Source organism: Rhizomicrobium sp., assembly GCA_037200985.1.
In the GTDB taxonomy this organism is placed as follows: Bacteria; Pseudomonadota; Alphaproteobacteria; order Micropepsales; family Micropepsaceae; genus Rhizomicrobium.
On the sequence record JBBCGJ010000001.1, the window covers coordinates 4,495,270 to 4,608,762 of the forward strand.

Genomic DNA, 113,493 nt, shown 5'->3' on the forward strand with positions numbered 1-113,493 from the left:
TTGTTCGCCCTTGTTGTCGCTCCCGCGCAGGCGGAGGCCCAGGGAAACCAGCACTGTCCTCGCAACTCTGGATGCCCGCCTACGCGGGCATGACAGAAGCGGTTGGAAACAGCCGGAAAAGGCGGGCAGAACAACGGTGTTTGTAATCCGCCGCCCCAATCCCATATATCCCTTCCCATGCCCCCACAATCCTACACCCACGCGCCGCCCGCGGATTTCGTTCTGCCGTTCGACCTGCCGGCCGTCGGCCTTCGCGGCCGCGTCGTGCGCCTCGAATCCACCGCGACCCGCGCCCTCGAAGCGCACAAGCTGCCCGAAGCCGCCGCGCGCGCCGTCGGCGAAACGCTGGCGCTGGCCGCGATCCTCGGCACCTCGCTGAAGCTCGACGGCCGCCTCACGGTGCAGACCAAGTCCGACGGCGCGATGGATCTCGTCACCGCCGATTATTTCGGCGCGACGGTGGACCAGCCGATCGGCCTGCGCGGCTTCGGCCGCATCGATGCCGAGCGCTTCGCCGCGCTGGCCGAGCCCATCGCGTTCGAAGCGCTGGCCGGCGACGGCTCGATGGCGATCACCATCGAGCCGCGGCGCGGCGGCAAGACCTATCAGGGCATCGTCGAGCTCAACCCCGCCGGCATCGCCGCCTCGGCCGAAACCTATTTCGCGCAGTCCGAGCAATTGCCGACCGTGCTGCGCCTCGCCGCGGCGCCGCTCTATGTGCCGGGCGCGGCCACGCCCACCTGGCGCGCCGGCGGCATCATGCTGCAGGCGACGCCGGAGGGCCAAGGCGCCGACGACGATTGGGAGCGCCTCGCCGCCTTCCTCGCCACCGTCGAGGATATCGAACTGCTCGACACCGGCCTTGGCGCGGAGCAACTTCTGTGGCGCCTGTTCCACGAGGACGAGACGCGGGTGCAGCCGTTCCTGCCGACGGAATTCCGCTGCGGCTGCAAGCCGGACCGCATCGCCGCCGTGCTGAAGAGCTACGCGCCGAAGGAGCGCGCCGGCCTCGCCGATCCCGACGGCCTCATCCGCGCCCGCTGCGAGTTCTGCGGCGCGGTACACGCCATCGACCCGAAGGAATTGGCGGAATGACTTTCCTCCCCCGCAACGGCGGGGGAGGAACAGCTTTACTCAATTCGCATCCAGGAACATCGCCGCGATTTCGTTATAGGTGTCCGGCTTCTCCAGCGGCCCGAAATGGCTGGCGCCCATCACGATGGTTTCCTGGGCGCCGGGGATCGCGCGCGCCAGCGCATCGGTGTGCTTGCGCAGGATGATGTCGTGCTCGCCGGCGACGATCAGCACCCCGGCGCGGATGCGTCCGAGCTGCGCCACCGTGTAGTGCGGCTGCGTCGTGACCAGCGTCTCGATCTTCTTCGCCAGAACGGCAAAGTGCGACGGGTCGGGCGCGATCCGGTCGTAGAACGGCTTTATCTCCTGTGCCTGCCGTTCGAAGAACGCGGGGTCGAGTTCCTTGGGGTCGACGCCATCGACGTCGTAATTCGCGCCGATGGCAACCAGCCGGCGCACCCGCGCCGGATGCGTCATCGCCATGTCGAGGCCGATGATGCCGCCGTCGCTCCAGCCGACGACGTCGACCTGCTCGATGTGCAGCGCGTCCAGCAGCGCGATCATGTCCGCGCCCATCTGCGCATAGGTGATCGGCCCCGGCCCATCGGTGGAGCGGCCCTGGCCGCGGCTGTCCACCGCGATCACCGTATGCGCGCCGCTGAGGCCGGAGATGAAATAGTGCATCGTCTCGAGGAACCCGCCGGCGCCGTGCAGCACCAGCACGGGCGGCCCGCTGCCATAGGTCTCGGTGTAGAGGCTGATGCCGTTCACGGCCACGCGCCGGCTGCCGTGGAATTCGCCGCCCAGGCTGCGCCAGACGTAAAAGCGCGGCACGCCGAAATTCGACCGGTCGATCTGCACGAAGCCGAAGATCGCGCCGGCCAACGCGACGATCACGACGGACACGATCAGCAAGGCCCTGCGCGGCATGAGCGGACTCCCCCCGGCGCGATGCTATCAGGTCTTCAGCGTCGGATTGAGCCAGTCCGTCAATTCGTCCCACCGTTCGGCGGTCAGCTTGCGCCGCACCCGCCGCGCCACGATCTCGAAGCGCAGCCCGTCCGGATCGGTCAGGAAGGTCGCATAATAGTCGTCGGCATATTGCGGATACATCGCCGGCGCCGTGGCGGCGATGCCTTTCGCCGCCGCCAGCGCATGGAACCGGTCCACCGCCGTCTTGTCCGCGACCTGGAGGCAGACATGATGCAGCCCCGGCGCGTAGGAATCGTGCGGCGCCGCCGCCTTCGCCTGGCGGATGCTGATCTGCATGACGCGGTTGAAATAATGCCGGTGCGGATCGCCGCCGATCGCCGCGTCCATCTTGCGGAAATCGAGCAGCCCGAACACCGCATCGTAGAACGGCTCCGACGTCGCGACATCCGTAACCGTCAGATAAAGATGATCGAGGCCGACGACCTCGACGCGCTCGGGAAGCAGATCGCTCATGCCGCCGCCTTGGCGATCACCTTGCGCAGGAAGTCCTCGCACTTCGTCAGTTCGGACAGCGCCACGAATTCGTCGGCCTTGTGCGCCTGGTCGATGGAGCCGGGGCCGCAGATCACGGCGGGGATGCCGGCGCGCTGGAAATGCCCGGCCTCGGTGCCGTAGGCGACGGCGTCGACGCTGTTCGCGCCGGTCAGCTCGCGCGCCAGCGCGACGGCGGGCGACGCCTCGTCCATCACCAGCCCCGGATAGCTCGCATGCACCGCCGTCTCGATCTGCGCCTCCGCCGCCCGCGCCCGATATTTGGGAAGGATCGTTGCATCGGCCCGGGCGCGCACAGTGTCCACGACCTTGCCCGCGTCGCGGTCGGGCAGGGCGCGGTATTCCCAGGTCACCAGCGCGTCGCGCGCCAGGATGTTCACCGCCGATCCGCCCTGGATCATGTTCGCCTGCACCGTGGTGTGCGGCGGGTCAAAGCGCGGGTCCGTATCGGCGCGCAGCTCGTCCCAGACGTCGCCGAGCAGCTTGACGAATTCGCCCGCCATCATCACCGCATTGGCGCCTTTCTCCGGCGCGCTCGAATGGCCTTCGCGACCGCGGCAATGGGTGTGCAGCACCGCGCCGGACTTGTGCGCGCCCACCACGCGCATCAGCGTCGGCTCGCCGACGATCGCGAGCGCGGGGCGGATGCCGGCGGCCTTGAGGTCGTCCAGCAGTCCCGAAACGCCGGCGCAGCCGACTTCTTCGTCATAGGACAGCGCGAAATGGATCGGCCGCGACAGCCTGGCGCGCGCGATCTGCGGCAGGAGCGACAGCGCGACGGCGATGAAGCCCTTCATGTCGCAGGCGCCGCGTCCGTAGAGCCTGTCGTCGCGGATCTCGGCCTTGAAGGGATCGGATGCCCATTCCTGGCCGTCGACCGGCACGACGTCGGTATGGCCGGAAAGAACATAACCGCCCGGCGCCTCCGGCCCGAAGCTTGCGAACAGGTTCGCCTTTACGCCCGCCGCGTCGAAAGTGCGGCGGCAACGGGCGCCGGCCGCTTCCAGCAGTTCCTGCGCGAAATCGATCAGGGCGAGGTTCGAACCGCGGCTCGTGGTGTCGAAGCCGATGAGGTGCCGCGCCAGCGCGACGGAATCGAGCGATGTGGTCACGGGCATCAGCCCATATGCGATTGCGGATTGCCGATGACGGCCAGGAACTCCCGCCGCGTAATCTCGTTGGTGCGGAAATCGCCCAGCATGGTCGACGTCACCATGCTGACCCCGGTCTTGTGCACGCCGCGCGTTGTCATGCACTGATGGGTGGCCTCGATCACCACCGCGACGCCCTTCGGCTCAAGCACCTTCTGGATGGTGTTGGCGATCTGCGCGTTCATCTTCTCCTGCACCTGCAGGCGCCGCGCATAGGCTTCCACAACGCGCGCCAGCTTCGAGATGCCCACCACCTTGCTGTTGGGCAGATAGCCGACATGCGCCTTGCCGATGATCGGCGCCAGGTGATGCTCGCAATGCGACTCGAACCGGATGTCGCGCAGAACGATCATGTTGTCGTAGCCTTCGACTTCCTCGAAGGTGCGGCGCATATATTCTTCCGGATCTTCCTTGTAGCCGGAGAACCAGTCCTCGAAGGCGCGCGCGACGCGGGCCGGCGTATCCTTCAGGCCTTCGCGCGCGGGATCGTCGCCGGCCCAGCGCAGCAGCGTGGAAATGGCCTCTTCGGCCTCGGTGCGGCTGGGACGCTTGACGCCGCCGGCAACGGCGCGAAGAGAAGTCTTGGAAGAAGCGGGCATGACGGGTCTTTCTGGGGATGTGACGTAATTACGCCTGCCCGGCCCGTCCAGATCAACCCATGCTTTTGCAACGCTCGGATGCGGGCTAGTGAATCTGCCGCTGTTCGTGGGGGCTTTCGAGCAGAAAGGCCGGGATTTCGGCCTCGAACGCCTCGCCGCTGGAGGCGCGCATCTTGTATTTACCGCTCATATAGCCCGAAGCGGTGGGGAGCGGGCAACCGCTGGTGTACTGGAACTTCTGCCCCGGCGCGATCACGGGCTGGGCGCCGACCACGCCTTCGCCGGACACTTCCTTCACCTGGCCACGGCCGTCGGTGATGTGCCAATAGCGCGAGAGGAGCTGAACCGCCTCCGCGCCCTTGTTCTCGATCGTCACCGTATAGGACCACAGGAAGCGCTGCTCGTCCGGATCGGATTGATCGTCGAGGAAGGCCGGCTGGACGGCGACGCGGATGTTTCGAGTCGAGCTTTCGTACATGGTGAAATTATCGATAGCCATGGGCACGCGCGCAAGACCATGGCAGGGGCGTCGTTAACGAGCGCTCAGGACTGTGGCGCAACCGACACGTCGGTCTTTACCGAGTTGGCGATGAAGCATTCTTCGTGGCTTAGGTGGTGAATCTCCGCAAGTTGCGCGGCACTCACCGAAGTTCCCGAGGCGAAACCTATGCGCGGATGTAATGTGACGCGCGAAATCCACAGTTTTCCATTTGCGCCTTTCTCCATGAACCCCACGGCGTCGTCCACGTAGGAATCCACGCTCAGCCGCTTGCGCGCGCAGATCGCGAGGAAGCTGAGCATGTGGCAGGCGCTGAGCGCGGCGACAAACGCCTCCTCGGGATCGACGCGATCCGCATCGCCGCGAAAAGCCGGCGCGGCGGAGCCCGGCAGCACGACGGCGCCCGATTTGAAACGTATCTCATGCGCGCGATTGTAATGATCATAGGTGAAGTCTGCGCTCGTGCGCGTCCAACGGACGGATGCGTGATGTTCGGACATGGCGCGGCTTTCCGGGTTCGCTGGCACGGCGAGGATATATTCGCTTTGAACGACGGTCGACCGACCAGCTATGCTTTGCGCAACCAGCTCAGCATGTGCGGATAAGGCTTGACGTAGCGCTCGGCAGCCCATTTCGGCTCGCAGGTCATGTCGACGTAATCGAGCATCGGAACGGCGAAACCGCCCTTGGTCGCGAACGCAGCGAGGATTGCCTTGCTGCCGCCCCGATAACCGCTTTCGTGGAACACAACCGACGGATCGATCTGCAGATGCGCGGCCGCCGCATAGGACCAGGCGATCGCCATCATCTCCTCGGCCGCGTCGTCGCCGACATCGTGATGGAACGCGGCGCGGCGGTCGGGCGGGACGACGGCGAGATGGCCGGCCTCGTGCAGCAAATCGCCGGGCCAAGCCAGTTTTTCCTCGTCGACGACGAGGCCGCCTTGTTCGATGTCGATCCCCGGCAGCGCGGTTTCTGCCGCGATGGCACCGGCGCGGATCTTGAGACCGATCTCGTCCAGAAACACAGCGATTTTTGCAGTCAGCGGATTGCGGAACGCAGGCACGGCGCTCGGGCTCACGCCACCTTCAATGCCTGTTCGAGGTCTTCGCAAAGATCGGCGGGATCCTCGAGGCCGACGGAGAGCCGCAGCAATCCGGAGGTGACGCCCAATTCGGCGCGAGCGGCCGGCGTCAACTTCTGATGCGTCGTGGTCTCGGGATGGGTGATCAGACTCTTGGCATCGCCGAGATTGTTGGAGATGTCGATGATCTTGAGCGCGTTGCCGAGCTTGAAGGCCGCCTTCTTGCCGCCCTCGACCTCGAACGCCACCACGCCGCCGCCGCACTCCATCTGGGCGCGGGCGAGGTTGTGCTGCGGATGATCGGGCCGGAAGGGATAGAGCACGCGCGTCACGTTCTTCTGGACGCTGAGGAAATCCGCCACCGTCGCGGCGGCGTCGGAATGGGCCCGCATCCGAAGGTCGAGCGTCTCCAGGCTCTTCAGATGCACCCAGGCGTTGAACGGGCTGATCGACGGGCCGGTGTTGCGGATGAAGGTCTGGAGGTGGTCCTTGAGGAAATCCTCCTTGCACAGGATCACGCCGCCCAGGGCGCGGCCCTGGCCGTCGATATATTTGGTCGAGGAATGCACCACGATGTCGGCGCCGAACTCGAACGGCCGCTGCAAGCAGGGCGTCGCGAAGGCATTGTCGACCACAAGCCGCGCCCCGTTTCTGTGCGCGACAGCCGCCACGGCCTTCAGGTCCACGATGGAAAGCGTCGGATTCGACGGCGTCTCCAGGAACAGCATTTTCGTCTCGGGCCGCATCGCCTGCGCCCATTGATCGACGTCGCCGCCGTCCACCAGCGTGCTCGCGATGCCGAAGCGCGGCAGGATCTCTTCTATGACATGGCGGCAGGAGCCGAACATCGCCTTGGCGGCGACGACATGGTCGCCGACCCGCAGGGCGGAGAGGAATGTCGCGGTCACCGCCGCCATGCCGCTGGCGGTCGCGCGCGCCACCGGCGCGCCTTCAAGCGCCGCCATGCGCTGCTCGAACATGGTCACGGTGGGATTGCCGAAACGGCTGTATTGATAGCCGTCGATCTCGCCCTTGAAGCGGGCCTCGGCCTCTTCCGGCGCCTCATAGGCGAAGCCGGAGGTCAGGAACAGCGCCTCGGAGGTCTCCTGAAATTGGGTGCGCATGGTCCCGGCCCGCACGGCCAGCGTGCGCGCCCGCCACTTTCCGGGCTTTTTGTTCGTCGCCATCCTTCGGGGCTCGCTTCGCTCGCACCTCAGGATGACGACTACCGTCATGCCGAGGCGTGCGGCCCTTGGACCGCTCCCGGAGCATGCGCGCTTGGCATTGCGGGTCAAGTTTCTTATGGTCGCGCCGCTTCGAGGACAGCCATGAGCGATATGAAGGCCATCAGTCACCACACCGCACTCATCTATGTGATGGTGATCGTTTCCGCCGCCGACGGTTCCATGAGCGAGAAAGAGCTCAAGATCATCGGCGAGTTGACCAAGATTCTGCCCGCGTTCCAGGGCTTCGATCACGGCCGCCTGCTGGGCGTCTGCCAGGAATGCGCGCAGATCCTGCAGGAGCCGGACGGCGCCGACGCGATCATGGGCCTGATCGACGAAGGCCTGCCCGACGTGCTGCACGAGACCGCCTATTGGGTGGCGCTGGAAGTCGCGCTGGCCGACCGGCGCATCGCGCTGGAGGAAGTGCGCATCCTGGACGCCCTGCGCCGGCGCCTGGAGATCGACAAGCTGGTCGCGGCCGCCATCGAACGGGGCGCGCGCGCGAAGTATCAAGTCGCGTGAAGCGGCTTCTGCTGCTGCGCCACGCCAAGGCGGTTCCCGCGGAATCCGGAATCGAGGATCACGAGCGCGCGCTCTTGAAGCGCGGCCGGGAGGACGCGCCCCGGCTCGGGCGCTACATCGAAAAATGCGGCTACGCGCCGGACTTCATCGTGTCCTCGACGTCGAAGCGCACGGTCGAGACGGTGGAGCTGGTGACCGATGCGCTCGCCGGCACGCGCCGGATCGACTATCTCGAAGCGCTCTATCTCGCGGAGCCCGAACTGATCCTGTCCGTCGTGCGTCTGGCACCCGACACGATGAAAAGCCTGATGGTCGTCGGCCACAATCCCGGTTTGGAGCATCTGGCGACCCAGCTCGCGCGGGAGCCCGTCAAGCGCAAGGAGCGCGACCGCTTCGACCTGATCGAGGAGAAATTCCCGACCTGCGCGCTGGCGGTGCTGGATTTCGACGTAACGCGCTGGCGCGACGTCGCACCGGGCCAGGGCGCGCTCAAGGATTTCGTGCGGCCCCGTGACCTCTGACGAGACGACGCTGAAAGAACTCGAAAGTCGCGTCCGCGACGCGTTCCCGCGCCTCGCCTTCGCGAAGGCCGAGCTGAACGACTATGGCGAGGACAATGTCGTCCTTGTGCTCGACCGCGAATGGATCGTGCGGGCGCCGCGCACGCCCGAATATCTGTGGCGCTTCGCGGCCGAGCTGTCGCTCCTCGAGGCGCTGCGGCCGGTCTCGCCCGTTGCCGTCCCCCACTACGAATTCGTGGCGCCGGATCGCGGCATGGGCGCCTATCGCATGATCCCGGGCACCGAATTGACGCCGCCGGTCTTCGCGCTGCTGGAGCGGCAGGCACAGCGGTCGGCGCTGATCGCGCTCGGCGATTTCCTGAGCGTGCTGCACGGCCTTCCCGAGCAGACGATCCGCCAGCCGGACGGCATGATCCAGCGGTGCTGGAGCGGCGAGCAATATGCGGCGCGCTATCGCGGCATGCGGCGCGCGAAAATCGCCCGGGTGACGCCCGAAGCCATGTTGAAGCGTTTCGACGCCTTTCACGCCGCTTTGGAGACGCAGGAGCTCCCGGTGTCTCGCCTAGTGCATGACGATCTCACCGAGGATCACATCCTGGTCCGCCCGGACGGCGCCTTGGGCGGCGTCATCGACTTCAGCGACGCCGCGATCGGCGATCCCGCGGCCGACTTCGCCTGGTTCTGGCGCCTGGGCGAGGCGAATGTCGATCTGGTGCTCGCGCATTATCGCTGGGCCGACCCGGAACTGAAGATACGGGCGCGGTGGAATTATGTGCGGTTCCTGATCAACCAGATCGCCTATGGTGACAAGGCCAAGTGGAATCTGGCGCCGGACCAGGCGTTCGCAGAGCTGGACGGGCACCAGAAGCAGCTCGGATTTTGAGGCGTCAGCTTCTCGGTAGCGGAGAGATCAGGTCAGTCCCAGTCTCGCGAACTGCTCGTCCGGCGCGTCGACGCTTTTCAGCGCCTCGCGCAGCATCGCGGCCATATCCTTTTCCAGTCCGCTGCCGGCGAGATTGTTCTCCTCGCCGGGATCCTGCGTCAGATCGTAGAGGTGGTTGCCCGAGAACCGCGCCATGGCCCAGAACGGCACCGCGTCGCTCTCGTCCCAGGTCTGGCGGATCACCGGCACATTGGCGCCGGGCATGCGATCCAGCCGGGCGCGCGCGTCGGGCAGGGGCATCTCCTGCTCGCGATTGAGAAAATGCGTCGGCATGGTCGACCAGCGGTTCGACCAGGCGCCCAGCGGCCGGTTGGCCCCGGCCGGCGCGCGGGCATATTTCCGCTTGCCGTCGATCAGGTGCACTTCACGGCCCCACACACCGGCGAGCAGCCAATCGCGAATCGCCTTCGTCTCGCCGGACAGCAGCGGCAGCAGCGAGCGGCCATGCGTCCGCTGCCGCACCTGTTCGGTCACGCCGAACAGCTCCGCCAGCGTGGCGAAGATGTCCACGCTCGTCGTCAGCGCATCGCAGGTTCCCGTCGCGGCGCCCGGCGCCGCGACGAGGAAGGGGATGTGCCCCAGCGTCTCGTAGATCGGCACGCCCGGCTTGCCCCAGATGTCCTTCTCGCCGAGATAGTGGCCGTGATCGGTGCAGAGCACGACGAGGGTGTCGTCCCACAGGTTCTTCTCGTCGATCCGGTCGAGCACCTTGCCTAGCCAATGATCGATCATGGCCAGCTTGGCGCCGTAGCGGCTGCGGATCTGCGCGCCCTCGCGCGCGCTCATCACCCCGCGACCGACCAGGCCCACGCCATAGGGCGGCCAGATCAAGGGCGGGCCGTCCCAATCGGGATCGTAGCGCTTGATGTAGTCGTCCGGCGTGTCGAAGGGCTCGTGCGGATCGAACTCGTCGACGAACAGGAAGAAGCGGTCATGCGCGCCGGCATTGTCGCCGAGCCAGTCCGCCGCCGCCTGCATGGTGCGCGGCCCGGGAAAATCCGCCTCGCCGCGAAAATAGCCGCGCGACTTGTCGTAGGGCATGTGACGCTGGAAACCGATATGCGGCGATCCCGCCCAGCTTGGATCGGCCTTGGTCTTCCACGCGTCGCCCTCATGGCCGCGCTGGTAGCCCCAGGCAGTGAAATCGACGTGGTAGTTTTCCCCGCCCGTCTCGAACAGGTGCGGATGGTCGCTGATGAGCTGGGAGACGACACCCGCCTTCTTCAGCGGATAGGTGATCGCGTCCTCCCAGATCTCCACCGAACCCCAGGGCCGCCACAGAAAGTCCCAGGCGCCGCACAGGATATCGTGCCGCGCCGGCATGCAGGGCAGCGACGCCGCATGGTGATTGGTGAAGCGCACCGAACGCTTTGCCAGGCGGTCGATATTGGGTGTCGCGAATTCGCGGCCGCCATAGGCGCCGACCATGTGGCGATTGAGGCTGTCGAGGAGGAGGACGATCGCGTTCCGCGCGATCATCTGGCGTGGCTGCGCTCGGCGAGCGCCAGCGTGCGCCAGCCGAAGGCCGTTTCGGGCACCATGTCGCCCATCATGCGCGCTGTGCGCTCGGCAACCACGCGCCCGCCCATGCTCTCGTAGAAGAACCGCGCATTGTTCTTGGCGTGCGCCCAGATTTGGCAGGAGGTAAAGCCGCGCGCCCGCAGAATTGCGAAGGCGCCGTTCAAAAGCGTACGCCCGGCACCGCGGCCGAAATAATTCGGGTCCACATATAAAGTGTAGACCTCCCCGTCATAGCCGAGGGTCTTGTCCCGCGCCGCGCCGAGGCTCGCCATGGCGACGACACCGGCCTTCGCGTCTTCGGCAACGAGCACGGTTTCGCGCTTCTGCGAGCGGATCGCGGCCTGCCAGCGCGCGGTCTGGCCCGCCGGCGTCATTGCGCACAGCATGGCGCGCGACAGGACCGCGGGATAGGTGTCGTGCCAGGATTCAATATAAATACGCGCGACTTCCGCGGCATCTTTCGGCCGCGCCACTCTGATGGTCAGCGCGAGTTCGTCCATGGGCAAAGCTTCGCGCAACAGAAGAAGACCGGCAAGGGGATTCGTAGACGCCGGCGTCGTTCATGTAGATGAACGGGAAGACGAACGGCTGTGGCGGCTCAACAACTGCTCGCCAAGAAAACGCCGCAAATTCGTGGACGGTAAAATTGCCGCGTAGATCGCGTTTGCGAAAAGCGCGAACGGGCGTATGCTCGAATCAAATCAGCCATACTGCTTCAGGGCTTAGCGGATGTGCTGCAAGAAAAACGACAGAGGAAACGCGACGGCGTGGCGGTCGTACCGAAGGGTGCGGGTGAAGGCATGACGCTTGAGCGCGCGGGCTGCGAATGGAACTTTCTTTGCCACGTTTGGCTTTACGCTATACTGCCGATGCGAACATCGCAGATGGAGTCGCGTCCACGCAGGGGATTAACAAACTGTTCTGTCGCCGTTCACGAAAGGAATCGTGAAATCGGCGGCCAATAAGGAGTCAGAGTCATGAGCTCGCTCGACGTCTTTGACATCTTTTCGCGCGACTACGCGCGGGAACGCTTCGAGACCATGTCCTTGCGCGACTGGCTGCTCGCGGCGCGCGACGACAAGATGCTCTATGCCACGCCACCCGAACGCATGGTCGCCGCCATCGGCGAGGCCGCGCTGGTCGACACGGCGCAGGATCCCCGCCTCGCCCGCCTGTTCTCCAACCGCACCATCAAGGTCTATCCGGCCTTCACCGGCTTCTTCGGCATGGAAGACACGATCGAGCGCATCGTGGGCTACTTCAAGCACGCGGCGCAGGGCCTCGAGGAGAAGCGGCAGATTCTCTATCTGCTGGGGCCCGTCGGCGGCGGCAAGTCCTCGCTCGCCGAGCGCCTCAAGGACATGATGGAGAAGCATCCGATCTATGTGCTGAAAGCCGGTGACGTCATCAGCCCGGTATTCGAAAGCCCGCTGGGCCTTTTCCGTTCCGTCGAACTTGGCAATCTGCTCGCCGAGCGCTACGGCATCGAGCGCCACCGCGTCGGCGGCGTGATGAGCCCCTGGGCCGTCAAGCGGCTGGATGAGTTCGGCGGCGATATTTCGAAATTCGAAGTGGCGAAGATCTATCCGTCGAAGCTGCGCCAATATGCCATCGCCAAGACCGAGCCGGGCGACGAGAACAACCAGGATATCTCCGCGCTGGTCGGCAAGGTGGACATCCGCAAGCTGGAGCATTTCAGCCAGAACGATCCCGACGCCTATTCCTTCTCGGGCGGGTTGTGCCGGTCCAACCAGGGCCTTCTCGAATTCGTCGAGATGTTCAAGGCGCCGATCAAGGTGCTGCACCCGCTGCTGACCGCGACGCAGGAAGGCAATTACATCGGCACCGAGACGCTGGGCCCGATCCCGTTCAACGGCACCATCCTCGCCCATTCGAATGAGGCGGAATGGACCGTCTTCAAGAACAACCGCAACAACGAAGCCTTCCTCGATCGCATCTGCGTCGTCACCGTGCCCTATTGCCTGCGGGTGACGGAGGAGACCGCGATCTACAAGAAGCTGTTGGAGGCCTCCAACCTCGGCGGCACGCCGACCGCGCCCGAAACGCTGGAGATGCTGGCCAAGTTCTGCGTCGCCACGCGGCTGAAGGAGCACGAGAATTCCAACATCGTCTCCAAGATGCGCGTCTACGACGGCGAGAAGCTGAAGGACACCGATCCGAAGGCCAAGACCTTGCAGGAATACAAGGACATGGCCGGCGTCGACGAGGGCATGACCGGCATCTCGACCCGTTTCGCCTACAAGACGTTGTCGGAGACCTTCAACTACGACCATTCGGAGGTTGCGGCCGATCCGGTGCATCTGATGTATGTGCTGGAGCAGGCGATCAAGCGCGAGCAATTCCCCGACGAGACCGAGAAGAAATATCTCGAATTCATCAAGGCGGAGCTGGCGCCGCGCTATGCCGAGTTCATCGGCAAGGAGATCCAGAAGGCCTATCTGGAGTCCTATGGCGAGTACGGCCAGAACCTGTTCGACCGCTACATCGCCTATGCCGACGCCTGGATCGAGGACCAGGACTACAAGGACGCCGACACAGGCCAATTGCTCGACCGCGCGGCGCTCGACAACGAGCTCTCGAAGATCGAGAAGCCGGCGGGCATCGCCAATCCGAAGGATTTCCGCAACGAGGTCGTGAAGTTCGCGCTACGCTACCGCGCCCAGAACGACGGCAAGAACCCGGCCTGGACGGCCTATGAGAAGATCCGCTCGGTGATCGAGAAGCGCATGTTCACCCAGGTTGAGGACCTCCTGCCGGTGATCAGCTTCGAGTCCAAGAAGGACAACGACACGGCGAACAAGCACAACGAGTTCATCAAGCGCATGCTGGCGCGCGGCTATACCCCGCGTCAGGTCCGCCGCCTGGTCGAGTGGTACATGCGCGTGAACAAGGCGGGGTAGCATCGATGTCATCCCCGGCGAACGCGAGCGAAGCGAGCGTGAGGGAAGGGGACCCAGGCGGAAAGACCGGGCTCGATCTATCCACCTGGGTTCCCTTCCCCTCGCAATGCTTGCGCATTGCTCGGCCGGGAATGACAGCAGTGTGCGAATGACCCACTTCGTCGACCGCCGCCTCAATCCCAAGGGCAAGAGCCTCGCCAACCGGCAGCGCTTCCTGCGCCGCGCGCGAAATCAAATCCGCGAAGCCGTTCAGAAATCCCTCAAGGATTCCGCAGTCGCCGATCTCGGCAAGGAACGCAAGATCAAGATCTCGACCAAGGGCACGAAGGAGCCGCGCTTCCGGCTCGATCCGCGCGCCAGCGGCGAGCGCGACTTCGTCCTGCCCGGCAACAAGGAATTCTCGCCCGGTGACAGCATCGACAAGCCGAAATCGGGCAGCGGCGGCGCCGGCAAGGATGCTTCGGATTCCGGCGAGGGCGAGGACGATTTCGAGTTCACCATGACCCAGGACGAGGTGCTCGACATCTTCTTCGAGGATCTCGAACTGCCGAACCTCGTCCGCACCACGCTGAAGGAAACCCCGAACAAGCAGTGGAAGCGCGCCGGCATCACCACGGCCGGTTCGCCGACCCAGATCAACCTCGTGCGCACCATGCGCAATTCCTTCGGTCGGAGGCTTGCCCTGAAGCGCCCGACCATGGCCGACGTGGCGGCGCTGGAGGCCGCGCTTGCCGCCGCCGAGCAGGACGATCCGGTCGATCCCGCGAAGATATCGGCGCTGAAAGAGCATCTCGCCAGGGCCATCGCCAAGCGCAAATGGGTCGGCTTCATCGACCCGATCGACGTGCGGTTCAATTCCTTCACCGAGCAGCCGACGCCGACCAGCCAGGCGGTGATGTTCTGCCTGATGGACGTCTCGGGCTCGATGGGCGAGCGCGAGAAGGACCTCGCCAAGCGCTTCTACATGCTGCTGCACCTGTTCCTGAAGCGGCGTTACAAGAAGGTGGACGTCGTCTTCATCCGCCACACCCACGACGCGCAGGAAGTGAACGAGCAGGAGTTCTTCTATTCGCGCCAGTCGGGCGGCACGATCGTCTCGACCGCGCTCGACAAGATGCTGGAGATCCAGAAGGAGCGCTATGCGACGGCCGACTGGAACATCTACGCGGCGCAGGCCTCGGACGGCTACACGCAGTCGGGCGACGCGCGCCACTGCGTCGACATGCTGAACGAGCTGATCATGCCGCTCTGCCAGTACTACGCCTATATCGAGATCCTGGACGAGCGCGAGATGGAGGTATTCGCCTCCGAGGACAGCGGGGCCGAGCTTTGGCGCGCCTACCGCACCGTGGCGGAGGAATGGTCCAACTTCGCGACCAAGCGCATCGCCAAGCCGGCGGACATCTTCCCGGTGTTCCACGAGCTGTTCAAGAAAACGGAGGCGGCGTGATGTTCCTGTCGACATCGCCGATATCACGCAGTAGCCGTCATCCTGAGGTGCGAGCAAAGCGAGCCTCGAAGGAACACGGCGGGGCCCCGCCATGAGCAGTAAACTCCTCTTCACCGACTCCGAATGGGATTTCGCGACCGTCGAGCGGACCTACAAGGCCATCGAGGACATCGCGCTCAACGACCTCGGCCTCGACGTCTATCCCAACCAGATCGAGATCATCTCGTCCGAGCAGATGCTCGACGCCTATTCCTCCATCGCCATGCCGCTGATGTACAATCACTGGTCGTTCGGCAAGATGTTCGCGCGTGAGGAGACGCTCTACCGCTCCGGCTACTCGGCGCTCGCCTACGAGGTGGTGATCAATTCCAGCCCGTGCATCTCCTACCTTCTGGAGGAGAACACGATGACCATGCAGGCCCTCGTCATGGCGCATGCCGCGTTCGGCCACAACCACTTCTTCAAGAACAACTACCTGTTCCGGCAATGGACCAACGCCGAAGGCATCATGGATTATCTCGCCTTCGCCAAGAAATACATCGCCGCTTGCGAGGAGCGCTACGGCCGCGACGAAGTCGAGGCGGTGCTCGATTCCGCCCACGCGCTGATGGAGCAGGGCGTCTTCCGCTACCGCCGTCCGCCGCGCCCCTCGAAGGAGCGTGTGCAGGAAAAGCGCCGCCGCCGCGCCGAATACGAGGAGGAGGCCTATAGCGAGCTCTGGCGCACGCTGCCCGCCGGCATCGAGCCGCCTGCCGCGCCGCCGACGCGCGACCACGAAGACGAATATGGCGGCGACGCCAAGCTGCCGGAGGAGAACCTGCTCTATTTCCTGGAGAAGAACTCGCCGGTGCTGAAGGCCTGGCAGCGCGAGACGCTGCGCATCGTGCGCAACCTGTCGCAATATTTCTATCCGCAGCGCCAGCTCAAGGTGATGAACGAGGGCTGCGCCACCTTCGTGCACTACACGATCATGAACCTGCTCTACGAGCGCGGGCAGATCAGCGAAGGCTCGTGGCTCGAATTCATGCACAGCCACACCTCGGTCGTGTTCCAGCCCGAGTTCAGCGACAGGCGCTATTCCGGCTTCAATCCCTATGCGCTGGGTTATGGGATGATGGCGGATATCCGCCGCATCTGCGAGAAGCCGACGCCGGAAGATCGCGACTGGTTTCCCTCCTTCGCCGGCAAGGGCGACTGGATGGGGACGCTCAAGGATGCCTGGGCGAATTATCGCGACGAAAGTTTCATCGAGCAGTTCCTGTCGCCGAAGCTGATGCGCGATTTCCGTCTGTTCGCGCTCTACGACAAGGCGGATGCGTCCGCCTTCAAGGTGTCAGCGATCCACAACGAGGGCGGCTATCGCCAGGTGCGCGCCATGCTGGCGCGGCAGTATGACGTCGGCGCCGCCGACCCGAACATTCAGGTCACCGGCGCCGACCTCAAAGGCAACCGAACTCTGTTCCTGTCGCATGCCATGCATCGCGGCATTCCCCTGCACAATCAGACCAAGGAGCTTGTCCTTGCCCACGTCGAGCGCCTCTGGGGCCACGACGTGAAGCTGGAAGAGCATGCCGCTTAGCTGCGTGCCGGCTGGACCGTGACGGTTTGCGCCACGGGATGCTGTGTCGGCTGGAACGTCGGCGACCAGGTGACCTCGAGGAACAGCAGCGCCGCACCCGCGATCATGGCGAACATCAAGGCCTTCGCGCCCATGCCGTCGCCGGACTCTTGCTCGTTCATAACCCACTCCATCCTTTATGGCGCCGAGACCATTCTCGTTCGCCTGTGATCCGGAAATGGGGTGTGGTGGGCAGTTCGCAATAGTCCAATGCTGCGCTGCACCGAATGCGAGCCATGCGGAAAACGAATGTGTCCGCTCCTTGCGGACAGCCCCCAGCCTGCCCATGCCGCCGGCAGGGCGGGCCTTCTAAGGCCGCGCCGGTCGTGCGACGCTGACTGGCGGAAAAATCGGGGGAAGACATGGCGAAACGCACGCTGGACACCGGCACGACCGATCTGCTGGCCACGGTTGAGGCCGGGATAGCCGTCGTCGTCATGAACCGGCCCGAGCGGCGCAACGCCCTGTCGGGCGGCATGCTCACGGCAATGTCATCGGTGCTGGCCGCATGCGAGACCGATCCGGCGGTCGCCTGCGTCATTCTGACGGGCGCGGGCGGGGCGTTCTGCGCCGGCGGCGACGTGAAGGGCATGGCGGACGGGACCGGAGGCGGCTCGACGGCCGCGGCCGGCGCCGATCTCGACAGCCGCATCCATGCCCAGCGTATCAGCCAGCGGGGGACCGCCGGCCGGCTCTACAAGATGCCCAAGCCGACCATCGCCGCGATCCCGGGCCCCGCGGCCGGCGCGGGCCTGTCGCTGGCGCTGGCGTGCGACCTGCGCATCGCGGCGGAGGGGGCGGTGATGACCACCGCCTTCGCCAGGGTCGGCTTCTCCGGCGACTATGGCGGCACCTATTTTCTCAGCCACCTCGTGGGCAGCGCCAAGGCGCGCGAGCTCTATTATCTTTCCGAGCGCATCGACATGGCGGAAGCGCTCCGGCTCGGCCTGGTGAACTGGGTGGTGCCGGCGGACCAGCTCGAAACCCGGACGCGCGAGATCGCGCTGCGCCTCGCCAAGGGTCCGCGCGTCGCCTATCGCTACATGAAGGAAAACATCAACCGCGCGGTGACCGGCGCCGATATCGACGATTGCCTCGACCTGGAGGCGACGCATCACAACCACACCGGCCAGACCGAAGACCACCGCGAAGCCGCCAAGGCCTTCGTCGAAAAGCGCGAGCCCGTGTTCAAGGGGCGATGACGTCCAAAGAGGGGAGTGACATGCCGCGGTTGATCCTGGGCGCCGTTCTCGGCGTCGTTGCCTGGTTCGTCGTCGTGATCGGCCTCAGCCTCGCTTTGCGCGCGGCATCCCCGGATCTGTCGGCGGTGCTGAACGTGCACGCGACGGCGGCCGCGCTCGGCGGCAGGCTCGCCATCAGCTTTCTGGCATCGATCCTCGGCGGGCTGGTCGCGGCCTTCGCCGCAGGGGAGCGCAGCCGCGCGCCGCTCGCGAGCGGCGTGCTGCTGCTGATCGGCTTCGGCTACTACCATGTGACGATGATCTGGAATCAATTCCCGGTCTGGTATCACCTGACCTTCTTCGTCTCGCTGCCGCTCCTCAGCCTCCTCGGCGCGCGCCTGAAATCGGCGTGACGCATCTGGGCGTCCTCGCGCGCCCGTGATCGCGTGCCGCCAAAGCGCCCCATTCGCGCCCTGCGGCGGTCCCGATTGAGGTCGAGGCTCCCCTGCATTGGTTCAGGCAGGGGAAACCGATGACAAGCAATCGAAATTCCGTTCTTCGTTGGGCCGCACTCGCGCTGGGCGCGGCTTTGCCGTTCGTGCTGGCCGCCTGTGTCGCCGGTGCGGACAAGACCGCGCATCCGACCACCGTCGATGCCAAGCTTGCCGAGGCGCCGCCTCCACCGCCGCCGCCGCCGGCGCCTTATGCCGGCGGTCTCGTCAACAGCATGGCCGCGCGGGCGCCGATGCAGGCGGCGATGCCGCCCTATTGGCAGCCCGCCAACACCTCGAAATTCCCCGACGCCAAGCCGAACGCCGTGATCGTCGCGGCGGAACAGCCTGTCTCGACCTTCTCCATCGACGTCGACACGGCCTCTTATGGCGTGGTGCGCGACGCGCTGAACGCCGGCGCCCTGCCGCCCGCCGATGCGGTGCGGATCGAGGAGATGGTGAACTATTTCGACTACGGCTACCCGCTGCCGGAAGACCGCAAGACCCCGTTCCGCGCCAGCGTGCGCGTCTATCCGACGCCGTGGAACAAGGACACGCAGATCCTGCATATCGGCATCAAGGGCTTCGACATCCCGAAGAAGGAGCGGCCGCCGGCCAATCTCGTCTTCCTGATCGACAGCTCCGGCTCGATGAACGAGCCGAACAAGCTGCCGCTGCTCAAGCGCGCTTTCCATCTTCTGGTCGACCAGCTCGGCGCCAAGGACCGCATCGCCATCGTCACCTATGCCGGCCAGGTCGGCGTGGTGCTGGAGCCGACGCCCGGCACCGACAAGGCGAAGATCCTCGCCGCGCTCGACCGCCTCGAGGCCGGCGGCTCGACCGCGGGCGGCGAAGGCATCCGCGTCGCCTATCAGCTCGCCGAGGCCAATTTCATGAAGGGAGCGGTCAACCGCGTGCTGCTGGCGACCGACGGCGACTTCAACGTCGGCATCACCGATCACAAGGCGCTGGAGGATTTCGTCACCCGCGAGCGCGCCAGCGGCGTCTACCTGACCTGTCTCGGCTTCGGCAACGACAACTACCAGGACGCGACGATGCAGAAGCTGGCCCAGGCCGGCAACGGCAACGCCGCCTTCATCGACACGCTGAACGAGGCGCACAAAGTCTTTGTCGACCAGATCGCCGGCACGCTCTTCACCATCGCCAACGACGTGAAGATCCAGGTCGAGTTCAATCCGGCGCGCGTCGCCGAATACCGCCTGATCGGCTATGAGACCCGCATGCTGAACCGCACCGACTTCAACAACGACAAGGTCGACGCCGGCGACATCGGCTCGGGCGCCACCGTGACCGCGCTGTACGAGATCACGCCGGTCGGCTCGAAGGCCGCGATGGCCGACCCGCTGCGCTACGCCAAGCCGGCCAAGGGCGACGCGAAGGGTGAGCTCGCCTTCCTCAAAATCCGCTACAAGCTGCCCGGCGAGACGGTGTCCAAGCTGATCGAGCGGCCCATCGGCAATGCGGACCTGGCGAAGGATTTCGCGGCCGTGTCGCCGGACATGCGCTTCGCGGCCTCCGTCGCGGGCGCGGCCCAGCTCATGCGCCACGATCCCTACATCAGGGATTTCGACTACGACCGCGCCCGGGCGATCGCGACGGCGGCGCGGGGCGACGATGCCTTCGGCTACCGCGCCGAGTTCATCCGCATGCTCGACCTCGCCAAAAGCGCGTCGTCGCAACAGGCGCTGAACAACGGACGGCCGGTGGAGTGAGATGCATCGACCCTCCCTCAGAGGGAGGGTCGAAATTTGCGAGCGAAGCGACGCAAATTTCGGGGAGGGGTCGGTTGCGGTGTCGGACCCTTCTCCGAAAAATCTCCACTGACGGTCACGGGTTGCCGGCCAGCATCAGCGTCGGTACCCCGCCCGTCCCGTCGCGCGCGGTGAAGACCTGCGTGCCGGGCTTGCGGCCCGGACGCACCTCGGAAACATCGAGTCCAGCCGCGGCGATGCGGGCGCGGGCGGCATGTGGATCGCGCACCCGCCACGCGAGACCGCCGAAGCTGTCTTTCGCATCGCCGGCCGGCGCCGCCAGGCTGGCCGCGATCTCGACCACCGCGTTGCCGCAGCGGAAGAACAATTGCCGCGCCCCCCATTGCGGGTTGACGCGATCGAGCCTGAGATTGAGGCCCAGCCGTCCGCCATAAAGCGCCACCGCGCGCTCCGCGTCGGCGGTGCGGATCACGATGTGATCGAGTTCGGCGACGGCGGCGTCCTCTGGGCCGTCGGCGTGCGGTATCGGCCAGGACGCCGCGCCTGGCCTGCTCTCGGCCAGGAACAGCGCGACGCCATGGGCGCTCTTGCGCTTCATCGTGGCGAGTTCCCAGGTCCTCTCGACGCCATCCGCGTTCCGCGTGCGCGTCGTGTGGCGCGGCAGAAAGACGAGGCCGCGCCTTTCATAGAGCCGCAGCGCGCCGGCGAGATCGGGCACCGAGAATCCCAAGCCCCAGATCGCGTCGCCGAATTTGTCGATTTCCGCGCGCGACGCATCCGCTTCCGGGCCCTCGCCATGCGTGCCGATGACGTCGAGCGCGGCATTGGCGGACTGGAACCAGGCATGTCGCCCGCCCCGCATGAATCCGAGCCAGTTGGGAGCACGCCCGAACACGGCGGTATAGCCGGCCACCGTCGCGTCGAAATCGCGAACGAGGATGGCGATATGGTCGATCCCGGAGATCATGCCGGACTGTACCGGCGATCGCCGCGCCCCGCCAATCGGCACTGGTATTGACGTCGCGGCCCGCTAATCTCGCCGGCATGCATGCCATCGCGACCGCCAATACCATCCTGCTGCTCGGTTCGGCGCTGATTCTGGCCGGTGTCCTCTCCAGCCTGATCGCCACGCGCTTCGGCGCGCCCATGCTGCTGCTCTTCCTGGGGATCGGCATGCTGGCGGGCGAGGACGGCCCCGGCGGCCTGGCCTTCTCCGACTACAGCCTGTCCAACCTGATCGGCTCGCTGGCGCTGACCGTGATCCTGTTCGACGGCGGGCTGCGGACCCGGCTGGCGGCGTATCGCGGCCTGTTCGCGCCGGCGCTGCTCCTGGCGACGGTCGGCGTCGTCATCACGGCGGCGCTGTCGGGCGTGGTGGCCTATTACGCACTCGATCTCGATGCGGCGCAGAGCTTCCTGCTGGGCGCCGTGATCGCCTCCACCGACGCGGCGGCGGTGTTCTTCCTGCTGCGGACCGGCAATGTGCAGCTTCGCCGCAAATCCGGTGCGATCCTGGAGCTGGAATCGGGCACCAACGACCCCGTCGCGGTCTTCCTCACCATGGCGACGGTCGCCTTCCTCGCCGCCCATGGCGGCATGAGCGCGGCCGCGGTCGCCGGATCGCTCCTCGCGCAGGCCGGGATCGGCGCCGTCATCGGCGTGGGCGGCGGACTGGCCATCGTGACGCTGCTCAACCGGCTCAACCTGCCGACCGGATTGCATCCCCTGCTCGCCATCGGCGGCGCCGTGATGATCTATGCGCTGGCGGCGACGCTGGAAGGCTCGGGCTTTTTCGCCGCTTATCTCGCCGGTCTCGTCGTCGGCAACCGGCCGGTGCGCGCCTATGCCAGCATCCTCAGCCTCAACGACGCCGTAACGTGGCTGGCGCAGATCGTGATGTTCGTCGTGCTCGGCCTCCTGGTGTCGCCGCACCGCCTGATCGCCGTCGCGCTGCCGTCGCTCGCCATCTCGCTGTTCCTGATCTTCGTCGCCCGGCCGGTGGCGGTGTGGGCCTGCCTGCAATGGTTCGGTTTCACTTGGCGTGAGAAGACCTTCGTGAGCTGGGTGGGCCTTCGGGGCGCGGTCAGCATCTTCCTCGCCGCCGTGCCGACGCTGGCGGGCCTGCGCCATGCCGAGCTCTATTTCGACGTCGCATTCTTCGTCGTGCTGGTGTCCCTGGTGCTGCAGGGCTGGACGACGAAATGGGCGGCGCAGCGCCTCGGCCAGGTGCTGCCGCGCCAGTCCGCGCCGGTGCAGCGGGTCGAGATCGACCTGCCGGGGCAGACCGATTTCGAGCTGGTCGGCTATCCCGTGCTGCCCGACAGCCGCGTCTTGAACGTCACCGCCATGCCGTTCTGGAGCCGCGCCGCCCTCGTGGTGCGCGACCGCGAAATCCTGGAGCCGGCAGCCGCCGGCAAGCTGAAGAGCGGCGACTACGCCTATTTCCTGACACCGGCCCTGCGCGTGGCGCGGCTGGACGGGCTGTTCGCGCCGCTGGCCGAGGCGGCCGATGTCGACGATTGCGACTGCGAGTTCCAGATCCACGGCGACACGCCGCTGCGCCTGATCGCGGCGATGTACGACATCGACCTTGCCGGCGTGAACGTCGAACAGACGATCGCGCAGCTCTTCGCCGAGCGCTTCGACCAGGCGCCGGAGATCGGCGACCGCCTGCCGCTCGGCAACTGCGTGCTGACCGTTCGGGCGCTGAGCGGCGACGACGTGATCGAAGCCGGCCTGCGCTTCGACGAGGAAGTGAAGGCGCGGCCCGCATCGCGGTTCCGCGCCTTCCTGCGGCGATTGCTCCGGCGGGATTAGCCGACCAGCGGCTTGTCCTGGACGCGGGCGAAGAACTTCGCGCTCTGCTCGCCGCCCTGGTTGTAGTGCTTGGCGGTCGACCAGTCGGCGATCTTGCCGATATAGGCGGCGACGTCGTCGGCGGTCGCCTTATGACCGAGATTGACGCCGTCGGTCTCCACGATCTGGGCGGCCGCGAACACGCCGGCGCCCGCGGTGATGATCATGCCGGTCGGCGCGTCCTCGCTCACCAGATAGACCACGGCGGGCGTCACGTTTTCCGGCTGCAGCATCGCCAGGATGTTCGGCGGCATCAGGTTCTCGGTCATCCGCGTCGCCGCGATCGGGCCGATGGCGTTGACCTTGATGTTGTCCTTGGCGCCTTCGAGCTTCAGCGTGTTCATGAAGCCGACCAGGCTGAGCTTCGCCGCGCCGTAATTGGTCTGGCCGAAATTGCCGTAGAGGCCGGTCGACGACGTCGTCACCACGATGCGGCCATATTGCTGCTTCTTGAAGATCTCCCACAGCGCCTTGCACGGCTTGACGGTGCCCATCAGGTGCACGGCCATGACGGCATCGAAATCCTTCAGCTCCATCTTCGTGAAGCTCTTGTCGCGCAGGATGCCGGCATTGGCGATCAGGATGTCGACGCGGCCCCACTTGTCCATCGTCTGGCTGACGAGATGGGCGACGCCCGCATCGTCGCTGACCGAGGCGCCGTTGGCGATCGCCTCGCCGCCCGCAGCGGTGATCTCCTTGACCACGGCCTCCGCCGCGGCCGAATTGCCGCCGGTGCCGTCGACCGAGCCGCCCAGATCGTTGACCACGACCTTCGCGCCCCGCCGGGCGAGCTCCAGCGCATGGGCGCGGCCGAGGCCGCCGCCGGCGCCGGTGACGATGGCGACTTTGCCGTTGAACTCGATGGTCATGGGAAATCCTTTCGTTCTGGCTGCCGGAGTAGATGGCGCAGGGGCGCGGACCGGTCAAGCCGTGGCGGGGCGCGTCGCGAAAAACCGTCGCAGCGCGCGGTTTGCGGGGATTTCGACGGCGATGCACAGGAACCAGCCCCAGACAATGCAGACCGCCAGCAGGGCGAAGGGCTCCGGCCACCAGATCAGCTCGCCGAAGGGTATGCCGAAGACGGCTGCATCCCAGGGATAGTAGCGCTCGAAGAAGCGGATGAGCTGCAGCCAGGCTGTCTGGCCCATATAGATCGCGTAGGACCACTCCCCGAGGCGCAGCAGCGTCGGCCGCTGGAAGAAGCGCGCCAGGAAGCCGCGGTCGAAGCTGAGGGCATAGACCAGCGCGAACATGGGTGCGACCGTGTAGATGTCGCGCGGCGTGTGCGACCAGCCATTGTCGAACGTCCCATACCCCCACCACACGAGAACCGCGACCTGGAAACCGGAGATCGCGACCTCCGGCAGCCGGTCGGCGAGGGGCTTGGTCTTGCCGTAGAGGCCGCACAGGCCGACGCCGACGGCGAAGGCGCTCATGCCGCGGAAGATTCCGTTGTGGAAGGTGATGTCGAGCCCGTGCTTGCCGGTGAAAGAGAGATAGGCAAGGCCCGCCATGCCGGCCGCGATCAGGCCGATGGCGCTCCACCAGCCGCTGCGCGACAGCACGACATAGACCGGAAACAGCAGGCAGAGCAGGAATTCGACGCTGACGAACCAGCTCGCGCCGTTCCAGGTGAGATAGGGCAGGATGTTCCACGCCTGGACCAGGAACAGGTTGGCGACGAAGCTCGGCCAGGTCACGATCGGATGGTAGTGCTCCTGGTAGATCGAGACGGTATGCGTCGCCGCCGCGAGGCCGTTCAGGATCAGCATCATTGCCAGGATGTAGAGCAGCATCGTCAGGTGCAGCGGATAGAGCCGCGACAGGCGCGCGATCAGGAATTCCTTGCAGGTGCTGCCGCGCCAGAACGCGGCGGCGCGCGCGCCATAGACATAGGTCAGGATGAATCCCGACAGCGCGAAGAAGAACTCGACCCACAGATAGCCGTGCCCGACCAGAAGATCGAACGGCTTGAAGTTGCGGTAATGGTGTCCCTCGCAGAAATGGTAGAGCACCAGGATCAGCGGCGGAATCGCCCGCGCGCCGGCCAGGGCCCTGATCTCGCCCGGACGTGCCGCGGTCATGGCGCGGCCAGCTCCGGGAAGCGCGACGTGATGGCGTCGACCGCCGTCTTGAGCCGCGCGAAGCGCGAGCCGGTGACGGTCACGAAGGGCAGGCCGCGATGCTCGAGCTCGCGGCGGGTCTGCGCGAACATCTTCGCCCGCGTCGCCTGATCGGGAAAATAGCGGATGCCGTCGGCCACGAACGGCACGTCGATATCGCAGAGCAGATAGAGGTCGGCCGGATCGTCGATGCGGTCGAGATCGTCCGGCCGCTGGCCGAGCAGGACGTCGGCCCATACCGCCGTCATGACCGCGTCGGTGTCGAACACGATTAACGTGTCTGCCTTGCGCCGGGCGGCCGCGGCGAGGAGCTCATGTCCCTGGCGGATGGCGCGCAGATCCTCCATGTCGCACTCGTTGCCGAAAATCTCGCAATAAAGCCGACCGTATTCCGGCACCGCCACGGCGCCGAAATGCTCCGCCAGTTGGCTCGCCAGCGTCGTTTTGCCGGTCGATTCCGGTCCATGCAGACAGACGGTTCTCATGCCGGGGGCGCACCGGCGAACTGGCGATGCCATTCGCGCAGGCCCAGCACCGACAGTAACAGGAACACGGCATAGAGCGCCGTGGTCGGATAGAGGCCCTTCCAGAAATACAGGCCGATCTGCACGACGTCGGTGACGATCCACAGGACCCAGTTTTCGACCTTGCGCACCGAGAGCAGATACTGGGCGACGACGCTTAAGGCGGTGGTGTTGGCATCCATCCAAGGCGCCGCGTCGGAGGTATGGCGCGCGAGATACCAGCCTTCCGCAAGCGTCGCCACGGCGACGGCCGCAAGCCACGCCCAGCGGCCCCGATCGGTCAGGATCTCGACCCGGGCGAGGCCCCGTGCGTCGCGCGCGCGCAGCCAGTTCCACCAGCCATAGATTTGGACGACAAAAAAGAAGCCCTGCAGTGCTGCGTCTGAATAAAGTCGGGCATCGAAGAAGACCCAGGCATAGAGCACCACCATCGCCAGGCCGAACGGATAGTTCCAGATGCTTCGCCGGATCAGCAGCGCGACGTTGGCGACGCCCAACAAGGCGGCAATGATCTCGATGGTCGACATGAGGCCCCTGGCGCCGACATTGCGGTCGTGCGGCGTTCTAGCATGTGGCCGCGGCGGCGCGCATCCCCTGGCTTCCCCCACCGCCGAATTCCCGTAAGCTGGCGATGCGCATCGGGGGTGAAGGCATGCCGTTTATCGAGTCGCTTCAGCCTTTCGGCTTTCACCTCCAATCGGCCCTGGGCATCCTCGTCATCCTCCTCGTCGCCTGGCTCTTTTCCGAAAACCGCCGCGCCTTTCCCTGGCGGATCGCCATCCTCGGCATCGCGCTGCAGGCCGGCATTGCCCTGCTGCTCCTGAAAGTCGAACTGGCGCGCGATGCCCTGTTCGGCCTCAACGGCGTGGTCGCCGTGCTGACCGACGCGACGCGGGCCGGCACCGGCTTCGTCTACGGCTTCGTCGGCGGCGGGCCGTCGCCCTTCGCGCCCGGCGTGGTCGACCCGGCAAGGCTCACCAATTTCGCCTTCGCCATCCTGCCCCTGGTCATCATCATCTCGGCCCTGTCGGCCATCCTGTGGTACTGGCGCATCCTGCCGCTCATCGTCGGCGCCATGGCCTTCGTGCTCCGGCGCACGCTCGGCATCGGCGGCGCCGTCGGCCTCGGCGCGGCGGCGACCGTGTTCCTCGGCAACATCGAAGGCTCGCTGGTCGTGCGACCCTATCTCGCCAGGATCACGCGCACCGAGCTCTTCATCCTGATGACGACCGGCCTCGCCGTCGTCGCCGGCACGGTGTTCGTGGTCTACGCCAACATGCTGGCGCATGTGCTGCCGGGCGCGCTCGGCCACATCCTCGTCGCCTCGATGATGTCGCTGCCCGCCGCCATCGTGGTCGCCTGCATCATGGTGCCCGGCGACGCGGTGACCGACATGAGCCAGACCGATCCCAGCCACAAATACCATTCGACGATGGACGCGATGGCGCGCGGCACCGAGGACGGCCTGAAGATCTATCTCCAGATCATTGCGATGCTGATCGTGACCGTGGCGATCGTCGCCATCGTCAACTCGATCCTCGGCCATTTCCCCGCCTTCGAGGGTGCGCCGCTGACTCTTCAGCGCATCCTGGGCTGGCTGTTCGCGCCGGTGGTGTGGCTTTACGGCGTGCCGTGGCACGAGGCGGTTCAGGCCGGAAGCCTGCTCGGCGTCAAGACGATCCTGAACGAGTTCATCGCCTATTCGGACCTCGCCGCGATGCCGGTAGGCACGTTCGATCCGCGCACCACCCAGATCATGGTCTATTGCCTATGCGGCTTCGCCAATTTCGCCTCCGTCGGCATTCTGATCGCCGGCTTCGGCACGCTGATCCCGGAGCGCCGCGACGAGATCGTGCCGCTCGCGATGCGCGCCATCGTGTCCGGCACGATGGCGAGCGGGCTGACCGGCGCGATGATCGGGCTGTTGCCGGTGACGTGACCGGTCAGGCCGGGACGGCGAGCCCGAAAGCCTCGGCCAGCAATTCGTACGACCGGAGCCGCGAGGCGAGGTCGTAGGTGATGGTCACCACGACCAGTTCCTCGACGCCGTGCGCTTCCGCCAGCGCGGTCAGCCGCTCGCGCACCTGCTCCTGGGTGCCGACCACGGAGCGTCTGGCGACGCTCCCCAGCAGTTTTTCCTCCTGCGGCGTCAGCGGCTGCGCCAGCGCCTCCTCCGGCGAGGGGAACGGGATGGGCCGCCCGGTCAGAAGACGCACCACCCACAGATTGCGGGAGGCCGAAAGCCGCGCCGCTTCCTTTTCCGTTTCGCCGACCAGCGCCGCCACGCCCAGCGAGACGCGCGGGCTGGGGCAGGCCGGGCTCGGCTTGAAGCGTTCGCGGTATTCGCGCACCGCGTCCTCGCTGCCCTCGGTCGAGATGAAATAGGCGTGGGCGAACGGCAGCCCGAGCTCCGCGGCATAGACCGCGCCATGGATGCCCGAGCCCAGCATCCACAATTCCGGCCCGGGCGTCGGCGCCCGCGGCATGGCGTGAATGCCGCGATAGGGATGATCCTCCGGCAAGGGCTCGCGCCCCGAGGAGTCTTCAAGGAATTGCCGCAACAGGTGCACCTGGCTCGGGAAGGCGTCGATCGGCCAGGCCTGCGGCCCCGCCTGCAGCGCCCGCGCCGTCATCTGGTCGGTGCCCGGGGCGCGGCCGAGCCCCAGGTCGATGCGGCCCGGCGTCAGCACGTCGAGCATGCGGAACTGCTCGGCGACCTTGAGCGGGCTATAATGGGTGAGCATGACGCCGCCCGAGCCGACGCGCAGATGCCGCGTCTCCTGCGCGACCCGGGCGATGAGGATTTCGGGACAGGAGCCGGCGAAGGAATTGCTGTTGTGGTGCTCCGCCAGCCAATAGCGGTGATAGCCCAGACTGTCGCAGGCGCGCGCGAGCGCGAGGGTCTCGGCGACGGCGTCCGCCGCGGTGCCCCCCTTGCGGATGGGCGATTGATCCAGGACCGAAAGCAGCATGGCTTGCCGACCGTTTTTATCTTGGCCGTTCGCACTCCGTTAACCGGAAGAGTTCAGCCTGTTCCTACCCTATTCAAGAAACCCGCCGTGTCGAGTTCACCGAACATTGCGAGCATCCCCAAGACCGTGCCCCTGAGCGCATCGGGCGTCATTTCGCTCGACGATATCGAAAGCCCGGTCGTCCGGCGGGGGCTGGATTACTGGCGCGCGCTGAAGGGCGACCGGACCTATCCGTCGCGCGCCGACATGCAGCCGCGGGATCTGGCGCCGCTGCTGCGCAACGTCGTGCTGCTCAAGGTGGTCGACGGCGGCCGGGACTACGAATACCGCATCGTCGGCGACGCCCATGTGATCAGCCACGGTTTCTCGACGCAGGGCCGCTGCGTCAGCGACGTCGACAAATTCTCGCCGGGCTATGGTGCGGTGCTCAAGAGCCTCTACGACCGGGTCCTGCGCAAGCGCGAGGTCTTCGCCTTCCGCGGCTGGCTCGAGCGCGTCGTGCGCGGCAAGCCCTTCATCTACTGCGAGAGCGTGTTCATGCCGATGGGGCCGGACGAGGCGACAGTCGACCACGTTCTCAATTTCTCCGTCTATTCGCCGCGCGACAGTTTCGAGGGCTGACGCGCATGCAGAACGCCCAGCGCGACGATTTCGCGACACCGACGATACAACCGGAGAGATCGACGTTCAGCGTCGTTTCGCTCGACGAGATCGAAAACGCCATCACGCGCACCGCGCTGAACTACTGGCGGATGCTGCGGGGCGGACGGAAGATGCCGGCGCGGTCCGAGCTGTCGCCGCGCGACATGCGCGCGATCCTGCACAACATCGTCCTGATCCGCGTGATCGACGGCGGCCGCGACTACGAATACCGCATCGTCGGCGGAGTCTTCGCCTGGGCCTACGACCTGAACTTCCAGGGCATGTTCCTGACCCAGATCGAGGAGGCCGCGCCCGAGCACGGCGCACGCATGCGGCTGCTCTACGAACATGTGCGCGCCGGCGGCGAGCCGCTCGGTCTCTATGGATGGGTCGGCCGCGACGTGAAGCAATCGCCCTTCGTCTATTACGAGAGCGTCGTGCTGCCCTTCGGCGACGACGGTGCCACGGTCGACCATCTTCTGGTGGCGAGCTTCCATGTTCCCAGGCCCCCGGATTGAGTACAACCTGGGCGCGACGACACCTGTCCGTGTACGTCGCATCGCCAGGTTCCTCCATGAATTGTTAGGGGTTTGCGGGCGAGGCTGGCGGCTTACGGGGGACGTATGCGTATCGCCCAGCCGACCGAGCCGCAAAAAGCGCCGGACAATTCATCCGTCTACGTCGTTTCGCTCGACGATCTGGACAATGCCGTGGTGCGTACCGGCGCCAATTACTGGCGGGCGCTGAAGGGCGCGCGCAGGCTTCCGGCGCGCTCTCAGCTCAAGCCGCGCGACATGGCCGGCATCCTGCGCCACGTCGTGCTGCTCAAGGTGATCGACGGCGGCAAGGACTACGAGTACCGCATCACCGGCGACGCGCATGTCCAGGCCTATGGCCTGACGTTCAAGGATCTGCGCATCAGCCAGGTCACGGCCGTCGCGCCGGAGTTCGGTCGCATGATGCACAGCCTCTATGAGCATGTGCGGGCGACCGCCGAGTCCTTCGCCGTGCGCGGCTGGGTCGGGCGCGAATTGCCGGATGCCCATTTCGTCTATTACGAGAGCGCCTTCCTGCCGCTGGCCGAGGACGGCGAGACGGTGGATCATATCCTGGTCGTCAGCATCTACGTCCCCAAGGCGCCGGACTGACGGTTTCAAACCCGGCGAAAGCTGCTCTAGTCTCCCCCGGCCAGGGAGACGGACCATGCCGCTCGACATCGACACCCGCGACCAATTGCTCGACACGGTGCGCCGTTTCGTGCGCGAAACCTGCGTCCCGATCGAGGCGAAGGTCGCCGAGGAGGACCGCGTCCCCGACGGCGTGATCGCCCAGATGCGCGAACTCGGCCTGTTCGGCCTCTCCATCCCGGTCGAATATGGCGGCCTCGGCCTCACCATGGAGGAGGAAGTCCTCGTCGCCATGGAACTCGGGCACACATCGCCCGCCTTCCGCTCCGTCATCGGCACCAATGTCGGCATCGGCAGCCAGGGCGTCGTGATGTTCGGCAACGAAGCGCAGAAGAACGAATGGCTGCCCAAGCTCGCGAGCGGCGAGGTGGTGGCGAGCTTCGCGCTGACCGAGCCGGGCGCCGGTTCCGACGCCGCCTCGCTGCGCGCCACCGCGATCCGCGACGGCGACCATTATGTCGTCAACGGCACCAAGCGCTTCATCACCAACGCCAACCGCGCCGGTATGTTCACGCTTCTGGCGCGCAGCAACCCCGAGCGCAAAGGCGCCGGCGGCATCTCCGCGTTCATCGTGCCGGCCAACACGCCGGGCGTCAGCGTGGGCAAGCCGGAAAAGAAGATGGGTCAGCAGGGCGCCCATATCTGCGACGTGAATTTCGACAATGCGCGCGTGCCGGCCTCGCTCAGGCTGGGCGCGGAAGGCGAGGGCTTCAAGGTCGCCATGCAGGTGCTCGACCGCGGCCGCCTGCACATCTCCGGCGTCTGCGTCGGCGTCGCCGAACGGCTGATCGAGGAGAGCGTGCGCTATGCCCGCGAGCGCGAGCAGTTCGGCCAGAGGATCGCCGAGTTCCAGCTCATCCAGGGCATGCTCGCCGACTGCAAGACCGAAACCTATGCCGCGAAGTGCATGGTGATGGACGCCGCGCGCAAGCGCGATTCCGGCCAGAGCATCACGATGGAGGCGGCGTGCACGAAATATTTCGCCTCCGAGATGGTCGGCCGCGTCGCCGACAGGGCGGTGCAGATCTTCGGCGGCGCCGGCTATGTCGCCGACTACGGCATCGAGCGCTTCTACCGTGACGTGCGGATTTTCCGGCTCTACGAAGGCACCAGCCAGATTCAGCAGATCGTGATCGCCCGGGCGATGCTCAAGGGCGACTGAATGCTTGCATTGACAGCAATGCTAGCATTCTGCTAGCAGTCTGCCATGGCATCGCTCACGATTCGGAACGTCCCGGACAACGTCCACAAGGGTCTTCGCCTGCGCGCCGCCGAGAACGGTCGGAGCGTCGAGGAAGAAGTACGTCGCATTCTGGCGCAACAGGTGCTGCCTGCGATCGAACATAAGAATCGCAAGATAGCCGAAGAGATCGACGCGGCCGTCAAACGCGCGCAGGAATTCTTCGCACCGATGGCCGACACCTATTCTGTCGACCGATACCTCGAAGAGAAGCGGGCCGAAGCGCGGCGCGAGCGGGCCGAGATCGAGGGACTCAACGATCCGTCGAAAGATTTCCGCAAGTGATCGTTCTCGACAGCTCCGCCCTCCTTGCGGTGATCCTGAACGAGAAGGGCGCCGACCGGGTCAAAGCCGCTTTTCCGCAGAGCGTGATTTCCGCCGCTTCATTGGCGGAAATTCTGACAAAGGCGGTGCAGCGTGGATTCGATCTCTACGGCGCTCACGCCGCGATCAGCGGATTCGGACTCGACGTTCGTCCCGTCGAGGAAGAGCATGCGCTGCTCGCCGCCCATATCTTCTGGAGAGCGCCGCGCGAGCTCGATTTGTCGCTCGGCGATCGGCTCTGCATCGCGCTCGCGATAACACTGCAATGCGAGCTTCTGACGTCGGACGGCGGCATACTGCGATATGACGCCGGGGTGCCGATCGCGAATTTCCGATGACCGCCGCGCCGCGCGAACTGGCGCGTCTCGTCGCGGACATCCGCGCCTGCCGCATCTGCGCCGACATCCTCGATCCGCATCCCGTCCTGCATGTCAGCCATACCGCCAGGCTCCTGATCGCGAGCCAGGCGCCGGGGATGCGCGTGCACAAGACCGGGCTGTCGTTCAACGATGCCTCGGGCGACCGGCTGCGCGACTGGATGGGCGTCGACCGCGCCGCGTTCTACGATGAAAAGCGCGTTGCCATCGCCGCGATGGCGTTCTGCTTTCCCGGTTACGACGAAAAGGGCGGCGACCGCCCGCCGCCCCGGATCTGCGCCCAGCACTGGCGCCGCCGCCTTCTGGATGCGCTGCCGAAGATGACGCTGACGCTGCTGGTCGGCAGCTATGCCCAATCCTGGCATTTGGGAGACGCCGCGAAATCCAATATGACGGAGACGGTCAAGGCATGGCGGGACTACGCGCCGCGGCACCTCCCGCTGCCGCACCCGTCGTGGCGTAACAATGGCTGGCTGAAGAAGAACCCATGGTTCGAGCGCGAACTCGTTCCCGATTTGCGAAGGCGTGTGCGGCAGGCGCTGTCCTCCTGATCGCTTCCTGCGCGCCGGTCCTGGCGCCGCGCGGGATCGCGAACGACACGCCGGCGCTGGCCGACGGACATCTCCTCGCGCATGACGGGGAGAAACTGCCGTTGCGCGTCTGGGGGCCGGAGCATCCCTCCGCCGTGATCGTGGCGTTGCACGGCATGGGCGACTATTCGAACTTCATCGCGCTGCCCGCGGCCTTCTGGGCCACCAAGGGCATTGCGACGATCGCCTATGACCAGCGCGGCTTCGGTGCCTCGGACCATCCGGGCCTGTGGGCCGGAAGCGAGACGATGCGCGCCGACTTCGAGGATGCGCTTGCCGCGGCGCGCGCGAAATATCCGGGCGTTCCGGTCTATGCGCTCGGCGAGAGCATGGGCGGCGCCGTCGTGCTGTCGGACATCGCAGCGCCCGTTCCGCCGAGGCCCGACGGCGTGATCCTGGTCGCGCCGGCGGTGTGGTCGCGCTCCGATATGCCGCTCTCCTACCGCGTCGTGCTGTGGCTGACGGCGCATACGATGCCCGGCCTGACGGTCTCGGGCCGCGGCGTCGTGCACATCTGGCCGTCGGACAACATCCCCATGCTGCGCGCCTATTCGCGCGATCCCCTCGTCCAAAAAGTGACGCGCGCCGATGCGGTGTGGGGCCTGGCGACGCTGATGGACGAGGGCCGCCATGCGCCCGAGCATCTGGGCGCGACGCCGCCCATCCTGCTGCTCTACGGCAAACACGACCAGGTCATCCCGGCTCCGCCGACCGAGGCCGTCGTGAAGGCGCTGGGCGCGCGCGCCGAAGTCCATGCTTACGACCACGGCTACCACATGCTCCTGCGCGATCTCGAAGGCCCGTCCATCTGGCAGGACGTCCTGGACTGGATCGGCCGGCAGAAGACCGCGACGAGCGGCCGGCCGTCGTCGTAAGTCTCCACTGCCGTGGACGTGTCGGCGCCGCATATGGACAGTCATTCCGTACTGTGATTACAAATGGATAGTCGCAACAGCGGCAGAATTGGCCTGTCGAAGGCTCGATTTACAGTCATGAATGCAAGTCGTTCAATCATGGACACTTGCTTCGTCGAATGCGGGGGGCGCAATGCGGGGCGCAAGTCTTGCCGGCAGGCTGCGGGCGGCCGGCGCGAGATGCTGCACGGCCGCGCTCGCGCTCTCGGCGCAGGGCTGCGTTTCCTACAGCTATGTCGACGCGCATCAGGTCCAGCATGTCGTCGGTTTCGTCGACGTCGCCCTGCCGGCCGCGCCGTCGTCCGGCAAGGCGGGCGCGACGGCGGTGAGCTTGCGAACCTTCGGGCTTTCTTTCTTCCGCCATCCCGCCGCGGGCAGCGACATCGCCCTCGGCTATAGCGAGCAGTCCATCGTCAGCCTGCCCGACAATGGCTGCATCGATCTTCAGGCCAAAAGCCTCTGCGCGGACAGGGCTTCGCATTCCGGAGCGTCGACACAATGAGGAGATTCATGTCCGGACCACGGATATCGGCCTGCATCGCGGCTTGTATGGTGCTGGCGCTATCGGCCTGCGCCTCGCCGCAGGACACGGTGGTGTTCGTCACGAATACGAGCCTGGGCGTGAATGTCGAGAACCAGCCGCCCTCGGCCAGCGTCGCCTACGACCGCACGGAAGGCTATGTCGGTCCGCGCACGGCCAATGGCGGCCTGCCGCCGGTCGTCGCCTCGCTCCAGACCGGAGGCGACGTGTTCGACCCCAAGGTGCGCCAGACCTACGCGACCGGCGCGGCGGCCGAGATCGCCGCCGATCCCGGCAGCGGTGCCCATGGGCCAAGCGACCTGGAAGGCCCCTCGGCCGACAACCGGATGGCATTCTTCGGCACGTCCACCACCATCGGCCTGAAGGTCGGGTTCGACACCTCGGCCGTGCCCAACAGCCTGGTGTTCGGTTTCAAGCGCAAGGAGCTTTCGATCATTCCGCTGGGCACGGACGGCACAAAGCGCGTCTATCCCTCCGTGCTCGCCTCGGTCGACACCACCGTCGCGGCCACGACGCTCAAGGGCACCGGTCTCACCATTGCGCAATACTTCGCCACCGGCCTCGCCGCCGAATCGCTGGCGCGCAACAGCCCGACCGTGCACGCGGCGTTCTCGACCATCACGAACAACGCCATGCTCGCGACATTGACGCCCGATCAGCAGAAGCAGGCCCAGACCGACGCCAACAACGCGCTGCAGACCCAATCGATCGATCTCAACACCGTCATGAGTTACGTCGCGCCGGGCGGCGTGCTGGACCCCGCGAAGCTCACCACGTTGATCCAGAAGGCGAATGCGGCAAGTCCGGGCTCGGTCAATCCCGCGCTGGCGACGGGCCTGTCGGGCGCCGCCGACCTGCGCAAGCGCCTTGCCGGCGATCTCGCCACGACCGGCAGCCTGGCCAGGGCCGCGAGCAGCTGAAACCAGGAAAGGGAAGGGCCATGGCGTCCGAGGTCTCGATCTACGCGTGCGACGATGCGACGAAAGCGGCAACGGCCAAGGCGCTTCTGCTCGGGCTGGGCTACCGGGAGAGCGACATCATCCTGCTCGAACAGGCCGACACCTGCATCTACAACGCGGCGCTGTATGACGGCGGCAAGGCCGACACGGTCTACGGCAAGATCGTCGTGATCGGAAAGAAGCCGTAAATCGCCCACGCGGCCGAACCTCGCCGCGATCATGGCTGGCATTTCCTTTTGACGGGTCTCGCTTTCGCGCGGCCGTGCCATTGTCGCGTCCGGGGCCTGCGGGACGGGAGGGGGAAAGCGATGACGATGCGACCGAAGCGTATGCGCCGCGATGCGCCTATGCTCGCTCCCACCGCTGTCGATTCCGTGCCATGGCCATCGTCTCCGTCGACGCCCTTCGCAAGACCTTTCGCTACGCCCGCCGCAAGCCGGGCCTGAGCGGGCTTTTCGCGTCCGACATCCGCGCCGTCGAGGCCGTCAGCGGCATCTCCTTCACGCTCGCCGAGCGCGAACGCGTCGCGATCATCGGACCCAACGGCGCCGGCAAGTCGACGACGCTCAAGATGCTCTCCGGCATTCTCGAACCGTCGGGCGGCGCGGCGACGGTGCTCGGCCTGGTACCCTGGAAGCAGCGCCGCGCGCTCGCCTACCGCATCGGCGTGGTGTTCGGTCAGCGCAGCCAGCTCTGGACGGAGTTGCCGGCACGCGATTCCTTCGCGCTGCTGCGGCGCATCTACGACGTCGATCTCGACGCGTTTCGTCATCGCCTTGCGCGGCTGGTCGAGCGCTTCGGCCTGGGCGATCTGCTCGACCAGCCGGTGCAGCGCCTGTCGCTCGGCCAGCGCATGCGCTGCGAGATCGTGGCGAGCCTGCTGCACGGGCCGGCGCTGCTGTTCCTGGACGAGCCGACCATCGGCCTCGACATCACGGCCAAGGCCGCGATCCGCGACTTCATCCGCGAGCACGCCGGCGCCGAGGGCCAGACCGTGGTGCTCACTTCGCACGACACGCGCGACATCGAGCTGGTCTGCGACCGCGTCATCGTGATCAACGAGGGCCGCATCGTGGTCGACCAGCCGACCGACCAGCTCCGCCGCCGTTTCCTCGGCCACCGCCTCGTGACTTTGCGCTCCGCCGCGACCCGGCTCGATCTCGATCTTCCCGGCGTCAAGCGCCGCGCGAGCGAGCCGCACCTGTCGGTGTTCGAAGTGGATACGGGAACGACGCGCGTCGATATCGTGGTGCAGGCGGCGCTGGCCCTGGGCGGCATCGAGGACATCACGATCGAAGACCCGCCGATGGAGGAGGTGGTCCGTGCCATCTACGACGCCAATAGCGCGCGCTGACGCCGGCGCCTTCGGGACCGCCGCGGCGGCGGCGAGCGCCTGCGCGCTCGGCATCCGGCGCAATCTCGCGAACTGGCCCGTCCTGATGGGCCGCGCGCTGTTCTATCTCGTGGCGATGCTCGTGCTCTCGGCCCTGTGGGACAAGGTCGCGGCACAGCGGCTGCCCGGAACGCTCGCGCATCTGCTGCCGCCGGACGGGCTGACGCTCTATATCGGCGTGACCGAATGGATCGCGCTCTCCATCGCGGCGATCCATCTGCGGCTGGAGGACGACATCCGCTTCGGCATGCTGGAGCCGCACCTGCTCCGGCCCAAGCCCTATCTGGTGCAGAAGTTCGCCGAGGCGATGGGCGACTCGCTCGGCCGGCTGATCGGCATCGGCGCGGCCGCGCTGGTGGCGCTCGCGCTGTCCGGCCGCGCCCTGCCGCCGGCCGTCGCGTTCGTCTATATCGCGATCCTGGGCGTCTTCGGCACCGCCGTCGGCATGCTGATGATGACCCTCGTCGGCCTCAGCGCCTTCTGGGTGCGCCGCGTGCTGCCGCCCTATCTCATCATGCAGAAGGCGCTGTTCCTGCTCGGCGGCCTGTTCGCGCCGATCTCGCTCTATCCGGCCTGGTTCTACCACGCCGCCGTCGTCACGCCCTTCGCGGCGACGCTGTTCCTCGCGGGCGATCAGGCGATCGCGCCCTCACTCGCCGGCTTCGCGCGCGGGCTGATCGCGCAAGGCGTCTGGATCGCGGTGCTGTCGGGTCTCGTGGCGCTCGTCTGGCGCGGGGGCCTTCGCAAAGTCCTTCGGGAGGGCGTGTGATGCTCTCGACCTATGCCGCGAATATCGGCATCGCCATCCGCACCTCGCTGATGGACCGCACAAATTTCATCCTGAACTCCGTCGGCATGGTGGTGAACGACCTGTTCTTCCTCGCCCTCTGGTACATGTTCTTCGCCGGCTTCCGCCAGGTCGGCGGCTGGGGGCTGCACGACGTCGCCCTCTTACTCGGCCTCATCATGCTGGTGGTCGGGATCGCCGGCGTGTTTTTCGGCGGCTATCGCGACATGGCCGCGACGATCCTGCGCGGCGAGATCGACGCGCTCCTGACCCAGCCCAAAGCGGTGTTGCCGCGTCTTCTCGCCCGCGAAAGCATCGCCACCGCCTGGGGGGATCTGGCGATGGGTATCTGGATGCTGTTCACCTTCGCCGCGCTCTCGTGGAGCGATATCCCGCTCGTTCTCGTTGGCCTGGCCTGCGGCACGACGGTCTACGTTGCCTCGTCGGTCGTCTATGCGAGCCTCGCCTTCCGGTTCGCCGGCGCGCGCAGCTTCGCCCGCGACCTGACCGACTTCATGCTGCTGTTCTCCAGCTATCCCGGCTCGATCTATTCCGGCGCCACCAAGATCGCCGCCTACACGCTGCTGCCGGCCGGCTTCATCGTGCTGGCGCCGGTCGCGTTTCTCCGCGCGCCGTCGCCGGCGACACTGGTGCAAATGGTCGCGGCGGCGCTCGCCTACGCCGCGATCGCCGCAGTCCTGTTTCGTCTGGGCCTTGTGCGCTATCGCCGCGGCCTGGTGCCGACCGGCTGAGCAACGTTCGCGCGGCGCCCACCGTTATCTTCGGCGAAACGCATGAGCGATCCGCCATGACAAAGAACGAGCCCAAGCCGCACGACCTGCGCGACGACATCTACGCGCCGGGCACCACCGTCACGAACATCGAAGAGCGGTTCGCCGGCGCCGAACCGCCGATTCTCAATGCCGAGACGAGCAATTTCGTCCTCGTGACGCCGGACCCCGGCAAGGGCATTCCCGCCGGTCAGATCACCAAGGGCTGACGCCCACGCTCACGGCTTGATCGTGCCGCCGGTGAGGCTGACGAAGGTGCTCGCCTTGATGTCCGTCGCCGAGGTGCGGACGCTCACGCCATAGGGCCCGGTCGGTATCCGCCACACATGGACCTGCGTGTCGAAGCGCGCCAGCAGCCGCGGCTCGGCCGCGATGTCCACGGTCTGGGTTTCACCCGGCTGGAGCTGGATCTTGCTCCAGCCCACCAGCCGCGCCACCGCGCCGGGCGGCGTGACGTAGAGCTGCACGACCTGGTATCCGGGGCGCGTTCCGGTGTTGGTGACGTTGACCTTGGCCGTCACATTGCGCCCGCCGAGCGCCGTGAAACCGGAAAGATCGAAGCTTGTATAGGAGAGCCCGAAGCCGAACGGAAACAGCGGCGTCAGCTTGTGCGAGTCGTACCAGCGATAGCCGACGTCGGAGCCCTCCGAATAGTTGACGTAGAAATAGCCGGCCGGCGGTTCGGCAAGTTTGGGCCGCGGCAACTGCGCCTCGCTTTGCGGGAACGTCACCGGCAGCCGGCCCGAAGGATCGATATCGCCGAACAGGATCCGCGCCAGCGCCGCCGCGCCGCCGCTGCCCGCATACCAGGTCTCCAGCACCGCCGGCACCTTGCCCAGCCAGGGCATGAGCACGGGTCCGCCCGTCTCCAGCACCACGATGGTCCGTGGATTGGCAGCGGCGACGGTGGCGATCAGCCCGTCCTGCACGCCGGGCAGCGACAGGCCGTCGACGTCGTCGCCCTCGGTCATCCATTGCTGCACGAAGACGATCGCGACGTCGCTGCTCGCCGCGAGCGCCGCCGCCGCCTTCTGGTCGACGCCGTCGGCATAGCGGACCGTCGCCGCCGGCGCGGCCGCGGCGATGGTCGACAGCGGCGAGGGCGGATCGAAGATCTCGCGGCTAAGCGGCATGATCTTGGTGCCGTTGGCCGTCACGACCACCGGTCCGCCCACCATGATCTGCTTGTCGTTGTCGAAGCCAACGGGCAGGACCTGCGACGAGCCGCCGCCCGACAGCATGCCGAGGTCGCTGTGCCCGCCGATCACCGCGATGCTGCGCGCGGTCCTGGCGAGCGGCAGGACGCCGCCGTCGTTCTTCAGAAGGACGATGCCTTCCTCGGCGCCGCGCTGGGCGATGTCGACATGGGCCACCGGCTTCTGCGGCGCCGGCGGAGTGTCGATCAGACCGTTCGCGAACATGGTGCGCAAGATGCGGTGGACCATGTCGCGAAGCCGTCCCTGCGGCACGGTGCCGGCGGCAAGCGCCTGCTTGAGCGCGTCGCCGAAATAGTCCTGCCGGTCGCTGCCCGACGCCGATTCCTGGTCGAGCCCGCCATTGGCCGCCGCGACGGTGCTGTGCACCGCCCCCCAGTCCGACAGCACCCAGCCCGGATAGCCCCAATCGCCCTTCAGCACCTTGTTCAGCAGGAAATCGTGCTCGCAGGCATAGGTGCCGTTGATCTTGTTGTAGGCACACATCACCGCGCCCGGATTGCCGCGCTCGATCGCGATCTCGAAGGCGAGCAGGTCGGATTCGCGCGCCGCCGCCTCGTCGATATTGGCGGTGATCACGGTGCGGCCGGTCTCCTGGTCGTTCAGCGCATAGTGCTTGATGGTGGAGATCACATGCTGGCTCTGGATGCCGCGGATCTGGGCGCCGGCGATCAGGCCCGCGAGCAGCGGGTCCTCGCCGGCATATTCGAAGATGCGGCCGTTGCGCGGCTCGCGCGCCAGGTTGACGCCGCCGTCCAGCATCACGTTGAACTCGCGGTCGCGTGCCTCCATGCCGAGGCCGGCGCCGGCGTCGAACGCGACCTGCGGATTCCACGTCGCGGCGTTCGACAGGCCCGACGGATAGGCGGTCGCCGTATCGCCGGGCCTCAGCCAGAAATTGTTCGCGATGCCGATGCCGGCGTCGCTTTCCTTCAAGGCCGGGATGCCGAGCCTGGGAATGCCCGGCACATAGCCGGCGGTGCCCGGCAGCAGCAGCCGCAGCTCGACCGGCGGCTCGCGCATCCAGGACTGTTTCGCATCGATGCCGATATAGCCCCTGACCAGCAGGAGCTCTTCGTCGGCGGTCATTTGCGCCTGCACCAGGTCGGCGCGGGTGTCCGGCGACAGCGTGTTGTCCATCCAGGGCTGCGGCGCTGTCGGCTGGGCGGGAGCGGGGCCGGCCAGCGCCGCGATTCCCGCCGCGACCAAAATCAACGCCACGCGTCTCATGCACGCCCCCGACAGATCGCCGCCCGGTCCGGTCGGCAGCGGCCGTCTTGGCCTGCGCCGTTGATGCCGGTCAAGGCGGATCGCGCCGCCGCTTTTATGTTTCTCGCATCAATTTCGGACATCCCCGTGTTTCTCTTTTTTGATAGGCTGCTCGCCATGCGCGCCATGATCCTGGACAAGGCCCGTTCGCCGCTGCGCCTGAGCCGCGATGCGGTGCCGCGCGAACCCGGTCCGCGCGAGGTCCTGATCCGCGTTCATGCCTGCGGCGTCTGCCGCACCGACCTGCACGTCGTCGACGGGGAATTGACCGCGCCGAAAAGCCACGTCATTCCCGGCCACGAGATCGTCGGCACCATCGAAAAGATCGGAAGCGATGTCGCGTCCCTGGCGGTGGGCGATAGGGTCGGCGTGCCCTGGCTCGGCTGGACCTGCGGCGAATGCATCTACTGCCGCAGCGGACGCGAGAATCTCTGCGACCGGGCCCGCTTCACCGGCTACACGATCGACGGCGGCTATGCCGACTACACGACCGCCGATGCGCGCTACTGCTTCAGGCTGCCGGACATCTATTCCGACATCGAAGCGGCGCCGCTGCTCTGCGCCGGCCTGATCGGCTATCGCGCGCTCAAGATGGCGGGCGAGGGCAGGCGCCTCGGCCTCTATGGCTTCGGCGCCGCGGCGCATATCGCGATCCAGGTCGCGCGCCATCGCGGCCAGGACGTCTACGCCTTCACCAAAGCCGGCGATGCGGAAGGCCAGGCCTTCGCGAAGTCGCTCGGGGCGGTGTGGGCCGGGGCGTCCGACGTCGCGCCGCCGGAGCCGCTCGACGCCGCGATCCTCTTCGCGCCGGTCGGCGCCCTGGTGCCGGCTGCGCTGGCCGCGACGGTGAAGGGCGGCGTGGTGGTCTGCGCCGGAATCCACATGAGCGACATTCCCGCCTTCCCCTATGCTCTGCTATGGGGCGAGCGCGTGGTGCGCTCGGTCGCCAATCTCACGCGCCGCGACGGCGAGGAGTTCTTGGCCATCGCCGCGCAGACGAAAATCCACACGACGGTGCAGCCCTTCGCGCTGGAAGACGCCAATGAGGCGCTGACCCGCCTGCGCGACGGCCGGATCGAGGGCGCGGCGGTGCTGGTGCCCTGAGCCGCCGCTAGTCCTGCGGCAGCATGCGATCCCGGGTCTCGAAGAATTTGCGCGCGAAGGCGATCACTTCGGGCTCGCTCGGCTGGTCCATCGCCTCGACGCCGAGAATGCGCTTGGCGAGATCGGGCACGTGGTCGCGCGCGTAATGCGCGAAGGCGGTCCTTGCCGGGCCGTGTCCGACGACGAGAATCTCGTAATTGGGCTTCAAGGTCGCCACGACGGCGTCGAAATATTTCTTGTCTTCATGCGCATGGCCAGAACCCACCGAACCGGCCTTGTGATGGATATTGCCGTCGCCGCCCTCGGCGCGGACACGATGCCTCTCGATGCCGTCCGCGCCGAATTCGAGGATGCGCGCCTCGGCGTGATCGATCCACACGACGGCATGAAAGTGATGGGTCATGAGAGTAGGTCCTTTTATTCAGTATCCGTGCGGGTCCGGCGGCGGTCATTGACCTCGGTCAGCGGGCCGCGCTGCATGGCCGTATCCTACCGCGCGATCCGGCAAATGTCGTCGGCGCGCGCAGGCCGTGACGTCGGGTCGAGGCCGGAATCGGCGGTCCTTCACGGAACGCCTCGGCTTGCGGTACATTTCGTTGCCATGGGTTCCCCCTCGCACGAACTGGCGTTCTTCCGGGAGTTTCTGGCCAAGCCGCTCCGGGTCGGCGCGCTGGCGCCGTCCGGCCCGGCGCTTGCCGCGGCCATTGCGGCGAAGATTCCGGCCGGCGCGACCGGTCCGGTGCTGGAGCTCGGCGCGGGTACGGGCGCGGTGACCGCAGCGATCCTCGCACGCGTCCCGGTCGTCGCGGTCGAGGCCGAACCCGGCTTCGCGGCGCTGCTGCGCCGCCGTTTTCCGCAGTCCGTTATCCTGCAAGGCAACGCATTCGCCTTTGAGGACCTTCTCGTGTCGGCCGGCATCGCGGATCGGTTCGCGGCGATCGTCTGCGGCCTGCCGGTCATCGGCCATCCCGCCGCGCAGCGCCTCGGGCTTCTTCGCATGGCGCTGGCGCGCCTGAAGCCCGGCGCGCCCTTCATCCAGTTCTGCTATGCGTCCTGGCCGCCCTATCCGGCGGAGCCCGGCGTGACGGTGTGCCATGCCGAGACGTTCTGGCGAAACTTTCCGCCCATGCACATTTGGACGTACGCGCGGAATCCCTGACGATCCGGCCATCCCGTGACCGATCCGTCACCGAATCTTCACCGAGGTCGTACGTTTGTGCGAGCCGTCCTGCCGGAACACGCCTATAATTGCGGGTGAGGTGCTGGGCTTCGACCATGCCCGACTACACGATCCGCTATCTGCGCTCCGACGGCGCGGTCTCGATGTACTACCGGCCGAACTGCTTCAGCGACGCCGATGCGTCGCGCCAGGCGGCGAACCAGATGCGTCCCGAATTCGCCACGGCCGAAGTCTGGAAGGATCTCGATTGCCTCATGGTCATCACGACGTTGCGCGCGTCCGAACGGCGCGAATCCGGTCCCGCGGCGCGCCCGCCCCAGGCCGCCTGAGGCCGGTGCATTGGCCAAAATGCGGCCGCGCCGCTAAGAAAGACCGGCTACCTCCAGCGCGTTCGAGCCGTGATCGCCAGAAAATCCAAAGCGCCGCAGCCGGCGCGCGCCGGGGCCGAAGCCAGGGGCCGGCGCTCGACGATCAACGACATCGCGCGCCTCGCCAATGTCTCGAAGAAGACCGTCTCGCGCGTCATCAACGACTCGCCCTTCGTCAAGGCGCAGACCCGCGAGAGGGTGCGCGAGATCATCGGCCAGATCGGCTTCACGCCCGATCCGCAGGCGCGCGGTCTGGCCTTCCGCCGCGCCTTCCTGATCGGCATGATCTATGACAGCCCCAGTCCGCAATATGTCGTGAACATGCAGCAGGGCGTGCTCGACGCCCTGCGCGGCAGCAGCTTCGAGCTGGTCATCCGTCCCAGCGACCGCGCCGCGCCGGCCTTCCTTGACGACATCCGCCACTTCGTCGAGCGCCAAAAGCTGTTCGGCGTCGTCCTGCCGCCCTCGATGTCGGAGGACGAGCGCCTGATCCGCCTGCTCGACGAGCTCGATTGTCCCTATGTGCGCATCGCTCCGCTGTCGCTCGGCCCTGCCGAGACGATGGTGGTCACGCATGACTATGTCGGCGGTTCCGCCGCGGCGCGCTATCTCGCCGATCTCGGCCACACCCGCATCGCGCATATCTCCGGACCCTCGGGCTTACGCTCCGCGCATGAGCGCCGCCGCGGCTTCCGTGACGGCCTTGAGGAGAAGGGCTTGAAGCTCCTGCCGAAATTCGACCGCGAGGCGGGCTATACCTTCGACAGCGGTTACGCGGCGGCCAAGGCGCTGCTCGCCGGCGAGGGACGGCCCACCGCGATTTTCGCCGGCAATGACGAGATGGCGCTCGGCGTCTACAACGCGGCGCGCGAGGCCGGGCTCGACATTCCCAAGGACCTCTCGGTCGTCGGTTTCGACGACACCCCGATGGCGGCGCAGGTGTGGCCCGCGCTCACGACGATCAAGCTTCCGATCCGCGACATGGGGCGGATGGCGGCCGAGAAGCTGCTCGCCTTGCCGAAGGCGCGTAAGGAACCGGCGGACGTCACGGACGTCGTACCCACGCTGGTCGTGCGCGACTCGGCGGCGCGCCCGACGGGCGCGCCGTGAGCGCGAGCCCGTTCGCGGCTGGCGCGCTGAAAGACGCGGGCGCGCAGTAGGCAGGGGGCCGGACTTGTGTTACCGCGGCGCCGATGACAGCGCTGCCAAGGCCAACAAATGGATCGTGTTAGCAAGGATCGCCGGTTGCCGGATGCGCTCGCCAATTACGGGCTCGTCGCCGACATAGGCGGGACGAATATCCGGTTCGGCGTGGTCGACCTGGCCGCGGATGTCCTGGTCCTGGCACCGGCGTCCTTTCCCGCCGTCGGACAGGCCGGCGTCGTCGAGGCGGCGCGGGCTTATCTCGCATCGCTGGGGCTCGGCACGGCGCCCTCGGCCGCCGTTCTCGCCGTCGCCGGCCCGCCCAGGGACGGCGCGCTCAACCTGACGAATTCGAAGCTGCACATCTCGTCGCGGGAATTGCGCGACGCCCTGGGAATCGGAAGCGTCCGCCTGATCAACGATTTCGAAGCCATCGCATTGTCCGTGCCGCTGCTCGTGCCGGAAGATTGGCGTGCGATCGGCGACGTGCCGGCGCCGCCGCGCCTGGCGCGCGAGACCGTCGCCATCGTCGGTCCCGGCACCGGTTTCGGCGTCGCCGGCTTCGTCCGCGTCGGCGAAACGGCGGTGCCGCTCGCGGGCGAAGGCGGCCATGTCTCCTTCGCGCCGGTCGACGCGCTGGAGGTGCAGATCCTTCAAGCGCTGACGAAGCGCTTCGGCCGGGTGTCGGTCGAGCGGCTGCTCTCGGGTCCGGGGCTTCGCAGTCTCCATGCGGCGCTGGCGGGAATCGAAGGCGTGACGGCGCCGGACCTCTCGCCCGCCGAGATCGCGGAGCAGGCCGAAGCGGACCCGACATCGCTCTGCTACCGCGTCTTCGCGCTGTTCTGCGGCGTTCTCGGATCGGTGGCGGGCGATGTCGCGCTGACGCTGGGCGCGCGCGACGGCGTCCTGATCGCCGGCGGCATCATGCCCGCCCATGCGGCTTTCTTCGCACGCAGCGCGTTCCGCGCGCGGTTCGAAGCCAAGGGAAGGTTCGTGGACTACATGAAAGCGATCCCGACCCGCCTCATCGTCCAGACCTGGTCCGGCCTGATCGGCGCCGCCTCGCTGCTGGCCGGGGGCGCTCAGCGCCCCGGCGGCGCCGTCGACTGACGCACGATCAGCTCGTGGTCCAACCGGCGCTCCGGCGGCGCGCCGTCGGTCGGCTTCTGCACCAGGAGCGAGACGGCGGCGGCGGCCATCTCCTTGATCGGCTGGCGGCAGGTCGTCAGCGGCGGCCAGACCATCTGCGCCACGAGGGAATCGTCGAACCCCGCGACCGAAAGCTGCGACGGCAGCTTGAGGTGAAAGCGCTGCGAGGTGGCGAGCACGGCGGCGGCCATGTCGTCGTTGCTGGCGAAGATCGCGGTCGGCCGGTTCTTCAGCGACAGCAATATCTCTCCGGCCTCCAGGCCGGACTGATAGGAGAAATAGCCCTGCGCGCAGAGCTCTTCGGCGAAGGGAATGCCGGCCTGCTTGAGCGCGGCGCGATAGCCCTCGAAACGCGCATGCGCGGCGCTGTGATCGGGATGGCCCTTGATGAAGCCGATGCGGCGATGGCCGAGGCCGATGAGATAGGCGGTCATCTCCCGCGCGGCTGCGTGATCGTCGATGCTGACGCTGGCGCTGTCGGGCAGGGCCTGCCTGGGCGCGATGCGCACGAACCTCACATGCTCGGCCTTCAGCGCCTCCAGCACGGAAGGCGAGTCGCACAAGGGCGGCGTGAGGATCAGCCCGTGCAGCGAGGATTGCACGGCCAGCGCGCGCACCGCCGCGCCGAGATTGGGATCCTGCGCGCTGAGCTGCTCGACGATGAGATGGTAGCCGTCCTCGCGGCAGCGCCGGAGCGCGCCGATCTGCACCGCCGCCATGTAGCTTTCCGACGGGTTGTCGTAGAGCAGGCCGATCAGGAACGACCGCTCGCTGGCCAGGCCGCGGGCGAAGAAATTGGGCCGATAGGACAGCGCGTCCACCGCTTCCATCACCCGCGCCTGGGCCTGCTCGCTGACATTGGGCTGGCGGTTGACGACGCGAGAAACCGTTTTGATCGAGACGCCGGCGCGCCGGGCGACGTCGTAGATGCTGGCGGGCTTGCTGGGCGGAGGCGGGCGCTTGGACTTCATGGGATCGACGGTCCGGTGGACATGGTGCGCGCAGGGCCTTCGCGGACGTTTCGTCGGCGCGGCACCTTAGGGGGCGATGCGCTCGGGGTGAAGCACTGCGGACGGCCGGAGGTTGACAACGCTGTCAAGGAACGTCGGAATCCGTCCATGCGGCGCCGCGGCCGGATAAGAGATAGGAACGGCGTTGCCGAACGGGAGGACGTGTTGAACACCGGACAAATGCTTGCCCTGGCGGTCGCCGGCTTCACGCTGGGTGCCTGCGTCAGCGCTCCCGAACCGCAGGCGCCCTCCGTCCCGGGCATGGTCCATCCCGAGATCTGGCCGAAGCTCGCGTCTCCCGTGGCGGACGATCCGGCGATCGACGCGCGCGTCGCCGATCTGCTGTCGAAAATGACGGTCGAGGACAAGGTCGGACAGACGATCCAGGCGGACGTCGCCTCGGTCTCGCCCGGAGACGTGCGGACCTACCGGCTGGGCTCGGTGCTCGACGGCGGCAATTCCGGCCCCGGCGGCAACGATCGCGCGCCGGCGGCGGACTGGCTGAAGGCGGCCGATGCCTTCTACGACGCCTCGCTCGACGCGCCGGCGGGTCACGTCGCGATCCCGGTGATCTGGGGCTCGGACTCCGTCCACGGCAACTCCAACATCATCGGCGCCACGATCTTTCCGCACAATGTCGGCCTGGGCGCGGCGAACGATCCCGACCTGTTGCGCAGGATCGGCGAGATCACCGCGATCGAGACGCGGGTCGTCGGCCAGGACTGGACCTTCGCGCCCACCGTCGCGGTGGTGCAGGACGTGCGCTGGGGCCGCTCCTATGAAAGCTATTCGGAGAACCCCGACATCGTGCGCGCCTATGCCGGCGCGATGGTCGAAGGCATCCAGGGCGTGCCGGGCACGCCCGGTTTCTTGCGCGGCGGCCACATCGTCGCGACCATCAAGCATTTCCTCGGCGACGGCGGCACCGACAAGGGGCGCGACCAGGGCGACAATCTCGCCAGCGAGGAAGACCTGCGCGACATCCATTCCGCCGGCTACCAGTCGGGCATCGCGGCCGGGGCGCAGGCGGTGATGGCGTCCTATTCGAGCTGGCACGGCAACAAGATGCACGGCGACCGCGCCCTCTTGAACGACGTGCTGATCGACCGCTTCGGCTTCAACGGCTTCGTCGTCAGCGACTGGAACGCGCACGGCCAGCTCCCGGGCTGCAGCACGACCGATTGCCCCGCCGCTCTCGCCGCCGGCATCGACATGGTGATGGCGCCCGACAGCTGGAAGGGCCTCTACCAGCACACCCTGGCCGAGGTGAACGCCGGAACGATCCCGATGGCGCGGCTCGACGAGGCGGTGGCGCGCATCCTACGCGTAAAACTGCGCGCCGGCCTGTTCGACGCGGGCAAACCGTCGGGCCGGCCCTATGGCGGCAAATGGGACGAACTCGGCTCGCCCGAGCACCGCGCCGTCGCGCGCCAGGCGGTGCGGGAATCGCTGGTGCTGCTCAAGAACGAGCACGGCCTCTTGCCGCTCAGCGCGAAGCTGAACGTGCTGGTCGCGGGCGACGGCGCCGACGACATGGGCAAGCAGACCGGCGGCTGGACGATCTCCTGGCAGGGCACCGGCAATTCCCGCGCCGACTTCCCGCGCGCCCAGACGATCTTCGAAGGCATCGCCGAACAGGTGCGCGCCGGCGGCGGCACGGCCGTGCTCGCGCGCGATGGCGGCTTTGCCACGAAACCGGACGTCGCCATCGTGGTGTTCGGCGAAGATCCGTACGCGGAGTTCATGGGCGACCGCGACAACCTCGCCTTCCAGCCGGGCGATCCGCGCGACCTGCGCCTGATCCGCGACCTGCGCGCCAAGGGGATCCCGGTCGTCGCGATCTTCCTGTCGGGCCGGCCGCTCTACGTCACGCGCGAGATCAACGCCGCAGACGCCTTCGTCGCGGCATGGCTGCCGGGCACCGAAGGCGGCGGAGTCGCCGATCTCCTGTTCCGGGCGGCGGACGGCACGCCGGCCTATGATTTTCGCGGAAAGCTGTCCTTCTCCTGGCCGCGCGCGCCCGATCAGGTGCCGCTGCATCGGCCCGGCCCGAACGCGACGGCGGCGGAGCGCGCCGCCTACAATCCGCTCTTCGCCTTCGGCTACGGCCTGGACTACGCGCATCCGCGCGATCTCGGCGTCCTGCCCGAAGCGCCGGGCGGCGACGCCATCGCCGCCAATGTCGACCGCTATCTCGACAGCGGCCACGCCGCGCCGCCCTGGTCGCTGGCGATCGTCGGCGGCGACGGCGCGTCCGCGCCGGTGCTTCGCCTGCCGGCGAACACGCCGGCGCTCATGCTTGCGAGCACCGACCATCTCAAGCAGGAGGACACGCTCTCGGCGACATGGACCGGAAGCGGCTCCGCCGCGCTCGCGCTTTTGGGCACGCCGGTCGACCTGTCGCGGCAGACCAATGGCGACATGGCGCTGCGGCTCGGACTGCGGATCGACGAAGCGCCCGCGGGACAGGTGACGCTCGAAGCCCGCTGCGGAAAATCTTGCCACGGAACGGTCGATCTGACCGGAGCCTTGCGCGCGGCGCTGGGCAAGGGCTGGACGACGATCGACGTCCGGCTGTCCTGCTTCAAGCAGGGCGGCGCGGACATGAGCGCGATCTCCGCGCCCTTCGTGCTGACCAGCGCGAGCCGCTTTGCGCTCAGTCTTTCCACGGTCGCGCTCGTGCCGGGCGAAGGCCCGCCGAGTTGCCCCGCCGCGCCGCAATCCTAGAGTCGAACGATATCCGTCGCGCGCCATGCGCCGCCCGCAAGGCGCGGCGCATCGCGCGGCACGGTCGAACTCTGCGCGAGGAGGCGCCCTTCCAAAACCATGGTCGTGTCACCGGCCGCGCGGTCTTTGCCGCGCACTGACGACCAATCATGGTGCGCCGCAAAATGATGCATCTTGGTCACAAGTTTCGCTTTCTCGTATCGAAGTGTAATTTTTGATAGCGCTGTCAATACGACTCTGGTAGCGTTACCTTCGTGATCGGCAATGGGGCGGGGGCGATCGGGCTTCCTCTCCACAGCCTCAAAGTTGCGTAAGAACAAGATTAAGGCGCGCTCTTCGAAGTCCTCTGATGGGGACGGCAAGAAGAGGACGGCGACTAAGGGCGGAGAAAGCACGGCAGATATTTTCGCAAAGCACTTCCTATACGCAAAACGCCGCGGCGATTCCGCGCTTTTGCTTGTGCGGGACTGCTGAGCGCGAACAGAACGTCAGGACTGCCACGCGCTCGCGGGCCGGGGCAACGATAGGGAGGGAATCGTGTCACATCTCAGGAACAGGTCGACATTCCATGCACTTTTGCTGAGCAGCGTGTCCGCGCTGGCGATCGGCGCCGTAACCATACCGGCCCTCGCGGCCGACGCCGACGAGGGCGTCGAGACGGTGATCGTCACCGGCCTGCGCGCTTCGCTGCAGCGCGACCTCGATATCAAGCGCGATTCGAACGGCCTGATCGATGCGATCACGGCCGAGGACATCGGCAAATTCCCCGACGTGAACCTCGCCGACGCGATGATGCGCATTCCGGGCGTCACGGTGACCCGCAGCGTGAGCTCCTCGACGAGCACCGGCGCCACGTCGTCCACCGGCGAGGCGACCGCGATCACGGTGCGCGGCTTCGGCCCGTCCTTCAACACGACGCTGTTCGACGGCCGCCAGGTTCCGAGCGCCGTCGGCAACACCCAGGGCAACCAGGTCGGCGACCGCGCCTTCGATTTCAGCTCGGTCAACTCCGATTTCGTCAGCCAGATCGACGTCCTGAAATCGCCGGACGCGACGCTGTCGTCCGGCGCGATCGGCGCGACCATCAACATCCACTTCCCCAAGCCTTTCGACCATTCGGGCCTGGTGATCGCCGGCTCGGCCTCGGGCACCGTTTCGCCGGAGCGCGGCAAGGTTACGCCGAACGGCGACGTGCTGTTCAGCGACACCTTCGCCAACGACACGTTCGGCATCCTGTTGGCCGGATCCTATTCCGACACCGAGACGCGGCAGAACCACATCAACATCCAGGCCTGGAACGGCTTCACGACCGGGCCGGCGGACAACCAGATCCATGCCGCCCAATATGCGGGAACGCCGCCGCCGGACGGCAGCCCCAACTTCTTCATCCAGGACTACGGCATCTATCATGAGCTCACCAATGTCGAGCGTATGCAGGGCCGCTTGGTGTTGCAGTGGCGCCCGACCGACGCGATCGAGATCACGCTGAACGACAATTTCGCGCGCGAGCACGAACACCAGAATCAGTACGGCTTCAGCGTGTGGTTCAACCAGGGCAGCCTGCAGAACATCAAGCTCGACTCGAACGGCACGGCCATCAGCTACGACCAGCCGAACACACCGACCGACTTCCAGGGGCAGATCAACGGCGAAGTGCTGCAGCACAACGACTTCGGCGCCAATGTGAAGTGGGACATCAGCGACAAGTTCAAGCTCACGCTCGACGCCGATCATGCCGAAGGCTGGCTGAACCCCGGCCATCAGTACGGCGAAATCGACGTCGACGTCGGCTATGGCGGACCGTTCTCCACCGATCTGGGCATCGTGGTGCCGGCGGGCCATGGGTTGCCCTATCCGACCACTTTCGGTCCGGCCGGCAACGCGTCTCAGTTCATCAACAACGGCATCATCGGCTCGCACGTCGTGCCGATCGGCACCAATGTGAACCTGGACACGATCAACCAGGCGAAGTTCGTCGGCGACTGGACCGAGAGCAATCTCGACCTGCAGTTCGGCTTCCAATATCTCGCCGAGCATAAGAACGAGGCCGCGTTCGACACTTTCGAGAACAACAATTGGCAGGCCTATTCCGGCTACGGCCCGGCGTCGGGCTCGGCCTCTGGCGTCGTCCTGCCGCAGAGCTTCTTCACCAACTCGTTCAGCACGGCGGGGTTCATCAACGGCTGGAGCGGCGCCAACAACCTCCCGCCGGCGGTTCTGGCCTTCAATCCGTATACGGTGGTCAACTACCTGCAGGGTCTCCATGGCGTGGGCGCGGGCGATTGCTGCGCGCCGCCGCCGAACGAGGTCGGTCGTCCCTTCGACGGCACCTATCGGTTAGCGTTCAACCCCGGTTCGTTCCACCAGCTGGGCGAGACCACCTATTCCGGCTTCGTGATGGCGACCTTCAAGGCCGACATCGCGCACATGCCGTTGAAGATCAACGTGGGCAGCCGCTACGAGCTTACCGACGTGAACGTGATCGGTATCGGGCGCGCGCCGCTCGCCCCGAACGGGTTCACCATCCAGGCCGGCGATCCGACGGCCTACGACGTCCACTATTCCGCGGCCGGCAATGTCGTGGGCACGCACAGCTACCAGTATCTGCTCCCCAATCTCGACATGGATCTGGCTGTCACGGACGATCTGGACATCCGCTTCGATGCGTCGCGCACACTGACGCGTCCGGCGATCAGCCAGCTCAATCCGTCGTTCAGCATCGGCGCGTCGCGTGTCGGCAACGTCACCGCCAATGGCGGCAATCCGGACCTGCAGCCCTTCCTGTCCGACAATGTGGATTTGAGCGCGCAGTGGTACTATCAGCCGAACTCCTATCTGTCTGTCGATACCTTCGTGAAGTCGGTGAGCAACTTCGTCGTCACCGGTTCGACCCAGCAGGTGTTCACGGGCGCCGGTCCCGGCGGGACGAATATTCCGTATACGTTGACGTTGCCTGTCAACGGCCCGTCGGCGAATGTCTACGGCCTTGAGCTTTCGCTGCAGCATGTGTTCGACGATACGGGCTTCGGCTTCCAGGCGAACGGAACCGTCGTCGGCAGCGACAAGCCGTTCAATCCCGATCCGTTCGGCTTCGGCAGCTTCGCCATCACGGGCCTCGCGGATTCGGCGAACTTGGTCGGCTTCTACGACAAGGACGGCTTCCAGGCCCGTCTCGCGATCAACTGGCAGGACAGCTACCTCAACGGCTTCGGCCAGTTGCAGAACGGTTCGACCTTCGGAACCGAGCCGACCTTCGTGAACACGAACTGGAACATGGACTTCAGCACCAGCTACGACGTCACCGAGCAGTTCACGGTCTATTTCGAGGCGATGAACCTGACCGACGCGACCTACAGCACCCATGGCCGCTACTCGAACCAGGTTCTCGATGTGGTGGATTACGGCCGCAGGTTCATCGCCGGCGTGCACTTCAAGCTTTGATCCTTTGACCTGACGAAAAGGGGCCGCCAAGCCAAAGCTTGGCGGCCCCTTCATTTGCGCGATAGGATGCGTTCGATGCAGTCGAGACCGGATTAGACGATGGTGCGGCCGATCCAGAACATCGTCATCGTCGGCGGCGGAACGGCGGGCTGGCTCGCCGCAGGCGTCATCGCCGCGCGCCACCAGGGGCGGATGAAGACCGGCTTCACGGTGACGCTGGTCGAATCGCCGAACATCGGCATCATCGGCGTCGGCGAGGGCACCTGGCCGACGATGCGCTCCACGCTGGAGAAGATCGGCGTGTCGGAGACCGCGTTCTTCCGCGAATGCGATACGGCGTTCAAGCAGGGCGCCAGCTTCGCCCGCTGGACCACCGGCGCCGCGAACGACGCCTACTACCATCCGCTGATGCTGCCGCAGGGTTTCACGCAGCTCAATCTCGTGCCGCACTGGCTGCGCAGTGGCCGCGGCCGGTCCTTCTGCGACGCGGTGTGCCCGCAAGGCCAGCTCTGCGACGACGGCCTGGCGCCCAAGATGATCACCACGCCGGAATACCAGGCGGTCGCGAACTACGCCTATCACCTCGACGCCGGCAAATTCGCGCCCTTCCTGCAGCGGCACTGCACCGAAAAGCTCGGTGTGCGCCATGTGCAGGCCGACGTCCTGACGGTCAACCGCGCCGAGAACGGCGACATCGCGAGCCTGACGACCAGGCAGGCCGGCGACATCCCGGGCGATCTGTTCGTCGATTGCAGCGGCTTCTCCGCCCTCCTGCTCGGCAAGACGCTCGGCGTTCCCTTCAAGGATTGCAGCGACGTACTGTTCTGCGACACCGCGCTCGCCGTCCAGGTGCCCTATGAGACGCCCGACGCGCCGATGGCCTCGCACACGATCTCCACCGCGCAGAAGGCCGGCTGGATCTGGGACATTGGCCTGCCGACGCGGCGCGGCATCGGCTATGTCTATTCCAGCCGCCACAGCAGCGAGGAGGCGGCGCAGGAAGAGCTGGCGCGCTATGTCGGGCCCGCCATCAAGGGCCTCTCCGTGCGCAAGATCCCGATCCGCTCGGGCCATCGCGAGACCTTCTGGAAGAACAACTGCGTCGCGGTCGGCCTGGCCGCCGGCTTCCTCGAGCCGCTGGAGGCCTCCGCCATCGTGCTGGTCGAGCTCTCGGCGAAGCTGATCGCCGAGCAGATGCCGGCCAACCGCGAGGTCATGGACATCGTCGCCGCCCGCTTCAACGACGTCACGTCCTATCGCTGGGGCCGCATCGTCGATTTCCTCAAGCTGCATTATGTGCTCACCAAGCGCACCGACAGCCGGTTCTGGATCGACAATGTCGATCCCGTCTCGGTGCCTGACCGGCTCAAGAATCTGCTGTTGCTGTGGAAATACCGCTCGCCCTGGTTCTTCGACGAGTTCGACCGCCTGGAAGAGGTGTTCCCGGCGGCGAGCTATCAATATGTCCTCTATGGGATGGGCTTCCGCAGCGAGGTCGATCCGTCCGACAGCGACGGCACCGACGCGATCGCGGCCCGGCTTGTCGAGGAGAACGCGGCGGTGACGCGGCGCATGCGGTCCCAGCTGCCCAAGAACCGGGACCTGATCCGCAAGATTCACGACTTCGGATTGCAGCCCATCTGAGGCGGAGCGCGGCAGTGACCAACATCGTCGTCCTGAACAGCCAGACCCATCGCCATTTGCGCGTGCAGGCCGGCGCGTCGGCCGAGCTCGGCGACAACCAGCGCTTCGTCCATGTCGCGATCTCGGAGTTTCCCGCCCTCGTCGTCCATTATCCGATCTTCTTCGCCAAGGATTCCGAGACCGGCGCGTTCTTCGCCGGCGCCATGCTCGGCTTCGGCGAGAACCTGTTCCTGAGCGCGGACGGCAAGGGGCAGGACGCCTATCGTCCGCTCAATCTCCAGCGCCAGCCCTTCTTCGTCGCCGGCAGCGATCTGGCGATCGACCTCGACAGCCCGCGCGTCGGCCGGGGCGAGGCCCTGTTCCAGGAGAGCGGCGAGCCGACGCCCTATCTGCAGACCATCGTCGCGGCCTTCCGCGAGCTGCGGCCCGGCTTCGAGATGACCAAGGTCTTCATCGACACCCTGCTGAAGCTGAAGCTGATCGAACCCATCACCGTCGACCTGGGCTTCGACGACGGCTCGCGGCTCAAGCTGATCGACCTCTACACGATCGACCGCAACACGCTCCAGGCCCTGCCGGATGCCACGGTGCTCGACCTGTTCCGGCGCGGCTATCTGCATCTGATCTATCTGATGATCGCGTCGCTGAAGCAGATTCCGGTCCTGGCGCAGAAGAAGAACCGGCGGCTGCACGAAAGCGCCGGCTGATGCCGGGGCGCGTCCGCGAGATCGCCGGAGCGCAGATCGCGGGCCCCGATCAATTCCTCCGCGACATCGCCGAACCCTGCGAACCGGTCGTCCTTCGTGGGCTCGTTGCGGGCTGGCCCGCCGTCGCCGCCGCGGCGCGCTCGCCGCGGACGTTCCGCGACTATGTCGCCGCCTTCGATGCCGGACGCGAAGCCCAGGCCTTCCTCGGCGAACCGCGCATCGCCGGCAAATACTACTACAGCGACGATCTGGCGGGATTCAATTTCGCGCGCCGGCAGATGGCCTTCCTGGCCGCGCTCGACACGATCCTCGAAAATCTGGACCGCGCGGGATCGGCATCGGTCTATATCGGCTCGCTTCCCGTCGACGATTACCTGCCGGGCTTTGCCGCGCAGAATGCCCTGCCGTTTTTGAACCCCACGATTGCTGCGCGCATCTGGCTCGGCCACGCCTCGAACGTGTCGGCGCATTACGACACGCTGGACAACATCGCCTGCGTCGTCGCCGGCGCGCGGCGCTTCACGCTCTACGCGCCGGGGCTGACGGGAAAGCTCTATGTCGGGCCCATCGACCACACCATGGCGGGCCAGCCCGTGAGCCTCGCCGCCTCCGCCCCGCCGGACGACGCCCGCTATCCCCTGTTCGCAGAGGTGCGCGACCGCGCGCTGGTCGCCGAGCTGCAGCCGGGCGACGCGCTCTATCTGCCCAAGCTCTGGTGGCACCAGGTCGAGGCGACGGCGCCGTTCAATGCGCTGGTGAACTACTGGTGGGACGGTTTCAGCGCCGGCCCGGACGCGCCCTATACCGGCCTTCTGCTGGCGATGATCGCCATCGCCGAACGCCCGCCGGCGGAGCGCGCGGCCTGGCGGGCCTTCTTCGATCACTATGTCTTCCGCCCCGAGGGCCACCCGCTGGCGCATCTGCCCGCCGACCGGCACGGCATCCTCGGCCCGCTCAAGGACAATTACGGAAGACTGCGCCTGCGCATCATGCAGATGCTGCGCGGCGGCTGATCGGGTGCGGAATTGGGCGCCCCTTGAAAGTCGGTGCCCATAAGCCTACGTACACCCCGGCACTTGGCCCTGCGGATTCGTTCCGTGTGGCGCAGAGAAAGCGCCCGGCTCAGGCAGTGCCTGCGCCATCCACCCAAGACCGCGACAGTTCCGGCCCAAAGCCCGCATTGCCGGCGGTCGTCAAAAGCGAACACAAGATGAAATCCACCAGACGGCCGCAAAAGGCCTTTGCCGCGGGCCAGCGTCAGCGAAACGACCAGCAACGGCCGGCAACGAATTTTCAAAGATCGGACAACGACCAGGAACACTGGAAGCGGCGCCAGCAGCACTATCTGACCCTCGCCGAAAGCGCGGGCAGCGCCGACCGGGTCGACCGGGAAAACTATTGGCAGCATGCCGAGCACTTTCACCGCCTGATCGCCGCGGCGGCCCAATCGCGCGGCCAGGCAAATAGCGACGCGGCCGTGCCGCCTACTCCTTAACCCGGCCGGCGTCATATTCGCCCGCGCGCCCGTGGCGCCGACGACATGGCGTCCCGATCGCCTGGAATCCGAGGAACAAGATGACCTATGAAATGTCCGACGACTCGACGGAAGCGAAGGCGTCGCCCGGCGCCATCGGGCCCGTCTCGCGCAGCGAGCAGGCGGTTCTGGACGAACTCGTCGAAGTGCTGTCCACCCGTCCGGGCGGATTGCGCCGCTGGTCGGTGATGCGGGCCATTCGCGCCAGCCGGTCCCGGCGCGGGCAGGACATTCCGCAGAAATTCGAAGACGAGGTGGAACGGGCGTTCCGCCGCCATTGCGCCGACGCCGCCGAAACGCGTTCGGCGCCGCCGGGCCGCGTGCTGTTCTATCGCCCCAAGGAAACCGCCGGCGAAGTCTGGGCGCTGCTTCAGGCCGCGCCGGTGACATAGCCGAACACCGTGCGCATCGGCGCGCACCATACCGGCAGGCGGGCGAGGCCTTCGAGAATGTCGCGATGCACCGCAATGTTGGTGTCGCCGGCGGCTTTGCGGCGATCCACCACCTCGTGGAAGACGAGGACGGCCCAGTGCCCGTCCCTCATGGCCTTCCGGACATAGCGCAGCGCCATCTCGCGGTTGTCGACGTCGTAGGTCGGCTCATAGCCGTTCAGGAAATAGCGCTGCCGCATCACGTTGCGCGGGTCGTTGGGCGGCCCGCTCACGGTCCGCGCCGCCAGGAAGTTGGGCTTGAGCGCGTCGACATATTCGCCCACCCGCGCCACATTCGTGCCCCGTCCGAGGCCTTCATAGCCGCACGGATAGGCATAGCTTCGCGGCTTGGCGCCTTCGAAATGGCTGTCGAAATAGCGCTCCGTCGGCGCGATCTGTTCGCGCACGAACCGCTCGGTCGAATAATCCTTCAGCATGCACGGATGCGTCAGCGTGTGGTTGCCGATCTCGTGGCCCTTGCGGGACAGGGCGGCCCAGTCGTCCACGCGCGCCTCGATATTCGCCACCGTCAGGAAGAACGTCGCCTTGAAGCCGAGGTCGTCCAGCAGCGGCACCGCGTTCCGGAGTTGGCTGTCATAGCCGTCGTCATAGGTCAGGCTGACGGCCGCCTGCGCGCCCCCCGGCCAGCCGAAGCGCGCGCTGGCGGGCGCGGCGAAGGTGCTGGCGACCGCGGCGCCGATGCCGACCGTCACGCCCCGGCGCGTCAGCATGGGGCGGCCGCCTTGGAAGGAGCTCCGCAAAGGCGTCGTCGGCTCATATCGCCTTCGTCTTGGCGTCTCGGGCCCTGCGGCTCTTCCTGGCCGGGCGTTCGCCGAGCAGACGGTCGAACTCCTTCTTGGACACGCCATAGCATTCGCAGGACCGCCGCTCGAGAGCGCGCCGGTCGATGATCGTGACGTTGCCGCGCGTATAGCGGATGATTCCGGCCCGCTGCAGTGCGCTCGCCGCCGCCGTCACCCCGGTGCGCTGCACGCCCAGCATCATCGCGAGGAATTCCTGGGTGAGCAGGAACTCGTCGGAATGCATCCGGTCATGCGTCATCAGCAGCCAGCGGCTGCAGCGCTGTTCCAGCGAATGGAAGTGATTGCAGGCCGCGGACTGCGCGACCTGGTTGAAGAAGGCGTGCGCATAGTGGCCCATCACGGTGCGCAGCGAGGCGCTCTTCGCCAGCGCTTTCGCGAACAGGTCGGATTTGATCCGCAGGCCCGATCCGGGCACCTGGACATAGACGCTGGTCGGCGAGCGGTCGTCGCCCAGGAGCAGCGGCAGCCCCACCAGGCCTTCATTGCCGATGGTCCCGACTTCCGCCGCCTCGCCGTTGCGCATCGTGTTCACCAGCGAACCGACGCCGCTTTCGATGAAATAGACGTATTCGATGGCCTTGTTCGCGCGGTAGAGCGATTGCCGGTAGGCGAGCGCGATCGGCTTCAGATGCCGTCGCAGGCTGGCATAGTCGCGCGGCGGTAGCAGCGCGAGCAGGCGGTTCACGGGGGTGTCGCCGAGCTGGCGCACAGTGCTTCTGCTCAAACCGAGCTTCGACAGCGGTATTTCCTCGCTTGTGGCGATTTTGGGCTCCAGCGCGCCGACGGCGCCGCTCGCGCAAAACGCTGCGCCTTTGCGAGGCCCGGGGCAAGGATAATGTCCGAAAGCCGACATTTCGGTGCCTTGCTCTATATCGGAACGCGCCGCGCGCGTGATAGTCTCGGCTATCGCCAGCGACGAAACCGGCTGCTGGCGGCTGAGAGACATCAAGGGCCGCGACTTCGTCGGCCCGCGCTCCCGACCAGCGGAATGCGATTGATGCCCGGCGTTCCCTCCGCGGGTCGAATAGATGCAGGCGAGTCGCGCCCGGGTGCGCGGTCTCTGCGTTCCTACTCACGGGTCCGTGACGTCGAATGACGCGGATCGCCCACCCGCGGGCAAAAAATCGACCGTCCGATGCACGACATAAGGAGTTCGCCATGAAGCACATCGTTTTGCCGGCCCTGTCGCTGGTCCTGCTGGCCGCGATGCCGGCCCAGGCACGAATTCCGGCGCATTCTCTTTTGCAGATTGCCCAGAACGATCCCGATCGAGCGCGTCGCGGCGGCCTTCGGCCCTCTCCCGCCGTCGCTCCGGCCGCACCGGTAGACCACGCGCCGGCGCCCCCCGCCCGCGCGCGGACCGGTGGACATCCCGCAGGCGCCGCGCCGACGATCGACAGAACCGCCGGCGGGCTCCTGATCGGCGGCCAGGGCAACCGGCCGGCCGCGCATACGCCCGCGCCGCGCACGCCCGCCGCACGCACGCCTGCTGCACGTACGCCTGCTGCACGTACGCCTGCTGCACGTACGCCCGCTGCACGTACGCCTGCTGCACGTACGCCTGCTGCGCGCACACCGGCGACACGCACACCGGCCGGACGTACGCCGGGCGGCGGCGCGCATGGCGCGACGAACGGCGGTGGCCATGGCGGTGCCACCGTGTTCGGCACGCGGCCTTCGAACTGGAATCAATATCCCCGCACCTTCAATCGCGGGACCTATCAGCGCAATCTGACGGCGCCGCGCCAGTTTCACTGGCAGACCTACAACCGGCCGAGCGGCTGGTACTACCGTCGCTGGGTCTTCGGCCAGGTCTTCCCGACGATCTTCCGCGCCCAGAACTACTGGCTGACCGATTATTGGATGTTCAACCTGCCGGTGCCGCCCTACGGCTATGTATGGGTGCGCTACGACGACGATGCCGTGCTGATCGACAAGCAGACCGGCGTGGTCCTTCAGGTCGTCTACGGATTGTTCGACTGACGTACCGGCCGCCGCGTGCTCCGGCGACAGCCGGACACGCGGCGGCGCCGCATCACCAGAGCCTTGCACCGTCGTTTCACAAAGGAGAGAGACATGAAAATCCTGATCGCTTCCATTTTTGCACTGGGCCTGCTCGGCGCGACCGCCGCGACGCCCGCGACCGCCGCGGTCGGCGTCGGAGTCCATATCGGCGGCGTCGGCGCCGGCGTCCATCTCGGCATCGGCGATCGCAATCGCCACCGCTATCACAGCCGTCGGCACTGCGTCAGTTGGGGCTATAGGCACCATCAGCGCTATTGCCGCCGCTGGAGCCGGTAGCCCGCGCCTTTGCGGAAGCGCCGGGCGCCAATGCCCGGCCTTTCCGCGCCCCATCGACCGCACATGAAGGAGAACTCCCATGGGACTCATACTGCTTATCGTCGTGCTGGTGCTGCTGTTCGGCGGCGGCGGCTACTACGGCTACAACCGCTTTGGCGGCGCCGGTCTCGGCGGCGCGCTCGGCACGCTGCTGATCGTCCTGCTGATCCTCTGGCTGCTTGGCGTACTGCCCGGCTTGCGCGTCTAGCCGGCCGCTTCCGCTGCCGCGCCGGATCGGCCGCGAAGATATTTCCCAAGATCGATGCGCGCGGGCGGCGCGGTCCTGCGAGTTCCCGGCGTGGCGGCCGGGATAAGGCTCTCTTCGGCGCTTTATCGCGGCCGCGCGCCAAGCCGGGCGCATCGACGCTATGTCCGGTGCCGGACATTGTCCTCGACATCGTCCGGTGCGAAGCGTAAAGTGATGATGAGTTGTGACGCTGCCATGGGCGGGCGTCCGCTCTCGATGTCGCTTCTTTTCGAAAATCTGCGCGCTGCTGGCGCCGATCGCCCACGCTCCGGAATTGTTTCCCGGGGGAGGTACGTCGTGCCCAGGCGAGAGACGTGTCTTTGTCGGTGCCCGAAGGCGGGTCGGCGAACGCGATGTCGCATGCCGATGGGTCTAAGTCCGGTTTCCGACCTTGTTGACCGGCATCAATCCCGCGCGGCGGCCCGGGCCGCAATCTGCGGCATCGATTGAAGCGGAATTCGAAAACCGAAGGAATACGCAACATGACCGTCGAATCGCTCAAGACCAGTCTGGATCCGCCCTCCGATCCGCAATTCGCCGTGAAGGGAGGGCGCAGCGTCGCGAGCTATGAGCGCGAACTCTATCTGAGCCGGGTCGCGGAGGCGCGGCTGCGCGAGGCGCTCGCCCAGGACGAATTGCTGCTCGGCCAGAAGGACGCGCAGATCCAGCAGCAGCTCCTCCTAAGCAGGGAATCCGACCACAGGCTGCTGAACGATCTTCAGATCATCGTGAGCCTGCTGTCGCTGCAAAGCCGGTCGGCGGGCAACGCCGAAACCGCCGGCCAGTTGAAAGTCGCGGCCGACCGCGTCGGCATGATCGTGCGCGTCCATCAGCGATTGCATTCCCACGACGGCGCCCACACCGTCGCCTTCAAGCAATATGTCGAGGAATTGAGCCGCGATTTCTCCGTCATGACGTCGTCCGGCGGAACGGTCGAAGTCATCTTCGACGACGGGAAGGAAGTCGAGTTGCCGGCGGCCATCGGCATTCCCCTCGGTTTCATCGTCAGCGAACTTCTCACCAATGCCGCCAAGCACGGCAAGGGCCGCGTCGCGCTCAGATTCTCCGCAAAAGCCGAAGGCGGCTACATGCTGTCGGTGTCCAATGACGGCGTGCCCCTGGCCGAGGATTTCGATCCGACCGCCGGCAGGGGGCTCGGCATGAAGATCGTCAAGTCGTTCGTCGATCGGATCGGCGGCGAACTGCGCTTCGGGCGCGGCGACGGCAACCAGGGCGCTCGCTTCACGGTGGCGTTCTCCTGAGCAGAACGTCATCTTCCTCGTGCCGCTCGGACGGATGTGATCGAGCTATGCTCCGCCTATCGTCGCGGCAGGCGCTCGCGAAACAGCAGCCATAGCAGCCGCCAGTTCGGCCGGCGGGCCGCGGCCTCCAGGACTTCGCCGCGCGACGGCTTGCCCGCGGACGCCGGCAGCACCGCCTTCGCGACACGCTTTAAGGCCGCTGGCAGGCGGCGGCGCATGTCAGGCGAAAGGATCATGCTGCGGCTGTCGGCAAATCGAAATCGTGACGATCGAGGAAGAGCCCATCGTCGCATCCTTTGAAGCAAAGGTCGGAAGGAACGCCTCCGATGGACAACGTCATCAAACTTGCTTGGTTGCGTCGTCCGCCGGACGCCTCCGGTATCCGTTCCGGAATGCGCAGGCGAGGCGGCCCGCGCGATCTGCGTCGCTACGCGGCATGGCTTTGCACCCGCCGAAAGAGCGATGTTTTCGAGCGGGTTGTCCGCTGCGAGGAAGGCTCAAAAGAACTCCAAAATCAGCAGAATTTGCCAATCATCGCGCCGGGGATAAGCGGCAGGCTCAGGCTGGGCTACGGTTGAAAAGTGATGCGGGTCGCTACAACCTTGCGCGGCAATTCGGCCGCCTTATTCTCTTATTTTTGCGAACGACATAACGACGTAAATTTGGGGCGGCAAAGGTGTTCTTCCTGGGCGGGCATTGGCGGATGAGCGTCGTCGAATCCGAATATCGCTTCGCGCCGCAGGAGCGGCCGATGTTTCCGGGCTCGCCCTTCGCGCCCAGCCATTCGCTCCCGCGCAAGATCGCCTATGTCTGCGTCGGCACGCTGATCGGCGCGCTGGCGACCTTCACCAATGCCTTGGTGAACGTGAATGCCGGCAATCTGGCCGGCTCGCTCGGCCTGACGCTCGCGCAGGTCGGCGTGCTGCCCGCGATCTACGTCGCCATGAACGCCACCGCCAACCTCACCCTGGTGCGCGCCCGCGCGAAATTCGGCATCCCCGAGGTGACGGTCGTGCTGCTGGGCGTCTACGCGCTGGCCGCCGCCGTTCAGCTGATCCTGCCCGGTTATCCCGCGGCCATCGCCCTGCGCGCCACCTGCGGCGTGGCGGCGGCGGGCCTCACGACGCTCACGATCTACTATTTCCTGCAGGTCATGCCGGTGCCTCTGCGGCCGCTGGCGCTGGTGATCGGCATCAGCCTCACCCAGCTCGGCACGCCGCTCGCCCGCCTGGTCCCGCTCGACCTGCTGGCGCAGGACCATTGGCACGGCCTGTCCCTGATCGAATTGGGCGTTTCGCTGACCATCACGGCGGTGATCCTCGCCGTGCCCCTGCCGCCCAGCGAGCGCAGCCCGGCCTTCGAGCGTCTCGATTTCGTCACCATCGGCCTGATGGTGCCGGCATTCCTGTTGCTCTGCATCGTCCTGGGCGAGGGCCGGCTTCTGTGGTGGATGGATCGGGCGTGGCTCGGCTGGGCGCTTGTCGTCGCCGTGCCCATGATCGCCGCCGCGATCGTCATCGAGAACCACCGCGAGCGCCCGCTGCTCCAGACCCAATGGCTCGGCAGCCGCGATGTCCTGCGCTTCATCGCGGTGGCGCTCCTGGTGCGCCTCGCGCTGGCCGAGCAGACCTATGGCTCGGTCGGTTTCCTGACTTCGGGCGGTCTCACCAACGACCAGCTCCACACGCTGTTCGGCTATGTCGCGCTCTCGATGGTGCTGGGCGGCGCGGTGGCCTGCGTCACCCTGTCGGAGGCGCGGCTGCCCTTCCAGGTGCTGGCGGCGTCGCTGATCATCGCGTTTGCCGCCTGGCTCGACAGCTACTCGACCAGCATCACGCGGCCGGAGCAGCTCTATCTCAGCCAGTCGCTGATCGGTTTCGGCACCACCTTGTTTATCGGGCCGACGCTCGCCTACGGCTTCCTGCAGATGCTGCGCAAAGGCCCGACCCATCTGGTCAGTCTCATCGTGATCTTCAGCATGACCCAGAACATCGGCGGCCTGGCGGGCTCGGCGTTCCTGGGCACGGCGCAGGTCCTCTATGCCAACGGGCACGCCTCGAACCTGGCCGGCGACATCGTCGTGGGCGATCCGCTGGCGGCGGCGCGCATCCAGGGCGGAGCCCAGGTGTTCTCCGGCGTGCTCGGCGATCCCCTCCTGCGCGGCGCGGAGGGCGCGGGCCTGCTCGGCCGGTCGCTGGCGGGCGAGGCGAACACGCTCGCCTTCAACGACGTCTTCCGTCTCGTCGAATGGATCTCGATCGCGACGGCGCTTTATTTGATCTATCTGATAGCAACCACGGCGATACGAAGGCGACGCGAAGCGATGGCACCGACATGAGCGCACCCGGACTTTCCGAAACGCCCGCGCCGCCGCCGCCCGCCCAGGTCTGGCATCCGCCGGCCCGCAATCCGCTCACGACCGTGGCGATCGCGGTGCTCGCGCTCGCGGCGATCCTCGTCGTCCTCTGGGCCTGGGATCTGTGGCCCTTCGGCGGCCGCATCGAAGTCACCGACGACGCCTATGTCCGCGGCCGCACCACGGTGATCGCGCCGCAGGTCAGCGGCTATGTCGCCGCGGTACCGGTGCACGACTATCAGCAGGTGCGCGCCGGCGGCGTCCTCGTGCTGATCGACGACCGGATCTACCGCGCCCGCGTGGCGCAGGCCGCCGCCTCGGTCGCCGCCGCCATCGCGGCGCTCGACAACAGCGACCAGGCGCATGCCGCGCGCGTCGCGGCCAGCGCGAGCGCGCGCGCCCAGCTCCTGCGCGCCCAGGCCGACATGGCGCGGGTCAACGATCTGGTGCGCGACGGCTCGGTATCGATCCGCGAGCGCGACCAGACGCTGGCGGCGCTCGCCCAGGCACAGGCCGGCGGCCAGATCGCGGTGCAGGACATCCGCTCGGTCGATGTCGGGCGCGAGGGACTGAGGGCCCAGGTCGAAGCGGCGCGCGCGCAATTGCGCCTGGCCGAGATCGATCTCGGCCACACGGTGATCCGCGCGCCGGAAACCGGCCAGCTCAGCGAGGTCGCCGTGCGGCTCGGACAATATGTGACGAACGGCACGCAATTGTTCTCGCTCGTGCCGGCCGAGCGCTGGATCATCGCCAATTACAAGGAAGGCCAGATGGCCCATATGATGCCCGGCGAGCCCGCGACCTTCACCGTCGACGCGCTGGGCGGTCTGCGCCTGACCGGCCATGTCCAGCGGCTGTCGCCGGCCGCCGGTTCGGAATTCGCCGTGCTGAAGCCGGACAACGCCACGGGCAATTTCGTCAAGGTGCCGCAGCGCTTCGGCGTGCGCATCGCGGTCGATCCGAACCAGCCTGGGGCGGATCGCTTGCGGCCGGGCATGTCGGTGGAGACGCGCATCGACACCAGCGGCGGCCCATGACGCGTCCCGTCGTCCTCATCGCCCTCGTCTTGCTGGCCGGCTGCATGGGACCGCGGCCCGAAATCCCGCATGAGGCCGCGGTCGTGCCGCCGCAGGCCTGGCGCAGCGATCCCGGCGCCGCGCCGTCGGATATAAATGCGGCGTGGTGGCAGTCCTTCGCCGATCCGGCTCTGGCCCGGGTCGTCGAGACCGCGCTGGCGCATAATGACGATATCGCGCTCGCCGCCGAACGCGTCGCCGAGGCGCGGGGCCAGTACCATTTCGCGCAGGCGCAGCGCTGGCCCGACGTGACCGGCCTGGCCGCGGGCGACCGCCAGCGCGACATCAATCCCGGCTTCGGCGTGCCCGAGAACCAGACTGTCGGCGAGGCCCAGCTGTCGATCAGCTACGATCTCGATCTCTTCGGCCGTCTCTCCGAGGCCAGCGAAGCGGCGCGCGCGCAATTGCTGTCGAGCGTGGCGGCGCGGGACAATGTCCGCCTCGCCGTCGCCGCGTCGGCCGCCGGCGGCTATATCACCCTGCGGGCGCTGGACGCCCGGCTGGACGTCCTGCGCCGGACGCTCGCCGACCGCGCGGATTCGTTCCGCATCGCGCGCCGCCGCGCCGAGACCGGCTATGCCTCGCAGCTCGATCTCGCGCAGGCCGAGGCCGACTACCGTACCGCCGAGCAGCAAATTCCGGCGGCCGAACTCGCCATCGCGCGGCAGGAGGACGGTCTCAGCGTCCTGCTCGGCGACAATCCGCGCGCGATCGAGCGCGGCCTCGCGCTAGGGACCATCGCGCTGCCGACCGTCCCCGCAGCCGTGCCGAGCACGCTGATGCGCCGCCGCCCGGACATCGTCGCGGCCGAGGAACAGCTCGTCGCCGCCGACCATGCGCTGGACTCCGCGCGTGCGGCATTCCTGCCCGACATCCGGATTTCCGCCGATGGCGCCCTGGTGGGCTCGACGCTGATTTCCAGCCCGGTGCAGATCTTCACGCTCGGCGCCGGTATCTTCGGCCCGATCTTCGACGCCGGCCGTCTCGATGCGCAGCAGGAGACGACGGCGGCGCGGCGCAACCAGGCGGCGTTCGCCTATCGCAAGACGGCGCTGGGCGCGTTCCGCGAGGTCGAAGACTCGCTCGCCGCGATCCGCCGCCTCGGCGAGCAAGAACAGGCGCTGGCGAAGCAGCGCGACGCCGTCGCCCGGGCGCTCCGTCTCGCCACCAGCCGCTATCGCGCCGGCTATTCGCCCTATCTCGACCAGCTCGATGCCGAGCGCACGCTGCTGACGACCGAGCTCGCGCTGGTGCAGGTGCGGTCGGATCGTCTGAACGCCGCCGTCACGCTCTATCAGGCGCTGGGCGGCGGATGGAGCGCATCGGGGGACCCGGACAAATGACGCGGCGAGCCGTCCTGCGTCGTGCGTTTCTGGAATCTACGCCACGGCCTGGAAGAATTGAGGGCCGGCCGCGGCCCATCCTGACGTTGACCTGCGACAATGACCGTGCGAGCCGCGGATCGCATACTGCATTTTTGATCGCCGAACGCGCGCCTCGGGGGGCAATTCCATCAACCCTAGACACGATCGGAGAAATTTATGGACGAAAATAATGCGAAGACCGAGGGCAAGTGCCCCGTGGTGCACGGCGTTCGCGGGCGGTCGAACCGCGATTGGTGGCCGAACGCGCTGAACCTCAAGGTTCTGCATCAGCATTCCGCCGAGGCCAATCCGATGGGCCAAAGCTTCGACTATGCCGAGGCGTTCAAGACGCTCGATCTCAAGGCGGTGAAGCAGGACCTCCTGGCGCTGATGACGGACTCGCAGGACTGGTGGCCGGCCGATTTCGGCCATTATGGCGGGCTCTTCATCCGCATGGCCTGGCACAGCGCGGGCACCTATCGCATCGGCGACGGCCGCGGCGGCGCCGGCCGCGGGCAGCAGCGCTTCGCGCCGCTCAACAGCTGGCCCGACAATGCGAATCTCGACAAGGCGCGCCGGCTGCTGTGGCCGATCAAGCAGAAATACGGCCGGAAGATCTCCTGGGCCGACCTCATCGTGCTCACCGGCAATGTCGCGCTCGAGTCGATGGGCTTCAAGACCTTCGGCTTCGGCGGCGGACGCGTCGACACCTGGGAGCCCGAGGAAGACGTCAATTGGGGCGCCGAGGACACCTGGCTCGGCGACAAGCGCTACAGCGGCGACCGCGAGCTCGAGAACCCGCTCGCCGCCGTGCAGATGGGCCTCATCTACGTCAATCCGGAAGGACCGAACGGCAGGCCCGATCCGCTCGCGGCCGCGCGGGACATCCGCGAGACTTTCGCGCGCATGGCGATGGACGACGAGGAGACGGTGGCGCTCATCGCCGGCGGACACACCTTCGGCAAGACCCATGGCGCCGGCGATCCTTCGCTGGTCGGTCCCGAGCCGGAAGCCGCCGGCATCGAGGAGCAGGGCCTGGGCTGGAAAAGCCGCTTCGGCACCGGCAAGGGCGACGACACGATCACCGGCGGCCCGGAAGTCACCTGGAGCCAGACGCCGACCAAGTGGAGCAACAATTTCTTCAAGAACCTGTTCGGCTTCGAATGGGAGCTGACCAAGAGTCCGGCCGGCGCGTTCCAGTGGAGGGCGAAAGACGGCGCCGGCGCCGGCGCGTTCCCGGATGCGCGCGATCCGTCCAAGCATCACGGACCGACAATGCTGACGACCGACATCGCGCTCCGCGTCGATCCGGTCTACGAGAAGATTTCGCGGCACTTTCTCGAGAACCCGGACCAGCTGGCGGACGCGTTCGCCCGCGCCTGGTTCAAGCTGACCCATCGCGACATGGGACCGCGCGCGCGCTATCTCGGCCCCGAAGTGCCGGCGGAAGAATTGATCTGGCAGGACCCCGTGCCGGCGGCCGACTACAAGCCGATCGACGCGCGCGACATCGCGGATCTCAAGGCGAAGATCCTCGCCTCGGGTCTTTCGATTTCCGAACTCGTCGCGACGGCCTGGGCCTCGGCCTCGACCTTCCGCGGCTCCGACAAGCGCGGCGGCGCGAACGGTGCGCGCATCCGTCTCAGCCCGCAGAAGGATTGGGCGGTCAACCAGCCGGACCAGCTCGCGAAGGTGCTCGAAACGCTCACCGGCATCCAGCGGGCGTTCAACGGTGCGGCCGGCGGCGGCAAGAAGGTGTCGCTCGCCGATCTCATCGTCCTCGGCGGCTCGGCGGCCGTCGAGCTCGCGGCGAACAAGGCCGGCCACGACGTGACCGTTCCCTTCGCGCCCGGACGCACGGATGCTTCGCAGGAGCAGACCGACGTCCACGCCTTCGCCCCGCTCGAGCCGGTCGCGGACGGCTTCCGCAACTATCTCAAGGGAAAATACGCGGTGCCGGCGGAGGCGCTGCTGATCGACAAGGCGCAGCTCCTGACGCTGACGGCGCCCGAGATGACGGTCCTCATCGGCGGCCTGCGTGCCCTGAACGCGAATGTCGCCAAGTCGCCGCACGGCGTCTTCACCAAGCGCCCCGAAACGCTGACCAATGACGTTTTCGTGAACCTTCTGGACATCGGCACGGAATGGAAGCCGGCCTCGGCGGACGCGGATGTGTTCGAGGGGCACGATCGCGCCAGCGGCGAGTTGAAGTGGATCGCCACCAGGGTCGATCTCGTCTTCGGTTCGAACTCCCAGCTCCGCGCGCTGGCCGAGGTCTATGCCACGGACGACTCGCAGAAGAAGTTCGTGCAGGACTTCGTCGCGGCCTGGACCAAGGTGATGAACCTCGACCGGTTCGACCTTAAATAGTCCGCCCCGCAAATCCTCATCGCCGGCCCTGGAAGGGCCGGCGATGATTTTTTTATGACTTCAGAACACGGCGGGCCGTCGACCGCCCCCAGCGCGCCAGGACCGCGCCGAGCCAGATGACCGCGAATGCTCCGACGATGGCGAAGCCGAGGCCGGCGAGATCGATCGACGCGAGATCCGGCATCCCGTGCAAGTGCTCGCCGATCAGGGCGGCGATCTCGATCGTCGCGACGACGATGCCGATCGCCGCGGACAGCGCGGTCATGCCGAAATCGTAATAGAGCCGGCGCAGCGGGCTCGCCCAGCTCCAGCCATAGGCGGAGATCATCAGCGAACTGTCGAGCGTGTCGAACAGCGACATCCCGGCCGCGAACAGGACCGGCAGGCACAGCACCTCGTACCAGGGCAGGCCCGTCGCCGCGCTCGAACTGGCGAGCACGAGGAGGGCGATTTCGGTGGCGGTATCGAAGCCCAGGCCGAACAGGAAACCCACCGCGCCCATGTGCCAGGGCTTGCCGACGAGGTTCATCGCCGGCCGCAGCAGCCGGCTCATGATGCCGGGACGAACCTGGCCGTCATCGGGCTCGACATGCAGGCCGGCGCGGGCGCGGCCGAGCTTGCGCCGGATGTCGCCCAGCACGATCAGGTTGAGGGCGGCGATCGCGTAGAGAAAGCCGCTCGAGAACAGCGTCCCGGCCATGCCGGCGACGCGGTGCAGCGGCGACGGGCCGTCGAACAGCGGCCGCGCCAGGCCGCCGACGCCGAAGGCGAGAAGCAGGGTGAGCCCGAACACCACGCTCGAATGGCCGATCGAGAACCAGAAACCCACGGCGCGGGGCTGCTGCCCCTCGCGCATCAGCTTGCGGATGGCGTTGTCGATCGCCGCGATATGGTCGGCGTCGAAGGCGTGGCGGACGCCCAGAAGATAAGCGGTCAGGCCGGTGCCGATCCCGAAGGCCTGGGCGCCGGGATGCCCCGGCACGACCGCGGCGAGCAGGATCGACCAGCCCACGACGTGCAGAAGCCCGATCGACCCTGCGATGCCGGCCCAGCCCCGTCGGGGCGTCTCAGCGATGCTGCGTCCGAACATCATTGGTTTTTACCATGGACAGGGACGCATGCTACGCCCCGGCGTCGGCGCCGGGCACTCAGGCGATCTTCGGCACGTAGGGAAAGGTCGCCGACGGCTTGGCCGTGACCGATTCCTTGCCGATGCCGAGCCGGATGGGCGCGTTGGCCGCGATCGAGAACATGACGTCGGGCGCGTTGTCGGTCAGCGACCGCCCATTCCACTCGGCCAGGCCGAACACCGCCGGCGTGCCCACGACATAGGGCAGCATGTTCGGGAAGAAGCGCTGGGCGACCGTCTCGCCATAGGCGCGCGGGCTCTCGGCGGTGCCGGTCGCGGCCACCATCGCGGCGATCGCCTTGGCGACCGTCTCGCCATAGGTCGCGAAATCGTCGGCGGGGCTGCCGGCATTGAGCCGGTCGCCGAGATCCTCGTTGAACTGCGTGAAGAGCGGATGGATCATCGGCAGGCCGATCCGGTTGATCGAACGCCAGCCGCCCGTGTCGGTGGCGAGCGTGGCCACGGCCCACACGCCGATCCGGCGCCGGCCGGGCGCGTCGGCGAGCAACTCGCTGTCCGGCAGCTCCAGCACGATGGAATAGACGGAGTGGCCGGCGAACAGGTTCTTCGCCTTGGCCGGATCCCATCCGGTGAGATCGACCGGGGTGCCGTCCTGGAAGGCATGGCCGACGGCGTGCAGCACGTCCGGCTCGATCCAGAACGGATCGCCGGCACGGCCGGCCCAGATGCGCAATCCCTCGGGGGTCGTGACCGTCTCGCCGGTCGTTCCGCGGGCGACGATCGTGCCGGCCGCGTCGGGGTTGGCGGCATCCGCCCCTCTGAGGCGGCGCAGCGCATAAGCCTGGTTGCCCTGTTCGTCTCTCGGATCGAACGTCACGCGATAGGTCACGTCCTCGACGGCATCGCCGTCGCGGTCGACCTTGAACTCATACATGCCCTCCGGGTGGTAGCCCGGCACCGGAACGGGTCCTGCGATCGAGTGGCAGACATTGATGGCGAACACCGTGCCCGTCTCGCCGCGGAACACGTAGAGATCGGTGATGTCGAGCCGGACATCCTGGCGGGCGAGCGGCGAATCGAGATGATGGGACATGATGGGCCTCCTGTGTCGCGCCGCGGCGCATTAGCTTCGGATGAATGCCAGCAGATCGGGATTGATGACGTCGGCGTGGACGGTGAGCATGCCGTGCGGATAGCCCGGGTAGATCTTAAGCACCGCGCCCTTGATGCGCTTGGAGGAAAGTACGCCTGCGTCGGCGTAAGGCACGATCTGATCGTCGCTGCCGTGCAGTACCAGGGTCGGCACGTCGATGGCGCCGAGGTCCGCGTTGAAATCCGTCTCCGAGAAGGCCTTGACGCATTCGTAATGCGCGTTGGCCGCGCCCATCATGCCCTGCCGCCACCAATTGTCGACGACGCCGTCCTGGATCTTCGCGCCCGGCCGATTGAAGCCGTAGAAGGGGATCGGGATCTCGCGATAGAACTGCGCCCGGTTGGCGGCGAGCTGCTCGCGCAGCCCGTCGAACACCACGATCGGCGTGCCGTCGGGATTGGCGTCATTGCGCACCATGATCGGCGGCACGGCGCTGACGAGCACCGCCTTGGCGACGCGGCCCTTGCCATGGCGGGCGACATAGCGCGCCACTTCGCCGCCGCCGGTCGAATGGCCGATATGGACCGCGTCCTTCAGGTCGAGCGCGGCCGTCAACTCGGCGACATCGGCCGCGTAGGTGTCCATGTCGTGGCCGCCGCTCGTCTGGCTCGACCGGCCATGGCCGCGCCGGTCATGCGCGATGACCCGGTAGCCGTGCTGCAGGAAGAACAGCATCTGCGTGTCCCAATCGTCGGCGCTGAGCGGCCAGCCGTGATGGAAGACGATCGGCTGTCCCCGTCCCCAGTCCTTGTAGAAGATCGTCGCGCCGTCCCTGGTCGCAATCTGGGGCATGTCCGTTCTCCGCGGTCGGCGGCGGGGCCGCGACCCTCTTCTTTGTACGATCCAAAAGATCCCAGGCGCCGCTTTGCAAGCGAGGGCCTTCCGCGTTGCGGGTGCGTCGGGCCTCGATGCGGCGGCGCCTGGGCAGGCACGCGCCGGAGGGGAGGGGCTGGGGTCACGGCGCGAGGTGTTGGCGAAGGCCCTCGCTGGCTTGTGCGAGCGCCGCCTCCGTCGAGGGAACGTGGCGCAGGGCGTTCAGCGCCACGAAGTCGTGGATCGTCCCGTTGTAGCGGACGGCCGTCACGCTTACGCCGGCCTCTTTCAGCTTGCGCGCATAGGCTTCGCCCTCGTCGCGCAGCGGATCGTTCTCGGCGGTGATGACGAGCGCCGGCGGCAGGCCCTTGAGTTCGGCGAGGCTGGCGCGCAGCGGCGACACGTAAGGAATGTTCCGCGTCTTGGCGTCGGGTGCATAGAGGTCCCAGCCATACTTCATGAAGTCGCGCGTCAGGAAGCGGCCGGTGCCGTAGTCGAGATAGGACTTGGTGTCGACGCTGGCATCGGTCGCCGGGATGAAGAGGATCTGGTAGCTGATCTTCGGCCCCTTGCGGTCCTTCGCCATCAGCGTCAGCGCGGCCGTCATGTCGCCGCCGACGGAATTGCCGGCGATGGCGATGCGGCTGCCGTCCGCGCCGAGATCGGCGGCGTGCTCGGAAACCCATTTGAGCCCGGCATAGCATTCCTCGACCTGCGTCGGATATTTCGCCGCCGGCAGCGGCGTGTATTCCGGGAACACGGCGATCTGGCCCGAGCCGACCACGAGGTCGCGCACCAGGCGCTTGTGGTTCTCGAAATTGCCGACGATCCACACGCCGCCATGGATGAAGAACAGCACGCCCGGCGTTCCGGTCACATGCTCGGGCTTCATGATGTAGAGCTTCACGGTGCGGCCGTCTTCGCTGATCGTCTGCTCGGTGATCGTCACGCCGGACATGTCGACCGGCGACTGGTTCTGCAGCGCGGTGAGGATGTCCTGCGGCTTGGGCTGCGGCAGCTTCCAGAACGGGCTGGGATCCTTGTCGAGCACGGCCAGGAAGCTCCGGATCGCGGGGTCGATGCGCGGGTCCGTCGCCGCATTGGGGATCGACGCCGCGACGGCGCCCAGCGTTGTCAGGCCCATTCCCGCTCCGAGGAGCGCGGATTTCGTACGGCGATTCATGTCTATGTCTCCTTTGATCGACTTGGTCGCAATTTGCGGGGATCGTCGGAGCCGTCCGCGGCCCATCCCGTATCGCGTCGGCACGGACCTTCGTCGGTATTCGCGCCCGAAGATTTCGAGCAGCCGTTGAAAATTTGGAATTCGCACGCAGCTTTGAACAAACGTCCGAAAACCGCCGCGATCGGGCTCTCGTTGTGCGCGGGGCGGCGCTCGCAAGGTTGCGGCGGGGCAACCCGCGTGCGAAATTCGCCGCGACTTCGGACGAAGGCTCGCATGCCGATTGACCGAACGAAATTCCGCGTGCGCGCCTGAAACCGAAGCTCCAGGTCGATGGCCGAGGCGGCGCGGTGGATCCGCGAGTTGTCTCGCAATTCACGGCGAGTGACGAGCATGAGTATAATGAGTGCGTCGAGAGGATCGTTGATGCCAGGACGCCCGGCCAAGGCGCCTCGGTCGGGGCGCACGCCCATCCTCTATGGCCGCGAGGGCGACATCGCGGTGATCGAGGGGCTGCTCGACCGCGTCCGCGACGGCGGCGGCGCCCTGGTCGTCAGCGGCGAACCCGGAATCGGAAAATCCTCGCTGCTCGAGGTCTCGCAGGATCTCGCGCGCGAGCGCGCCATGCGCGTGCTTCGCCTGTGCGGCGTGACGTCCGAGACGCATCTGCCCTTCGGCGCGCTTCAGCAGGCCGTCGGGCCCATCCTCGGCCAGGCCGACACGCTTCCGGCGCGCCAGCGCTCGGCCTTGCAGGCCGCTTTCGGGCAAGGCGACGATACGGCCGCGCCGGACATCTTCCTGGTCGGCCTGGCGACGCTCACGCTTCTGACGGCGAGCGCGGCGCGCAAACCCATCCTGCTGGTGGCGGACGACGTCCAATGGCTCGACCAGCCCAGCCGCGACGTGCTCGCCTTCATTTCGCGGCGCCTGAATTCCGATCCCATCATTCTGCTGATGGCGATCCGGAGCGACTCGGAGGACGAATTCCCGCATTCGGATGTCTCGCGGCATCGCCTCTCGCGGCTCGACGCCGCGGCGGCGGAACGCCTGCTGGACGCAAGGACGCCCGATCTGACGTCCGATCTGCGCCGGCGGTTCCTGGACGAGGCCGCGGGCAATCCCCTGGCGCTGGTGGAGCTGCCGCGCAGCGGGCACAAGACTGCGGAGTCGCACTGGCTTCCCCTGACCGACCGCCTGGAGCGCGCCTTTTTCAGCAGGGTCTCCGGCCTTCCGGCGGCCGCGCGAACCCTGTTGCTGGTCGTCGCGGAAAATGACGGCAAATCGCTCCGCGAGGTGCTGGACGCCGGCGAAGTGCTGCTCGGCGAACGCGTCGGGCTCGACACGCTGGCGCCGGCGGTGTCGGCGCTGCTGATCGAGGTCGATGCGGGCGAAGTGCGGTTTCGCCATCCGCTCGTCCGCTCGGCGGTGCATCAGGCGGCCAACCCCGTGATGCGCCACGCCGCCCATGCGGCTCTGGCCCGCGTCATCCGGGACCAGTCGGATCGTCCGCTGTGGCATCGGTTGGCGTCGGCCATCGGACCCGACGAGGCCTTGGCCGGGGAACTCGACGACGCCGCCGCGCGATTGCAGCGCCGCGGCGCGTTGGCGACCGCGATCATCGCGCTGGAGAACGCGGCGCGCATGAGCGGCACGGCTCCGTCGAGGAGCGGAAGACTGCTGCGCGCCGCCGGCTTCGCCGCCGATCTCGGCCGGCCGGAAACCGTGGAGCGTCTGTTGCGCGAGGCGGACCCGGATCATCAGCAGCCGCATGTGCGGGCAAGCTTCGCCTGGATCCGCGAGGTCAGCCAGCCTTTGACGGTGAACGACCTTGCGCGGATATCCGCGCTGGTCGGCTTCGCCGCCGATGCGCGGACCCATGGCGACGACGACCTGGCGCTGTCCCTGCTGTGGCGCGCGGCGCAGCGCTGCTGGTGGGGCAATGCAAGCGACGCAGTGCGCGCGGGCGTCGATGCCGCGGCGAGCGAGATGGGGCTGCCCGCGACCGATGCGCGGCTGATCGCGATCGCCTCCTATGTCGAGCCGCTCAGGAACGGGCATGAGGTCCATCGGCAGCTTGCGGCGCACGCCGCGGCCGGCACCGCGGACCCGGTGGCGGCGTGGATCCTGGGCCTCGCGGCCAATACGGTCGGCGCGTTCGACTTCGGCGTCAGCTGCCTGACCGACGCGAGCACGGCCTTTCGCGAGCAGGGGCGCCTCGGCGATCTCGCGCGCGTGCTCTTCGCGCGGAGCTTTGCCGAGACCGAGACGGGCGATTGGATGGGTGCCCTCCGAAGTTCGGCGGAGGCGATCCGCTTCGGAGAGGAAACGGGGCAGACGGTCTGGGTCGCCGCGGCGACCATCGTGCAGGCCAGGCTCGCCGCGATGCAGGGCAATTTCGATACCGCGGCGGCCTGTGCGGGGCAGGCGGAGCGGCTGGTGCAGTCGCCGGGCATCAGTTTCTGGCTGGCGATGCTGCAGAACGCGCGCGGCATCGCCGCGCTCGGCGCCGGCCGGCCGGCGGAGGCCTACGAGCAGCTGCAGCGTGTCCATACGCTCGGCGATCCGGCATTCAACACCGGTCTTCAATTCTTCAGCCTCGCGGACTACGTCGAGGCGGCGCAGTCCTGCGGCCACGAAGCCGCCGCCGCCTCGGCCGTCGCGGAAGTGGAGCGGCGCGCGATGTCCAAGCCCGTGCCGTGGGTCCGGATAATGCTGTGCTACGGCAAGGCCCTGCTGGCCGCGCCGGCCCGGGCGGAGACGTTCTTCCAGGAAGGTCTCGGCGCCGGCGGACAGAACTGGCCGTTCCTGCGCGGGCGGTTGTTTCTGGCCTATGGCGAATGGCTTCGGCGCCAGCGCCGCAGCATCGACGCCCGCGTGCCGCTGCGGACGGCGCGCGACATCTTCGATGCCCTGGGCGCCGTGCCCTGGAGCGAGCGGTCGCGGCGGGAGCTGCGCGCCGCCGGCGAGACCAGCCGCCCCCGCAAGGGCCGCGTGCTGGACACGCTCACGCCGCAGGAGCTGCAGATCGCGGAGCTCGCGGCCGGCGGGCTGTCGAACAAGGAGATCGGCGCCCGGCTCTACCTGTCGCATCGGACGGTCGGCTATCACCTGTACCGGATTTTCCCGAAGCTCGGCATCACCGCCCGTTCGCGCCTGCAAAGCGCGCTGAGCCGCCATCTCGAGTCCGTCGCATGAAGCCGCAAATGCCGTCGAGCGTATGGCTGCCTCGGGCGTCGCGACCGCGAGGGCGTATTCCCGGTGCCGGACTTGCGGTCCATGCTCGATCGTTTCCACAATGAGCGCGTCGAGGGGAGCGTTGATGGCCGGACGCGCGACAAAGGCGCCGCAATCGGGGCGGCGGCGAAACGCGGAACCGATGCGCCTGCCGTCGCCCGTTCTCTATGGGCGCGAGGACGAGATTGCCCTGATCGAGGACCTGATCGACGGGGTCCGCCGGAACGGGGCCGCGCTGACGATCAGCGGCGAACCGGGGATCGGCAAATCGACCCTGCTCGACGCCGCGCAGGATCTCGGCCGGGCCCGCGGCATGCGCGTCCTTCGCCTTTCGGGTGCGATGTGCGAATCGCATCTGCCCTTCTCTGCGCTTCATCAGGCCGTCGGCCCGATCCTGAAGCAGGCCGAGGCGCTGCCGCCGCGCCAGCGATCGGCGTTGCAGGCTGCCTTCGGTCTCAGCGACGATGCGGCGGTGCCCGAGCTTTTTCTCGTCGGCCTGGCGACGCTCACGCTGCTGACCGAGAGCGCCGCGCGCAAACCCATCCTGATCCTGGCGGACGACGTCCAATGGCTGGATCAGCCCAGCCGGGAGGTGATTGCCTTCATCTCGCGTCGCTTGAGCTCCGACCCCGTCATTCTCTTGATGGCGATACGCCACGGCTCGGACGAATCTCTCCTGCCTTCGGACGTTCCAAGACGTCAGCTCTTCCGGCTTCCCGCCGCCGAGGCGGAACGCCTGCTGGACACCGCGGCGCCCGATCTGCCGCCCGAGCTGCGGTTGCGATATCTCGACGTCGCCGCGGGCAATCCCCTGGCGCTGGTCGAGCTGCCGCGCAGCGAGCGCAAGGCCGCCGAGTCGCACTGGCTTCCCTTGACCGACCGCCTGGAGCGCGCCTTTTTCGGCCGGGTCTCCGGCCTTCCGATGGCCACGCGCACGCTGCTGCTGGTCGTCGCCGAGAACGACAGCAAATCGCTCCGCGAGGCGCTGGACGCCGGTCAGATGTTGCTTGGCGAGCGCGTCGGGCTCGATGCGCTGGCGCCGGCGGTGTCGGCGCTGCTGATTGAGGTCGATGCGGGCGAAGTGCGGTTTCGCCATCCACTCGTCCGCTCCGCGGTGCATCAGGCCGCCAGCGCCGTGATGCGACACGACGCCCACGCGGCCCTGGCCGCCGTCGTCAAGGACCAGTCGGACCGGCGCATCTGGCACCGCATGGAGTCGGCCATCGGGCCGGACGAGACCCTGGCGGAAGACCTCGATGCCGTCGCCGAGCGGGCGCAGCGGCGGGGCGCGCTCGCCACCGCGATTGCCGCGCTCGAGAACGCCGCGCGGCTCAGCGGCACGGCCGTGGCGAAAAGCGAAAGACTGCTGCGCGCGGCCGCCCTCGCCGTGGACCTCGGCCAGCCGGAGACCATGGCGCGCCTGCTGCGCGAGGCGGACGTGCAGAAGCCGGAGGGGCACATGCGGGCGCGCCTCGCCTGGATCCGCGAGATCGGCCAGCCCCTCGCTCTCGCCGACCCTTCCCGGATCCCCGCCCTGACGCGCGTCGCCGCCGACGCGCGGGCTCATGGCGACGACGATCTGGCGGCGGGACTGCTGTGGCGCGCTGCGCAATACTCCTGGTGGAGCAATGCGAGCGACACGGTGCGTAGCGGCATCCTCGCCGCCGCCAACGAACTGGACGTGCCCGCCGACGACGCGCGCAGGATCGCCATCGCCGGCTATGTCGGGCCGCTCGAACACGGCTACGAGGTTTATGAGCGGCTTGCGGCCTGCGCCGCGACGGCGGCGGAAAACCCGGCGGCCGCGTGGGTCCTGGGCACCATGGCCAACGCCATCGGAGCCTATGAATTCGCCGCCGGCTTCCTGGCGTCGGCGAGCGCGGCATTCCGGGAGCAGGGCCGTCTGGGCTATCTGGGGCGCGTGCTTTTCGGGCGCAGCTGCGCGGAGACCGAAACGGGCGACTGGATGAGCGCCTTGAAGAATTGCGCGGAATCTGCCCGGCTCGCGGAGGAAACGACGCAGACGGTGTGGGCGGCCGCGGCCACGGTCGTGCAGACGATGCTCGAGGCCAGGCGCGGCCAGTTCGACGCGGCGGAGGCCCGCGCCAACCAGGTCGAGCCGCTGCTGCTCTCGCCCGGAACGAGTTTCTGGCGCGCCATGTTGCAGCAGGCGCGCGGCATCATCGCGCTCGGCGAGGGGCGGCCTGTCGAGGCTTATGAGCACATGTTTCGCATCTGGACGCCGGGCGATCCGTCATTCAACAAAGGTTTGCAGTTCTATTGTCTGGCCGACTATGTCGAGGCTGCCATGTCTTGCGACCAGGCGAGCGCCGCCGCCGCGGCCGTCGAGGAGGTCGAGCGCCGCGCGGGATCTCCGGCCGTGCCGTGGGTCCGGATGATCCTCTCCTATTGCAAAGCCCTCCTTGCCCCGCCGGACCGGGCGGAAAAATTCTTTCAGGATTCGCTCGGTCCCGAGGCGCAGACTTGGCCGTTTCGACGCGGATGCTGTCTTCTGGCGTACGGTTCATGGCTGCGCCGCCAGCGCCGGATCATGGATGCGCGCACGCCGCTGCGGATGGCGCGCGACATCTTCGACGCGCTCGGCGCCGCGCCGATGAGCGATCGTGCAAGGCGGGAACTTCGGGCCGCGGGCGAAGCCAGCCGCCCGGCGGCGGAACGCATGCTGGACGCGCTCACGCCGCAGGAGCTTCAGATCGCGGAACTCGCGGCCGGCGGGCTGTCGAACAAGGAGATCGGCGCCCGGCTCTATCTGTCGCACCGCACGGTCGGCTATCACCTCTACCGCATATTCCCCAAGCTCGGCATCACCACCCGTTCGGGCCTGCAAACGGTGCTGAACCGGCTGCCGCAATCGGCCTGACCGGAGGCCGGTCATCGGACCAGTCATTCGACAGAAGCCGCCGGATTCCACCCCTGCTACCAAAACTCCGAGGACCGGCAGCGCTTGGGATGGCATCGATGACGGACTGCGGCATTCTGGAATTGTCGCGCAACGAGCGGCGCGAGCCGGAACTCGTTGCCCATGAGCGGGCGCGCAGCCATTCCCGGCTCCTGATCTCGCTTGCGAGGCCCGAGCCCCATCGCCCCATCGTGCATCCGGAAAGATCGTGGCGGCGGCCGGATTTCGTCGAGGACATGGACCAGGCAAACCCGCGATCGGTCGTGTCGCGCTGGCACGGGACCGATCGGAACGAGCATTCGTTCGAAATCGCCGGCGACTATCACATCCTCGCGATCGCGCTGCGCTCGACCGAGCTTTCCCTGCGGGTGGGAAGCAAATCGCTTCCCCGGCAGGAGATCCTCGCCGGAGCGACCCAGATCACGCCGCCGGGGCTGCTGGCGCGCGTCAACTACGTCCGGCCCTACGACATCCTGCACGTTCATATCCCGAACCTGCTCCTGAAGGAGTGCTTCGAGTGGTCCCATGGCCGATGGCCGACGGACGGGATCGCGCTGCGCGATCCCCTGCCGGCGCGCGATGCGCTGCTGCAGATGCTGGGCAGCACCTTGCTGTCGATCGCCGACACCGGCGATCCGAACGGCAGCCTGTTTGCCGAATTCCTGACGCTCGCGATCGTCACGCACCTTGTCGGCCTCTATGGCGGCATCGCGCCGCCGACGGCGCGAAAGACCTCGGCGCTTCCCAAATGGCGGCTGAAGCGCGCCATCGATTTCATCGAGGCCCATCTCGATTCGCCGCTGGCGCTCGCCGACATCTCCGGCGCCGCCGGATTGAGCCGCATGCATTTCGCGGTGCAGTTCCGCGCCGCCACCGGCGTCCGCCCTCACGAATATGTGCTGCGCCGCCGTATCGAGAAGGCGCAGACCGTGCTGGCGACCACCGACATGCCCATCGCCGAGCTGGCCCTGGCGACCGGCTTCAGCTCCCAGGCGCACTTCACGGTGGTCTTCAAGCGCTTTTCCGGCCTGACGCCGCGCCGTTGGCGGCTGAGCCATCGCGCCTGACGGAAAGCGGGCCTGTGACCCTTCCGCGCGAAGGGAATAGGAAATTCCGCCGACGCGGTTCCGCCGCCTCGCAAAGTCTTCTGGGCCTCCCCATATCGTGCAAAGCTGCACTTCCATCCTGACCCTGAGCGATAGGGGAACATCCCCGTCCCGCGATCAGCGCAACCGGGACCTTGTCCATGACCGCCTTGTCCATTCTCGAACTCGTCCGCGTCACCGAAGAAACCGATGCGCGCGGCGCGCTCGATAACGCCCGCGATCTTGCCGCCCATGCGGAAGACTGGGGCTATCGCCGCCTCTGGGTGGCCGAGCATCACAACATGGCGGGCATCGCCAGCGCGGCGACGTCCATCGTCATCGCGCATATCGCGGCCGGATCGAAGCGCATCCGGGTGGGCGCCGGCGGCATCATGCTGCCCAATCATGCGCCTTACGTGATCGCGGAACAGTTCGGCACCCTGGCGCGGCTCTTTCCCGATCGCATCGATCTCGGGCTCGGCCGCGCGCCGGGTACCGACCAGTTGACGCTGCGCGCCTTGCGCCGCACGCCCGAGGCCGCCGAGAACTTCCCGCAGGATATCCTGGAGCTCCAGGCGTTCCTGGCGCCGGCCGGGCCAAATCAGCGCATCCAGGCGGTACCGGCGGCGGGGACGAACGTTCCCCTGTGGATTCTCGGGTCGAGCAATTTCGGCGCCATGCTCGCCGCGGAACTGGGCCTGCCCTATGCGTTCGCCTCGCATTTCGCGCCCGACCTGCTCCTTCACGCACTGCAGATATACCGCGGCCGCTTCAAGCCGTCCGAACAGCTCGCCGCGCCCTATGCGATGGTCGGCGTCAATATCATCGCGGCCGAGACGGATGCCGAGGCGGGCCGGCTGGCCACGACGCAGCAGATGTCCTTCGCGAACATCTTTCGCGGCGCGCGCGGTCTCAGCCGGCCGCCGATCGACGACATCGACACCTACTGGTCGCCGCTGGAGAAGGCACAGGCGAAGCAGATGCTCGCGCGCTCGATCGTCGGATCACCCGACGCCGTCCGCGCCGGCATGGAGGCGCTTGTCGCCGAGACCAAGGCCGACGAGTTGATGATCGTGTCGGACGTCTACGATCACGCCAAAAGGCTGCGCTCGTTCGAGCTCATCGCCGATGCCTGGAAATAGCGGCACGAACGCGGCGATGGGACAAACCCCGTCGCCGTTCTGCCCAGCCTATTCGACGTTCTCGTAATAGGGCATCACGACCTTGTCGGATTTGGCCGGTCTGGCCGCATCCTTGGGCTCCGACACGCCCACCATCCCCATGGTGACGGGGTTGATGACGTCGCCGTCGATGCGGACATTGATGCAGGCCGGGCGGCCGCTTGCCAGCGCGTCCTGGACGGCGCCAGCGATCTCCTCGAGCCGCGTGACGCGCACGCCATGGCCGCCGAACGCCTCGGCGACCTTCTCATAGGCGCTGTCGGCGAGCGTCACGATGGCCCGCTTGTCCTTGCCGTAGATCAGGTCCTGTCCGTTCTGCGACATGCCCCAGCAGGCATTGTTCAGCACCACCGTGATCACCTGCAGACCGTGACGGACCATGGTGTCGAATTCCTGGATGTGGAATCCGACGCCGCCGTCGCCCGCGAACAGGAAGATCGGCCGTTTCGGAAAGGCCCGCGCCGCGCCGATCGCAAAACCCTGGCCCACGCCGAGCGTGCCGAGATAGCCTGTGATCAGCAGCCCGCCGCGGCCCTGCGGGCGGACGTGATCGCGGATCCAGACGGAGGATTCGCCGCCGTCGCAGACGATCACCGCGTCTTCCGGCAGCGCGTCCGCGAGCGCCTTGGCGGCATGGAAGGGATGCAGCAGCCCCGTATCGCTGTGGACGGGGGCCGAGAGCCAGCGCTGATGGGTCACGGTCCGCGCCGCTTGCAGGCGCTTCGCCCATTCGTCGCGCGACGGCCAGGCCGTGTTGCGCGCCGCCTCGCTGAGCGCCAGCAGCGCCTGGCGGCAGTCCGCCATGATGGCCAGGTCGATGGGACCGCCGCGGCCGGGCTCCGCGCCGTCGATGTCGATCTGCACGACCTTGGCGTCTTTCGGGATGATCCCGTACCGCCCGCCCGTGAACAGGCCCACCCGCGTGCCGAGAAGCACGACCAGATCCGCAGGTGCGCCCATCGCGGCGGCGATGGGGACGCTGACGGCGCTGCCGCCGTAAAGCGGATGGGTCTGCGGCATCATCCCTTCGGCCTTCATGGCGGTGACGACGGGCGTATGGGTCGCCTCCGCGAATTCCGCCAGCGCGCCGCCGTCGTCGCTGAGCGCCGCGCCGCCGCCGGCGATGACGACCGGCCGCTGCGCCTCGCGGAGGAGACGGAGAACCGCGTCGATCTGGACGCCGGTCGGCGCCGGGCCCGTGTCCAATCCGAAATTGGAAAGCGTCTCGACACGCGCCGGCGGCTTGACCGGCGTGAACATCACCTCGATCGGTATCTCCAGCACGACGGGTCCCGGAACGCCCATCGTCGCCTTTCGTATGGCCTGCTCGACGATCTCCGGCAGCCTGGCGCCGCTGCCGACGCGGAACGCCCATTTGGAGACATGCGATGCGGCCGCGATCTGGTCGATGCCGCCCTGCAGGGTGTTGAGGTCGGCCTCGCGGGTCGAGGGCGCGCCGATGATGAAGAGGACCGGCATGCGGTCGAGATAGGCATTCGCCATCGCCGTATAGGCGTTGGTGAAGCCGGGACCCGCCGTCACCGCCGCCACGCCGATGCGTCCCGTGGCCCGCGCATAGGCCTCTGCCGCATGGCCCGCCGACGCCTCATGCCGGGTATCGGTCAGCCGGATGCCGTTCGGGGCGCAGGCGATCAGGAAGGCGTCCAGATGGCCGCCATGCAGGGAAAAAACCTCTTCGACGCCCGCCGCCCGCAGCGTCCGCGCGAGCAGGGCCCCGCCGGTGATCGTTTCCATCGCGATTTCTCCCTTTTCCGCAGCGCCGCCCGATTTTGACGACTGTTATAGATTATTCTATTGGAGTAGTATAATCGAAACCCGCTCGAGACGGGAAGCAGGCGGAGACGAAAATGAGCGACCAGGCAGCAGAGGCGCCCAACAAGGGCGCGGCCGATTTCATGAATCAGCTTCAGGCCGGGCGCACCTATCCGCCCGAGGCGAACCGGTTCGACCTGTCGCTGCTGAGCGCCGCGGACGCCAAGGGATGGACGGAGGACGGCTTCTTCATCCTGCGCGGTCTGGTTCCGGCCGAGATCTGCGAAGCGATGTCCGCTTCGGCGATCGACCTCTTCACCCGGGCCGAAGCCGACGGCCAGTCCTTCAGCGGCCACCACAAGGGCGAAAGCGGCGTGATCGCCGTGGAAGAGGCGGCCCGGGTCGGAAGCGGCGCCGCGGCCGATCAGCGGATGTCCAAGCTGTTCAATCTCCACCGCAAGGCGCCGTTCCGCGCCTTCGCCTCGCATCCGGACGTGCTGCGGGCGGTGCACGCCATTCTGGGCGGCGACGTCTCGGTCTTCAATTCGCAGTACATCTTCAAGAACCCCGGCGTATGGGGACAGCCCTGGCATCAGGACTCGCTCTATTACCTCTTCGATCGGATGCCGCAGGTGGGCGTCTGGCTGGCGACCAGCCGGGCGACGGTGGAGAACGGATGCCTGTTCGTGGCGCCGGGCTCGCATCTGGAACCCATCCACGCGCATGTGCCCGACGCGCGGCCCGGCGCCAATCTGGGCTACGTCGAAGTCGTCGACTACGATTTCTCCCGCGCCGTTCCCGTGCTGATGGAGCCGGGCGACGTGCTCGTCTTCCACAGCTTCCTGATGCACAAGTCGAACGACAATGTCTCCGCCGAGCGGCGCTCGGCGCTGGTCTACCACTACGCCCATTCGGCGACGCAGGTGGTGGGCGCCAAATCGGCCACGATCGATTTCATGCCGGTGCTCCGAGGCGGCCGGCCGGTCGGCGACGCGTAGATCGCCGGCAATGAAAGCGGGGACGGCGATGACGGGCCGGTTGGACGGCAAGGTGGCGGTGATCACGGGCGGTGCGTCGGGGATCGGCCTCGCTGCCGTCGAGCGTTTCGTCGCCGAAGGCGCACGGGTGGTGTTCTGCGATCTCGACCCGGCGCAGGGCCGGGCGCTCGCGGCGTCGGGCAGCGCGAAACTGCACCACGCCCGCCGGGTGGAAGGCGGCCCCAATGACGGCCGCGCCATCGCCGAACGGCTCGGGCCGCGCGCCCGTTTCGTCGCCGCCGATGTCACCGACAAGGCCTCGTTCGGCGCGGCGATCCAAGACGCCGTCGACGCCTTCGGCGGCTTGGACATCCTGGTAAACAATGCCGGCGTCGGCGGCGGCGAGCTGAGCGTCGAAGCCTGCAGCGAGGACACGTTCGACCGGACCGTCGCGGTCAATCTGCGCGGACCGTGGCTCGGCATGAAGCTCGCCTTTCCGCATCTGCGCGCCCGCGGCGGCGGCGCCATCGTCACGACGTCGTCGATCTCGGCCCTGATGGGGATGCCGGGGCAGGGCGCCTATGGCGCCTCGAAGGCGGGCGTGCTGCAGCTGACCCGCGTCGCGGCGATGGAAGGCGCCGCCGATTTCATCCGCGTCAACGCGGTGTGCCCCGGCGGGATCGTCACTCCGATCATCTACGAGAACCCGGCGCTGGGCCGCACGCTCGATGCCGAGGCGGTGCGCCAGGCGATGGCCGGCGCCCAGCCTTTGCCGCGTGCCGGCCTGCCGGACGACATCGCCGGCGCGATCCTCTGGCTCGCCTCCGACGAGGCGAGCTTCGTGACCGGCCAGGCCATCGTCGTGGATGGCGGCCTTTCGGTGGAATTCGATTCCCGGCACCGCCGCACGAGGCCGGGCTGAAAATACGAGCGGATCGATCCGCCGGGACAGGGAGAGACGATGGCAAGCGAATCCGCCTCAGGTGCCCGGCTGCCTTTCCTCACCAAGGCGCTGTACGGCTCGGGCACGGTGGCGTTCGGCGTGAAGGATCAGGGCTTCGGTGCCCTCCTCATGCTGTTCTACAACCAGGTCGTCGGCTTGCCGGCCGTCTGGGTCGGCACCGCGATCATGATCGCGATGGTCGCCGATGCGGCGATCGATCCCATCCTCGGCCAGCTCTCGGACGGCACCCGAAGCCGCTGGGGCCGCAGGCACCCCTTCATGTACGCCGCCGCCCTGCCGGCCGCCGCATCCTACTTTCTGCTCTGGACGCCGCCGCAGGCGTCGCACGAGATCCAGTTCGTCTATCTCCTGGTGGTCGCCATCGCGGTCCGGGCGTCCATCAGCCTCTATGAGATCCCCTCCACCGCGCTGCTGGCGGAGTTCACCTCCGACTATCACGAACGGACCCGTCTCGTCGGCTATCGCTTCTTCTTCGGCGTCGTCGCCGGCGTCCTGATGAACATCGTGGCGTTCAAATTCTTCCTGCGCCCAACGGCGGGGCAGCCCATCGGCCAGCTCAACGCCCCGGGCTACACGACCTATGCCCTGGTCGCGGCGGTCGTCATGTTCGTCTCCATCCTGGTTTCCAGTCTCGGAACCCATCGCCGGATCGCCGCGCTGCCGCCGCCGCCGCACGCGCGCGCCACGCTGCGGCAGGTGCTCAAGTCGATGCGCGAGGTGCTTTTTCACCGGACCTACGCCTCGATCCTGTTCGCCAGCCTGTTCTTCGCGATGACCAGCGGCCTGGTCTCGTCGCTCGGCATCTATTTCTCGACCTATCTGTGGCGGCTCGGCGCGTCGCAGATCGCGACGATCAGTGGCGGCGCCTTCGTGGGGATCGGGCTCGCTTTCGCGGCGGCGCTTCCGCTGTCGGCGCGGTTCGGCAAGAAGCCGACCGCGATGGCGCTGTTCGCCCTTGCGCTTGTGGTGAGCGCGGCGCCGCTGGCGCTCAGGCTGTGGGGCGTCTTCCCGGCGAATGGCGCTCCGCTGCTGGTTCCGCTCCTGACCGCGCAGACGGCGTTCACCACGATGTGCGCGATCGCCGGCGCGGTCCTCGCGGTCTCGATGGTCGCCGACGTGACGGAGCAGGTGCAGATTTCCACCGGCCGCCGGGCCGAAGGCCTGCTGTTCTCGGCCGCCACCCTGGTCAACAAGGCGGTGTCCGGCATGGGCGTGTTCATTTCCGGCCTCTTGCTGGCGGCCATCCATTTTCCGGTCAACGCCTCGGTCGATGCCGTGAGCAGCGCGAGCCTGTCGGCCCTGGCTCTGACCTTCATCTGCGCGACGACGCTGTGCTCGGTCCTCGCTATTGCCTGTCTCGCCTTCTATCCTATTTCGCGGACGGCGCATGCCGAAGCGGTGCGCCGCCTCGCCGAAGAAGGCGCCGCGGCGCTGCCGCAGCGGAATTTCCCGTCCGAGGCGGCGTTGCCGCCCGACTTCGAAGGATTGCCGACCCCAAAAGGAGTGACGCCGTGAGCAAGACCGGTCTGAAAGTGCGCCTGGATCCCGTCGACGAGTATCCGCACGATCCGGGCTCGGCGAAGAATTATAACGAGAGCATGTACTTCAACGTCTTCGATCCGGTCCGCATGGTCGGCGGCTGGTTCCGGATCGGCAACCGGCCGAACGAGCAATATGCGGAGACCAGCGTCTGCCTCTATCTGCCGGACGGCCGCGTCGGCTTCCTCTTCGCGCGCCCGCCGATCGCCAGCAACGCGCGGCTGGCCGCCGGCGGGCTGAGCATCGAGGTCGTGGAGCCCTTCAAGCGCCTGAAGGTCCGCTACGAAGGCGAAGTCCTGCTGATGAAGCGCCCGGCCGACATGGCCGAACCGCGCACCGCCTTCAAGAGCAATCCGCGCGTCCGCTGCATCGTCGACCTCGATTACGAAGGCGTGTCGCCGATGTTCGGCGGCGAGACCGTGCGGGAGGACGGCTCGGCGCTCGAGATCGATCCGGAAAAATCCTTCGCCAAGGCGCATTACGAGCAGCACTGCGCCGCCAAGGGATATTTCACGGTCGGCGACGAACGCTTCGAGATCGACGGCTTCGGCCTGCGCGACAAATCCTGGGGCCCGCGCCATTGGCAGGCTATCGAATGGTACCGCTGGTGCCCGATGAATTTCGGCCGCGACTTCGGCATGATGCTGTCGACGATCGGCGACGGAAACGGCGGCGTGCGCCAGGGCGGCATGGTGTTCCGCGACGGGCGCTACGACCTCATCACCGAATGCCGGATCGAGAGCGACTGGGACGCCGACGGCTATCAGACCGCCCTGCGGTCCCAGGTCAAAACGGCCAGCGGCGCGACCTATGAGGTCACCGGCGAGGTGCTGTCGCTGATCCCCTTGCGCAACCGCCGGGCGCTGCCGGACGGCGGCGAGCTGCACACCAGGATCACCGAAGGCATGACCCGCTATCGCTGCGGCGACCAGGTGGGCTACGGCCTGAGCGAATATCTCGATCAGATCGTCGACGGCGTGCCGAACGGCAAGGCGGCGGGCTATTAGCCGGGCGATCCGTGACGGACATGCGGCGGCGGACGCACGATCCGCCGTCCGCGTGCCCCCGCGAATCGGTGACAAAATGCCGGCAATCGGTCATGGTCGCGCCGACGAGGGGGATTCAGAAACGGATATGTCCAGCCGCGCCGTCGCACCGTCGGAGAAGTTTCCGCGTCGCACGATCCGCAAGCAGAAGACGCGCGAAAGGATCGTCGCCGCCGCGTCGAAGCTGTTCCAGGAGCTCGGCTATTCGGAAGCCACCCTGGCCTCGATCGCCGACGAGGCCGATGTCCATGTCACCACGCTCTTCACCCATTTCAGCTCGAAGAAGGAACTAGCCGACGCGCTGTCCGATGCGTCGCTCGAGCGCCTGTCGGAACTGATCGCCGAGGCGAAGGGCAAGGTCCCGTTTTTCCGCTTCATCCGCGACGTGATCGCATCGACCGCCAAATCCTATCAGGCCAATCCCTCGCCGCATGTCATCCTCGGCCTTCTCTCCCGCGGCGATCCCGAACTGACCCTGGCCGGAAAGAACTACGAGCAGCGGCAGATCGCGCTGCTGGCCGACTACATCGCTTCCGACTACAAGTTCGATCTCGCGCGCGACTACGAGCCCATCCTCGTTGCGGGCCTGGTCATCTCCGCCACGGCGATCGCCCATGCGCGTTGGGTCGATTCCAAGGGCAAGAGCAATCTGCTCAAGGAATCGCTCACCGCCGTCGCCGCGGCCGAGGCACTCGTCAAAGGCGCCCTGAAGACGCGCAAATAGCGCGCACCGCGACGCGCATTCCGTTACGGCGGAAAGGAGCGCGAACGCGCCATCGCACTACTAAAATATATCCGGTTTGACATTTCTACTATGATATAATTACCTAGAATTATCGAATAGTCGCACGGTCCATCGGCACAGGCGACGCGCGTTGCGTGAAAAAAAGCGAGTGGCTCAGCCACCGCGCAGGGGAGGCGTTATGAGTACGGTTCCGGGGCTGAAGCCCTTTGTTTTGAGCGCGGCCTGTTCGGCGGCACTCCTCTCCACGACGGTCCACGCGCAGGTATCGGAGGCTCCCGACAATAAGGCGGCCACGATCGAAACCGTCGTCGTGACCGCGGAACGCCGGGAGGAAGACCTCCAGCGCGTCCCCGCCGCCGTATCGGCCTTCACGGCCAAGACCCGCGACCTCGTGGGCATCAAATCGGTCACCGATGTCGCGAACTTCACGCCGGGCGTCAGCTATTCGGCGGGCGCCGACCGCCTCAGCGTGCGCGGCGTCGGCCGGTTGACCAACATCATCGGCAGCGATCCCGGCGTCGCCACCTACAGCGACGGCTTCTACCAGTCGGGCACGACCGGCGTGAACCAGAGCACGCTGCTGATCGATCGCGTCGAGGTGCTGCGCGGCCCGCAGGGCACGCTCTATGGCCGCAATTCGATCGGCGGCGCGATCAACATCATCTCGGCGCGCCCGACCGACACCTTCACCGCCGAAGCGCGCGCCGGCATCGGCAATTACGGCTCGAATTTCCTGGAAGGCACGGTGTCGGGACCGCTGACGGACTGGCTCCGCGGCCGCGTCTACATCGATCGCACGGAACAGGACGACGGCTATTTCAAGAATGTCGGCGGCGGCCCCAGCGAAGGCGGTGCCGGAAAATCCCTGCTCGCGCAGGTCCAGCTCGCGGCCGACATCACGAGCAATTTCGACGTCTGGCTCAAATACGAATATTCGGACGCGAATACCCGCCCCCGCACCTCCAACGTCGTCACCCCGTACAACTTCCCCGCCCTGAGCGCGGCGGGCACGCCGCTCGTTCCGCCCGGCGGCTTCTTCGTGAAGCCGACGACGGTGGACGGGCAGGGCGGCGATCTGGTGCCGAACCCGGCCTATCTCGATCCGACCGCCAATCCCGGCGCATCCGACTATCGCGATTTCAGCGCCGACACTTTCGCGCGCGCGCATCTGAACAACGCCCACACCGTCGTCGGCCAGGCGACGTGGCACGGCGACGGCGTGCAGCTGAAATACATCGGGGGCTTCCAGACCTTCAAATTCCAGAGCACCGGCGACCTCGACGGCACCAACCGCTCCGCCTACACCTACGACTCGCCCTATGAGGGATTTCCGTCGCCGTTCGGCGGCATCATCGGGCCGACCGCCGTCTTTTCCTCGAACGTTTCCGACTACCGCCAGAAGCTCAACGACTTCAGCAACGAGCTCGATCTGAGTTCGACCGGCGCCGGTCCGCTACAATGGATCGTGGGTCTCTATCAGTACCATGAGGACAGTTCGCAGCAGACGAATTACGGCACGCCCAATCAGCCGCAGATGCTGACGCCGCTGGACGCGCTGACCTTCACGCCGGCGGCGCCCAATGCGAGCGGCCACTTCGTCGAGACCGGCGGAACGCTCAAGGCGGACGCCTATGCCGCGTTCGGACAGGCGGACTACGCCTTCAGCGATACGTTCAAGATCACCGCCGGCATCCGCTATTCGCGCGACGAGAAGGAGGGCACCGAGCTCATCCGCCTCGTCCAGTTCGATCCCACGATCTACGGCTCGACCATGCCCGCGCTCGACGTGACAAGGCTGTCCTTCGGCGCGATGCCGGGCGTCGCGATCGCCGCCAATGGCGACGCGACGCGCGTCCTCAAGGGCTCCTGGGACGGCTGGAGCGGCGTCGTGGGCCCGGAATGGACGCCCGACGAAACGACCACGGTCTATGCGAAATACAGCCGCGGCTACAAATCGGGCGGGTTCAATCTCGGCGCCTTCTCGCCGACCTCGATCGTCAAGCCGGAAACGGTCGACGCCTTCGAAGGCGGCCTGAAGAAGAACATCCTCGACAACCTGCAGGCCAATATCGCGGCCTACTGGTACGACTACAACGACATCCAGGCCCAGATGCCGGTGTCGAACGGCGTGGTGACGTTCCAGAACTTCGTGAACATCCCGCGGGCGCGCTCCTACGGCATCGAGTTCGAGACCATCTGGGCCCCGATCCCGGAGCTGCAATTCACCGGCGTCTACAGCTATCTGAACACGCGGATCGGGCGGGGCTGCTGCTATCTCGACCTGAACGGTCCGTTCGCGCGCGATCCGGGCGCAAAGCCGTCCGGGCCGCCGCTCGCGGGCGCGCCGAACGCGCAGCCGCAGACCCTGGTGGGCGATCAATTGCCGAATGCGCCGCACAATCAGTTCACGCTGAATGGCGTCTACACGATCGCCCTAAACGATTGGGGAACGCTCGCGCTGTCGGGAACCTATCTGTTCCACGACGAGGCGACCTACAGCGTCTTCAACTCCGCGCAGTACGTGGCGCCATCCTACCAGCAGGTCGACCTGCGCGCGACATGGCAGGACGAGGCCCAGCGGTGGGAAGTCATCGCCTTCACGCGAAACCTGTTCGACGAGAAGGAGATCGACGGCATTACGCGCAACGCCGGAACGTCGGCCTATGCCTATGGCACGCTCGACGACTTCAATCCGCCGCGCACCTTCGGGCTCGAGGTCCATCGCAAGTTCGACTGAAGCGTCCATGGCGACGTTCGCCGATGGATCCGGGCGTCGTCGCCGCGCGGCGCTTCGCGGGGCTTGAAGGAGAAGCTCGTTCTTGGGCCCGCCTCCGATTCCGTGCGCGTTCCGGACGGCACGCGGTCGGACAAAGGCAGGGATGTCGGCGGTTTGGTGGTGGGCGCGACAGGGATTGAACCTGTGAGCCCTCCCGTGCGAAGGGAGACGAGAACCGCAGAATTCCTGAACGTTTTAGCCCAAGAAGAACCACTGCCGTTGGCAGCGATCGAACATCTTGGCGGTGGATACCGACCAGACCATCAACGGTCCTTCCGCTGATTGCGTGAACGCAGAAACCGCAGATATTCGACAAGCGCATCTTCTTCTTCGCGGGTCGTGTCACCCACACGGGCCGCAAGGCGTGTCGTCGAATCCGTGCCCTTTGCATCTTCGGGCACAGGATACCCTGCCTCCTGCATCACCGTCGCGTAAGGAATGTCGTAGAGCGCGGCGAGCTTGTGCAGAACGACGGGAGACGGTGCGCCGACTTTGGCGGTCTCAAGCTGGCTCAAATAGGCGTTCGAGATGCCCACCTTGTCCTGGACGGCGCGCAGCGTCAGCTGTTTGCGGCGCCGCCCATCGGCAAGCAGTTGGCCCAGGCGATTCATGTTGGTCATGGTTGCTTGATATAACAAGCATGGATGTTATATCAAGCAGTGCAATTATCATTTTTCACGATTCTGTTTGTATGTTATTGCTTTTCACGTTTTAGGATAGATTTTCATAGATTTTGGCGTTGGACCCCATTTTCGTCGGAGCATTTTTCATGAGTGAGCGCCAACAGAATCGATTTTCGGGGACAGTTAGCGTTTTTCACGAAAGGCGGCTTCCGGAACCGGCCGTTCCGGCGGGTTACGCCGCCCTTATCGATTCCTTTCACCTGGCCGTCCCGCTCCCGCGTCGCCTCGCCGCCATTGGTCCTCGACACCGGATCGCCGACACGGCCGAATGGCGCCTCTATACGCCCCGTCATGCGCCGCAGCCGACACTCGACTCCCACCTAACCTTTGCCCTCAAAAACGAAGGTTTGGATCTCGTCGTCCTGAAGCGCCTCTTCCTGGCCACGGGACCCGCCGAAATCGAAGCCATTGTCCGGCGCTCGCCGACCGGCGGCTATGCCCGCCGACTCTGGTTTCTCTATGAGTGGTTGACGCAAACGACCCTGAACCTGCCCACAGCGGAAACCGGCGCCTACGTACCGGTGGTGGATCCGAGCCAGCAATGGGCCACGGCCGGCGAACTTTCATCGCGCCATCGGGTGAGAAACAATCTGCCCGGAACACCAGACTTCTGCCCCCTCGTCTTCCGAACGCCGCAACTCGACGCATTCGTCGCCTTGCATCTGGACGCGCGCGCGCGCGCCATTGTCGAGCGCGTTCCCCGCGATCTGCTGTCGCGCACCGCCGCCTTTCTTCTGCTGAAGGACTCCAGGTCGAGCTATGTGATCGAGGGCGAACGTCCGCCGCAGGACCGCATCCAACGCTGGGGGCGCGTCATCGGCGAAGCGGGACGAGCGCCCCTCGATGCCGACGAACTCCTGCGCCTGCAGCGCATCGTCATCGGCGATGAGCGTTTTGTTCGGCTCGGTTGGCGCACGGAAGGTGGCTTCGTCGGCGCACACGACCGCGAAACCCGTGCGCCTATTCCGGATCACATCAGCGCCCGGCCGCAGGACCTGCCGTCGCTTGTCAGCGGCATGATCGCCTTCGATCATGGTGCGGAAGAGGTGGATGCGGTGATCGCCGCCGCGGTGCTGGCGTTCGGCTTTGTCTATATCCATCCTTTCGAGGACGGCAACGGCCGCATCCATCGCTATCTCATGCATCATGTCCTGGCACGGCGTGCCTATAATCCTCCCGGCGTGCATTTTCCGGTGTCCGCCGCAATCCTTGACCGCATCGATGCCTATCGCGATGTGCTGGAGAGCTATTCGCGCCGGCTCTTGCCGGTTGTGCAATGGCAGCCGACCGAGGATCACAACGTCGAAGTCCTGAACGATACGGGCGATTTCTATCGGTTTTTCGATGCCACGCCGCACGCCGAGTTTTTCTATGCTTGTGTCCAGCAGACCATCGATCATGATCTGCCCGCAGAAGCCCAATTCCTCGAGAGGTACGATCGATTCCGCACTACCGTGACGGGCGTGGTCGACATGCCGGATCGCACGCTCGACAATCTCTTCGGCTTTTTGCGTCAGAACAACGGTCATCTCTCACGCCGAGCGCGCGAGAAAGAATTCGCGGCGTTGACCGACAACGAGCAGGAGCGGATCGAAGCGGCCTACGCTGAGATTTTCGCGCCCGAAACCGTCTAGCCCTGCGGCCCCGCGAACGCGTGTCTACGCAGCCTCACGAGGCCTTGCGCTGGCGCTTCAACGCGGCCACGACGATCGGCGGCAGGAACATGCCCCGCGGATCGTCATTCTTGGATTCCTTCACATAGGCGAAGCTTTCTTCCAGCTCGACTTGGTCCACAAGCATGGTCAGACCTTCGGTGAGGCCATGGGCATGCACGTGGAGGTACGGCAAGAAACGGGACCATCGCCAAGCGCTTGCTTGTCGAGAGGAGCGGCGCAACGCCGAGTGCTAATTCTTGACAAATTGAAACGGCATGATCCGCGCCAGGCTGAGAGCCGAAAGCCTGCAGCTTGCGAACTACGACTAGCTATAGTCTCACCGAGGTGCGAATGAAGAGCCTTGGTTTGCTTGATCACGTTCTCGGACGAAGGCTCGCCTGCACGTCGAAGTACTTCTGAGCTGCGCCGCGAGCATCGAATTTACGACCCTCCGGTTTCCGCAGGCTCTGCACGATTTAGGTGACGCCGATGCGTATCCGAGGCGTGCCACCGAAAACCGCCGCCTCGGAGAGTGACGCCGTTTCGCGATTTACGAACGCGCTTTCGTGACATCAGATTGCTCGTTACGTCGGTTCGGCGGACAGATTGCGAAGGGCACTTCGCCCAAGGCAATGCGTCATATGAACTGACGCGTTCTTGGGCCTTTGCGCAAACCAATGGCAGCGAAGTGCTGCCGGGCCGGTCGGGTTGGCCATGAGGCGCGCCAGTGAGGACGCCCCCCTTGCGCGCTTTCTTTCCTTGCTCGCCGACCTGAAACGGAGAGAGATTGGCGTCGTTACCGTAAGACCTGACCAAACGACACGGAATCCCCGATATGACGGATTACAAGCTCTACTACTGGTCCGTGCCGTTCCGCGGCCAGTTCGTGCGCGCTGTGCTGGCCTATGCCGGCAAGACCTGGACCGAAGGCGGCGACGAGGCGATCTCGGAACTGATGGACGGTCCGGTCAAGGACATGCCGGTTCCCTTCATGGGGCCGCCGCTCCTGATCGACAAAAAGGCGAACGTCGCCATCTCTCAGATGCCGGCCATCGTCCTTTATCTGGGCGAGACGCTGAAGCTCATGCCGACGGAACCGGCCCTGCGCGCCCTGACCATGAAGATCGTCAACGACGCCAACGATGTGATCGATGAAATTACGCTGGATGGCGGCCGCGAAATGTGGACGAAGAAGCGCTGGCAGGAATTCGTCCCGCGGTTGAAGAAATGGACGTCGTTCTGGGAGGAGATCGGACGCCGCCATGAGCTTGCCGCTGCCTCCGGCTTCCTGCTGGGCGGCAAGACGCCGGGCATCGCCGACATCGTGACCGCCACCCTCTGGTCGACCATGACCGACCGCTTTCCCAAGATCGGGACAATCCTCGAGGACACGGCACCCGTGACGGCGGCTCTGACAAAGCGGATCGCAAATCTTCCGCCCCTGGCCAAGCTTGCCGCCAAGGCGCGGCGCGACTACGGAGAATCCTATTGCGGCGGCCAAATCGAGGCTTCGCTACGCAAGGTCCTGTGAGCAATGGCGAGCGGCGCCTCTCATGCGGACAGCTCGACAACGGGGTGGCGCCGGACCTGACCGGGAATCCGCGCACCGGGCTCGGCCGCTGGTCGGCGGACGCCACCAGCATCGTCCATATGATCCTAGCAGGCGACCGGACAGCGACAACGCCCCGGCGCCCGACGCCGCTGACCATGCCGAGCTTTGCCTGGAAGCTGACCGACCGGCAGATCGCCGATGTGACAACCTATGTTCGTAACAGCTGAGGCAGCAGCGCCGCGCCGGTGGACGTCGGCGTGGTCGCGAGGTTGCCTATATCGAATCCGGCTCGGCGACCGTCTCGATTCACGGCAGGCCCGATCAGCCGCTTTCCGCGCGGCAATCCTTTGCGGTCCCGCCGGAAACCGTACACAGCGTCAGGAACACGGGAAACACCCCGCTTGTCATGGTCTCGACCTATATCGTCGACAAGGACAAGCCCATCGCCTCGCCTGCGCCCTGAGTGTTCGGCACCTGGATTGCGCGATCCAGATCGCGCGACAGAGGTTTTGGACCACTGGATATCGCCAGCGGATAGGGCGCCTCGGCTAATTCCCCGGCCTACTTGTCCGCTTGGGGTCGAATCCGGCCGATGTAAGTTGACCCGGCTGGCTCCGGCCCTCGTAGGGATTTCGGACGTACAGCGCCAGCACTCCATCTACGTGAACTAGGTCCGCCTGTAGTTTGTCCAGGCGCTTGTAGAGGTCCGCGATCTCGCCAGCGATGGCAGACCGCCGCTCTTTCAGGCCTGAGATAATGAATGCGTCGCCCATGCTGAAAAGCTAGGCGACGCGGCGTCAGATTTCTTGTGGTTGCGCCAACATAGCGAAACACTGGCGACCCCGGCCCGATTCGAACGGGCGGCCTACGGTTTAGGAAACCGTTGCTCTATCCTGCTGAGCTACGGGGTCGTGTAATCGAAACAGATACTTGGCGATGCGGCCCTGTGCAAGTTGTGAGCGATTGCCACCGGACAGGTGCCTGATCGTTCGCGTTTGTCGAAGACGTGTGCCGTCGCGACAATCGACGCCCACTAACGCGCGGGCTTTGTCGATGTCGAGCGCAGCTCGATCCTTATGCCGAACAACCGTGCGCTTGGGCGGCGATGCCTTCAGCGGCTTAGCCCGGCCCGTCCGCTAGTCATTCGCTTTTTTTTGGATCTGTTCTCGCTGGCAGGAAGCAAGCCTTTTTTGCCGGGAATCCGATGGACCCTGCGGCCTGGCCACGGGTAGTTGCGCATTAGCAACATATATTCGTCAAATCGAGATATTTTGCGTGGAATTTTATTGATCTTTTAGATCATAATGGGAATAACAAAGGACATTAACACAACAATGCGCAGGCGGGCCGAGTGGCGACGACCGTGCGAAGGGGAGGATTCAGTATGACGCTAGGTGGACAGCCTCGGCTTTTCCCGAATGGGTTGCTGATGGGCGCCGTGTTGCTTTCGGCCATTCCACAAGTCGTGCAGGCTCAGGACCAGACCCAGGGCTCAATCGAGACGGTGGTCGTTACCGCACTGAAGCGCGATGTGTCGGTGCAAAACGCGCCTGCGGCGATCACGGCCCTAAGTGGCGACCAACTTCGCAACGATCAGATCACGAATGTCGCCCAAATAAGCGAGAAAGTCCCAAGCTTGGACATCGGCGCCGCTGGCGGAACGACGCTCGTCGCAATTCGCGGCGTGAGCATGGACGCCATCATCGGCGGCCTGGAAGGGTCGGTCGCGATCCACAACAACGGCGTCTATCTCTCGCAAGCCGCTCCGATGGACTTCCTCCTGATGGACGTCGGCTCCGTCGAAGTCCTGCGTGGTCCGCAGGGTACGCTCTATGGACGCAACGCGACCGGCGGCGCCATCAATTTCGCCCCGGCTCAACCGACGGATACGTTCGGCGGCTACGTAAACGCCGGATACGGCAACTTCAACACCTGGCGGGTGGAAAGCGCCGTTTCCGGTCCGCTCACGGACAATCTTCAAGGGCGGCTTTATGTGATGCACGACGCCCGCGAAACGGGATATGCCGAAAATCTTGCCACCGGAAATCACCTTGGCGGCTACAACGAATCGGGCGCGCGCGGCGCACTTCGATACGAACCGACCAGCAACCTCACGGTCGATCTTTCCGGCTTCTGGTTCAACGACTACGATACGCTGGACTTCTGGACCAATACGACGCCCCCCAGCGCCGCGGCCATCGCTTCAAATCCCGATTTTTTGAATCATCCCATTTCCTTCGATCCTCGCAAATTTTATTTCGATTTCGAACCGGCGGCCCATCAATTGGACGAAGGCGCCCAGCTCGAAGCAAATTGGGTGATCTCGCCGGATATCGCGCTGCGGTCCAGCACCGCCTATGTCTATCTGAACTTCACGCGCCAGCACGGCGATTGCGAAGCAACCGCCACCCCTACCTGCAGCGCCAATCGCGTCGATAAGTCAAAATCGTTTCAGCAGGAATTCGATCTCAAATTCTCGCTGTTCGACAAGCGGCTGAGTGGCCTGCTGGGCGCCTTCTACGATCAGGACAAGGGCGACTTCGATCAAGAGTTTCCATGGAACAACGCCGCCCAGGGGTTCGTTTTCGTCGACGGCGCACCGCTCCCGAACGGTTCCCAGACGGAGCAGATCTTCACACAGACCACGACGTCGAAGGCGCTGTTCACCGATCTCACCCTCAAACTGACGGACGCCGTTGATCTATACGGCGGCGCGCGATGGAGCGAAGATCGGCGAAGCATATTGCTGACAAGCGGTTTGCAGGTGGTACCCGGCCTGGTCCTGGGCTGCTCCGACGACACCGATCGCGCCACGTTCAACAACATCTCCGGCAAAGCCGGAGTGCAGTATCATTTTTCCGATGGCGGACAGATATACGCCCAATGGCAACAGGGCTTTAAGGCCGGTGGATTCAACCCCGCCGCTTGTTCCGGCGCCAGTGACGCGATCTTCAAGCCGGAAACCATCACCGCCTATGAGATCGGATACAAGACCACGGCATTCGACGACACATTGACGTTCAATGCGGCTGCTTTCTACTACGACTACAGCAATCTTCAGATCGCGCAGATCTTCGGAGTCAGCTATCAAATCGTGAACGCCGCCTCCGCAACGATCGGCGGTGTCGAATTGGAGAGCACCTGGAAGCCGACCAGTGCGCTGTCGTTCGACGCAAACGCGTCTTTGATACCGGAGGCCAAATACGGTGATTACGACAACTTCGACCCCCTCAATCCGGGATCGGGTACGATTCCCTGCGCCAACGCCCCCCTTCCCACCGATCTATGTGAGGTTCTGACCGGCAAGCGCCTGAATCGCGCGCCGAAATTCACATTGAACTTCGGGGCGCAATACGACTGGGCGCTGAACGGACTCGGCGACGTCGTCCTGCGGGGCGAAGTCTATCACTCCAGCGACGTCTACTTCCGACCGTTCAATCTGCCGAGCGACACGCAATCGGCGTATACCTTGGGCAACCTCTACGCCACGTTCATTCCCGAAAATTCGAATTTCGCCGTGAGGGCGTATGTTCGCAACGTTTCCAACGAGACCGTTCTTTCGGGTGAGTTCACCGAAGACGTCACGCAGTCCATGGAGGGACAGTTCGCGCCTCCGCGCACTTACGGCGTGACGGCGTCCTACACCTTCTAAGGTGGCCAATGCGCCCCCGGTCCGGACCGCGCCTCTCGAGCGCGCGGTCCGGTTTTTTTGCGTGAAGCGCTCCATTGCCAAGCGGGAATTCTCGAATGAACGCCGATAGCCGGTCCGTGCGCGATAAGCTGTTCGACCAGCTGCGGCTTCCCATCATGGCTGCGCCGATGTTTCTGGTCTCGGGACCCGACCTTGTCATCGCGCAATGCAAAGCCGGCGTGCTTGGCTCGTTTCCGGCCCTCAATGCCCGATCGGCCACGCAGCTGGACGATTGGCTGCATGCGATCGGCGAGAACCGCGGCAGCATCCCCTTCGCGGTGAACCTGATCGTCCATGGCTCCAACAGGCGGCTGGACGAGGGGCTGAACATGTGCGCGAAGCACAAGGTCCCGGTGGTCATCACCTCGCTGGGGGCGCGAAGCGAGATCAATTCGGCGATCCACGGCTATGGCGGCCTCGTCCTGCACGACGTCATTCACGATCGACACGCCCGCAAGGCGGTGGAACGGGGAGCCGACGGCATCGTGGCGGTCGCGGCCGGGGCCGGCGGGCACGGCGGTACGCAAAGCCCGTTCGCGCTCATCCAGGAGATTCGTGCCTGGTATGACGGACCGCTGGCGCTTGCCGGGGCGATCTCCAACGGCCGTTCCCTGCTGTGCGCGCGCGTCCTCGGCGCCGATTGCGGCTATATCGGTTCTCCGTTCATCGCGACGCATGAGGCAAGTGCCGACGAGGCCTACAAGGCCATGGTGGTAAGCAGCACCGCGGCCGACGTGATCTACACCGACCGTCTTTCGGGCATTGCCGGCAACTATCTGCGGCCGTCCATTCTTCGTGCCGGTCTCGATCCGGACAACCTCGGCGATCTTGAAGAGCGGCTGGGTCTTGGGAAGCCGAACCCCGAAGCGAAAATCTGGAAGGATATCTGGGGAGCGGGGCAGGGCATCGGAGCCATCGACCGGATCACAAGCACCGCGGCGCTGATAGGACGCTTCGCGCGCGAATACGACGATGCAACGCGCGCGATTGCCGGCCTGAAGGCTCGCCGCCCCCAGGCAGACGGTTAAAAGGCGGAAACGCCGGTCAGATTGCGGGCGATCAACAGCCGCTGGATATCGGAGGTCCCGTCCGGCACCGTCATCACACGCGCGTCGCGGAAAAGCTTTTCGACCGGAAACTCCGGACTCAATCCGTTGGCGCCGAAGACCTCGAGACAGCGATGCGTGATCCGTACGCCGGCTTCGGTCGCAAACAGCTTTGCCATCGAGGTCTGGGTGTCGCACCGTGCTCCCCGGTCCACGAGGGCAAGCCCCCGATAGACGAGCAGCCGCGCCGCATCGAGCTCCGTCGCGGCCTCCGCCAGTTTGATCTGTATCGATTGGTGGCCGGCGATCGCCTTGCCCCATTGCCTGCGCGTCTGTGCGTAGTCGATGGCGGCTTCAAGGGCCGCCCGCGCAATACCCAGGCTGACCACGCCCACAAAGCAGCGCGCCCGCTCGAACATGCGCAACGTCTGCGCGAGGCCCGCGCCTTCGACGCCGATCACATTTGCTTCCGGCACTTCGCAGTCGATCATGACCTGGCCGGTGGGCCAGGTATTCAGGCCGAGCTTCTTGAGATTGGTGGTTTCGAAGCCGTGCTCGTACCGGTCGAGCAATATCTGACTGAGCGGGGCTCTCGGATCGTCGCTGGTTTTGCACACGACGATGGCGAGATCGGCGATATCGGCGTTTGAAATCCAGGTCTTCTCGCCGATCACCCGCAACGTCCCGCTTCCGGTCGGCGTCGCGCGGGTTACGACATTGCGGGGATTTGAACCGACGCCGGGCTCGGTGATCCCGGTGCACAAGGTCCGCTTGCCGGCCATCAGGTCGGGGAGGTATCGGTCTTTCAGATGTTGCGGGGCCATCCGCGCAAAGCTGCCGATGGAGCCGTCCTGCAAGCTCACCATCCCGCCCAGGCCGCCGTCTATGCGGCAGATCTCCTCGATCATCCGGCCGTTCAGGCGATTGGAGAAGCCATGGCCGCCGTCTTGGACGGGCACATACATCCCGCCGATGCCGAAATGCGTCAGGCGCTGGAAGAAATCCTTCGCTTCCGCCATCGACGGCGCACGGTCGCGCAGATCCTTGGCATAAGGCCGGACTTCCCTTTCCAGGAAGCGGCAGAAATTGTCGATGATCAATTGTTCTTCGGCTTCGAATTCAAAGTCCATCAGAAAAACTCCGACAATCTGTTTTCATCGCCCGCGCCAGACCGGGGCGCGTTTCTCTGCGAATGCCGCCAGGCCCTCCTTGAAGTCTTCCGACGCAAGAACCGGGCCCGCAATCCGCATCTGTTCCCGCCAGCCCTGCTCTTCGGTCCAGGCCTCCGATTGGGCGCGAAATGCGATCTCCTTGGATGCCTTCAAGGCGAGCGGACCGTTGGCGGCCATCGCCCGCGCCAGAGCGAGCGCCGTGGAAAGCGCCTCCCCGGGCTCGGAAATGCGGTTGACGATGCCATGCGCCTTCATCGCTTCGGCGGGAACCGGACCGCCCAGGAGAATCATCTCCATCGCAAGGTGGTAGGGCATTCGCCGCGGCAGCCGCAGAATGCCGCCCCCCAGCGCGACCAGGCTGCGCCGGACTTCGGGCAAGCCGAATGTGGCGTTTCGCGCGGCGACGATGAGATCGCAGCTGAGCGCCAGTTCGAATCCGCCCGCCAGCGCCGGGCCTTCCACGGCGGCTATCAGCGGTTTCGACGACGGCTTGGCCATGATCCCGAAACCGCCGCGCCGCGCCGTCAAGGCAGCCTCGCCGCGCGCGGCGGCTTTCAGATCCTGGCCGGCGCAAAAGAAGCCGCCCGCGCCGGTCACGACGCCGACAAAAGCGGAATCGTCCTGGTCGAGATCGTCCAGCGCCGCTTCCATTTGCTGCGCGGTGGCGAGATCGAAGGAATTGCGGGCGGACACGCGATCGATCGTGATGACGACGACATTGCCGTCCCTTTCGACCCGGATCGTTTTTGGAGTCTCGGACATCGCCGTCTCACATCGCCATGTCGTAGCCGCCGTTCACCGGATAGGTCTGACCGGTGACCCAGGACGAGGCTTCGGACGCCAGGAACAAAACCATGTTGGCGACATCGCTCGGCTCTCCGAAGCGGCGGAGCACATATTTCGACAATGCCCTTTTTGCGAATTCCGGATTTGCGAGCGCGTTCTCGGTTGCCGGCGTGCGCGTGGCGGAAATAGCGACGCAATTGGCGCGCACCTTGAAACGCCCGACGCTGCGCGCGATTCCGCGCGTGAACCCCGCGGCGCCTGCCTTGGCGCCGCTATAGACCTCGATGTTGGGCTCGCCGACGCGCCCCGCGTCCGAAATCACATTGACGATCGAACCGGCGCCCGCCTCGATCATGCCCGGGAGAAACGCGCGGCAGCAGTTCAGCACGCCATAAAAGTTGACCGAAATCCACGCGTTCCATTCCGACGGATCCTGTTCCCAAAAGGGTTTGCCGGTGAGGCCCGAGGCGGTGGCACCCGCATTCCCGGCGTTGTTCACCAGCACGCCGACCGGCCCCGCCAGGCTCCTGGCCCGATCGGCCATTGCCTGCACCGAGGCGAAATCCGACACATCCGCGGCCAGGGCGATTGCCGAACCGGGATGTTCGCGATTGATGTCGTCCGCGACCGCCTCGGCCCGTTCGGCAAAATAATCGTTGACCACGACCTTGGCGCCGTAGGCCGCCAGGAGAAACGCTGTCTGGCGCCCCACGCCTTGGCCTGCCCCCGTCACAAGGGCGGTCCTTCCAGACAAATTCAGAATGTCCATTTTTCCCTCTTGGTCACTGGCAATTCTCGGATCCGTGCGGTTTTCCGTTCTTCCCGGACTTTGCGATCCGCGCCGCTGAACGGTTCCGCCTCAAATCCCCCGCCCCATCCGCATCGCAGGCGCCCGGCGAACTTTTGACGATTGCCGGCAATGCTGTCCAGCCAAAAGTTTATAAATATGCCTTTTCACTTTCATATCGCGTGACAATATGAGAATATTTATGCGCAAACGTTAAAAAAGGGCGCGATGGATCAGGGTAATCGGGTCAGACATCCCACGCTTTATGGGGCGTCGACGGACGGTCGCGTGACGCTGTTCGGACAGCAGTGCCGGAAATGCGGTCACATCGGCTTTCCCCAGCAGATCTATGGCTGCGAAACGTGCGGCGCGTACGGGAAAATGCTGGCCCCTCAAGAGCTTGAGGCTATCGGCCTGCTGATCTCATTTGCCGAGGTGCATCGCTATCAGGGCCGTGAAATCGAGGCACCCTTCGTGATCGGCGAAATACGCCTGCAAAGCGGACCGCTCCTTCGTTGCACGTTGGACCAGCGCGGTGAATCGGGCTTGTACATCGGCGCGGAGATGTGCGGATCGCTGACGGCGCCCACCGGCGAGCGACCGTCTGAACTGCGTTTTCGGCTTGCGAGGGACTGACGATGGTTGGATCTCTCTCGAACCTCCGTCCGGTCTATGTGGTCGGCGTTGGCAATCATCGCTATCAGAAGCTGTCGGACACGCCTTACGTTGTCCTGGGACTTGCCGCGGTGCGCGCCGCGCTCGCCGACGCGGGGCTGGAATGGTCGGCGGTCGAGTCCGCCTTTCATGCCAATTGCCTGCTTGGGATGTCGCCGACCCGGGTCATGTTGCGGCATCTGGGTGCGACGGGCATCCCGATGCAACAGGTCGAGAACGCTTCGGCGTCCGGCTCGACGGCCTTCCGCAATGCGGTGCTCGAAGTCGCTTCCGGGATCAGCGACGTGACGCTTGCGCTGGGCGTCGACAAGCCCGCGCCCTTTACTTTGGGATCGTCGCGGAACGGATTGGACAATTTGGAGCACGATCGCATCGCGGCGTTCACGCATTTCGCGCTTCTTGCAAGGACGTATGGGTCCGAATCCGGAGCGACTCCGGAGGACTTCGCGCGGGTCGCCGTGAAAAATCTCGGGAACGGAGCTCTCAACCCCTATGCCCACCGCCAGCAGGCGCGAACGCTCGATGAAATTCAAAGCGCCGAGCCCGTCGCCGGCTTTCTGACGCCGCTCCAATGTTGCCCGGTGGGCGAAGGGGCCTCGGCCGTCATCGTGGCTTCGCAAGACGCGATTCGCAAATTCGGCGTCGATCCGCGCCGGTCGCCGCGGGTGATAAGCTCAACGTCCCGCTCGGAGCGGGTTTACGAGCCGGCATCGGGATTCGACGCCGCTCTCACCGAGGAGACGATCGATCAAGCCTATCGGGAAGCAGGGATCGGTCCGGAGGATCTCGACATTGTCGAGCTTCACGATGCGTTCACGGTCGAAGAGCTTCTCTATGTCGAGCGCATGGGCCTGTGCGAACGCGGCGGCGCGCCCCAAGCATTGAAGCACGGCGATTTCAACATCGGCGGCCGCGTCGCTGTCAGTCCGTCGGGCGGATTGCTTGCCATGGGCCACCCCCTCGGCCCGACGGGTCTCGGGCAAATCGCCGAGATCACCCGCCAACTCCGAGGCGAAGCCGACCGTCGCCAACACCCTGGAGCGCGAACGGGCCTTGCCCATATGGTCGGCGTGGGCGCCGTTTGCCTCGTCCACATCTTGCGTAGCGATTAGCAATTGCCCCGCTGGGGCCGATGAAAAGAGACGATGCCATGAACAGTCCGTACAAAGGCAGCGCAGAGAGCTTTGCGCAGGCGAAACCGGATGCCGTCGCCTTCTTCGAGGGCGATGCCCGCACCAGCTGGAAGGCGTGGAACGATCGCGCCGACCGGCTTGCGGCCGGCTTCCAGAAGATGGGATTGCGCCCCGGCGACCGGATCGCGGCACGCATGGCTATTCGCCACGAATGGTTCGTCGTGCAGTTGGCCGCGAGCAAGATCGGCGCCGCGCTTGTCGGGGTAAACAATCGGTCCACCATCGAAGAGACGCGCTATCTTTTGGAGGATAGCGGCGCCCGCGCGCTGGTCATCGACGATCCGGCACCCGGGCCCATCATGGAGATCGCCCGGGCAAGCGGCATCGACGCGATATTGACGTTCGCCCGGCTCGATTCGGGCGCGCCGAACTATGCGGACATCGTCGCCGACAAGGGTGTGCCGACTCCGATGGTCTCGCCCGCGCCCGCGCCGCTCATTCTCTATACCTCCGGCACGACCGGCCGGCCCAAGGGTGTCGCTCTCGACCCCGCGCTTCTGGCGGCGCGCAAAAATGTGCAGCAATACCGCGACTACATGGCCGGCATCATACCGGTCTCGGAGCATTCGCGGTTTCTGCTCTGCCTGCCGATGCACCACGGCGCCGGTCCCAACTCCGCCTTGTTTTGCCTGCGGGCGGGCGGAGCCGTGGTCATTCTGCCGAAATTCGATGCCGAATCCGCGCTTCGGCTTATCGATCGCCACGCGATCACGAACTGGATGGCCGTTCCAACCATGCTCCATCGCCTGGCCGCGCTCCCCAGCGAAATTCGGGATCGATTCGATCGCTCCTCGATGCGCACGGTAAATATCGGCGCCGCCGCCGTTCCCGCGAGCCTGAAGCGCTGGGCAAAGGAGTTCTTCGGTCCGCAATGCCTGATTTTCGAAGGCTATGGGATGAGCGAAACCCAAATGATCAGCTACATGCTCCCCGAGCATTGGGAGGAAGCACCGGATTCCAGTGGAAAGCCCATGCCATACGTCGATGTGAAGATAATCGGGCCCGACGGCGAAACGTTGCCGCCGGGCGAGGCGGGTGAAATATGCGTGCGGACGCCGCTGATGATCGACCGCTATCTCAATCGGGCGCCGCTGGGACCGGACGATTTGACGCCGGATGGATATTTCCGGACCGGCGACGTCGGCCGGTTGGACGACCGCGGCTATCTCTACGTGACCGATCGGCTGAAGGATATGATCATTGTCGGGGGTACGAACGTTTATCCCGCCGAAATCGAGGCGGCGCTGCATACGCATCCGGGGGTTCTGGAGGCCGCCGTTATCGGGATTCCGGATCCGGACATGGGCGAACAAGTCCTTGCCGTGTGCGAGATGAGGCCGCTTGCGGAACACGATCCGGAATCGCTGATCGCGCATTGCCGCAAGACCCTTGCCGGATACAAGGTTCCCAAGAGTGTCCGGTTCATCGACGAATTGCCGCGAAACGCGACGGGAAAGGTGACGAAGAACGTCTTGCGGGAGCCTTATTGGGCCGGACGGGAGCGTCGGATTTGATTTCGGACGATGAACCGGACCGCAATTTGACGAAATGCCGATAGGGTGCTTCTTAGATCGTCGATCCACCGATTCGGGGACGTGTCTTGGAAGCGGGCAAACCCGATAAAATAGATCTCAAAATCATCCGCGAGCTTCGCGAGGACGGCCGGCGCCCCACGAAGGAGATCGCCGAAAGCCTGAGCTTGGCCGAACCGACGATAGCATCCCGCATACGCGCCCTGAACGAGGCGGGGGTGATGCGCGTGATGGCGCAGGTCAACGTCAAGCGGCTGCGCAACAGGCAGACCTGCTTCATGCACGTTTGGGTAAGGGGGCGGGAGATCGACGAGGTCGCCAAAGACCTCGCCAAATTCGACCGCATCACGACCGTTCAAGTTTGCGTCGGCAGCCCGGAAATCCATCTGATGGCGTTCGTCGAAGAGAACACGGCGATATTGGCATTGCTGCAAAACGAAGTGGGCCTCGTGGAGGGTGTCGATCGCCTGGAAGTCAATCTGGCACTGAAAACCATCATGTTCAGGTCGGACTACGCGGCGCTGGATCTGGGGCCGACGGGCGTGTCCGAAGTCGGCGACAAGCTCGACGATCAGATCGTTCGCCAACTTCAAATCGACGGCCGCGTAAGCAACCGAGAGATTGCGCGGACACTCGATGTGCCTGCCAGTACCGTGCGCGAGCGCGTGAACCGGATGCTGCATGGGCGGGTCATTCGAATAGGCGCGGTCTGCGATCCCGGAAAGCTGGGGCTGAACATGGCCGCGTTCGGATATCTTCAAGTTGCCGCGGCGAGCCTGGAGCGGGCGCTGTCGCACCTTGGAAAAATCGACGATTTGGGAATCGTCTGCACGGTCAGCGGCCGGCACAGTATCTTCGTCCTTGCCGGCGCCAGGGATTTCGCTCACTTCGTCGCGATCGTGAAGAGTCGGCTGGAAACAACGCCCGGGCTGACCGAGATCACCATCCGCAACATCGCCGAAGTGAAGAAACATCGGGCCGACCTCATCTACATCGTGGACGAATGAGCGGGTCGGCGAACATGACTTTCGCGCCCGGCGGTCGCCGAGCCGCCGATGCTCCGAACCGCCTGCCGAAGGAGCGAAGAATTGGAAAAGCCGGTCGAAAGCGGACAGAGCGCACGCGCGAACCGGCGGGCTCGCGTTCTGGAGGAGTCGACCAAGATCCTGAACAGCCTGGGAATTTCCCACGCATCCTTGCCGGAAATCGCAAAGCGGCTCGATGTTTCCCGTGCCGCGCTGTACTACTATTTCGAAGATCAACAGGATCTCGCCTTCCAGTGCTATCGCCGATCGTGCGAGCTCATGGCGCAGCGGTTGAACGAAGCCGCCCGCAATCGAACCGATCCCCTGGCGATCGTCGATAACTTCATCGATGCGCTGCTGGGCGCGGGGCAGCCGGAATTCGCGGCTCTCAGCGAAACCGCCTATCTCCATCCCGAACAAAGGAGCACGATTCTCGGCCTCTATGCCGCCATCATGGCGAACATCGCGGACATACTGAAAAAGGGCGTCGATGCCGGCTCGCTGCGGCCCTGTTCCCGCCATATCGTCGCCGAAGTGATCATCGGCCTGATCTCCTGGCTTCCGATGTCGCGGCGCTGGCGCACGAACGACGCGCTGACGCGCAAGGAGCTCGTCGCGGGCACAAAGCTTCTGTTGCGCGACGGCGTAGCCGCGGATCGCGCCGCGCCGGTCGAATACAGGCCCATGGTGCTGTCGAGCGGCGCGACGTTGAGCCAAAGCGTTTTCGACGACCGGGCGATGGCCGCCGCGCGCCGCGAGGCGTTGCTCACCGCCGCGTCCTGGCTTTTCAATCTCAAGGGGGTCGATGCGACGTCGCTGGACGAAATCGCCGCGCGCGTGGGCGTGACAAAGAAGGTCGTCTATCACAATGTCGGCGACAAGGCCGCGCTCGTCGCCCAATGCTATACGCGCTCCTTCGGCTTCTACGAGGACATTGCCCGCCGAACGGTCGCATATGAGGGGCCGAGAATCGACGCGCTGTCCGCGAGTACCCATGCTCTATCGGAGGCCAGCCTGCGCGAGGACGTGGCCCCGCTTGCGCCCTTGGCCGGTTTCGAAGCGCTTCCATCGACAATACGCAAAAGGATGCAGGCGTCGTCCGGGCGCCTCATGGCCGACTACCTTCGGGTCTTCGAGGCGGGGTACCGGGAAAAGAGCATTCGCCGCATAAATGCCCGCGCCGTTCTGGCCATGCACCCGGGTGTCTTTCAATGGCTCCCCAAATGGTTCGACACCGTGGAGCAATCCGACCGAAGTCTTGTTCCAAGGGAAATCGCCACCCTCGTTCGGATCGGCCTGCGGCCGGTCTAGGAGCCGAGCCGGCCTTGACAGCGATGTTGCAATCCGGAGATCATGTGCACCGAAATGTAAAATTCGGATCGGCAGCGTGGTAAGACCAGAGGAACCGCCGGGCTTCGACGCCGAAGCGCTGCAAGGACGGTATGATGCCGAGCGGGCCAAGCGATTGCGGCGCGACGGCACCGATCAATATCGACATGTGCAGGGCGCGTTTTCGCGCTACGACGAGGATCCTTACGTTTCTCCGGGGTTCGCCCGCGATCCTGTCGTTTCCAACCCCGACGTTCTGATCGTCGGCGGAGGATTTGGCGGCCTTCTCCAGGCCGCGCGCCTGCGAGAGGCGGGCATAATCGACATCCTGATCGTCGAGAAGGCCGGCGACTTCGGCGGGACCTGGTATTGGAACCGATATCCCGGCGCCGCATGCGATATCGAGTCCTATGTCTATATCCCGCTGCTGGAAGAGCTGAATTACGTTCCCGTCGAAAAATACGCGAAGGGGCCGGAAATCCTGGCGCATGCGCAAGCCGTCGGCCGCAAATACGATTTATACGGGAAAGCCTTGTTCCAGACCGAAATCCGGGAGCTGCGCTGGGACGACCGGAGACGACGCTGGATCGCGGACACCGACCGAAACGACACGATTGCGGCGCGGTATGTGTGCATGTCGACCGGTCCCCTCAACAAGCCGAAATTGCCGGGCATTGCCGGTATCGAGACCTTTGGCGGGCACGCATTTCACACCAGCCGATGGGACTACGACTATACGGGCGGCGGCCCCGAAGGCGGCCTGAGCAACCTGGCCGACAAGCGCGTCGCCATCATCGGCACCGGGGCGACGGCCATACAGTGCATTCCCCATCTCGCCGAGGGCGCGCGGCATCTTTACGTGTTTCAGCGAACGCCCTCCGTTGTCGATGCACGCAACAACCGGCCCACGGATCCGCAATGGGCCGGCTCGCTCAAGCCCGGCTGGCAGCAGCGGAGAATGGACAACTTCAACACCCTGGTGTCCGGTGGCACGGCCGATGAAGATCTCGTTTCCGATGGATGGACCGAAATCCTGCATGGGATCGGCGTCGAACTCGCATCGATGCCCGACGAAGCCGAGCGCCGGCAACGCGCCGACTTCCGCAAGATGGAGCAGATCCGGGACCGGATCGACCGGACCGTCAGCGACAAAGCCACCGCCGCGGCGTTGAAGCCCTATTACAACATCATGTGCAAGAGGCCGTGTTTTCACGACGCCTATCTCGAAACGTTCAATCGGGAAAATGTGACGCTCGTCGATACCGACGGCCGGGGCGTCGATCGCGTGACGCCGTCGGGAGTGGTCGCGAATGGCCGGGAATTTCCCGTCGACTGTCTGATCTATGCGACCGGTTTCGAATTCCAGACCGATTTCGCCATCCGCAACGGCTATCAGATATACGGCCGTGGCGGACTGACCCTGAGCGAGAAGTGGAAGGATGGCGCGTCCACCCTTCACGGATATTTCATTCGCGATTTTCCCAATTGCTTCATCCTGGGCAATGCCCAGACCGCGAACACGCCGAATTTCACCCACATGCTGAACGAAAGCAGCAGGCACCTCGCCTGGACAATCAAGACATGTCTTGAACGCCAGATTTCGGCCGTGGAGCCCAGCCAAGACGCGGAGCGTGCGTGGGTCGACCACATCCTGACATTTCGAAACGAGCGCCGGAAGTTCGACCGGGAGTGCACGCCGGGCTACTACAACAACGAGGGTCAGCCGTCGGACAAGGCGGTGCTGGACAGCTTTTATCCCGCCGGCCCCTTGGTGTTCGTCCCCCTGCTCGAAGCCTGGCGCGACAAGGGCGATCTCGAAGGCCTGGAACAGCTTGGCGCTTGAAGGGCAGGGACGAGCACAACGGAGATCGACACCTTCACGCGCGCCTGGCGGGAGCGCAGGGCGAACCGTCGGGAAAATCCCCCTACGCCTGAGCGGCAACGGCGGCGGCGGATATACGCGAAACGGCGGGCGGCAACCTGACGGCGGCCTTGCTCGCGCTCTTAGCAGAGATTGTCCTTGTCGCTTTCCTCGGTTCCCTTGGACCCTAGACCGGCTCCTTCATCGGCAATCAGAGGCTGCGCGCCGTGACGGCAATGTCGCCCGCCTTCGAGCGCGCCCACCTGCCGACGCCGAAGCCCTGGATCGGCGAGCCTTCGGCGATCAGCACCGGCCGCAGCGCCACATAGAGCCGGCGGTAATTGTAGAAGGGCACGCTCGGCCACAGATGGTGCATCAGGTGGAGATTCTGCTGCAGGGTCGCGAACCGCCCGCCCAGCCACAGGCTGATGCGGGTGTTGCCGTACCGGTCGGTGCGGTCGAACGGATAGTGCGGCAGCCACTGGAACAGGATGTTCAGCATGAGCATGGCGGCCCTGATCGGCACGAACCACAGGAGCAGCCAGGCGGCAAAGTGCCCGGTGGCGAGGGACGCCGCCAGCAGAACCAGCGTCAGCACGGTGACGGCAGAGGTCTGGGCGATCTCGGACGCCGTCAGGATCTTGCGCAGGCGCTGGTAGCGGACAGGGGCGAAGGGCTTCAGCAGGGCCAGCGGCACAAGGTTCATGAACACGGCGACCGCCCACTTGCCGATCAACTGGCCGAGCGTGCCCTTTACGAAGATGTCCGGGTCGCGCTCGGTGTTGGTGTGGGCGTGGTGCAGCACATGCGTGCGCTGGAGCACCGGCCATCCGGCGCCCATGCCCAGGGCGCCGATCCAGCCGACGACGGTGTTGATCCCATAGAAGCGCCTGGGCCTGCCGACCACATTGCCGTGGATGGCCTCGTGCACCAGCGTGTAGTGCGCGTAAGAGACGACGGCCAGGATCGGCGTGCACACCCAGAGCGGCCAGCGGTCCGAAAGACCCAGATAGATGACCGTAAGGAGCGTGCCGGGCAGGACGACCGCCAATGCAAGCGTCGGCCATGCAATGTCGGGCGACAGCGACAGCGCAATTCGCTTTTCTTCGAGTCGCGAGATCCCCGACCCGGCCCTGTCCGCATCTTCGATCTTGGTGAAGGACGTCATTCGGCTTCCCCGGAATTTCGCGTCGTGTGAAGGCCCTTGAGAGCGCGCGGCCGGAAAAGAGCAGAGGACATGGAGGCTCCGGCCTGGCGGCGGACCGACGACGACGGGACCGCGATCCGGGCGGAATAGGAAATCCCGATCCGGGGCAATAGTGCTTCGACGTGGAAAGAAGCCTTCCGGATCTGAAAGGACCGATCAGCGACCGGAACGGCCGGAGCGCCGGCCCGGCGTTTTTCCGTAGCCCAACCGCTCCCTGAGCCGCGGGATGGCGAAGTCCAGGAATGCGCGCAGCTTCAACGGCGTCTGGCGCTGGCTCGGGTAGACGATGCTGGCCGGCAGCGGTGCCGGTTCGTAATCTTCCAGCAGTCGTGTCAGCGCGCCCGTCCGCACGTGGTCGTCGATGAGATAGGAAAGCGCGCGAGCGATTCCGACCCCGTCCACCGCGGCGGTGACGGCGGCCTCCCCCAGATTCACCGAAAGGCGGGATGCGACCGCAATCGTTTGCGGCGGGCCCGCGCCGAAGAACTGCCAGTGGCGCGCCGTCGGATGACCCTCGTGAACCACGCAGTCATGTTTTTCGAGATCGGCCGGTTTTTTCGGCGTGCCCCGCCGCTTCAGATAGGCGGGGCTGGCGCACAGGGTGACGCGGATCAGCCCCACGCGCGCGGCGATCAGGCTGCTGCTGTCGGCCAACGCACCGATGCGGACGGCAAGGTCGACATGCTCTTCGACGAAGTTCACCTGCCGGTCCGTGAGTTGCAGCCGGACCTGGATGTCGGGAAACGCCTCAAGGAATTCCTCGACGACCGGCAGGACATGGCTGCGGCCCATCACGGCGGGCGCGGTGACGATCAATTCGCCCTGGGGGGCGCGGTACTCGCCGGAGGCCGTCCGTTCGACCTCGGCGATCTCCTCCAGGATCTGGCGGCACGACGCGATATAGCTGCGCCCGGCGTCGGTCAGGACCACCTTGCGATGACCCCGGTGGAACAGCCGGATGTTCAGGTGCGCCTCCAGTTCGGATACGCGCCGGCTGACCGTGGCCAGCGGAATCCGCAGCTGGCGGCCGGCCGCCGAGAGGCTTCCCGCATCGGCCGCGGCAACCAGAATGGTCATGGCTTCGAGTCGGTCCATGGGGCCTTCCAGATTTGGGAGGACTGATCCCGAAACTAAGCATTAGCGGCCCAGGTTGGAACCACCTAGGCTGCCGGCGGTCGCGCTGCCCGCGGTTGGCGGGCCCACCTCGTTGCAGGAGATAGCTCGCCATGGCCGCGCTCGAAGACGATTTCCGGGCGAGACTGCGCGAGGCGTCTGGCCGGGCGGCCTTCAACACCTGGCTGGGCCTGGAAGTCGACCAGGCCGGCGAAGGCGCGGTCGAACTCAGCCTCCCCTGGCGGGCGGAGTTCGGGCAGTACAGCGGCTATCTCCACGCGGCCATCGTCTCGGGCCTGATCGACACGGCCTGCGGCTTTGCCGCTTCGACCCTGTCCGGCCGGGTGCTGGCGTCGCAACTGTCCGTTCGTTTTCTGAGGCCGGCCGTCGCGGAGGTCTTCGTTGTCAGGGGCAAGGTGATCAAGCCCGGTCGCCAGCAGATCTTCGCCTGCGGCGAACTCTTCGCCCGCAACGCGCCCGACAAGCTCCTGGCCGTCGGCGACGCCATCCTCGTTCCGATCGCCTGAAGCCCCTTCCAGAATTGGGAGGGTTGCTCCCAAGCTTTGACACTACTGAAGGAATTTGGAAGGGCTTACATCCCGCTCCGCATGAGGCCCAACAACCGGAAAGCGGGAATGCGATGAAGGCCATCCAATATCAGTCCTTTGGCGATTACGGCGAAAACCGCCTGGTCGATCTGCCGCGTCCCGT

At 66.0% G+C, this 113,493-nt stretch carries 107 protein-coding genes and 1 tRNA gene (1 of these 108 only partly in view); 71 read left to right on the forward strand and 37 right to left on the reverse strand.

Annotated features, from left to right (window positions below; genetic code table 11):
• Window positions 1–177 precede the first annotated feature (177 nt).
• Window positions 178–1,095: an Hsp33 family molecular chaperone HslO gene (locus WDN01_22050; GenBank protein MEJ0028718.1), complete on the forward strand. Its 918-nt coding sequence runs from the start codon at window positions 178–180 to the stop codon at window positions 1,093–1,095.
• 39 nt (window positions 1,096–1,134) lie between these two features.
• Here WDN01_22050 and WDN01_22055 read toward each other — a convergent pair whose 3' ends face one another.
• The 8 genes from WDN01_22055 to metZ all read right to left on the reverse strand — a co-directional run bounded on the left by WDN01_22055 (window position 1,135) and on the right by metZ (window position 7,079).
• Window positions 1,135–2,004 (reverse strand): alpha/beta hydrolase, encoded by an 870-nt coding sequence (locus WDN01_22055; protein MEJ0028719.1) that lies wholly within the window; start codon window positions 2,002–2,004, stop codon window positions 1,135–1,137.
• Window positions 2,005–2,031: 27 nt separating this feature from the next.
• Window positions 2,032–2,520, reverse strand: a complete 489-nt coding sequence (locus WDN01_22060; GenBank protein ID MEJ0028720.1) for a VOC family protein — start codon at window positions 2,518–2,520, stop codon at window positions 2,032–2,034.
• Window positions 2,517–3,677, reverse strand: a complete 1,161-nt coding sequence (argE, locus tag WDN01_22065) for an acetylornithine deacetylase (protein MEJ0028721.1) — start codon at window positions 3,675–3,677, stop codon at window positions 2,517–2,519. The genes WDN01_22060 and argE overlap by 4 nt, the downstream gene beginning before the upstream one ends.
• Window positions 3,677–4,309, reverse strand: a complete 633-nt coding sequence (gene folE, locus WDN01_22070; protein MEJ0028722.1) for a GTP cyclohydrolase I FolE — start codon at window positions 4,307–4,309, stop codon at window positions 3,677–3,679. The genes argE and folE overlap by 1 nt, the downstream gene beginning before the upstream one ends.
• A gap of 85 nt (window positions 4,310–4,394) precedes the next feature.
• Window positions 4,395–4,808, reverse strand: a complete 414-nt coding sequence (gene apaG, locus WDN01_22075) for a Co2+/Mg2+ efflux protein ApaG (GenBank protein MEJ0028723.1) — start codon at window positions 4,806–4,808, stop codon at window positions 4,395–4,397.
• 44 nt (window positions 4,809–4,852) lie between these two features.
• On the reverse strand, window positions 4,853–5,308 hold the full coding sequence (locus WDN01_22080) for an OsmC family protein (protein ID MEJ0028724.1): 456 nt from the start codon (window positions 5,306–5,308) through the stop codon (window positions 4,853–4,855).
• Between the two features lie 68 nt (window positions 5,309–5,376).
• Entirely contained in the window at window positions 5,377–5,889 is a 513-nt protein-coding gene (locus WDN01_22085) for a hypothetical protein (GenBank protein MEJ0028725.1), read from the reverse strand.
• Complete coding sequence (metZ, locus tag WDN01_22090) at window positions 5,886–7,079, reverse strand: O-succinylhomoserine sulfhydrylase (protein ID MEJ0028726.1); 1,194 nt, start codon at window positions 7,077–7,079, stop codon at window positions 5,886–5,888. Before metZ ends, WDN01_22085 begins: the two co-directional genes overlap by 4 nt.
• Before the next feature lie 141 nt (window positions 7,080–7,220).
• On the opposite strand from metZ, the gene WDN01_22095 reads away from it, so the two are divergent.
• Genes WDN01_22095 through WDN01_22105 form a run of 3 tightly spaced genes read left to right on the forward strand, consistent with a single transcriptional unit; the run spans window position 7,221 to window position 9,044 of the window.
• Window positions 7,221–7,640, forward strand: coding sequence for a tellurite resistance TerB family protein (locus WDN01_22095; GenBank protein ID MEJ0028727.1), 420 nt, complete (start codon window positions 7,221–7,223; stop codon window positions 7,638–7,640).
• Window positions 7,637–8,161, forward strand: a complete 525-nt coding sequence (locus WDN01_22100; protein ID MEJ0028728.1) for a histidine phosphatase family protein — start codon at window positions 7,637–7,639, stop codon at window positions 8,159–8,161. The genes WDN01_22095 and WDN01_22100 overlap by 4 nt, the downstream gene beginning before the upstream one ends.
• Complete coding sequence (locus tag WDN01_22105; GenBank protein MEJ0028729.1) at window positions 8,151–9,044, forward strand: phosphotransferase; 894 nt, start codon at window positions 8,151–8,153, stop codon at window positions 9,042–9,044. The genes WDN01_22100 and WDN01_22105 overlap by 11 nt, the downstream gene beginning before the upstream one ends.
• A 27-nt stretch (window positions 9,045–9,071) precedes the next feature.
• On the opposite strand, the gene WDN01_22110 is transcribed toward WDN01_22105, so the two are convergent.
• Together WDN01_22110 and WDN01_22115 are read right to left on the reverse strand one after the other, a co-directional pair.
• On the reverse strand, window positions 9,072–10,583 hold the full coding sequence (locus WDN01_22110; GenBank protein ID MEJ0028730.1) for a sulfatase: 1,512 nt from the start codon (window positions 10,581–10,583) through the stop codon (window positions 9,072–9,074).
• A complete protein-coding gene (locus WDN01_22115) occupies window positions 10,580–11,125 on the reverse strand; it encodes a GNAT family N-acetyltransferase (protein MEJ0028731.1) in 546 nt (181 codons plus the stop codon). The genes WDN01_22110 and WDN01_22115 overlap by 4 nt, the downstream gene beginning before the upstream one ends.
• 477 nt (window positions 11,126–11,602) lie before the next feature.
• Here WDN01_22115 and WDN01_22120 point away from each other — a divergent pair, with 477 nt between their 5' ends.
• The 3 genes from WDN01_22120 (at window position 11,603) to WDN01_22130 (ending at window position 16,575) form a co-directional block, all read left to right on the forward strand.
• Complete coding sequence (locus WDN01_22120) at window positions 11,603–13,546, forward strand: PrkA family serine protein kinase (protein MEJ0028732.1); 1,944 nt, start codon at window positions 11,603–11,605, stop codon at window positions 13,544–13,546.
• Between the two features lie 148 nt (window positions 13,547–13,694).
• Window positions 13,695–14,996, forward strand: coding sequence for a YeaH/YhbH family protein (locus WDN01_22125; GenBank protein ID MEJ0028733.1), 1,302 nt, complete (start codon window positions 13,695–13,697; stop codon window positions 14,994–14,996).
• A 91-nt stretch (window positions 14,997–15,087) separates the two neighbouring features.
• Window positions 15,088–16,575, forward strand: a complete 1,488-nt coding sequence (locus WDN01_22130) for a SpoVR family protein (protein ID MEJ0028734.1) — start codon at window positions 15,088–15,090, stop codon at window positions 16,573–16,575.
• On the opposite strand, the gene WDN01_22135 is transcribed toward WDN01_22130, so the two are convergent.
• Window positions 16,572–16,736: a hypothetical protein gene (locus WDN01_22135; GenBank protein ID MEJ0028735.1), complete on the reverse strand. Its 165-nt coding sequence runs from the start codon at window positions 16,734–16,736 to the stop codon at window positions 16,572–16,574. The genes WDN01_22130 and WDN01_22135 overlap by 4 nt on opposite strands.
• A 240-nt stretch (window positions 16,737–16,976) precedes the next feature.
• Between WDN01_22135 and WDN01_22140 the strand changes: the two genes are divergently transcribed.
• The 3 genes from WDN01_22140 (at window position 16,977) to WDN01_22150 (ending at window position 20,019) form a co-directional block, all read left to right on the forward strand.
• Window positions 16,977–17,816: an enoyl-CoA hydratase-related protein gene (locus tag WDN01_22140; GenBank protein ID MEJ0028736.1), complete on the forward strand. Its 840-nt coding sequence runs from the start codon at window positions 16,977–16,979 to the stop codon at window positions 17,814–17,816.
• Window positions 17,817–17,836: 20 nt separating this feature from the next.
• Entirely contained in the window at window positions 17,837–18,208 is a 372-nt protein-coding gene (locus tag WDN01_22145) for a hypothetical protein (GenBank protein MEJ0028737.1), read from the forward strand.
• A 119-nt stretch (window positions 18,209–18,327) separates the two neighbouring features.
• Window positions 18,328–20,019, forward strand: a complete 1,692-nt coding sequence (locus WDN01_22150) for a VWA domain-containing protein (protein MEJ0028738.1) — start codon at window positions 18,328–18,330, stop codon at window positions 20,017–20,019.
• Between the two features lie 115 nt (window positions 20,020–20,134).
• On the opposite strand, the gene WDN01_22155 is transcribed toward WDN01_22150, so the two are convergent.
• Complete coding sequence (locus WDN01_22155; GenBank protein MEJ0028739.1) at window positions 20,135–20,986, reverse strand: VOC family protein; 852 nt, start codon at window positions 20,984–20,986, stop codon at window positions 20,135–20,137.
• 77 nt (window positions 20,987–21,063) lie between these two features.
• Between WDN01_22155 and WDN01_22160 the strand changes: the two genes are divergently transcribed.
• Entirely contained in the window at window positions 21,064–22,836 is a 1,773-nt protein-coding gene (locus tag WDN01_22160) for a potassium/proton antiporter (protein ID MEJ0028740.1), read from the forward strand.
• Here the strand turns inward: WDN01_22160 and WDN01_22165 are convergent.
• Genes WDN01_22165 through pnuC form a run of 4 tightly spaced genes read right to left on the reverse strand, consistent with a single transcriptional unit; the run spans window position 22,833 to window position 26,049 of the window.
• Entirely contained in the window at window positions 22,833–23,744 is a 912-nt protein-coding gene (locus WDN01_22165) for an SDR family NAD(P)-dependent oxidoreductase (protein ID MEJ0028741.1), read from the reverse strand. The genes WDN01_22160 and WDN01_22165 overlap by 4 nt on opposite strands.
• Window positions 23,745–23,798: 54 nt before the next feature.
• Window positions 23,799–24,959: an acyltransferase gene (locus WDN01_22170; protein ID MEJ0028742.1), complete on the reverse strand. Its 1,161-nt coding sequence runs from the start codon at window positions 24,957–24,959 to the stop codon at window positions 23,799–23,801.
• Window positions 24,956–25,483 (reverse strand): ATP-binding protein, encoded by a 528-nt coding sequence (locus WDN01_22175; protein ID MEJ0028743.1) that lies wholly within the window; start codon window positions 25,481–25,483, stop codon window positions 24,956–24,958. The genes WDN01_22170 and WDN01_22175 overlap by 4 nt, the downstream gene beginning before the upstream one ends.
• Window positions 25,480–26,049: a nicotinamide riboside transporter PnuC gene (gene pnuC / locus WDN01_22180; protein ID MEJ0028744.1), complete on the reverse strand. Its 570-nt coding sequence runs from the start codon at window positions 26,047–26,049 to the stop codon at window positions 25,480–25,482. Before pnuC ends, WDN01_22175 begins: the two co-directional genes overlap by 4 nt.
• A gap of 125 nt (window positions 26,050–26,174) precedes the next feature.
• Here pnuC and WDN01_22185 point away from each other — a divergent pair, with 125 nt between their 5' ends.
• Window positions 26,175–27,461 (forward strand): nucleoside transporter C-terminal domain-containing protein, encoded by a 1,287-nt coding sequence (locus WDN01_22185; GenBank protein MEJ0028745.1) that lies wholly within the window; start codon window positions 26,175–26,177, stop codon window positions 27,459–27,461.
• A 4-nt stretch (window positions 27,462–27,465) separates the two neighbouring features.
• Here the strand turns inward: WDN01_22185 and WDN01_22190 are convergent, their stop codons facing one another.
• Window positions 27,466–28,494 carry an LLM class flavin-dependent oxidoreductase gene (locus WDN01_22190; GenBank protein MEJ0028746.1) on the reverse strand — a complete coding sequence of 343 codons (1,029 nt, stop codon included), beginning with the start codon at window positions 28,492–28,494 and terminating at the stop codon, window positions 27,466–27,468.
• A gap of 87 nt (window positions 28,495–28,581) precedes the next feature.
• Here WDN01_22190 and WDN01_22195 point away from each other — a divergent pair, with 87 nt between their 5' ends.
• The 15 genes from WDN01_22195 to WDN01_22265 all read left to right on the forward strand — a co-directional run bounded on the left by WDN01_22195 (window position 28,582) and on the right by WDN01_22265 (window position 38,448).
• Complete coding sequence (locus WDN01_22195; GenBank protein MEJ0028747.1) at window positions 28,582–29,115, forward strand: PAS domain-containing protein; 534 nt, start codon at window positions 28,582–28,584, stop codon at window positions 29,113–29,115.
• Between the two features lie 5 nt (window positions 29,116–29,120).
• Window positions 29,121–29,654, forward strand: a complete 534-nt coding sequence (locus WDN01_22200) for a PAS domain-containing protein (protein ID MEJ0028748.1) — start codon at window positions 29,121–29,123, stop codon at window positions 29,652–29,654.
• A 105-nt stretch (window positions 29,655–29,759) separates the two neighbouring features.
• A complete protein-coding gene (locus WDN01_22205) occupies window positions 29,760–30,284 on the forward strand; it encodes a PAS domain-containing protein (protein ID MEJ0028749.1) in 525 nt (174 codons plus the stop codon).
• A 55-nt stretch (window positions 30,285–30,339) separates the two neighbouring features.
• Window positions 30,340–31,485, forward strand: coding sequence for an acyl-CoA dehydrogenase family protein (locus WDN01_22210; protein MEJ0028750.1), 1,146 nt, complete (start codon window positions 30,340–30,342; stop codon window positions 31,483–31,485).
• Between the two features lie 45 nt (window positions 31,486–31,530).
• Window positions 31,531–31,848 (forward strand): hypothetical protein, encoded by a 318-nt coding sequence (locus tag WDN01_22215; GenBank protein MEJ0028751.1) that lies wholly within the window; start codon window positions 31,531–31,533, stop codon window positions 31,846–31,848.
• Entirely contained in the window at window positions 31,845–32,225 is a 381-nt protein-coding gene (locus WDN01_22220; GenBank protein MEJ0028752.1) for a type II toxin-antitoxin system VapC family toxin, read from the forward strand. Before WDN01_22215 ends, WDN01_22220 begins: the two co-directional genes overlap by 4 nt.
• Complete coding sequence (locus WDN01_22225; protein MEJ0028753.1) at window positions 32,222–32,815, forward strand: uracil-DNA glycosylase family protein; 594 nt, start codon at window positions 32,222–32,224, stop codon at window positions 32,813–32,815. The genes WDN01_22220 and WDN01_22225 overlap by 4 nt, the downstream gene beginning before the upstream one ends.
• Window positions 32,816–32,916: 101 nt before the next feature.
• On the forward strand, window positions 32,917–33,729 hold the full coding sequence (locus WDN01_22230; GenBank protein ID MEJ0028754.1) for a lysophospholipase: 813 nt from the start codon (window positions 32,917–32,919) through the stop codon (window positions 33,727–33,729).
• 172 nt (window positions 33,730–33,901) lie between these two features.
• Complete coding sequence (locus WDN01_22235) at window positions 33,902–34,270, forward strand: hypothetical protein (protein ID MEJ0028755.1); 369 nt, start codon at window positions 33,902–33,904, stop codon at window positions 34,268–34,270.
• An 8-nt stretch (window positions 34,271–34,278) separates the two neighbouring features.
• Window positions 34,279–35,229: a hypothetical protein gene (locus tag WDN01_22240; GenBank protein ID MEJ0028756.1), complete on the forward strand. Its 951-nt coding sequence runs from the start codon at window positions 34,279–34,281 to the stop codon at window positions 35,227–35,229.
• Window positions 35,230–35,249: 20 nt separating this feature from the next.
• Window positions 35,250–35,456: a hypothetical protein gene (locus tag WDN01_22245; GenBank protein ID MEJ0028757.1), complete on the forward strand. Its 207-nt coding sequence runs from the start codon at window positions 35,250–35,252 to the stop codon at window positions 35,454–35,456.
• A gap of 191 nt (window positions 35,457–35,647) precedes the next feature.
• Entirely contained in the window at window positions 35,648–36,622 is a 975-nt protein-coding gene (locus WDN01_22250; GenBank protein ID MEJ0028758.1) for an ATP-binding cassette domain-containing protein, read from the forward strand.
• Window positions 36,591–37,430, forward strand: a complete 840-nt coding sequence (locus WDN01_22255) for an ABC-2 family transporter protein (GenBank protein MEJ0028759.1) — start codon at window positions 36,591–36,593, stop codon at window positions 37,428–37,430. The genes WDN01_22250 and WDN01_22255 overlap by 32 nt, the downstream gene beginning before the upstream one ends.
• On the forward strand, window positions 37,430–38,200 hold the full coding sequence (locus WDN01_22260) for an ABC-2 family transporter protein (protein ID MEJ0028760.1): 771 nt from the start codon (window positions 37,430–37,432) through the stop codon (window positions 38,198–38,200). Before WDN01_22255 ends, WDN01_22260 begins: the two co-directional genes overlap by 1 nt.
• A gap of 56 nt (window positions 38,201–38,256) precedes the next feature.
• Window positions 38,257–38,448, forward strand: coding sequence for a hypothetical protein (locus WDN01_22265; protein MEJ0028761.1), 192 nt, complete (start codon window positions 38,257–38,259; stop codon window positions 38,446–38,448).
• A 9-nt stretch (window positions 38,449–38,457) separates the two neighbouring features.
• Here WDN01_22265 and WDN01_22270 read toward each other — a convergent pair whose 3' ends face one another.
• Window positions 38,458–40,683: a beta-glucosidase gene (locus tag WDN01_22270; GenBank protein MEJ0028762.1), complete on the reverse strand. Its 2,226-nt coding sequence runs from the start codon at window positions 40,681–40,683 to the stop codon at window positions 38,458–38,460.
• A 156-nt stretch (window positions 40,684–40,839) separates the two neighbouring features.
• Here WDN01_22270 and WDN01_22275 point away from each other — a divergent pair, with 156 nt between their 5' ends.
• Window positions 40,840–41,826: a zinc-dependent alcohol dehydrogenase family protein gene (locus WDN01_22275; GenBank protein MEJ0028763.1), complete on the forward strand. Its 987-nt coding sequence runs from the start codon at window positions 40,840–40,842 to the stop codon at window positions 41,824–41,826.
• Between the two features lie 7 nt (window positions 41,827–41,833).
• Here WDN01_22275 and WDN01_22280 read toward each other — a convergent pair whose 3' ends face one another.
• A complete protein-coding gene (locus WDN01_22280; protein ID MEJ0028764.1) occupies window positions 41,834–42,229 on the reverse strand; it encodes a hypothetical protein in 396 nt (131 codons plus the stop codon).
• A gap of 198 nt (window positions 42,230–42,427) precedes the next feature.
• Here WDN01_22280 and WDN01_22285 point away from each other — a divergent pair, with 198 nt between their 5' ends.
• The 4 genes from WDN01_22285 to glk all read left to right on the forward strand — a co-directional run bounded on the left by WDN01_22285 (window position 42,428) and on the right by glk (window position 45,627).
• Window positions 42,428–42,985 carry a hypothetical protein gene (locus WDN01_22285; GenBank protein ID MEJ0028765.1) on the forward strand — a complete coding sequence of 186 codons (558 nt, stop codon included), beginning with the start codon at window positions 42,428–42,430 and terminating at the stop codon, window positions 42,983–42,985.
• A gap of 116 nt (window positions 42,986–43,101) precedes the next feature.
• Complete coding sequence (locus WDN01_22290; GenBank protein ID MEJ0028766.1) at window positions 43,102–43,335, forward strand: hypothetical protein; 234 nt, start codon at window positions 43,102–43,104, stop codon at window positions 43,333–43,335.
• A gap of 69 nt (window positions 43,336–43,404) precedes the next feature.
• Complete coding sequence (locus tag WDN01_22295) at window positions 43,405–44,484, forward strand: LacI family DNA-binding transcriptional regulator (protein ID MEJ0028767.1); 1,080 nt, start codon at window positions 43,405–43,407, stop codon at window positions 44,482–44,484.
• Between the two features lie 108 nt (window positions 44,485–44,592).
• A complete protein-coding gene (gene glk / locus WDN01_22300) occupies window positions 44,593–45,627 on the forward strand; it encodes a glucokinase (GenBank protein ID MEJ0028768.1) in 1,035 nt (344 codons plus the stop codon).
• Here the strand turns inward: glk and WDN01_22305 are convergent.
• A complete protein-coding gene (locus tag WDN01_22305) occupies window positions 45,600–46,637 on the reverse strand; it encodes a LacI family DNA-binding transcriptional regulator (protein MEJ0028769.1) in 1,038 nt (345 codons plus the stop codon). The two genes, glk and WDN01_22305, sit on opposite strands and share 28 nt — an antisense overlap.
• Before the next feature lie 204 nt (window positions 46,638–46,841).
• Here WDN01_22305 and WDN01_22310 point away from each other — a divergent pair, with 204 nt between their 5' ends.
• A complete protein-coding gene (locus WDN01_22310) occupies window positions 46,842–49,403 on the forward strand; it encodes an exo 1,3/1,4-beta-D-glucan glucohydrolase (protein ID MEJ0028770.1) in 2,562 nt (853 codons plus the stop codon).
• On the opposite strand, the gene WDN01_22315 is transcribed toward WDN01_22310, so the two are convergent.
• On the reverse strand, window positions 49,400–49,585 hold the full coding sequence (locus tag WDN01_22315) for a hypothetical protein (GenBank protein MEJ0028771.1): 186 nt from the start codon (window positions 49,583–49,585) through the stop codon (window positions 49,400–49,402). The genes WDN01_22310 and WDN01_22315 overlap by 4 nt on opposite strands.
• A gap of 355 nt (window positions 49,586–49,940) precedes the next feature.
• On the opposite strand from WDN01_22315, the gene WDN01_22320 reads away from it, so the two are divergent.
• The 6 genes from WDN01_22320 to WDN01_22345 all read left to right on the forward strand — a co-directional run bounded on the left by WDN01_22320 (window position 49,941) and on the right by WDN01_22345 (window position 57,121).
• Window positions 49,941–52,844, forward strand: a complete 2,904-nt coding sequence (locus tag WDN01_22320) for a TonB-dependent receptor (protein ID MEJ0028772.1) — start codon at window positions 49,941–49,943, stop codon at window positions 52,842–52,844.
• Between the two features lie 99 nt (window positions 52,845–52,943).
• Entirely contained in the window at window positions 52,944–54,488 is a 1,545-nt protein-coding gene (locus tag WDN01_22325; GenBank protein ID MEJ0028773.1) for a tryptophan halogenase family protein, read from the forward strand.
• Window positions 54,489–54,502: 14 nt separating this feature from the next.
• The gene (locus WDN01_22330) at window positions 54,503–55,195 is read left to right on the forward strand and encodes a SapC family protein (protein MEJ0028774.1); all 693 of its coding nucleotides are present in this window, start codon (window positions 54,503–54,505) and stop codon (window positions 55,193–55,195) included.
• The gene (locus WDN01_22335) at window positions 55,195–56,208 is read left to right on the forward strand and encodes a cupin-like domain-containing protein (protein ID MEJ0028775.1); all 1,014 of its coding nucleotides are present in this window, start codon (window positions 55,195–55,197) and stop codon (window positions 56,206–56,208) included. Before WDN01_22330 ends, WDN01_22335 begins: the two co-directional genes overlap by 1 nt.
• A 167-nt stretch (window positions 56,209–56,375) precedes the next feature.
• A complete protein-coding gene (locus WDN01_22340) occupies window positions 56,376–56,690 on the forward strand; it encodes a DUF4167 domain-containing protein (protein ID MEJ0028776.1) in 315 nt (104 codons plus the stop codon).
• Between the two features lie 80 nt (window positions 56,691–56,770).
• A complete protein-coding gene (locus WDN01_22345) occupies window positions 56,771–57,121 on the forward strand; it encodes a hypothetical protein (protein ID MEJ0028777.1) in 351 nt (116 codons plus the stop codon).
• Here the strand turns inward: WDN01_22345 and WDN01_22350 are convergent.
• Together WDN01_22350 and WDN01_22355 are read right to left on the reverse strand one after the other, a co-directional pair.
• Window positions 57,100–57,891, reverse strand: a complete 792-nt coding sequence (locus WDN01_22350; protein MEJ0028778.1) for a polysaccharide deacetylase family protein — start codon at window positions 57,889–57,891, stop codon at window positions 57,100–57,102. The two genes, WDN01_22345 and WDN01_22350, sit on opposite strands and share 22 nt — an antisense overlap.
• Before the next feature lie 43 nt (window positions 57,892–57,934).
• Window positions 57,935–58,708: a Crp/Fnr family transcriptional regulator gene (locus WDN01_22355; GenBank protein MEJ0028779.1), complete on the reverse strand. Its 774-nt coding sequence runs from the start codon at window positions 58,706–58,708 to the stop codon at window positions 57,935–57,937.
• 434 nt (window positions 58,709–59,142) lie between these two features.
• Here WDN01_22355 and WDN01_22360 point away from each other — a divergent pair, with 434 nt between their 5' ends.
• The 4 genes from WDN01_22360 (at window position 59,143) to WDN01_22375 (ending at window position 61,833) form a co-directional block, all read left to right on the forward strand.
• Window positions 59,143–59,967, forward strand: coding sequence for an RcnB family protein (locus WDN01_22360; protein ID MEJ0028780.1), 825 nt, complete (start codon window positions 59,143–59,145; stop codon window positions 59,965–59,967).
• Window positions 59,968–60,060: 93 nt separating this feature from the next.
• Complete coding sequence (locus tag WDN01_22365; GenBank protein MEJ0028781.1) at window positions 60,061–60,285, forward strand: hypothetical protein; 225 nt, start codon at window positions 60,061–60,063, stop codon at window positions 60,283–60,285.
• A 79-nt stretch (window positions 60,286–60,364) separates the two neighbouring features.
• Window positions 60,365–60,532 (forward strand): DUF3309 family protein, encoded by a 168-nt coding sequence (locus WDN01_22370; GenBank protein ID MEJ0028782.1) that lies wholly within the window; start codon window positions 60,365–60,367, stop codon window positions 60,530–60,532.
• A gap of 521 nt (window positions 60,533–61,053) precedes the next feature.
• Window positions 61,054–61,833, forward strand: coding sequence for a sensor histidine kinase (locus WDN01_22375; GenBank protein MEJ0028783.1), 780 nt, complete (start codon window positions 61,054–61,056; stop codon window positions 61,831–61,833).
• Between the two features lie 56 nt (window positions 61,834–61,889).
• On the opposite strand, the gene WDN01_22380 is transcribed toward WDN01_22375, so the two are convergent.
• Window positions 61,890–62,069: a hypothetical protein gene (locus WDN01_22380; GenBank protein MEJ0028784.1), complete on the reverse strand. Its 180-nt coding sequence runs from the start codon at window positions 62,067–62,069 to the stop codon at window positions 61,890–61,892.
• A gap of 90 nt (window positions 62,070–62,159) precedes the next feature.
• Between WDN01_22380 and WDN01_22385 the strand changes: the two genes are divergently transcribed.
• From WDN01_22385 to katG, 5 genes are all read left to right on the forward strand, one after another.
• Window positions 62,160–62,411, forward strand: a complete 252-nt coding sequence (locus WDN01_22385; GenBank protein ID MEJ0028785.1) for a hypothetical protein — start codon at window positions 62,160–62,162, stop codon at window positions 62,409–62,411.
• A gap of 125 nt (window positions 62,412–62,536) precedes the next feature.
• Window positions 62,537–64,171 carry an MFS transporter gene (locus WDN01_22390; protein MEJ0028786.1) on the forward strand — a complete coding sequence of 545 codons (1,635 nt, stop codon included), beginning with the start codon at window positions 62,537–62,539 and terminating at the stop codon, window positions 64,169–64,171.
• Window positions 64,168–65,226, forward strand: a complete 1,059-nt coding sequence (locus WDN01_22395; GenBank protein ID MEJ0028787.1) for an HlyD family secretion protein — start codon at window positions 64,168–64,170, stop codon at window positions 65,224–65,226. The genes WDN01_22390 and WDN01_22395 overlap by 4 nt, the downstream gene beginning before the upstream one ends.
• Window positions 65,223–66,608, forward strand: a complete 1,386-nt coding sequence (locus tag WDN01_22400) for an efflux transporter outer membrane subunit (protein MEJ0028788.1) — start codon at window positions 65,223–65,225, stop codon at window positions 66,606–66,608. The genes WDN01_22395 and WDN01_22400 overlap by 4 nt, the downstream gene beginning before the upstream one ends.
• Before the next feature lie 198 nt (window positions 66,609–66,806).
• Window positions 66,807–68,999 carry a catalase/peroxidase HPI gene (katG, locus tag WDN01_22405; protein ID MEJ0028789.1) on the forward strand — a complete coding sequence of 731 codons (2,193 nt, stop codon included), beginning with the start codon at window positions 66,807–66,809 and terminating at the stop codon, window positions 68,997–68,999.
• A gap of 52 nt (window positions 69,000–69,051) precedes the next feature.
• Here katG and WDN01_22410 read toward each other — a convergent pair whose 3' ends face one another.
• From WDN01_22410 to WDN01_22425, 4 genes are all read right to left on the reverse strand, one after another.
• Complete coding sequence (locus WDN01_22410; protein MEJ0028790.1) at window positions 69,052–70,089, reverse strand: hypothetical protein; 1,038 nt, start codon at window positions 70,087–70,089, stop codon at window positions 69,052–69,054.
• Window positions 70,090–70,147: 58 nt separating this feature from the next.
• Window positions 70,148–71,182 (reverse strand): DUF4331 family protein, encoded by a 1,035-nt coding sequence (locus WDN01_22415; protein MEJ0028791.1) that lies wholly within the window; start codon window positions 71,180–71,182, stop codon window positions 70,148–70,150.
• A gap of 30 nt (window positions 71,183–71,212) precedes the next feature.
• A complete protein-coding gene (locus WDN01_22420; GenBank protein ID MEJ0028792.1) occupies window positions 71,213–72,034 on the reverse strand; it encodes an alpha/beta hydrolase in 822 nt (273 codons plus the stop codon).
• Between the two features lie 163 nt (window positions 72,035–72,197).
• Entirely contained in the window at window positions 72,198–73,238 is a 1,041-nt protein-coding gene (locus WDN01_22425; GenBank protein MEJ0028793.1) for an alpha/beta hydrolase, read from the reverse strand.
• 423 nt (window positions 73,239–73,661) lie between these two features.
• Here WDN01_22425 and WDN01_22430 point away from each other — a divergent pair, with 423 nt between their 5' ends.
• The 4 genes from WDN01_22430 to WDN01_22445 all read left to right on the forward strand — a co-directional run bounded on the left by WDN01_22430 (window position 73,662) and on the right by WDN01_22445 (window position 81,616).
• Window positions 73,662–76,430, forward strand: a complete 2,769-nt coding sequence (locus WDN01_22430; protein MEJ0028794.1) for an AAA family ATPase — start codon at window positions 73,662–73,664, stop codon at window positions 76,428–76,430.
• A 124-nt stretch (window positions 76,431–76,554) separates the two neighbouring features.
• Window positions 76,555–79,350: an AAA family ATPase gene (locus tag WDN01_22435; GenBank protein ID MEJ0028795.1), complete on the forward strand. Its 2,796-nt coding sequence runs from the start codon at window positions 76,555–76,557 to the stop codon at window positions 79,348–79,350.
• 89 nt (window positions 79,351–79,439) lie between these two features.
• Window positions 79,440–80,456 (forward strand): AraC family transcriptional regulator, encoded by a 1,017-nt coding sequence (locus tag WDN01_22440; GenBank protein ID MEJ0028796.1) that lies wholly within the window; start codon window positions 79,440–79,442, stop codon window positions 80,454–80,456.
• 179 nt (window positions 80,457–80,635) lie between these two features.
• Window positions 80,636–81,616 carry an LLM class flavin-dependent oxidoreductase gene (locus WDN01_22445; GenBank protein MEJ0028797.1) on the forward strand — a complete coding sequence of 327 codons (981 nt, stop codon included), beginning with the start codon at window positions 80,636–80,638 and terminating at the stop codon, window positions 81,614–81,616.
• A 48-nt stretch (window positions 81,617–81,664) separates the two neighbouring features.
• Here the strand turns inward: WDN01_22445 and WDN01_22450 are convergent, their stop codons facing one another.
• Window positions 81,665–83,410 (reverse strand): thiamine pyrophosphate-binding protein, encoded by a 1,746-nt coding sequence (locus tag WDN01_22450; protein MEJ0028798.1) that lies wholly within the window; start codon window positions 83,408–83,410, stop codon window positions 81,665–81,667.
• Window positions 83,411–83,523: 113 nt separating this feature from the next.
• On the opposite strand from WDN01_22450, the gene WDN01_22455 reads away from it, so the two are divergent.
• The 6 genes from WDN01_22455 (at window position 83,524) to WDN01_22480 (ending at window position 91,436) form a co-directional block, all read left to right on the forward strand.
• Window positions 83,524–84,426: a phytanoyl-CoA dioxygenase family protein gene (locus tag WDN01_22455; GenBank protein MEJ0028799.1), complete on the forward strand. Its 903-nt coding sequence runs from the start codon at window positions 83,524–83,526 to the stop codon at window positions 84,424–84,426.
• A 28-nt stretch (window positions 84,427–84,454) separates the two neighbouring features.
• A complete protein-coding gene (locus WDN01_22460) occupies window positions 84,455–85,327 on the forward strand; it encodes an SDR family NAD(P)-dependent oxidoreductase (protein ID MEJ0028800.1) in 873 nt (290 codons plus the stop codon).
• A gap of 39 nt (window positions 85,328–85,366) precedes the next feature.
• A complete protein-coding gene (locus WDN01_22465; GenBank protein ID MEJ0028801.1) occupies window positions 85,367–86,884 on the forward strand; it encodes an MFS transporter in 1,518 nt (505 codons plus the stop codon).
• Complete coding sequence (locus tag WDN01_22470; GenBank protein ID MEJ0028802.1) at window positions 86,881–87,915, forward strand: hypothetical protein; 1,035 nt, start codon at window positions 86,881–86,883, stop codon at window positions 87,913–87,915. The genes WDN01_22465 and WDN01_22470 overlap by 4 nt, the downstream gene beginning before the upstream one ends.
• Before the next feature lie 127 nt (window positions 87,916–88,042).
• A complete protein-coding gene (locus WDN01_22475; GenBank protein MEJ0028803.1) occupies window positions 88,043–88,678 on the forward strand; it encodes a TetR/AcrR family transcriptional regulator in 636 nt (211 codons plus the stop codon).
• A 199-nt stretch (window positions 88,679–88,877) separates the two neighbouring features.
• On the forward strand, window positions 88,878–91,436 hold the full coding sequence (locus WDN01_22480; protein MEJ0028804.1) for a TonB-dependent receptor: 2,559 nt from the start codon (window positions 88,878–88,880) through the stop codon (window positions 91,434–91,436).
• A 302-nt stretch (window positions 91,437–91,738) separates the two neighbouring features.
• On the opposite strand, the gene WDN01_22485 is transcribed toward WDN01_22480, so the two are convergent.
• Window positions 91,739–92,095, reverse strand: coding sequence for a helix-turn-helix transcriptional regulator (locus tag WDN01_22485; GenBank protein ID MEJ0028805.1), 357 nt, complete (start codon window positions 92,093–92,095; stop codon window positions 91,739–91,741).
• A 149-nt stretch (window positions 92,096–92,244) separates the two neighbouring features.
• On the opposite strand from WDN01_22485, the gene WDN01_22490 reads away from it, so the two are divergent.
• Complete coding sequence (locus WDN01_22490; GenBank protein MEJ0028806.1) at window positions 92,245–93,792, forward strand: Fic family protein; 1,548 nt, start codon at window positions 92,245–92,247, stop codon at window positions 93,790–93,792.
• 34 nt (window positions 93,793–93,826) lie between these two features.
• Here the strand turns inward: WDN01_22490 and WDN01_22495 are convergent, their stop codons facing one another.
• Window positions 93,827–93,958, reverse strand: a complete 132-nt coding sequence (locus WDN01_22495) for a hypothetical protein (protein ID MEJ0028807.1) — start codon at window positions 93,956–93,958, stop codon at window positions 93,827–93,829.
• Window positions 93,959–94,648: 690 nt separating this feature from the next.
• Here WDN01_22495 and WDN01_22500 point away from each other — a divergent pair.
• Window positions 94,649–95,344, forward strand: a complete 696-nt coding sequence (locus tag WDN01_22500) for a glutathione S-transferase (protein MEJ0028808.1) — start codon at window positions 94,649–94,651, stop codon at window positions 95,342–95,344.
• Window positions 95,341–95,592: a c-type cytochrome gene (locus tag WDN01_22505; protein ID MEJ0028809.1), complete on the forward strand. Its 252-nt coding sequence runs from the start codon at window positions 95,341–95,343 to the stop codon at window positions 95,590–95,592. The genes WDN01_22500 and WDN01_22505 overlap by 4 nt, the downstream gene beginning before the upstream one ends.
• A gap of 607 nt (window positions 95,593–96,199) precedes the next feature.
• On the opposite strand, the gene WDN01_22510 is transcribed toward WDN01_22505, so the two are convergent.
• Window positions 96,200–96,276: transfer RNA gene (locus WDN01_22510), tRNA-Arg, on the reverse strand.
• A 518-nt stretch (window positions 96,277–96,794) separates the two neighbouring features.
• On the opposite strand from WDN01_22510, the gene WDN01_22515 reads away from it, so the two are divergent.
• Window positions 96,795–99,017, forward strand: a complete 2,223-nt coding sequence (locus WDN01_22515) for a TonB-dependent receptor (GenBank protein ID MEJ0028810.1) — start codon at window positions 96,795–96,797, stop codon at window positions 99,015–99,017.
• A gap of 95 nt (window positions 99,018–99,112) precedes the next feature.
• Window positions 99,113–100,084: a nitronate monooxygenase family protein gene (locus WDN01_22520; protein MEJ0028811.1), complete on the forward strand. Its 972-nt coding sequence runs from the start codon at window positions 99,113–99,115 to the stop codon at window positions 100,082–100,084.
• Here the strand turns inward: WDN01_22520 and WDN01_22525 are convergent.
• The 3 genes from WDN01_22525 to WDN01_22535 are packed head-to-tail and all read right to left on the reverse strand — an operon-like array spanning window position 100,081 to window position 102,829.
• A complete protein-coding gene (locus WDN01_22525; GenBank protein ID MEJ0028812.1) occupies window positions 100,081–101,232 on the reverse strand; it encodes an acyl-CoA dehydrogenase family protein in 1,152 nt (383 codons plus the stop codon). The two genes, WDN01_22520 and WDN01_22525, sit on opposite strands and share 4 nt — an antisense overlap.
• 24 nt (window positions 101,233–101,256) lie before the next feature.
• Entirely contained in the window at window positions 101,257–102,036 is a 780-nt protein-coding gene (locus WDN01_22530) for a crotonase/enoyl-CoA hydratase family protein (GenBank protein MEJ0028813.1), read from the reverse strand.
• Between the two features lie 7 nt (window positions 102,037–102,043).
• Complete coding sequence (locus WDN01_22535) at window positions 102,044–102,829, reverse strand: SDR family NAD(P)-dependent oxidoreductase (protein MEJ0028814.1); 786 nt, start codon at window positions 102,827–102,829, stop codon at window positions 102,044–102,046.
• Window positions 102,830–103,135: 306 nt separating this feature from the next.
• Here WDN01_22535 and WDN01_22540 point away from each other — a divergent pair, with 306 nt between their 5' ends.
• The 6 genes from WDN01_22540 to WDN01_22565 all read left to right on the forward strand — a co-directional run bounded on the left by WDN01_22540 (window position 103,136) and on the right by WDN01_22565 (window position 110,444).
• Entirely contained in the window at window positions 103,136–103,483 is a 348-nt protein-coding gene (locus WDN01_22540) for a hypothetical protein (protein MEJ0028815.1), read from the forward strand.
• Between the two features lie 2 nt (window positions 103,484–103,485).
• A complete protein-coding gene (locus WDN01_22545; GenBank protein MEJ0028816.1) occupies window positions 103,486–104,634 on the forward strand; it encodes a thiolase family protein in 1,149 nt (382 codons plus the stop codon).
• A 38-nt stretch (window positions 104,635–104,672) separates the two neighbouring features.
• The gene (locus WDN01_22550; GenBank protein ID MEJ0028817.1) at window positions 104,673–106,229 is read left to right on the forward strand and encodes an AMP-binding protein; all 1,557 of its coding nucleotides are present in this window, start codon (window positions 104,673–104,675) and stop codon (window positions 106,227–106,229) included.
• An 86-nt stretch (window positions 106,230–106,315) separates the two neighbouring features.
• Entirely contained in the window at window positions 106,316–107,254 is a 939-nt protein-coding gene (locus WDN01_22555; GenBank protein MEJ0028818.1) for an Lrp/AsnC family transcriptional regulator, read from the forward strand.
• Window positions 107,255–107,335: 81 nt separating this feature from the next.
• Entirely contained in the window at window positions 107,336–108,583 is a 1,248-nt protein-coding gene (locus WDN01_22560) for a TetR/AcrR family transcriptional regulator (protein MEJ0028819.1), read from the forward strand.
• A gap of 187 nt (window positions 108,584–108,770) precedes the next feature.
• Window positions 108,771–110,444 (forward strand): NAD(P)/FAD-dependent oxidoreductase, encoded by a 1,674-nt coding sequence (locus tag WDN01_22565; GenBank protein ID MEJ0028820.1) that lies wholly within the window; start codon window positions 108,771–108,773, stop codon window positions 110,442–110,444.
• Between the two features lie 229 nt (window positions 110,445–110,673).
• On the opposite strand, the gene WDN01_22570 is transcribed toward WDN01_22565, so the two are convergent.
• Together WDN01_22570 and WDN01_22575 are read right to left on the reverse strand one after the other, a co-directional pair.
• On the reverse strand, window positions 110,674–111,630 hold the full coding sequence (locus WDN01_22570; protein MEJ0028821.1) for a fatty acid desaturase: 957 nt from the start codon (window positions 111,628–111,630) through the stop codon (window positions 110,674–110,676).
• Window positions 111,631–111,825: 195 nt separating this feature from the next.
• On the reverse strand, window positions 111,826–112,764 hold the full coding sequence (locus WDN01_22575) for a LysR family transcriptional regulator (GenBank protein ID MEJ0028822.1): 939 nt from the start codon (window positions 112,762–112,764) through the stop codon (window positions 111,826–111,828).
• Between the two features lie 131 nt (window positions 112,765–112,895).
• Between WDN01_22575 and WDN01_22580 the strand changes: the two genes are divergently transcribed.
• Window positions 112,896–113,309: a PaaI family thioesterase gene (locus WDN01_22580; GenBank protein MEJ0028823.1), complete on the forward strand. Its 414-nt coding sequence runs from the start codon at window positions 112,896–112,898 to the stop codon at window positions 113,307–113,309.
• A 113-nt stretch (window positions 113,310–113,422) separates the two neighbouring features.
• On the forward strand, window positions 113,423–113,493 hold the 5' portion of the coding sequence (locus WDN01_22585) for a zinc-binding alcohol dehydrogenase family protein (protein ID MEJ0028824.1). Its footprint extends 928 nt past the window's final position; 71 of the gene's 999 nt are visible here — the first part of the coding sequence; the start codon lies at window positions 113,423–113,425; its stop codon lies beyond the right edge, outside the window.

What these genes read in the sequence shown, in the direction of transcription:
- WDN01_22375 (MEJ0028783.1), top strand. Translation starts at nt 61,054, where the DNA reads ATGACCGTCGAATCGCTCAAGACCAGTCTGGATCCGCCCTCCGATCCG.
- WDN01_22370 (MEJ0028782.1), top strand. Translation starts at nt 60,365, where the DNA reads ATGGGACTCATACTGCTTATCGTCGTGCTGGTGCTGCTGTTCGGCGGC.
- WDN01_22280 (MEJ0028764.1), bottom strand. Translation starts at nt 42,229, where the DNA reads ATGACCCATCACTTTCATGCCGTCGTGTGGATCGATCACGCCGAGGCG.
- folE (MEJ0028722.1), bottom strand. Translation starts at nt 4,309, where the DNA reads ATGCCCGCTTCTTCCAAGACTTCTCTTCGCGCCGTTGCCGGCGGCGTC.
- WDN01_22395 (MEJ0028787.1), top strand. Translation starts at nt 64,168, where the DNA reads ATGAGCGCACCCGGACTTTCCGAAACGCCCGCGCCGCCGCCGCCCGCC.
- apaG (MEJ0028723.1), bottom strand. Translation starts at nt 4,808, where the DNA reads ATGGCTATCGATAATTTCACCATGTACGAAAGCTCGACTCGAAACATC.
- WDN01_22495 (MEJ0028807.1), bottom strand. Translation starts at nt 93,958, where the DNA reads ATGCTTGTGGACCAAGTCGAGCTGGAAGAAAGCTTCGCCTATGTGAAG.
- WDN01_22290 (MEJ0028766.1), top strand. Translation starts at nt 43,102, where the DNA reads ATGCCCGACTACACGATCCGCTATCTGCGCTCCGACGGCGCGGTCTCG.
- WDN01_22435 (MEJ0028795.1), top strand. Translation starts at nt 76,555, where the DNA reads ATGGCCGGACGCGCGACAAAGGCGCCGCAATCGGGGCGGCGGCGAAAC.
- metZ (MEJ0028726.1), bottom strand. Translation starts at nt 7,079, where the DNA reads ATGGCGACGAACAAAAAGCCCGGAAAGTGGCGGGCGCGCACGCTGGCC.
- argE (MEJ0028721.1), bottom strand. Translation starts at nt 3,677, where the DNA reads ATGCCCGTGACCACATCGCTCGATTCCGTCGCGCTGGCGCGGCACCTC.
- WDN01_22130 (MEJ0028734.1), top strand. Translation starts at nt 15,088, where the DNA reads ATGAGCAGTAAACTCCTCTTCACCGACTCCGAATGGGATTTCGCGACC.
- WDN01_22410 (MEJ0028790.1), bottom strand. Translation starts at nt 70,089, where the DNA reads ATGTTCGGACGCAGCATCGCTGAGACGCCCCGACGGGGCTGGGCCGGC.
- WDN01_22450 (MEJ0028798.1), bottom strand. Translation starts at nt 83,410, where the DNA reads ATGGAAACGATCACCGGCGGGGCCCTGCTCGCGCGGACGCTGCGGGCG.
- WDN01_22145 (MEJ0028737.1), top strand. Translation starts at nt 17,837, where the DNA reads ATGCCGCGGTTGATCCTGGGCGCCGTTCTCGGCGTCGTTGCCTGGTTC.
- WDN01_22415 (MEJ0028791.1), bottom strand. Translation starts at nt 71,182, where the DNA reads ATGTCCCATCATCTCGATTCGCCGCTCGCCCGCCAGGATGTCCGGCTC.
- WDN01_22175 (MEJ0028743.1), bottom strand. Translation starts at nt 25,483, where the DNA reads ATGAGAACCGTCTGTCTGCATGGACCGGAATCGACCGGCAAAACGACG.
- WDN01_22125 (MEJ0028733.1), top strand. Translation starts at nt 13,695, where the DNA reads ATGACCCACTTCGTCGACCGCCGCCTCAATCCCAAGGGCAAGAGCCTC.
- WDN01_22575 (MEJ0028822.1), bottom strand. Translation starts at nt 112,764, where the DNA reads ATGGACCGACTCGAAGCCATGACCATTCTGGTTGCCGCGGCCGATGCG.
- WDN01_22150 (MEJ0028738.1), top strand. Translation starts at nt 18,328, where the DNA reads ATGACAAGCAATCGAAATTCCGTTCTTCGTTGGGCCGCACTCGCGCTG.
- WDN01_22365 (MEJ0028781.1), top strand. Translation starts at nt 60,061, where the DNA reads ATGAAAATCCTGATCGCTTCCATTTTTGCACTGGGCCTGCTCGGCGCG.
- WDN01_22165 (MEJ0028741.1), bottom strand. Translation starts at nt 23,744, where the DNA reads ATGACCATCGAGTTCAACGGCAAAGTCGCCATCGTCACCGGCGCCGGC.
- WDN01_22060 (MEJ0028720.1), bottom strand. Translation starts at nt 2,520, where the DNA reads ATGAGCGATCTGCTTCCCGAGCGCGTCGAGGTCGTCGGCCTCGATCAT.
- WDN01_22360 (MEJ0028780.1), top strand. Translation starts at nt 59,143, where the DNA reads ATGAAGCACATCGTTTTGCCGGCCCTGTCGCTGGTCCTGCTGGCCGCG.
- WDN01_22350 (MEJ0028778.1), bottom strand. Translation starts at nt 57,891, where the DNA reads ATGCTGACGCGCCGGGGCGTGACGGTCGGCATCGGCGCCGCGGTCGCC.
- WDN01_22055 (MEJ0028719.1), bottom strand. Translation starts at nt 2,004, where the DNA reads ATGCCGCGCAGGGCCTTGCTGATCGTGTCCGTCGTGATCGTCGCGTTG.
- WDN01_22205 (MEJ0028749.1), top strand. Translation starts at nt 29,760, where the DNA reads ATGCGTATCGCCCAGCCGACCGAGCCGCAAAAAGCGCCGGACAATTCA.
- WDN01_22500 (MEJ0028808.1), top strand. Translation starts at nt 94,649, where the DNA reads ATGACGGATTACAAGCTCTACTACTGGTCCGTGCCGTTCCGCGGCCAG.
- WDN01_22265 (MEJ0028761.1), top strand. Translation starts at nt 38,257, where the DNA reads ATGACAAAGAACGAGCCCAAGCCGCACGACCTGCGCGACGACATCTAC.
- WDN01_22270 (MEJ0028762.1), bottom strand. Translation starts at nt 40,683, where the DNA reads ATGAGACGCGTGGCGTTGATTTTGGTCGCGGCGGGAATCGCGGCGCTG.
- WDN01_22210 (MEJ0028750.1), top strand. Translation starts at nt 30,340, where the DNA reads ATGCCGCTCGACATCGACACCCGCGACCAATTGCTCGACACGGTGCGC.
- WDN01_22200 (MEJ0028748.1), top strand. Translation starts at nt 29,121, where the DNA reads ATGCAGAACGCCCAGCGCGACGATTTCGCGACACCGACGATACAACCG.
- WDN01_22390 (MEJ0028786.1), top strand. Translation starts at nt 62,537, where the DNA reads ATGAGCGTCGTCGAATCCGAATATCGCTTCGCGCCGCAGGAGCGGCCG.
- WDN01_22110 (MEJ0028730.1), bottom strand. Translation starts at nt 10,583, where the DNA reads ATGATCGCGCGGAACGCGATCGTCCTCCTCCTCGACAGCCTCAATCGC.
- WDN01_22250 (MEJ0028758.1), top strand. Translation starts at nt 35,648, where the DNA reads ATGGCCATCGTCTCCGTCGACGCCCTTCGCAAGACCTTTCGCTACGCC.
- WDN01_22515 (MEJ0028810.1), top strand. Translation starts at nt 96,795, where the DNA reads ATGGGCGCCGTGTTGCTTTCGGCCATTCCACAAGTCGTGCAGGCTCAG.
- WDN01_22225 (MEJ0028753.1), top strand. Translation starts at nt 32,222, where the DNA reads ATGACCGCCGCGCCGCGCGAACTGGCGCGTCTCGTCGCGGACATCCGC.
- WDN01_22275 (MEJ0028763.1), top strand. Translation starts at nt 40,840, where the DNA reads ATGCGCGCCATGATCCTGGACAAGGCCCGTTCGCCGCTGCGCCTGAGC.
- WDN01_22530 (MEJ0028813.1), bottom strand. Translation starts at nt 102,036, where the DNA reads ATGTCCGAGACTCCAAAAACGATCCGGGTCGAAAGGGACGGCAATGTC.
- WDN01_22465 (MEJ0028801.1), top strand. Translation starts at nt 85,367, where the DNA reads ATGGCAAGCGAATCCGCCTCAGGTGCCCGGCTGCCTTTCCTCACCAAG.
- WDN01_22170 (MEJ0028742.1), bottom strand. Translation starts at nt 24,959, where the DNA reads ATGACCGCGGCACGTCCGGGCGAGATCAGGGCCCTGGCCGGCGCGCGG.
- WDN01_22425 (MEJ0028793.1), bottom strand. Translation starts at nt 73,238, where the DNA reads ATGAATCGCCGTACGAAATCCGCGCTCCTCGGAGCGGGAATGGGCCTG.
- WDN01_22480 (MEJ0028804.1), top strand. Translation starts at nt 88,878, where the DNA reads ATGAGTACGGTTCCGGGGCTGAAGCCCTTTGTTTTGAGCGCGGCCTGT.
- WDN01_22235 (MEJ0028755.1), top strand. Translation starts at nt 33,902, where the DNA reads ATGCGGGGCGCAAGTCTTGCCGGCAGGCTGCGGGCGGCCGGCGCGAGA.
- WDN01_22285 (MEJ0028765.1), top strand. Translation starts at nt 42,428, where the DNA reads ATGGGTTCCCCCTCGCACGAACTGGCGTTCTTCCGGGAGTTTCTGGCC.
- WDN01_22475 (MEJ0028803.1), top strand. Translation starts at nt 88,043, where the DNA reads ATGTCCAGCCGCGCCGTCGCACCGTCGGAGAAGTTTCCGCGTCGCACG.
- WDN01_22135 (MEJ0028735.1), bottom strand. Translation starts at nt 16,736, where the DNA reads ATGAACGAGCAAGAGTCCGGCGACGGCATGGGCGCGAAGGCCTTGATG.
- WDN01_22550 (MEJ0028817.1), top strand. Translation starts at nt 104,673, where the DNA reads ATGAACAGTCCGTACAAAGGCAGCGCAGAGAGCTTTGCGCAGGCGAAA.
- WDN01_22240 (MEJ0028756.1), top strand. Translation starts at nt 34,279, where the DNA reads ATGTCCGGACCACGGATATCGGCCTGCATCGCGGCTTGTATGGTGCTG.
- WDN01_22155 (MEJ0028739.1), bottom strand. Translation starts at nt 20,986, where the DNA reads ATGATCTCCGGGATCGACCATATCGCCATCCTCGTTCGCGATTTCGAC.
- WDN01_22185 (MEJ0028745.1), top strand. Translation starts at nt 26,175, where the DNA reads ATGCCGTTTATCGAGTCGCTTCAGCCTTTCGGCTTTCACCTCCAATCG.
- WDN01_22260 (MEJ0028760.1), top strand. Translation starts at nt 37,430, where the DNA reads ATGCTCTCGACCTATGCCGCGAATATCGGCATCGCCATCCGCACCTCG.
- WDN01_22580 (MEJ0028823.1), top strand. Translation starts at nt 112,896, where the DNA reads ATGGCCGCGCTCGAAGACGATTTCCGGGCGAGACTGCGCGAGGCGTCT.
- WDN01_22325 (MEJ0028773.1), top strand. Translation starts at nt 52,944, where the DNA reads ATGGTGCGGCCGATCCAGAACATCGTCATCGTCGGCGGCGGAACGGCG.
- WDN01_22120 (MEJ0028732.1), top strand. Translation starts at nt 11,603, where the DNA reads ATGAGCTCGCTCGACGTCTTTGACATCTTTTCGCGCGACTACGCGCGG.
- WDN01_22385 (MEJ0028785.1), top strand. Translation starts at nt 62,160, where the DNA reads ATGGACAACGTCATCAAACTTGCTTGGTTGCGTCGTCCGCCGGACGCC.
- glk (MEJ0028768.1), top strand. Translation starts at nt 44,593, where the DNA reads ATGGATCGTGTTAGCAAGGATCGCCGGTTGCCGGATGCGCTCGCCAAT.
- WDN01_22160 (MEJ0028740.1), top strand. Translation starts at nt 21,064, where the DNA reads ATGCATGCCATCGCGACCGCCAATACCATCCTGCTGCTCGGTTCGGCG.
- WDN01_22490 (MEJ0028806.1), top strand. Translation starts at nt 92,245, where the DNA reads ATGAGTGAGCGCCAACAGAATCGATTTTCGGGGACAGTTAGCGTTTTT.
- WDN01_22050 (MEJ0028718.1), top strand. Translation starts at nt 178, where the DNA reads ATGCCCCCACAATCCTACACCCACGCGCCGCCCGCGGATTTCGTTCTG.
- WDN01_22455 (MEJ0028799.1), top strand. Translation starts at nt 83,524, where the DNA reads ATGAGCGACCAGGCAGCAGAGGCGCCCAACAAGGGCGCGGCCGATTTC.
- WDN01_22245 (MEJ0028757.1), top strand. Translation starts at nt 35,250, where the DNA reads ATGGCGTCCGAGGTCTCGATCTACGCGTGCGACGATGCGACGAAAGCG.
- pnuC (MEJ0028744.1), bottom strand. Translation starts at nt 26,049, where the DNA reads ATGTCGACCATCGAGATCATTGCCGCCTTGTTGGGCGTCGCCAACGTC.
- WDN01_22095 (MEJ0028727.1), top strand. Translation starts at nt 7,221, where the DNA reads ATGAGCGATATGAAGGCCATCAGTCACCACACCGCACTCATCTATGTG.
- WDN01_22215 (MEJ0028751.1), top strand. Translation starts at nt 31,531, where the DNA reads ATGGCATCGCTCACGATTCGGAACGTCCCGGACAACGTCCACAAGGGT.
- WDN01_22440 (MEJ0028796.1), top strand. Translation starts at nt 79,440, where the DNA reads ATGGCATCGATGACGGACTGCGGCATTCTGGAATTGTCGCGCAACGAG.
- WDN01_22345 (MEJ0028777.1), top strand. Translation starts at nt 56,771, where the DNA reads ATGACCTATGAAATGTCCGACGACTCGACGGAAGCGAAGGCGTCGCCC.
- WDN01_22445 (MEJ0028797.1), top strand. Translation starts at nt 80,636, where the DNA reads ATGACCGCCTTGTCCATTCTCGAACTCGTCCGCGTCACCGAAGAAACC.
- WDN01_22545 (MEJ0028816.1), top strand. Translation starts at nt 103,486, where the DNA reads ATGGTTGGATCTCTCTCGAACCTCCGTCCGGTCTATGTGGTCGGCGTT.
- WDN01_22380 (MEJ0028784.1), bottom strand. Translation starts at nt 62,069, where the DNA reads ATGATCCTTTCGCCTGACATGCGCCGCCGCCTGCCAGCGGCCTTAAAG.
- WDN01_22525 (MEJ0028812.1), bottom strand. Translation starts at nt 101,232, where the DNA reads ATGGACTTTGAATTCGAAGCCGAAGAACAATTGATCATCGACAATTTC.
- WDN01_22485 (MEJ0028805.1), bottom strand. Translation starts at nt 92,095, where the DNA reads ATGACCAACATGAATCGCCTGGGCCAACTGCTTGCCGATGGGCGGCGC.
- WDN01_22400 (MEJ0028788.1), top strand. Translation starts at nt 65,223, where the DNA reads ATGACGCGTCCCGTCGTCCTCATCGCCCTCGTCTTGCTGGCCGGCTGC.
- WDN01_22535 (MEJ0028814.1), bottom strand. Translation starts at nt 102,829, where the DNA reads ATGGACATTCTGAATTTGTCTGGAAGGACCGCCCTTGTGACGGGGGCA.
- WDN01_22570 (MEJ0028821.1), bottom strand. Translation starts at nt 111,630, where the DNA reads ATGACGTCCTTCACCAAGATCGAAGATGCGGACAGGGCCGGGTCGGGG.
- katG (MEJ0028789.1), top strand. Translation starts at nt 66,807, where the DNA reads ATGGACGAAAATAATGCGAAGACCGAGGGCAAGTGCCCCGTGGTGCAC.
- WDN01_22520 (MEJ0028811.1), top strand. Translation starts at nt 99,113, where the DNA reads ATGAACGCCGATAGCCGGTCCGTGCGCGATAAGCTGTTCGACCAGCTG.
- WDN01_22140 (MEJ0028736.1), top strand. Translation starts at nt 16,977, where the DNA reads ATGGCGAAACGCACGCTGGACACCGGCACGACCGATCTGCTGGCCACG.
- WDN01_22420 (MEJ0028792.1), bottom strand. Translation starts at nt 72,034, where the DNA reads ATGCCCCAGATTGCGACCAGGGACGGCGCGACGATCTTCTACAAGGAC.
- WDN01_22305 (MEJ0028769.1), bottom strand. Translation starts at nt 46,637, where the DNA reads ATGAAGTCCAAGCGCCCGCCTCCGCCCAGCAAGCCCGCCAGCATCTAC.
- WDN01_22430 (MEJ0028794.1), top strand. Translation starts at nt 73,662, where the DNA reads ATGCCAGGACGCCCGGCCAAGGCGCCTCGGTCGGGGCGCACGCCCATC.
- WDN01_22080 (MEJ0028724.1), bottom strand. Translation starts at nt 5,308, where the DNA reads ATGTCCGAACATCACGCATCCGTCCGTTGGACGCGCACGAGCGCAGAC.
- WDN01_22335 (MEJ0028775.1), top strand. Translation starts at nt 55,195, where the DNA reads ATGCCGGGGCGCGTCCGCGAGATCGCCGGAGCGCAGATCGCGGGCCCC.
- WDN01_22190 (MEJ0028746.1), bottom strand. Translation starts at nt 28,494, where the DNA reads ATGCTGCTTTCGGTCCTGGATCAATCGCCCATCCGCAAGGGGGGCACC.
- WDN01_22115 (MEJ0028731.1), bottom strand. Translation starts at nt 11,125, where the DNA reads ATGGACGAACTCGCGCTGACCATCAGAGTGGCGCGGCCGAAAGATGCC.
- WDN01_22460 (MEJ0028800.1), top strand. Translation starts at nt 84,455, where the DNA reads ATGACGGGCCGGTTGGACGGCAAGGTGGCGGTGATCACGGGCGGTGCG.